The organism is Arthrobacter rhizosphaerae (assembly GCF_023062595.1).
GTDB lineage: Bacteria > Actinomycetota > Actinomycetes > Actinomycetales > Micrococcaceae > Arthrobacter > Arthrobacter rhizosphaerae.
In genome coordinates, this window is record NZ_JALLAN010000007.1 from 1 (window position 1) to 112,810 (window position 112,810).

105 protein-coding genes, 3 tRNA genes and 1 riboswitch (1 of these 109 cut by a window edge) are annotated in these 112,810 nt (G+C 62.9%); of the genes, 32 read left to right on the top strand and 76 right to left on the bottom strand.

Annotated features, from left to right (window positions below):
• The 4 genes from MU551_RS10975 to truB form a co-directional block, all read right to left on the bottom strand.
• The coding region (locus MU551_RS10975) for a DUF222 domain-containing protein (protein WP_247044059.1) at positions 1-895 on the bottom strand (895 nt) is incomplete at its 3' end.
• A 119-nt stretch (positions 896-1,014) separates the two neighbouring features.
• Positions 1,015-1,446, bottom strand: a complete 432-nt coding sequence (locus MU551_RS10980) for a hypothetical protein (protein WP_247044449.1) — start codon at positions 1,444-1,446, stop codon at positions 1,015-1,017.
• Between the two features lie 73 nt (positions 1,447-1,519).
• A complete protein-coding gene (locus tag MU551_RS10985) occupies positions 1,520-1,873 on the bottom strand; it encodes a hypothetical protein (RefSeq protein WP_247044060.1) in 354 nt (117 codons plus the stop codon).
• Between the two features lie 2 nt (positions 1,874-1,875).
• Positions 1,876-2,811 (bottom strand): tRNA pseudouridine(55) synthase TruB, encoded by a 936-nt coding sequence (gene truB / locus MU551_RS10990; protein ID WP_247044063.1) that lies wholly within the window; start codon positions 2,809-2,811, stop codon positions 1,876-1,878.
• Positions 2,812-2,902: 91 nt separating this feature from the next.
• Between truB and MU551_RS10995 the strand changes: the two genes are divergently transcribed.
• Positions 2,903-4,057, top strand: a complete 1,155-nt coding sequence (locus MU551_RS10995) for a pyridoxal phosphate-dependent aminotransferase (protein ID WP_247044065.1) — start codon at positions 2,903-2,905, stop codon at positions 4,055-4,057.
• 25 nt (positions 4,058-4,082) lie between these two features.
• Here MU551_RS10995 and trxA read toward each other — a convergent pair whose 3' ends face one another.
• From trxA to rimP, 7 genes are all read right to left on the bottom strand, one after another.
• Positions 4,083-4,520, bottom strand: coding sequence for a thioredoxin (trxA, locus tag MU551_RS11000; RefSeq protein WP_247044067.1), 438 nt, complete (start codon positions 4,518-4,520; stop codon positions 4,083-4,085).
• Positions 4,521-4,589: 69 nt separating this feature from the next.
• Positions 4,590-5,075: a nucleoside deaminase gene (locus tag MU551_RS11005; protein ID WP_247044068.1), complete on the bottom strand. Its 486-nt coding sequence runs from the start codon at positions 5,073-5,075 to the stop codon at positions 4,590-4,592.
• Between the two features lie 128 nt (positions 5,076-5,203).
• Positions 5,204-5,716: a 30S ribosome-binding factor RbfA gene (gene rbfA, locus MU551_RS11010; RefSeq protein ID WP_247044072.1), complete on the bottom strand. Its 513-nt coding sequence runs from the start codon at positions 5,714-5,716 to the stop codon at positions 5,204-5,206.
• Between the two features lie 100 nt (positions 5,717-5,816).
• Positions 5,817-8,762 (bottom strand): translation initiation factor IF-2, encoded by a 2,946-nt coding sequence (infB, locus tag MU551_RS11015; RefSeq protein ID WP_247044074.1) that lies wholly within the window; start codon positions 8,760-8,762, stop codon positions 5,817-5,819.
• 152 nt (positions 8,763-8,914) lie between these two features.
• Positions 8,915-9,316, bottom strand: a complete 402-nt coding sequence (locus MU551_RS11020) for a YlxR family protein (protein ID WP_247044075.1) — start codon at positions 9,314-9,316, stop codon at positions 8,915-8,917.
• Positions 9,317-9,485: 169 nt separating this feature from the next.
• On the bottom strand, positions 9,486-10,466 hold the full coding sequence (gene nusA / locus MU551_RS11025) for a transcription termination factor NusA (RefSeq protein ID WP_247044076.1): 981 nt from the start codon (positions 10,464-10,466) through the stop codon (positions 9,486-9,488).
• Entirely contained in the window at positions 10,466-11,083 is a 618-nt protein-coding gene (gene rimP, locus MU551_RS11030) for a ribosome maturation factor RimP (protein WP_247044078.1), read from the bottom strand. Before rimP ends, nusA begins: the two co-directional genes overlap by 1 nt.
• A gap of 453 nt (positions 11,084-11,536) precedes the next feature.
• Between rimP and MU551_RS23495 the strand changes: the two genes are divergently transcribed.
• The 3 genes from MU551_RS23495 to MU551_RS11045 all read left to right on the top strand — a co-directional run bounded on the left by MU551_RS23495 (position 11,537) and on the right by MU551_RS11045 (position 14,323).
• A complete protein-coding gene (locus MU551_RS23495) occupies positions 11,537-12,412 on the top strand; it encodes a ferritin-like domain-containing protein (RefSeq protein WP_247044080.1) in 876 nt (291 codons plus the stop codon).
• Between the two features lie 74 nt (positions 12,413-12,486).
• Positions 12,487-13,215 carry a VIT1/CCC1 transporter family protein gene (locus MU551_RS11040; protein ID WP_247044084.1) on the top strand — a complete coding sequence of 243 codons (729 nt, stop codon included), beginning with the start codon at positions 12,487-12,489 and terminating at the stop codon, positions 13,213-13,215.
• Positions 13,216-13,255: 40 nt separating this feature from the next.
• Positions 13,256-14,323, top strand: a complete 1,068-nt coding sequence (locus MU551_RS11045) for an aminoglycoside phosphotransferase family protein (RefSeq protein ID WP_247044086.1) — start codon at positions 13,256-13,258, stop codon at positions 14,321-14,323.
• Here the strand turns inward: MU551_RS11045 and MU551_RS11050 are convergent.
• The 3 genes from MU551_RS11050 to MU551_RS11060 are packed head-to-tail and all read right to left on the bottom strand — an operon-like array spanning position 14,320 to position 18,388.
• Positions 14,320-15,708 carry a pyridoxal phosphate-dependent decarboxylase family protein gene (locus MU551_RS11050; RefSeq protein WP_247044088.1) on the bottom strand — a complete coding sequence of 463 codons (1,389 nt, stop codon included), beginning with the start codon at positions 15,706-15,708 and terminating at the stop codon, positions 14,320-14,322. The two genes, MU551_RS11045 and MU551_RS11050, sit on opposite strands and share 4 nt — an antisense overlap.
• 57 nt (positions 15,709-15,765) lie before the next feature.
• Positions 15,766-16,560, bottom strand: a complete 795-nt coding sequence (locus tag MU551_RS11055; protein WP_247044090.1) for a sulfite exporter TauE/SafE family protein — start codon at positions 16,558-16,560, stop codon at positions 15,766-15,768.
• Between the two features lie 13 nt (positions 16,561-16,573).
• A complete protein-coding gene (locus tag MU551_RS11060; RefSeq protein ID WP_247044093.1) occupies positions 16,574-18,388 on the bottom strand; it encodes a proline--tRNA ligase in 1,815 nt (604 codons plus the stop codon).
• 523 nt (positions 18,389-18,911) lie between these two features.
• On the opposite strand from MU551_RS11060, the gene MU551_RS11065 reads away from it, so the two are divergent.
• Genes MU551_RS11065 through MU551_RS11075 form a run of 3 tightly spaced genes read left to right on the top strand, consistent with a single transcriptional unit; the run spans position 18,912 to position 21,099 of the window.
• Entirely contained in the window at positions 18,912-19,673 is a 762-nt protein-coding gene (locus tag MU551_RS11065) for an ABC transporter ATP-binding protein (protein WP_247044095.1), read from the top strand.
• A gap of 11 nt (positions 19,674-19,684) precedes the next feature.
• Positions 19,685-20,428: an ABC transporter permease gene (locus MU551_RS11070; RefSeq protein WP_247044451.1), complete on the top strand. Its 744-nt coding sequence runs from the start codon at positions 19,685-19,687 to the stop codon at positions 20,426-20,428.
• Positions 20,425-21,099, top strand: a complete 675-nt coding sequence (locus tag MU551_RS11075; RefSeq protein ID WP_247044097.1) for a TetR/AcrR family transcriptional regulator — start codon at positions 20,425-20,427, stop codon at positions 21,097-21,099. Before MU551_RS11070 ends, MU551_RS11075 begins: the two co-directional genes overlap by 4 nt.
• On the opposite strand, the gene MU551_RS11080 is transcribed toward MU551_RS11075, so the two are convergent.
• The 8 genes from MU551_RS11080 to dxr all read right to left on the bottom strand — a co-directional run bounded on the left by MU551_RS11080 (position 21,052) and on the right by dxr (position 28,159).
• Positions 21,052-21,804 (bottom strand): hypothetical protein, encoded by a 753-nt coding sequence (locus MU551_RS11080; protein WP_247044099.1) that lies wholly within the window; start codon positions 21,802-21,804, stop codon positions 21,052-21,054. The two genes, MU551_RS11075 and MU551_RS11080, sit on opposite strands and share 48 nt — an antisense overlap.
• 41 nt (positions 21,805-21,845) lie before the next feature.
• The gene (locus tag MU551_RS11085) at positions 21,846-22,733 is read right to left on the bottom strand and encodes a GNAT family N-acetyltransferase (protein WP_247044454.1); all 888 of its coding nucleotides are present in this window, start codon (positions 22,731-22,733) and stop codon (positions 21,846-21,848) included.
• Positions 22,696-23,862: a flavodoxin-dependent (E)-4-hydroxy-3-methylbut-2-enyl-diphosphate synthase gene (ispG, locus tag MU551_RS11090; protein WP_247044100.1), complete on the bottom strand. Its 1,167-nt coding sequence runs from the start codon at positions 23,860-23,862 to the stop codon at positions 22,696-22,698. The genes MU551_RS11085 and ispG overlap by 38 nt, the downstream gene beginning before the upstream one ends.
• Before the next feature lie 45 nt (positions 23,863-23,907).
• The gene (locus MU551_RS11095; protein WP_247044101.1) at positions 23,908-24,201 is read right to left on the bottom strand and encodes a YciI family protein; all 294 of its coding nucleotides are present in this window, start codon (positions 24,199-24,201) and stop codon (positions 23,908-23,910) included.
• 48 nt (positions 24,202-24,249) lie between these two features.
• Positions 24,250-24,801, bottom strand: coding sequence for a hypothetical protein (locus MU551_RS11100; protein ID WP_247044102.1), 552 nt, complete (start codon positions 24,799-24,801; stop codon positions 24,250-24,252).
• Positions 24,783-25,511: a MarR family transcriptional regulator gene (locus tag MU551_RS11105; protein ID WP_247044103.1), complete on the bottom strand. Its 729-nt coding sequence runs from the start codon at positions 25,509-25,511 to the stop codon at positions 24,783-24,785. The genes MU551_RS11100 and MU551_RS11105 overlap by 19 nt, the downstream gene beginning before the upstream one ends.
• An 85-nt stretch (positions 25,512-25,596) precedes the next feature.
• Complete coding sequence (locus tag MU551_RS11110; protein WP_247044104.1) at positions 25,597-26,925, bottom strand: M50 family metallopeptidase; 1,329 nt, start codon at positions 26,923-26,925, stop codon at positions 25,597-25,599.
• 16 nt (positions 26,926-26,941) lie between these two features.
• Positions 26,942-28,159 carry a 1-deoxy-D-xylulose-5-phosphate reductoisomerase gene (gene dxr, locus MU551_RS11115; RefSeq protein ID WP_247044106.1) on the bottom strand — a complete coding sequence of 406 codons (1,218 nt, stop codon included), beginning with the start codon at positions 28,157-28,159 and terminating at the stop codon, positions 26,942-26,944.
• 95 nt (positions 28,160-28,254) lie between these two features.
• Here dxr and MU551_RS11120 point away from each other — a divergent pair, with 95 nt between their 5' ends.
• Positions 28,255-29,724 carry a lipase maturation factor family protein gene (locus tag MU551_RS11120; RefSeq protein WP_247044108.1) on the top strand — a complete coding sequence of 490 codons (1,470 nt, stop codon included), beginning with the start codon at positions 28,255-28,257 and terminating at the stop codon, positions 29,722-29,724.
• Positions 29,725-29,750: 26 nt separating this feature from the next.
• On the opposite strand, the gene MU551_RS11125 is transcribed toward MU551_RS11120, so the two are convergent.
• Both MU551_RS11125 and MU551_RS11130 read right to left on the bottom strand, forming a co-directional pair.
• On the bottom strand, positions 29,751-30,422 hold the full coding sequence (locus MU551_RS11125) for a response regulator (RefSeq protein WP_247044110.1): 672 nt from the start codon (positions 30,420-30,422) through the stop codon (positions 29,751-29,753).
• Positions 30,419-31,996: a sensor histidine kinase gene (locus tag MU551_RS11130; protein ID WP_247044456.1), complete on the bottom strand. Its 1,578-nt coding sequence runs from the start codon at positions 31,994-31,996 to the stop codon at positions 30,419-30,421. The genes MU551_RS11125 and MU551_RS11130 overlap by 4 nt, the downstream gene beginning before the upstream one ends.
• Before the next feature lie 263 nt (positions 31,997-32,259).
• On the opposite strand from MU551_RS11130, the gene MU551_RS11135 reads away from it, so the two are divergent.
• From MU551_RS11135 to MU551_RS11155, 5 genes are all read left to right on the top strand, one after another.
• Complete coding sequence (locus tag MU551_RS11135) at positions 32,260-33,270, top strand: Bug family tripartite tricarboxylate transporter substrate binding protein (RefSeq protein ID WP_247044112.1); 1,011 nt, start codon at positions 32,260-32,262, stop codon at positions 33,268-33,270.
• The gene (locus MU551_RS11140; RefSeq protein ID WP_247044114.1) at positions 33,267-33,779 is read left to right on the top strand and encodes a tripartite tricarboxylate transporter TctB family protein; all 513 of its coding nucleotides are present in this window, start codon (positions 33,267-33,269) and stop codon (positions 33,777-33,779) included. The genes MU551_RS11135 and MU551_RS11140 overlap by 4 nt, the downstream gene beginning before the upstream one ends.
• Entirely contained in the window at positions 33,779-35,404 is a 1,626-nt protein-coding gene (locus MU551_RS11145; protein WP_247044115.1) for a tripartite tricarboxylate transporter permease, read from the top strand. The genes MU551_RS11140 and MU551_RS11145 overlap by 1 nt, the downstream gene beginning before the upstream one ends.
• A gap of 66 nt (positions 35,405-35,470) precedes the next feature.
• Positions 35,471-35,872 (top strand): universal stress protein, encoded by a 402-nt coding sequence (locus MU551_RS11150; RefSeq protein ID WP_247044118.1) that lies wholly within the window; start codon positions 35,471-35,473, stop codon positions 35,870-35,872.
• 199 nt (positions 35,873-36,071) lie between these two features.
• Positions 36,072-37,031, top strand: coding sequence for a D-2-hydroxyacid dehydrogenase family protein (locus MU551_RS11155; RefSeq protein ID WP_247044119.1), 960 nt, complete (start codon positions 36,072-36,074; stop codon positions 37,029-37,031).
• Between the two features lie 32 nt (positions 37,032-37,063).
• Here MU551_RS11155 and MU551_RS11160 read toward each other — a convergent pair whose 3' ends face one another.
• The 7 genes from MU551_RS11160 to MU551_RS11190 are packed head-to-tail and all read right to left on the bottom strand — an operon-like array spanning position 37,064 to position 45,061.
• Positions 37,064-37,915: an HpcH/HpaI aldolase/citrate lyase family protein gene (locus MU551_RS11160; protein ID WP_247044120.1), complete on the bottom strand. Its 852-nt coding sequence runs from the start codon at positions 37,913-37,915 to the stop codon at positions 37,064-37,066.
• Positions 37,916-37,919: 4 nt separating this feature from the next.
• The gene (locus MU551_RS11165) at positions 37,920-38,465 is read right to left on the bottom strand and encodes a MaoC family dehydratase (protein WP_247044121.1); all 546 of its coding nucleotides are present in this window, start codon (positions 38,463-38,465) and stop codon (positions 37,920-37,922) included.
• Positions 38,462-39,196: a CoA transferase subunit B gene (locus MU551_RS11170; protein WP_281507092.1), complete on the bottom strand. Its 735-nt coding sequence runs from the start codon at positions 39,194-39,196 to the stop codon at positions 38,462-38,464. The genes MU551_RS11165 and MU551_RS11170 overlap by 4 nt, the downstream gene beginning before the upstream one ends.
• A gap of 2 nt (positions 39,197-39,198) precedes the next feature.
• Entirely contained in the window at positions 39,199-39,987 is a 789-nt protein-coding gene (locus MU551_RS11175; protein WP_247044125.1) for a CoA transferase subunit A, read from the bottom strand.
• 11 nt (positions 39,988-39,998) lie between these two features.
• Complete coding sequence (locus MU551_RS11180) at positions 39,999-41,171, bottom strand: acyl-CoA dehydrogenase family protein (RefSeq protein WP_247044129.1); 1,173 nt, start codon at positions 41,169-41,171, stop codon at positions 39,999-40,001.
• A gap of 17 nt (positions 41,172-41,188) precedes the next feature.
• Positions 41,189-43,450, bottom strand: a complete 2,262-nt coding sequence (locus MU551_RS11185; protein WP_247044131.1) for an ATP-binding protein — start codon at positions 43,448-43,450, stop codon at positions 41,189-41,191.
• Between the two features lie 3 nt (positions 43,451-43,453).
• The gene (locus MU551_RS11190; RefSeq protein ID WP_247044133.1) at positions 43,454-45,061 is read right to left on the bottom strand and encodes a carboxyl transferase domain-containing protein; all 1,608 of its coding nucleotides are present in this window, start codon (positions 45,059-45,061) and stop codon (positions 43,454-43,456) included.
• Between the two features lie 134 nt (positions 45,062-45,195).
• Here MU551_RS11190 and MU551_RS11195 point away from each other — a divergent pair, with 134 nt between their 5' ends.
• Complete coding sequence (locus MU551_RS11195) at positions 45,196-45,906, top strand: SACE_7040 family transcriptional regulator (protein WP_247044137.1); 711 nt, start codon at positions 45,196-45,198, stop codon at positions 45,904-45,906.
• A 115-nt stretch (positions 45,907-46,021) separates the two neighbouring features.
• Here MU551_RS11195 and MU551_RS11200 read toward each other — a convergent pair whose 3' ends face one another.
• The 3 genes from MU551_RS11200 to pdhA are packed head-to-tail and all read right to left on the bottom strand — an operon-like array spanning position 46,022 to position 49,628.
• The gene (locus tag MU551_RS11200) at positions 46,022-47,443 is read right to left on the bottom strand and encodes a dihydrolipoamide acetyltransferase family protein (protein ID WP_247044138.1); all 1,422 of its coding nucleotides are present in this window, start codon (positions 47,441-47,443) and stop codon (positions 46,022-46,024) included.
• Entirely contained in the window at positions 47,440-48,450 is a 1,011-nt protein-coding gene (locus tag MU551_RS11205; protein ID WP_247044139.1) for an alpha-ketoacid dehydrogenase subunit beta, read from the bottom strand. Before MU551_RS11205 ends, MU551_RS11200 begins: the two co-directional genes overlap by 4 nt.
• Positions 48,450-49,628 (bottom strand): pyruvate dehydrogenase (acetyl-transferring) E1 component subunit alpha, encoded by a 1,179-nt coding sequence (gene pdhA / locus MU551_RS11210; protein ID WP_247044140.1) that lies wholly within the window; start codon positions 49,626-49,628, stop codon positions 48,450-48,452. Before pdhA ends, MU551_RS11205 begins: the two co-directional genes overlap by 1 nt.
• Positions 49,629-49,825: 197 nt before the next feature.
• Between pdhA and MU551_RS11215 the strand changes: the two genes are divergently transcribed.
• Positions 49,826-50,302: an Lrp/AsnC family transcriptional regulator gene (locus tag MU551_RS11215; protein WP_247044141.1), complete on the top strand. Its 477-nt coding sequence runs from the start codon at positions 49,826-49,828 to the stop codon at positions 50,300-50,302.
• Between the two features lie 569 nt (positions 50,303-50,871).
• Entirely contained in the window at positions 50,872-51,264 is a 393-nt protein-coding gene (locus MU551_RS11220) for a hypothetical protein (RefSeq protein ID WP_247044142.1), read from the top strand.
• Positions 51,265-51,371: 107 nt separating this feature from the next.
• On the opposite strand, the gene MU551_RS11225 is transcribed toward MU551_RS11220, so the two are convergent.
• Positions 51,372-52,988 (bottom strand): monocarboxylic acid transporter, encoded by a 1,617-nt coding sequence (locus MU551_RS11225; protein ID WP_247044146.1) that lies wholly within the window; start codon positions 52,986-52,988, stop codon positions 51,372-51,374.
• Positions 52,985-53,365: a DUF485 domain-containing protein gene (locus MU551_RS11230; RefSeq protein ID WP_247044459.1), complete on the bottom strand. Its 381-nt coding sequence runs from the start codon at positions 53,363-53,365 to the stop codon at positions 52,985-52,987. Before MU551_RS11230 ends, MU551_RS11225 begins: the two co-directional genes overlap by 4 nt.
• A gap of 165 nt (positions 53,366-53,530) precedes the next feature.
• Between MU551_RS11230 and MU551_RS11235 the strand changes: the two genes are divergently transcribed.
• The 4 genes from MU551_RS11235 to MU551_RS11250 are packed head-to-tail and all read left to right on the top strand — an operon-like array spanning position 53,531 to position 57,423.
• Complete coding sequence (locus tag MU551_RS11235; protein ID WP_247044149.1) at positions 53,531-54,775, top strand: sensor histidine kinase; 1,245 nt, start codon at positions 53,531-53,533, stop codon at positions 54,773-54,775.
• A 47-nt stretch (positions 54,776-54,822) separates the two neighbouring features.
• The gene (locus tag MU551_RS11240; protein ID WP_247044150.1) at positions 54,823-55,542 is read left to right on the top strand and encodes a LytR/AlgR family response regulator transcription factor; all 720 of its coding nucleotides are present in this window, start codon (positions 54,823-54,825) and stop codon (positions 55,540-55,542) included.
• Complete coding sequence (locus tag MU551_RS11245; RefSeq protein WP_247044151.1) at positions 55,539-55,889, top strand: DUF485 domain-containing protein; 351 nt, start codon at positions 55,539-55,541, stop codon at positions 55,887-55,889. The genes MU551_RS11240 and MU551_RS11245 overlap by 4 nt, the downstream gene beginning before the upstream one ends.
• 7 nt (positions 55,890-55,896) lie before the next feature.
• Complete coding sequence (locus MU551_RS11250; RefSeq protein WP_247044153.1) at positions 55,897-57,423, top strand: sodium/solute symporter; 1,527 nt, start codon at positions 55,897-55,899, stop codon at positions 57,421-57,423.
• Here MU551_RS11250 and MU551_RS11255 read toward each other — a convergent pair.
• The 6 genes from MU551_RS11255 to rpsB all read right to left on the bottom strand — a co-directional run bounded on the left by MU551_RS11255 (position 57,420) and on the right by rpsB (position 62,409).
• Positions 57,420-57,992 carry a DivIVA domain-containing protein gene (locus MU551_RS11255; protein ID WP_281507106.1) on the bottom strand — a complete coding sequence of 191 codons (573 nt, stop codon included), beginning with the start codon at positions 57,990-57,992 and terminating at the stop codon, positions 57,420-57,422. The genes MU551_RS11250 and MU551_RS11255 overlap by 4 nt on opposite strands.
• 91 nt (positions 57,993-58,083) lie before the next feature.
• Positions 58,084-59,004 (bottom strand): phosphatidate cytidylyltransferase, encoded by a 921-nt coding sequence (locus tag MU551_RS11260; RefSeq protein WP_247044155.1) that lies wholly within the window; start codon positions 59,002-59,004, stop codon positions 58,084-58,086.
• Positions 59,004-59,561, bottom strand: coding sequence for a ribosome recycling factor (frr, locus tag MU551_RS11265; RefSeq protein ID WP_247044156.1), 558 nt, complete (start codon positions 59,559-59,561; stop codon positions 59,004-59,006). Before frr ends, MU551_RS11260 begins: the two co-directional genes overlap by 1 nt.
• Positions 59,562-59,676: 115 nt before the next feature.
• Positions 59,677-60,414 (bottom strand): UMP kinase, encoded by a 738-nt coding sequence (gene pyrH, locus MU551_RS11270; protein ID WP_247044158.1) that lies wholly within the window; start codon positions 60,412-60,414, stop codon positions 59,677-59,679.
• Positions 60,415-60,563: 149 nt separating this feature from the next.
• Entirely contained in the window at positions 60,564-61,400 is an 837-nt protein-coding gene (gene tsf / locus MU551_RS11275) for a translation elongation factor Ts (protein WP_247044159.1), read from the bottom strand.
• A gap of 133 nt (positions 61,401-61,533) precedes the next feature.
• Positions 61,534-62,409 (bottom strand): 30S ribosomal protein S2, encoded by an 876-nt coding sequence (gene rpsB, locus MU551_RS11280; protein WP_247044160.1) that lies wholly within the window; start codon positions 62,407-62,409, stop codon positions 61,534-61,536.
• Positions 62,410-62,873: 464 nt separating this feature from the next.
• On the opposite strand from rpsB, the gene MU551_RS11285 reads away from it, so the two are divergent.
• The gene (locus MU551_RS11285) at positions 62,874-63,383 is read left to right on the top strand and encodes a M23 family metallopeptidase (RefSeq protein WP_247044163.1); all 510 of its coding nucleotides are present in this window, start codon (positions 62,874-62,876) and stop codon (positions 63,381-63,383) included.
• Between the two features lie 12 nt (positions 63,384-63,395).
• On the opposite strand, the gene MU551_RS11290 is transcribed toward MU551_RS11285, so the two are convergent.
• The 6 genes from MU551_RS11290 to MU551_RS11315 all read right to left on the bottom strand — a co-directional run bounded on the left by MU551_RS11290 (position 63,396) and on the right by MU551_RS11315 (position 68,716).
• Positions 63,396-64,586 carry an acyl-CoA dehydrogenase family protein gene (locus tag MU551_RS11290; RefSeq protein WP_247044165.1) on the bottom strand — a complete coding sequence of 397 codons (1,191 nt, stop codon included), beginning with the start codon at positions 64,584-64,586 and terminating at the stop codon, positions 63,396-63,398.
• Between the two features lie 182 nt (positions 64,587-64,768).
• Positions 64,769-64,842 (bottom strand) — tRNA-Ile (locus tag MU551_RS11295).
• A 110-nt stretch (positions 64,843-64,952) separates the two neighbouring features.
• Positions 64,953-66,161: a glycosyltransferase gene (locus MU551_RS11300; RefSeq protein WP_247044465.1), complete on the bottom strand. Its 1,209-nt coding sequence runs from the start codon at positions 66,159-66,161 to the stop codon at positions 64,953-64,955.
• 116 nt (positions 66,162-66,277) lie between these two features.
• Positions 66,278-67,183, bottom strand: coding sequence for a DMT family transporter (locus tag MU551_RS11305; RefSeq protein ID WP_247044167.1), 906 nt, complete (start codon positions 67,181-67,183; stop codon positions 66,278-66,280).
• The gene (locus tag MU551_RS11310; protein ID WP_247044170.1) at positions 67,183-67,806 is read right to left on the bottom strand and encodes a CDP-alcohol phosphatidyltransferase family protein; all 624 of its coding nucleotides are present in this window, start codon (positions 67,804-67,806) and stop codon (positions 67,183-67,185) included. Before MU551_RS11310 ends, MU551_RS11305 begins: the two co-directional genes overlap by 1 nt.
• 52 nt (positions 67,807-67,858) lie before the next feature.
• The gene (locus MU551_RS11315) at positions 67,859-68,716 is read right to left on the bottom strand and encodes a phage holin family protein (RefSeq protein ID WP_247044171.1); all 858 of its coding nucleotides are present in this window, start codon (positions 68,714-68,716) and stop codon (positions 67,859-67,861) included.
• Between the two features lie 180 nt (positions 68,717-68,896).
• On the opposite strand from MU551_RS11315, the gene MU551_RS11320 reads away from it, so the two are divergent.
• Genes MU551_RS11320 through MU551_RS11330 form a run of 3 tightly spaced genes read left to right on the top strand, consistent with a single transcriptional unit; the run spans position 68,897 to position 70,769 of the window.
• Positions 68,897-70,123 carry a multidrug effflux MFS transporter gene (locus MU551_RS11320; RefSeq protein WP_247044172.1) on the top strand — a complete coding sequence of 409 codons (1,227 nt, stop codon included), beginning with the start codon at positions 68,897-68,899 and terminating at the stop codon, positions 70,121-70,123.
• A gap of 9 nt (positions 70,124-70,132) precedes the next feature.
• Positions 70,133-70,312: a hypothetical protein gene (locus tag MU551_RS11325; RefSeq protein ID WP_247044173.1), complete on the top strand. Its 180-nt coding sequence runs from the start codon at positions 70,133-70,135 to the stop codon at positions 70,310-70,312.
• 49 nt (positions 70,313-70,361) lie between these two features.
• The gene (locus MU551_RS11330; RefSeq protein ID WP_247044175.1) at positions 70,362-70,769 is read left to right on the top strand and encodes a hypothetical protein; all 408 of its coding nucleotides are present in this window, start codon (positions 70,362-70,364) and stop codon (positions 70,767-70,769) included.
• A 57-nt stretch (positions 70,770-70,826) separates the two neighbouring features.
• Here MU551_RS11330 and MU551_RS11335 read toward each other — a convergent pair.
• The 9 genes from MU551_RS11335 to MU551_RS11375 form a co-directional block, all read right to left on the bottom strand.
• Positions 70,827-70,899 (bottom strand) — tRNA-Asn (locus tag MU551_RS11335).
• A 124-nt stretch (positions 70,900-71,023) separates the two neighbouring features.
• A tRNA-Asn gene (locus MU551_RS11340) sits at positions 71,024-71,096 on the bottom strand.
• Positions 71,097-71,152: 56 nt separating this feature from the next.
• The gene (dnaG, locus tag MU551_RS11345) at positions 71,153-73,024 is read right to left on the bottom strand and encodes a DNA primase (RefSeq protein WP_247044177.1); all 1,872 of its coding nucleotides are present in this window, start codon (positions 73,022-73,024) and stop codon (positions 71,153-71,155) included.
• Between the two features lie 79 nt (positions 73,025-73,103).
• Complete coding sequence (locus tag MU551_RS11350) at positions 73,104-74,393, bottom strand: deoxyguanosinetriphosphate triphosphohydrolase (protein WP_247044178.1); 1,290 nt, start codon at positions 74,391-74,393, stop codon at positions 73,104-73,106.
• A complete protein-coding gene (dusB, locus tag MU551_RS11355) occupies positions 74,386-75,564 on the bottom strand; it encodes a tRNA dihydrouridine synthase DusB (protein ID WP_247044179.1) in 1,179 nt (392 codons plus the stop codon). Before dusB ends, MU551_RS11350 begins: the two co-directional genes overlap by 8 nt.
• A gap of 107 nt (positions 75,565-75,671) precedes the next feature.
• Positions 75,672-77,210, bottom strand: a complete 1,539-nt coding sequence (locus MU551_RS11360) for a YibE/F family protein (protein WP_247044182.1) — start codon at positions 77,208-77,210, stop codon at positions 75,672-75,674.
• A 59-nt stretch (positions 77,211-77,269) separates the two neighbouring features.
• Positions 77,270-78,247 (bottom strand): GNAT family N-acetyltransferase, encoded by a 978-nt coding sequence (locus MU551_RS11365; protein WP_247044184.1) that lies wholly within the window; start codon positions 78,245-78,247, stop codon positions 77,270-77,272.
• Positions 78,248-78,249: 2 nt separating this feature from the next.
• Positions 78,250-79,635: a glycine--tRNA ligase gene (locus MU551_RS11370; protein WP_247044186.1), complete on the bottom strand. Its 1,386-nt coding sequence runs from the start codon at positions 79,633-79,635 to the stop codon at positions 78,250-78,252.
• Between the two features lie 250 nt (positions 79,636-79,885).
• Positions 79,886-80,890 carry a DMT family transporter gene (locus tag MU551_RS11375; RefSeq protein ID WP_247044188.1) on the bottom strand — a complete coding sequence of 335 codons (1,005 nt, stop codon included), beginning with the start codon at positions 80,888-80,890 and terminating at the stop codon, positions 79,886-79,888.
• A gap of 33 nt (positions 80,891-80,923) precedes the next feature.
• On the opposite strand from MU551_RS11375, the gene MU551_RS11380 reads away from it, so the two are divergent.
• Positions 80,924-81,160, top strand: a complete 237-nt coding sequence (locus MU551_RS11380; RefSeq protein ID WP_247044191.1) for an RNA-binding S4 domain-containing protein — start codon at positions 80,924-80,926, stop codon at positions 81,158-81,160.
• 16 nt (positions 81,161-81,176) lie between these two features.
• Here MU551_RS11380 and MU551_RS11385 read toward each other — a convergent pair whose 3' ends face one another.
• Complete coding sequence (locus MU551_RS11385; RefSeq protein ID WP_247044196.1) at positions 81,177-81,827, bottom strand: alpha/beta hydrolase; 651 nt, start codon at positions 81,825-81,827, stop codon at positions 81,177-81,179.
• Between the two features lie 70 nt (positions 81,828-81,897).
• Between MU551_RS11385 and MU551_RS11390 the strand changes: the two genes are divergently transcribed.
• Positions 81,898-82,773 carry an SGNH/GDSL hydrolase family protein gene (locus MU551_RS11390; protein ID WP_372489847.1) on the top strand — a complete coding sequence of 292 codons (876 nt, stop codon included), beginning with the start codon at positions 81,898-81,900 and terminating at the stop codon, positions 82,771-82,773.
• 50 nt (positions 82,774-82,823) lie between these two features.
• Positions 82,824-83,393: a hypothetical protein gene (locus MU551_RS11395; protein WP_247044197.1), complete on the top strand. Its 570-nt coding sequence runs from the start codon at positions 82,824-82,826 to the stop codon at positions 83,391-83,393.
• Between the two features lie 68 nt (positions 83,394-83,461).
• Here the strand turns inward: MU551_RS11395 and MU551_RS11400 are convergent, their stop codons facing one another.
• The 3 genes from MU551_RS11400 to metX form a co-directional block, all read right to left on the bottom strand.
• On the bottom strand, positions 83,462-84,580 hold the full coding sequence (locus tag MU551_RS11400; protein WP_247044199.1) for a zinc-dependent alcohol dehydrogenase family protein: 1,119 nt from the start codon (positions 84,578-84,580) through the stop codon (positions 83,462-83,464).
• A gap of 7 nt (positions 84,581-84,587) precedes the next feature.
• A complete protein-coding gene (locus MU551_RS11405) occupies positions 84,588-85,970 on the bottom strand; it encodes an MFS transporter (protein WP_247044201.1) in 1,383 nt (460 codons plus the stop codon).
• Between the two features lie 181 nt (positions 85,971-86,151).
• Entirely contained in the window at positions 86,152-87,330 is a 1,179-nt protein-coding gene (gene metX / locus MU551_RS11410) for a homoserine O-acetyltransferase MetX (RefSeq protein ID WP_247044203.1), read from the bottom strand.
• Between the two features lie 12 nt (positions 87,331-87,342).
• Positions 87,343-87,458, bottom strand: a riboswitch (SAM riboswitch).
• A gap of 151 nt (positions 87,459-87,609) precedes the next feature.
• Between metX and MU551_RS11415 the strand changes: the two genes are divergently transcribed.
• Positions 87,610-88,248: a VOC family protein gene (locus tag MU551_RS11415; RefSeq protein WP_247044204.1), complete on the top strand. Its 639-nt coding sequence runs from the start codon at positions 87,610-87,612 to the stop codon at positions 88,246-88,248.
• Positions 88,249-88,385: 137 nt separating this feature from the next.
• On the opposite strand, the gene MU551_RS11420 is transcribed toward MU551_RS11415, so the two are convergent.
• Positions 88,386-89,153: a CPBP family intramembrane glutamic endopeptidase gene (locus tag MU551_RS11420; RefSeq protein WP_247044205.1), complete on the bottom strand. Its 768-nt coding sequence runs from the start codon at positions 89,151-89,153 to the stop codon at positions 88,386-88,388.
• Between the two features lie 80 nt (positions 89,154-89,233).
• Between MU551_RS11420 and MU551_RS11425 the strand changes: the two genes are divergently transcribed.
• Entirely contained in the window at positions 89,234-89,914 is a 681-nt protein-coding gene (locus MU551_RS11425) for a histidine phosphatase family protein (RefSeq protein WP_247044206.1), read from the top strand.
• 30 nt (positions 89,915-89,944) lie between these two features.
• On the opposite strand, the gene hutI is transcribed toward MU551_RS11425, so the two are convergent.
• The 4 genes from hutI to tdh all read right to left on the bottom strand — a co-directional run bounded on the left by hutI (position 89,945) and on the right by tdh (position 94,610).
• On the bottom strand, positions 89,945-91,147 hold the full coding sequence (gene hutI / locus MU551_RS11430) for an imidazolonepropionase (protein WP_247044207.1): 1,203 nt from the start codon (positions 91,145-91,147) through the stop codon (positions 89,945-89,947).
• Positions 91,148-91,158: 11 nt separating this feature from the next.
• Positions 91,159-92,283, bottom strand: a complete 1,125-nt coding sequence (locus tag MU551_RS11435) for an NAD(P)/FAD-dependent oxidoreductase (RefSeq protein ID WP_247044208.1) — start codon at positions 92,281-92,283, stop codon at positions 91,159-91,161.
• A gap of 63 nt (positions 92,284-92,346) precedes the next feature.
• Positions 92,347-93,555: a glycine C-acetyltransferase gene (locus tag MU551_RS11440; protein WP_247044210.1), complete on the bottom strand. Its 1,209-nt coding sequence runs from the start codon at positions 93,553-93,555 to the stop codon at positions 92,347-92,349.
• A gap of 8 nt (positions 93,556-93,563) precedes the next feature.
• Positions 93,564-94,610 (bottom strand): L-threonine 3-dehydrogenase, encoded by a 1,047-nt coding sequence (gene tdh, locus MU551_RS11445; RefSeq protein ID WP_247044212.1) that lies wholly within the window; start codon positions 94,608-94,610, stop codon positions 93,564-93,566.
• Positions 94,611-94,745: 135 nt separating this feature from the next.
• Here tdh and MU551_RS11450 point away from each other — a divergent pair, with 135 nt between their 5' ends.
• Positions 94,746-95,669 (top strand): LysR family transcriptional regulator, encoded by a 924-nt coding sequence (locus tag MU551_RS11450; RefSeq protein WP_247044215.1) that lies wholly within the window; start codon positions 94,746-94,748, stop codon positions 95,667-95,669.
• Between the two features lie 106 nt (positions 95,670-95,775).
• Here the strand turns inward: MU551_RS11450 and MU551_RS11455 are convergent, their stop codons facing one another.
• From MU551_RS11455 to MU551_RS11475, 5 genes are all read right to left on the bottom strand, one after another.
• On the bottom strand, positions 95,776-96,426 hold the full coding sequence (locus tag MU551_RS11455) for a hypothetical protein (protein ID WP_247044217.1): 651 nt from the start codon (positions 96,424-96,426) through the stop codon (positions 95,776-95,778).
• A gap of 245 nt (positions 96,427-96,671) precedes the next feature.
• Positions 96,672-98,180, bottom strand: a complete 1,509-nt coding sequence (gene gatB / locus MU551_RS11460; RefSeq protein WP_247044469.1) for an Asp-tRNA(Asn)/Glu-tRNA(Gln) amidotransferase subunit GatB — start codon at positions 98,178-98,180, stop codon at positions 96,672-96,674.
• Positions 98,177-99,757 (bottom strand): Asp-tRNA(Asn)/Glu-tRNA(Gln) amidotransferase subunit GatA, encoded by a 1,581-nt coding sequence (gene gatA / locus MU551_RS11465; RefSeq protein WP_247044219.1) that lies wholly within the window; start codon positions 99,755-99,757, stop codon positions 98,177-98,179. The genes gatB and gatA overlap by 4 nt, the downstream gene beginning before the upstream one ends.
• 3 nt (positions 99,758-99,760) lie before the next feature.
• Complete coding sequence (gatC, locus tag MU551_RS11470; RefSeq protein ID WP_247044221.1) at positions 99,761-100,057, bottom strand: Asp-tRNA(Asn)/Glu-tRNA(Gln) amidotransferase subunit GatC; 297 nt, start codon at positions 100,055-100,057, stop codon at positions 99,761-99,763.
• 127 nt (positions 100,058-100,184) lie between these two features.
• A complete protein-coding gene (locus MU551_RS11475) occupies positions 100,185-101,675 on the bottom strand; it encodes a CitMHS family transporter (protein ID WP_247044223.1) in 1,491 nt (496 codons plus the stop codon).
• 213 nt (positions 101,676-101,888) lie between these two features.
• Here MU551_RS11475 and MU551_RS11480 point away from each other — a divergent pair, with 213 nt between their 5' ends.
• A complete protein-coding gene (locus MU551_RS11480; protein WP_247044224.1) occupies positions 101,889-103,604 on the top strand; it encodes a sensor histidine kinase in 1,716 nt (571 codons plus the stop codon).
• Positions 103,597-104,286 (top strand): response regulator, encoded by a 690-nt coding sequence (locus MU551_RS11485; protein ID WP_247044227.1) that lies wholly within the window; start codon positions 103,597-103,599, stop codon positions 104,284-104,286. Before MU551_RS11480 ends, MU551_RS11485 begins: the two co-directional genes overlap by 8 nt.
• Before the next feature lie 28 nt (positions 104,287-104,314).
• On the opposite strand, the gene MU551_RS11490 is transcribed toward MU551_RS11485, so the two are convergent.
• The 5 genes from MU551_RS11490 to MU551_RS11510 all read right to left on the bottom strand — a co-directional run.
• Entirely contained in the window at positions 104,315-104,698 is a 384-nt protein-coding gene (locus tag MU551_RS11490) for a RidA family protein (RefSeq protein ID WP_247044230.1), read from the bottom strand.
• Between the two features lie 83 nt (positions 104,699-104,781).
• Positions 104,782-105,294 (bottom strand): GNAT family N-acetyltransferase, encoded by a 513-nt coding sequence (locus tag MU551_RS11495; RefSeq protein WP_247044238.1) that lies wholly within the window; start codon positions 105,292-105,294, stop codon positions 104,782-104,784.
• 100 nt (positions 105,295-105,394) lie between these two features.
• Complete coding sequence (locus MU551_RS11500) at positions 105,395-106,210, bottom strand: inositol monophosphatase family protein (RefSeq protein WP_247044240.1); 816 nt, start codon at positions 106,208-106,210, stop codon at positions 105,395-105,397.
• The gene (gene ligA, locus MU551_RS11505; RefSeq protein WP_281507113.1) at positions 106,207-108,528 is read right to left on the bottom strand and encodes an NAD-dependent DNA ligase LigA; all 2,322 of its coding nucleotides are present in this window, start codon (positions 108,526-108,528) and stop codon (positions 106,207-106,209) included. Before ligA ends, MU551_RS11500 begins: the two co-directional genes overlap by 4 nt.
• Before the next feature lie 193 nt (positions 108,529-108,721).
• A protein-coding gene (locus tag MU551_RS11510) for a type VII secretion EssC family protein (RefSeq protein ID WP_247044242.1) crosses the window boundary here: on the bottom strand, positions 108,722-112,810 show its 3' portion. It continues 399 nt past the right edge of the window; the window shows 4,089 of its 4,488 coding nt (coding positions 400-4,488); its start codon lies off the right edge, out of view; it ends in the stop codon at positions 108,722-108,724.

The following is a 112,810-nucleotide window of genomic DNA, read 5'->3' on the forward strand; positions in this document are numbered from 1 at the left end:
CCTGGTCTTCTGCGGTGGCGGTGCGGGTCAGGGCGTGTTCCATCCGGTCCAGGGTGTCCGGGTCCGTGACGTGTTCGGCGCGTTCGAGGGCAAGGGTGATGATGGTCGCGGCGCGGGAGGGGATGGTTCCGGTGGCGAGGACGGTGGCGAGTTCTTCCCGGGCGGGCGGTACGGGTTGGCCGGTGATTCCGGTGGAGGGCAGGAGCGCGGCGGCCAGGGCCAGGCGGCGTCGGGCTTCGGCGGCGCTGATCCGGAGCCGGGCCCGGAGGAACTCGGCAGTGTTCCGGCAGCCATCCCCAACAGGCCCGGCAGACCCGGCAGGCACAGGAAAACCTGAAGACCTCTCAGGCACGGTCCCGGAAGGCCCGGGTCCGGCAGAAACGGCAAGCACACCAGATCCGGGAGACCCGGTAGCCACTGGTTCTGTGCCCCAGCCGGTGGTCCAGCCCTTCCCGGAAGCAGCTCCTGTGGCAGTTTCAGGGCGGGCGGCTTCGTGGCGGGTGCGGTCAACGGCCGCGGCGGCGAGGACCTGAAGATATTCCACCGTCCGGGAGAGCTCCTCGACCTGGCCGGCGAAGTCCGCCGCGTTGGCGAAACCCGACAGTGCGAGCTCGCCCGCCGCCGTCGTCCGCGCTGTCCCCAAGAGTTCAAGACTCGCCGCCACCGCACCCGACACGCCGTCCGACACTGTAAGTCTGGACGCTGTAAGTCTGGACGCTGTAAGTCTGGACGCCGTAGGTCTGGACACCGTTCGGTCCGCGGTCAGAGGCACCGAATCAATCCGTGGGATACGCCGTAAGCCTCGAGTGGGCACCGAGGGAGGTTCAACAGTGGCAGCACTCAGCTGCCGCCAGCGCACTGCGCCAACTGCTGCAAGTTCCCCCATGGCTTCCATGGAACAACTCTGCCAAAGGGGTACGACACTTTTAGGGCCAGACGGTTAGGGCCGAACGGTTTAGGACCGAACAGTCGCAGGTACCCCGATCGTTCCCCTGCCAAGGAAAGCCCGAAAGTCTAGGCCGAAGGTGTCGGAGCTGCAGCCGAGGGCCGCCGCCGATAAAGCCACGCCAGTCCCAGAATGGGCAAAAGCAAGGGAATGAAGGCGTAACCCCGCCCGAAAAGCGACCATACAGTTTCGTGCGGGAATTGGACAGCATCAAAAACACTGAGTGCACCGACCACCAGGACGCCAACAAGCTCCACGAGGACAGCAGCAACAGAGACCTTGAACCATGTCCGCCCTGGCTTGGCCAACGAGACGGTGGCAATGACGTACACGACGGCGGCGAAGGCTGACAGCAGATACGCCAGCGGTGCTTCGGAAAACTTTGTGAGAATCTGGTAGCCGGCACGAGCGGTGGCCGAGATGGCGAAGACCGCATAGACGGCAATGAGCAGCCGACCGGGACCGGTGTTTCGCGTGTTGCCGGCCTTTTTACCAGCCACATCACCACCCGCGCCTGTGCCCGCAACTGGAGATTCAGAGGATTGTGCTGCCACGTCTTGGGGTTCCTTCACGTCAGTACCAGATCTGATTCATGCGGGCGGCCATCACCAAAGCCGTGACCCCGACCGCTGCCAGGACAAAGTTGCTCCAGCGGGTGCGCTCAAGGATGGACCAGTAGATCGCCCCGACCGGGAGCATGAGCGCCGTGATGAGATAACCCCAGAACTCCCATGCCTCACCTGCAATCGGCTCCCCCAACGCCACCCTGATGATGGAGCCGACCAGGTAGACGAGGAGCGCAAGTTCAACGGCCGCAACAGACAGGATAGTGACGTCGTTTGGCCCTTTCCTGAGGATGCCGGCCGTAACGCAGATGATCGTCGAGAGGAGACCGACCACCAGGATGATGTAAAAGTAGGCATCCACCGCTACTTGTCCCTGCCATCGGCGTAGGGCAGCCCGTTTCCCGGCGCGAAGACAAGCACCGGCTTCGCAAAGCTTCCAGCATCAGCCAGCAAGGCAACCAGCGTTCCGTCGGGAGCGAAAGCAGCGGCGGGCTTGTCCACAGTGGCTGCATCCGGTGTCCCTGCTGCCGGTCCGGCGAGTACGCGTCGTCCGAACGAAATCTCAGTGGTTTCAGCCGCGCTCAACTGCCGGTTAGGCAGCAGGGCGCGTGCGGCCTCCGAGATTTCCAGGACTTCCAGTTCCTCAGCCAGTTGCTCAAGGGTTCTGGCTTGCTCCAGCGAGTAAGGGCCCACGTGCGTCCTGCGCAGGGCAGTCAGGTGCCCGCCAACGCCAAGGGCATTTCCAAGGTCACGCGCCAGTGCCCGGATGTAGGTACCGGAAGAGCATTCGACCGTGACGTCGACGTCCACTACCCTGCCGGCGTCGACCGGACTGATGCTGTGCACATCGAAGCGGTGGATGGTCACGGGACGGGCCTTCAGCGTCACCTCTTCACCGGAGCGGACTCGGGCGTACGCCCGCTCCCCATTGACCTTGATTGCACTGACGCTGCTGGGAATCTGCTCGATTTCCCCCGTAAGGGCGACGACGCCGGCCCGGATGGCTTCCTCGGAAACGTCCACCGCGGGGCGGATGGCAGTGACTTCGCCCTCGGCGTCGTCAGTCACCGTGGATTCGCCCAAGCGGATGGTGGCCGTATAGGTCTTGGACGTTCCGACGATGTAGGTCAGAAGCCGGGTGGCCTTGTTGATTCCGACTACCAGCACACCTGTAGCCATGGGGTCCAGGGTTCCTGCATGACCTACTTTCCGGGTACCGGCGAGCCGCCGCATCCGTCCAACCACATCGTGGCTGGTCCAGCCTTGCGGCTTGTCCACTATTACCAGTCCAGAAAGCACGCCTCCCAGTATATCTTTGCGGCCGCGGCCTCCTGACGCCGGGACTTCAGAACACCAGTAAAGCCGAAGTCGCCGCGTTAGGATGGCTCTCATGCCAGAGCTTGCCGCGCATGTCCGCGACGTTCCCGTCAATCAGATCCGTGAAATCACAGAGGCGGCGTGGCGAACTCCCGGCTCGCTGGTTCTCAGCATCGGCGAACCCGGCTTTGCTGTCCCCCGCCATGTCTTGGAGGCCGGGATGGCGTGCCTGGATCGCGACGAGACGAACTACACACCGAACGCTGGCCTTCCCGTGCTCCGCGAGGCCTTTGCCGACCGGTTCCGGCAGCAGACCGGGACGGACATCACGGCCGACCGCGTGTACGTCGTGGAAGGGGCACAGCAAGGCCTGCATCTGGCTATGAGCCTGCTGCTGGGTCCCGGTGACGAGATCCTTATCCCCAACCCCGGCTATCCCACTTTCGTGATGACCAGCAGCCTGCTGCACGCGGTGCCCATCCGATACCCTCTCTACCCCGACCAGCAATTCCAGCCGCGCATCAGCGATATTGAATCCCTGATCTCCCCCAGGACAAAGGTCCTGATGCTCAATTCCCCGTCCAACCCGCTGGGAGCAGTCATTCCCGGGGAGCTAATGAAACAGCTTGTGGAACTGGCAAGGGTGCATGACCTGTGGATCATTTCCGACGAGTGCTATGAAGCCTTCACGTTCGATGTTCCCCACGTGAGCCCGGCCGTTTTTGATGGCAAGGAGCCCGGAGAAGCGCGGGTATTCACCTCCCTGACGCTGTCAAAGACCTACGGGCTCACTGGTCTCCGGATCGGAGCGCTGGTGTGCCCTCCCGGACTGGAGAAACGTATGAACAACGTGATGGAGAGCATCGTCTCCTGCGTGGCTTCCCCGTCACAGTATGCTGCGGTTGCCGCCCTGACCGGGCCCCAGGATTATGTGGCTGAAGCACGCAGGCACTACCGCTCCAACCGTGATGCCGCCTCAACCGTTTTGGCCGCGAAAGGGATTCCCTTTCTGGATGCACAGGGCGCCTTCTACCTCTGGGCCGACATGTCCCATGTAAGTGGCGGAGACGTCAGGGCTTGGGTACATCGCTTCCTTGCCGAGGAAGGTGTGTCCTTTGCCCCGGGAACTGCCTTCGGTTCCATTGGAGAGGGCTGGATCCGGATCTCCCTGTGCGGTCAGCCCCAGGACCTGTTGGACGGCGTCGCCCGCCTACCTGCCCGCGCCTGACCGGCTACCTCCGCCAAGCTGACAGCTACATATCCGCGCCTGACAACGCCTCGTCCAGCCACGCCCGTAGTACGGGTGCGGGCGCAGCGCCGACTTGCCGTGCCACCACTTTCCCGTTGATGATCACCATGAGGGTGGGAATGGACTGGATGGTAAACCGCGCAGACAGGCCGGGGGCGCGATCAACATCCACTTTGACGAGTTTGATTCCGCCTGCCTTCTCCTGCGCGAGTTGATCGAGGACCGGGCTCACCATCCGGCACGGTCCGCACCACTCTGCCCAAAAATCAATGAGCGCCGGCACACTCGATTTTTCAGCTATCAACGCAAAGTCGTCGTCACCTGCCACCGCGACCCATGGCAGATCCTGTTTGCAGTTGGCACAGCGGGGTCTGCCGGAGGCAGCGCCCGGAACCCTGTTCGTCTTGCCGCAGTGCGGACACTTGATCAAGTGAGAAACCATCTAAGTCCCCTGTCCCCGCCTACCCGCCCGCGCCTGAGCAATCAACTCAGCCTTCAGTCGACTCAGTGTTCAGTAGTCAATACGGTCGCCGTGGTCGTGCCACGCCTCGAACGGACGGTTCGACGTCGGGATGGCAGCTTGGCGGACCGGCAGCAGTTCGGGACGGCTTCCGGCGAAGTATTCATAGAACACCGCGTCATCAAATCCGGCGGCCGCGGCACCGTGGCGGTCGGCGGCAAAGTAGACGCTGTCCATCCTGGCCCAGAGTGCCGATGCAAGGCACAGCGGGCAAGGCTCGCAGCTCGTGTATAGAACTGAGCCGCTGAGGTCAAAGTTTCCTGTGCCGGCCGCAGCGTTCCTGATGGCTACTACTTCGGCATGGGCCGTGGGATCGTTATCGCGAGTGACGCGGTTGACCCCTTCAAAGCGCCGTCCGTCCGGAGTGACCACCAGGGCACCGAATGGTCCGCCGCCGTCGGCAACGTTCCGGATCGCAAGGCGAACCGCCATTTCCAGGTATTCTGCGGAACCTGAACCATTCGCTGAGCCGCTCATGTTCTGATCATAGCCAGACAGCGCTGTATTTCCGGGGCTTCCGGGTCATGTACTTCCCACGGCCTTGCCACCTTCAGTAAGCATGAGTGTGGCCGGATCCATCAGGATCCGGCCACACATCCAAGCCACTACTTGCTGTTGTCTTCGTCGATCTCGTTGTCGCCGCTGAACTCGATGTCCTCGTCGTCGAAGTCGTCCTCATCGATGTCCACATCATCCTGCGGAGCATCTGTTTTGTAAGGATCGGCGTCGCCGGCGTGCTTGGCGTTCTGAGCCAGGGCAGCGACCTCTGCATCACGCTTCTTGGCTGCCCGGAGCAGTTCCTCAAGGTTCGACGCGACCACCGGAATCTGATCTGCCACGAACTCGAGGGTTGGCGTCAGCCGGACTGTGATGTTGCGGCCGACCTCCTGCCGGAGGACGCCCTTGGCTTTGTCGAGACCCTTTGCAGCGTCCGCCTGTACCACCTGGTCACCGAGGACCGTGTAGTAGATGGTGGCGTGCTGCAGATCGTTGGTGACGCGGGCGTCAGTAACAGTGATGCCCTCAAGCCGGGGATCCTTGACCTTCCGGCCCAACGCCTCGGCAACAACCACCTTAATCCGCTGCGCCAACTTGGCAGCGCGTGCCGGATCAGCCATGACTTCCTCCTGGAAATAGAAAAATTAGAAAGGGAGGGGCCGCCGGAATAATCCAACGGCCCCGACCCGGGTTACTGCGCTGATTTCTCAGCAAAGAACCTTAGACGCGCGGCTTCTCGCGCATCTCGAAGGTCTCGATGATGTCGCCCTCGTTGATGTCGTTGAACGAACCAAGGCCGATACCACACTCGAAGTCCGTACGGACCTCGGTGGCGTCATCCTTGAAGCGCTTGAGCGTCTCAACGGTGAGGTTGTCGCCGATGACCTTGCCGTCGCGGCTGATGCGGGCCTTCGTGTTGCGTCGGATAACACCCGAGCGAACGATGGAACCTGCAATGTTGCCGAACTTGGAGGAACGGAACACTTCGCGGACCTCGGCGGTGCCAAGCTGGACCTCTTCGTACTCCGGCTTGAGCATGCCTTTGAGGGCCATCTCAATGTCATCAATTGCTGCGTAGATGACGGAGTAGAAGCGCATGTCCACGCCTTCGCGGTCTGCCAGTTCGGCAACACGCTCGGCAGGCTTGACGTTGAAGCCGATGATGACGGCGCTGTCGACCGTCGCCAGGTTGACGTCGTTCTGCGTGATCGCACCAACACCGCGGTGGATAACGCGGAGCTGGACACCCTCGCCGACGTCGATCTTGAGCAGCGCGTCTTCGAGGGCTTCCACGGCACCGGACACGTCACCCTTGAGGATGAGGTTGAGGGTGTCGATCTTGCCTTCTGCGACGGCCTGGTCGAAGTCTTCCAGGCTGATGCGCTTGCGGCGCTTGGCCAGGGCGGCGTTGCGGTCGGCAGCTTCACGCTTCTCGGCGATCTGGCGGGCGGTGCGCTCGTCAGCAGTCACAAAGAAGGTGTCACCGGCGCGCGGCACGTTGGACAGACCCAGCACCTGGACCGGGCGGGACGGGCCAGCCTCAGTCAGTGCAGAACCGTCGTCGTCGAACATTGCACGGACACGGCCGTGGGCCGTACCGGCAACAATCGTGTCGCCGACGCGCAGGCTACCGGACTGAACCAGGACAGTTGCCACTGAACCGCGGCCCTTGTCGAGGTTGGCTTCGATCGCGATACCGCGGGCGTCCTTGTTCGGGTTGGCGCGCATGTCCAAAGCAGCATCTGCGGTCAGCAGCACGGCCTCGAGCAGCTCGTCGATGTTCAGGTTCTGACGGGCAGAGACCTCAACGAACATGGTGTCGCCACCGTATTCTTCCGGAACCAGTCCGTACTCGGTCAGCTGGCCGCGGACCTTCTCCGGGTTGGCGCCTTCCTTGTCGATCTTGTTCACAGCCACGACGATCGGCACATTGGCCGCCTGTGCGTGGTTGAGGGCTTCAACGGTCTGGGGCATAACGCCGTCGTCCGCTGCGACCACCAGGATGGCGATGTCGGTGACCTTCGCACCACGGGCACGCATGGCGGTGAACGCCTCGTGGCCCGGAGTATCGATGAAGGTGATCTTGCGGTCTTCACCCTCATGGGTGTGCGTGACCTGGTAAGCACCAATGTGCTGCGTGATGCCGCCGTGCTCGCCCGCCATAACGTCGGACTTGCGGATGGCATCGAGCAGGCGGGTTTTACCGTGGTCGACGTGGCCCATGACGGTGACAACAGGAGGACGTGCCTCAAGGTCTTCGTCGCCTTCGGCTTCAAGCTCTGCGTCGAAGTCGATGTCGAAGGTGCTAAGCAGCTCCCGCTCCTCGTCCTCCGGCGAAACAACCTGCAGTTTGTAGCCGAGTTCTTCACCCAGGAGGGCGAAGGTTTCCTCGTCAAGCGACTGTGTTGCAGTTGCCATCTCGCCGAGGTGGAAGAGCACGGTGACCAGCGCTGCGGGGTTCGCCTCGATCTTGTCAGCAAAGTCCGTGATGGAGGACCCACGGCGCAGCCTCACGACTGTGTTGCCGTCGCCGCGGGGTACGCTCACGCCACCCAGCGACGGAGCACTCATCTGCTCCAGTTCCTGACGCTTGGCACGCTTCGACTTGCGCTGCTTGCCGCGGCCTGCTCCGCCCTTACCGAAGGCACCCTGGGTGCCACCGCGACCGCGGCCACCCTTGCCGAAGCCTCCGCCAGCGGGAGCTCCGCCACCGGCGCCCGGAGCGCCACCGGTACCCGGTGCACCGCCTGGACGGCCCGGACCACGGGCGCCGCCACCGGGACGTCCGCCGGCACCAGCAGGTGCGGGACGCTCGGTACGGTTGGGCATCATGCCCGGCGTGGGACGGTTTCCACCGGCACCTGCAGGACGCGGACCACCAGCGCCCGGAGCGCCACCCGTGCGGGGAGCACCGGGACGTGCACCGGCTCCGCCGGCGCCACCTGTACGGGGAGCACCCGGACGGGGACCGCCTGCACCTGCGGCGGGCCGCTGGCCTGCGTGGCCGGGACGGTCACCTTCAGTGCGGCTGCCACCGGGACGAGGCATGCCTTGTGAGGTTGCGAACGGGTTGTTGCCCGGACGCGGGGGACGTTCGTTGTCGCCGCCGCGACCCCGGGGCATCCCCTGAGACGTGGCAAACGGGTTGTTGCCGGGACGGGGACCGCCCGGACGAGGGGCTGAACCACCCTGGCGTGAGGGAGCCGCCGGCGCCGCCGGAGCTTCAGCCTTGGGAGCCGGACGCGCACCGGGCTTGGCGCCCGTGGACGGTGCAGCGGGTGCAGCCGGAGCCGCAGAGGCTGCTGGAGCCGCCGGAGCTGACGACGTCGGAGCCGGAGCTACAGGAGCGGCCGCAGCAGGAGCGGGTGCTTCTGCCTTGGCAGCTGGTGCCGGAGCAGCAGGTGCCGGTGCCTTGGGCGCGGCAGGACCAGGCGCAGGCGCCTGACGTGCAGGTGCCGGACTGGCAGCAGCCTTGGATGGGGCGGCGGCTTCGCTTGAGGAAGCGGCGGCGCCGGGGAAAGCGTTGCGGAGTTTCCTCACAACGGGTGCCTCAATGGTGGAAGAGGCGGAGCGAACGAATTCGCCCAGTTCCTGCAGTTTGGTTACTGCATCTTTGGAAGTAATACCGAGCTCTTTTGCAAGCTCATGTACGCGGACCTTGGCCACATTTCTCCTGTCTCGGTCCGCACCGAGCCAGGCACGAACCGTCTACTTCTTACTGCGGGCCTCCGCCGCACATACAGCTGGAAGGCCCATTGCAGAGCGCAACAAAGTTGTCATCGTTGCGCACTCATCGCTGGGAACTCATCGGGTTTCCATCAGTTTTCTGACCCGCTTTCAGGTTGGACGGTTGTTGCTGCGGCCACCGGGGTGTCCACGGCTTTTGTGCCTGCCGTTATCCGGCGTTCGACATCGGCAGTTCCGGTCGCCCCGTTAAGAGCACGTCCGAAAGCCCGCCGCTTGATCGCCAGAGCCAGACACTTTTCGCTGGGATGCAGCCATGCACCCCGGCCAGCCATCCGGCGTCGTTCATCCACGATGACGGCGGAAGATCCGCTGCCTTCGGCGACGAGCCGGAGTAACTCTGACCGCAACCCCTTCTTTCGGCATCCGATACAGGTTCGCTGGGGCTGATCCTTCAAGCGTTGCGTTTCTGCCACTCTCGAGTATCTTCCTGCCAGTACATAACTTGCTGCCTGAAATAATCCGTTGCCACCCATCGGGCGGCCTCGTCTTATTGCAGGCACACGAACACCGGCCGTTAGGCGCGGTCTTGTCTATTCTAGCCCCACTGGGGCCATTGTCTTGAAACCCCGGCCGGGAAATAGGGAACAGGGCCGGCGGCAAGTACTGCCGCCAGCCCCTTCCTGGATCATTATTTCCAGTTGTTTATTTGTTCCGGTCGACGGCGGCGTCGGAGACGATGTCGATCCGCCAGCCGGTCAGCTTGGCCGCGAGGCGTGCGTTCTGGCCTTCCTTGCCGATCGCAAGGGACAACTGGTAGTCCGGAACCACCACCCGGGCCGAGCGCGTGGCTTCATCGGTGATGGTGACAGAGTTCACACGCGACGGCGACAGCGCACTTGCGATGAAGGTTGCGGGGTCGTCGCTGTAGTCCACGATGTCGATTTTCTCGTCATTGAGCTCAGTCATTACTGCTCGAACCCGCGAGCCCATTTCACCGATGCAGGCACCCTTGGCATTGATCCCGGGAATATTTGCCTTCACAGCAATCTTGGTGCGGTGTCCGGCTTCACGTGCCAAGGCAACGATCTCTACTGAGCGGTCGGCGATCTCGGGGACCTCCAGCTCGAACAGTTTCCGAACGAGCCCGGGGTGGGAGCGGGACAGGGTGATGGACGGGCCTTTGGTTCCACGGTGCACGTCGATGACAAAGGCACGGAGCCTGTTGCCGTGGAGGTACTTTTCCCCGGGCACCTGCTCGGGCGGCGGAAGCAAGGCTTCCACCGTGCCGAGGTTGACCTGGATCATGTGCGGGTTGTTTCCCTGCTGGATGAGGCCGGCAACAAGTTCGCCTTCGCGTCCCTTGAACTCACCCAACACGTTGTCGTCTTCAACGTCACGCAGGCGCTGCAGGATGATCTGCCGTGCAGTGCTGGCTGCGATCCGGCCAAAGCCAGCCGGGGTGTCCTCGAACTCGCCGATGGGAGCACCGTCGTCGTCGATCTCAGTCGCCCAGATGGTGACGTGTCCGCTCTTGCGGTCCAGTTCGGCGCGGGCCTTCTCGAAGGCCCCGGGCGACTTGTGGTATGCCACCAGCAGTGCTTGCTCAATGGTGGGAATCAGGAGATCCAGCGGGATTTCACGCTCACGCTCCAGGAGTCTCAGTGCGCTCATGTCAATATCCATTAGGCCTCCTCAGAAGGTCCGTTGTACTCATTTTCCAGACCAGCCTCTTCGAGGTGGCTGAACTCTATCTCGACTTTTCCTTGACGGATCCTGTCGAAAGGAATCTTGACGGGTTCACCCTGCTTGGGCTTCATCCCTTTCTTGACGGTGAGTTCGGGTATCAGCGTCACACCGTCGTCGTCCACGGAAACAATCCGTCCCGTGACGTCATCGCCCTGAATGACCTTTACTTTGACCAGCCGTCCGCGTGCACGGTACCAATGGCGTGCTTCGGTCAGAGGACGTCCCACGCCCGGAGACGAAACCTCAAGGTCATAAGGACGATTGTCGTCCTGGGGGTCCTCGTCCAGTACGTTGGACAGTTCCTTGGAAATCTCGGCAATGACGTCAAGGCTGACCCCGCCGGTTTCTTCCTGAGGCAAATCCACCACTACGTGAACCACCCTGTTGGAGCCCGCGATGTTGATATCAACATCCTCCAGATACAGCCTGTGCGCCTGAACTGTGGGTTCCAGGAGCGCGCGGAGCCGCTGAGCTTCGCGTTGATGCGCAGCGGCGGGCCCGGCCGTTCCTGTCTCGGTACGGTCTGATGAAGTCGTGGCTTCTGCATTGCTCACGATGCCGGCCGCCTTCCGCTAGATGATGTTGTGACTACTAGCGTAACGATTTTCCGGCGGCCTTGGTGCACGCGCTTCCCCACCGGCATGACAACATGGTCTGTTGTGAAAGACGACACCCGGGAAAAGCGACGGCCACTTACGTATTTCCGTTACCTTCTCCTTGCCTGTGTTGCCGGACTGGTTATAAGCCTCGGCATTGCAATGACGCCACGGCCGGCTCCAGAACCGCCTGAACCGGCCTTTTCCGAGCGGGCACGAGCCGCCGCGCTGGAAACTTCACTCAGCCTGCGAAGCTCAGCCCAGCTCCTCGCTGATGCGGCTCCTCAGGCTCAGCAGGCCGCGCTAACCCGGGTTGTGACTTTGCTGACAACGCAGGCTAAGGCACTTCTCCCTCCGGGAACTGCTTCTCCGGAGCCTTCCGCCTCGGCATCGGGAACGCCCTCTGGGACTGTGCCTTCCGGCACATCCACCGGGCCATCGCCGTCGGCCACCGTTGCAGCCGCTTCTGCGGATGAACTGGTGGCCCGTCTGTCCGCCAGCGGCGTTCAAAGGACCAGTGATGCAGTAGCGGCCGACGGCGGGATGGCCCGGCTGCTGGCAGCTGTGGGTACCGCGCAACTGCTGGAGGCCTCCGCGTTGGCGGGCGCAGTGGGCGTCCCGGCCCCCGTGGCTGAGATTTCAGGCCTGACACCGGAAGACGTGGAGCAGCTGAAGCTCGGAGTGCAGGACTGTCTGGCCCCCTCATCAACTGCAGCCTCTTCAGCGGCATCCCCGGCAGGCCCCCCAGCAGCCGATCTGTCCGAAGAGCAGGGCAGTTCCCTCCTCGCGGCGGCCCTGTCCATGACAGTCAAAACCGAAGCGGAGACTGTCTACGGGTATCAGGTGGCGCTGACACGTTTGGAGAAATCGAGTACCCAAGCAGCATCGTTGCTCCTGGCACGGCACGAACAACTGCAGCAGGAGGCCGAGGAGCTGAGCCGCCTGCACTGCGTAAACACCCCCAATCAGGAACCTGGCTATACCCTGAAGCCGGAATTTCTACAGGCTCCCTCCGCCGGGCTGGGGAGCCTGGAAGCCGGAACCTTGCCCATCTATGCCGATCTTGTGGCTCTGAGCGAAGGACCCGCGCGTCGCTGGGCGATCGCCGGTCTTTGGGAGGCTGCACGGAGGTCAGTCCAGTGGGGCGCAGATCCAGGCGCTGTGCCGGGCGTGCTCTTCAACGCCGATCAGCTGCCGCCCTTGCCCGACGAGGCGGCCGCAGATGAAGCGACACGTAAAGTCGATGACGCGGCTGCGGATGACGAAGCAACCGCAGGGCACCCCTGACCATCTGATCCCGCGGTTGCTGGTAGAGCCCGCGTCCACTGGAAAGCTTCCCCTCCCGGTGGTTTGCTGTCCGTATGGATGATCCACAGCCCGGCAGCCTTCACGAGAACGAGCCCCATGGCGACGACCTCTCGCAGCGCCTGAACTGGCTGCGCGCAGGAGTCCTGGGCGCTAACGACGGAATCGTTTCCGTAGCCGCCATTGTGGTGGGCGTGGCCGGTGCAACTGCCGCGTCAGGACCCATTCTGGCAGCAGGTGCGGCGGGGTTGGTCGGTGGCGCCATTTCCATGGCCCTGGGCGAGTACGTTTCCGTCAGCAGCCAGAGTGACAGCCAGAAGTCACTCATTGAGAAGGAGCGCCGGGAACTCGAGGAACAGCCCGTGGAGGAGCTTGCCGAACTGACGGCCATCTACCAGCAGAAGGGCCTCAGCATTGAAACCGCCCGGACGGTCGCGGAGGAACTCACCAGGCATGACGCGCTGTCTGCCCACCTCTCGGCAGAACTTCACATTGATGAAGACGACATCGTAAATCCCTGGCATGCTGCGTTCGCCTCGGCATCCGCGTTCGTCATTGGAGCCATCCTTCCGCTGCTGGCAATTCTGTTGCCGCCCCAGGAGATCCGTGTCCCCGTCACTTTTGTTGCAGTGCTGGCAGCGCTGGCGGCAACGGGAGCGCTAGGGGCATGGATCGGGGGCGGCTCGAAGGGCCGTGCCGCCATTCGGGTGGTTATCGGGGGTGCGCTGGCTTTGGCGGCGACCTTCAGCATCGGTAACCTGCTGGGAGCCAGCGGCGTGGTCTGAATCCCGGCTGCAGCGCGTGTCCTGGACTACGCTGGTGCTGATGATCCGGTCAGCAGAAGTACCCGTACCCGTAGACCTCACCCGGAGGTACAGCACTACCAGCTCCGGGCGGGCTTGGCTTGCGTCACTTCCCGGGCTGATCCAGGGCCGGCTGGACCACTGGAGCCTGGAACTTGACCTTCCCGACGGCGCAGAGCCGTGGAACGGACATGGAGCCATCGTTGTCCCGGTGATGAATTCCGGCGTTCCTGCAGTCCTCAAGGTGGCCTATCCTCACGATGAAGCCCGGGTCGAGCGGCACGCCCTGGCCTTGTGGAACGGACGCGGTGCAGTCCGTCTGCTGGATTCCGACGCCGGAACGTGCGCAATGCTGCTGGAGCGGCTCGATCCGGTCCGGTCTTTGGAGGAGGCGCCCATGGACACGGCGGTTGAGGTCTGGGGTGGCCTGGTCCGCCAGCTCAGCCTGGTTCCCGACGCCAACGCCGAATGGGCGGAATTCGAACATGTGGCAGCACGGGCCGAGCGTTGGAGCGATGACCTTGCAGCGGAGTGGGAACAACTGGGCCGGCCCTTCCCTCGATGGCTGCTGGAAGCGGCCTTGGAGGTTTGCCAGACACGGGGAGCCGTGGGCCGACGCTCGGGGCGGGATGTTCTGGTCAACACCGACTTCCATTTCCTGAACATCCTGGCCCGTCCCGATGCTCCGGTATTAGCTGGGCCAGGCGACTATGCGGCAATAGACCCCCAGCCCATGATCGGGGAAGCCGAGTTCGCGGTGGCGCCACTGCTGTGGAACCGGCTGGGCGACCTTTCCACCCGCGACCCGGGCCGGGGCCTCGTGGAGAGGTGCAGGGATTTCAGTCAGTCAGCGGGACTGGACGCGGACACTGCTGCCCAGTGGGCCGTGGCCCGGGAAGTGGATAATGCCTTGCATTACGCTGCGCGGCCGCGCCACGAAGGAGACCTGGCCCGCTCGCTGTGGGTCGCCAGCACACTTGCGGGCCGTACGCTTTCCGGGCTCCCCGCCCCGCACGAGCTGCCCGAGCCCGGCGCAGCCCATAAAGGGTCCCCGGGGTGGGCCGCTGGAATGCCGGGGCAGGGCAGCTAAGAGCGTACCGCCGCTATTGCGCTTTCGATTGCCGCAACAGCAACGTTGACGTCCTCTTCGCTGGTGCTCCAGTTACTGACCGAGATCCGGAGGATGTCCTTGCCCTGCCAGCGGGATCCGGACATCCACACGTGGCCGTCAGCAATAATCCGGGCAGTGACAGCACGCGTTGTGGCATCGTCCCCGAACGCCAGCGACACCTGCGTGTAGTCAACGTCATTCAGCACTTCTACGCCGCCCACGGCAGACAGCCTTCCCGCAAGCTGGGCTGCTCGATTGGCCAACCGCCGGATTTGCTCTGCCACGCCCTCCTTCCCCAAGGACTTCAGGGCCGCCCATACGGGGACTCCCCTGGCCCGTCGGGAGAGCTCTGGCACTTTGTCGAAAGGATCGGCGGAACCCTCCACGTCCTGGATCAGGTAGCTGGTGCTGACTCCCATCGCCCTACGGAGTGCCATCGCGTCTTTCACCACGGCAATCCCGCAGTCGTAGGCGACGTTCAGGCTCTTGTGCGCATCCGTTGCCCACGAATCGGCCAGGTCCACGCCCTCGGTCAGCGCAGACAGTTCCGGCACGGCAGCCGCCCATAGTCCGAAGGCGCCGTCCACGTGGACCCAGGCGTCGTGCTTCCTGGCAACACTGATCGCTTCACTGAACGGATCAAAAGCTCCGGAATGCAGATTTCCAGCCTGCAGGCACACGAGCAAAGGGCCGGTTCCCTCCCCAAGGACCCGGTCAAGTTCCGCAGGAATAATCCGCCCCTGCCGGTCAGAGGGAACGATTACGGGCGTCCCCAAACCCACGTACCGCAAGGCCAGATCTACGCTGGCATGCCGCTCTTGGCCCACTACACAGCGGATCCGTGGCCCGCCGGCGAGACCGTCGGCGTCCACGTCCCAGCCGACGTTCGTCAACAGCCGCCAGCGCGCGGCCGCCAGTGAGGTGAAGTTGGCCATGGTAGCTCCGGTGACGAATCCGACGTCGGACTCCGGCGGAAGGCCCAGGAGCTCAACAATCCAGTCCCCGGCCGCTTCCTCGATAGCCGCCGCCGCAGGGGTGGCATAGCGCATCCCTGTGTTCTGGTCCCACGCACTGACCATCCAGTCGGCGGCCAGGGCAGCGGGAAGCGTTCCGCCCATGACCCAGCCGAAGAAGCGTCCGGACGGCATAGCCATCAGTCCGGGTTCGGCATGAGTGGCGAGATACTCCACAACGTCAGCGGCAGCCATGCCTTCGTGCTGGAGCGGTCCGCCGAAGACTTCCAGCAACTCCGCCGCGGTTTTCTTTGGCCCCACATGGCGCCCCGGAAGGCTGTCCAGCCATTCCGTGGCATGCCTTGAGGCCGCCTCCAACGCTTCCCTGTATGGTTCTGAACCTGCTGACATAGGAGCATGCTACGCCTGCACTTTTGCATGCGGGAGGGTGTCTGCGGAAGGGGCTGCCTAGGCGAAGGTGTCGTGCCAGACGTCGTAGCCGAGCTTGATGATGAGTGCACCTACCACGCTGAGGAAAACGATCCGGATGAAGCGGCTCCCCTGCTTCACGGCTGTTCTGGCCCCCAGGTATCCGCCCGCCATGTTTGCCACGCCCAGCAGCAGACCAATGCCCCACAGAAGTGAGCCGTGCGGCAGGAAGAAGATGAGCGCCCCGGCGTTGGTAGCCATGTTGACGATCTTCGCCTTCGCGCTGGCTTCGAGAAAGGCATAGCCCATGGCGGATACCAGGGCAATGACCAGGAAAGAACCGGTCCCCGGGCCAATCAGCCCGTCATAGAAGCCGATGACAGCGCCGATCAGGCAGGCCACAACATAGTGGGTGCGGCCGTCATGCCGCAGCACAGTGAGGTTGCCGACGTCGGGCTTGAAGGCCGTAAAAAGCGCGACGGCGATCAGTGCCGCCACGATGATCGGCTTGAAGACGCTGGCCGGGAGCGTGGCGGCCAGCACTGCTCCCCCGAAGCTGCCGGCCAAAGCGATGACGGCCATGGGGATGGCTGTCCATAGATCCGGCCGGACACGGCGGTAGAACGTCACCGAGCTGGTGGTCGTCCCGAAGATGGAGCCCATCTTGTTGGTTGCCAAGGCCTGAACAGGGGTGATCCCAGGCACCAGCAAAAGCGCGGGCAACTGGAGGAGTCCGCCGCCTCCGACCACGGCGTCCACCCAGCCCGCAGCAAATCCCGCCACGACCAGCAGGATGATTGTTGCAAGCTGGATCGACTCGAAGCCTGAGACCACGCCGTCCAAGGTGCTAGCGGCTGTTGCGGGCGGCGTTGACCACGTAGTCCACGGCCTTGTCCACAGTCACGTTCTCGGCCTCTCCGCTTCGGCGGTCCTTGATCTCGACGACGCCGTCCACCAGGCCGCGGCCGACCGCCAGAATGGTGGGGACGCCCACGAGCTCGGCATCGCCGAACTTAACGCCGGGAGAAACCTTCGGGCGGTCGTCGTAAATGACTTCCAATCCAGCGGCCTCAAGTTCGAGCGCGAGCTTTTCAGCAGTGTCAAAAATTTCCTCACCCCGGCCCACAGCAACGACGTGGACATCGGCCGGGGCAACTGCCCTCGGCCAAACGAGTCCCTTGTCATCGTGGTTGGACTCCGCCAGGGCAGCCACTGCACGGGTCACGCCCACGCCGTAGGAGCCCATGGTGACCACCACTTGTTTGCCATTCTGGTCGAGAACCTTGAGCTCAAGGGCTTCGGCATACTTCCGCCCGAGCTGGAAGATGTGCCCCATCTCGATACCACGGGCCGTCTCCAGCGGGCCGGAGCCGTCGGGAGCTTCGTCACCTGCACGTACCTCAGTGCATTCGATGACGCCGTCCCAGCCAAAGTCGCGGCGGGCAACGAGTCCGTAGACGTGCTTGCCTGCTTCATTTGCACCGGTGACCCAGGTGGTACCGCTGACCACACGGGGGTCCACAAGGTAGAGCAGCTTGGCAGCACCCTCCAGCCCCAGGAAAGGTTCGTCCAAGGACAGGCCAGGGCCAAGGTAACCCTTCACGATCAACGGGTTCTTCTTCAGGTCATCCTCGTTGGCCGCTTCAAGGCCAATCTCACCGGCAACAGGCAGGAATCGACCGATGTTCGCTTCGACGCGCTTCAGGTCCACTCCCCGGTCGCCCGGCAGCCCGATGACGACGATCTGGCGCTCCCCTGTTGGCAGGGTGACTGCCAGAACAACATTCTTGAGGGTATCCGCGGCGGTCCAAGCGCCGCCGTCGGCCTCGTTGCGAGGCACCAGCTGGTTGGATGCCTCCACCAGGGTATCGATGGTGGGAGTGCCCGGGGTGTCCAGGACCTCCGCGGGCGGAGCAGCGCTGAAGTCTATGTCATCGGGAACTACTGTGGTGACGGCCTCCACGTTCGCGGCGTAGCCGCCTGCTGAACGCACGAACGTGTCCTCACCGATCTCGGTGGGGTGGAGGAACTCTTCGCTCTTGGAACCGCCCATCGCACCGGCGGTGGCGGCGACGGGAATGACCTCCAGGCCCAGCCGCTCGAAGATCCGGAGATAGGCACCCCGGTGTGCGGCGTAGCTGGCGTCCAGGCCGGCGTCGTCGACATCGAAGGAGTAAGAGTCCTTCATGATGAATTCGCGGCCGCGTAGCAGGCCCGCGCGGGGACGGGCTTCGTCCCGATACTTGTTCTGGATCTGGTAGATGCTGAGCGGCAGATCCTTGTAGGACGAATAAAGGTCCTTGACCAGCAGAGTGAACATTTCCTCGTGAGTCGGGGCAAGCAGATAGTCGGCACCCTTGCGGTCCTTGAGCCGGAAAATCCCGTCGCCGTACTCTGTCCAGCGGTTGGTGACCTCGTAGGGCTCCTTGGGCAGGAGCGCCGGGAAGTGCACTTCCTGGGCGCCGATGGCGGCCATTTCCTCGCGAATAACCTGCTCAACCCTGCGCAGTACGCTCAGGCCCAGCGGCAGCCAGGTGTAGATGCCCGGCGCCGCGCGGCGGATGTATCCGGCCCTGACCAGTAGCCGGTGGCTGGCCACCTCGGCATCGACGGGATCTTCACGCAATGTGCGCAGGAAAAGTTTGGAGAGGCGAAGGACCACTGGTCGGTATCCGTTTCTGGGGAACTGGCAAAAATGTCTGGATACCAATCTACCGGTTGGAGGCCCCTATGCTATGCGCGGGCTGTGGTCCTCACCTGCCCGGACACAGAAGAGCCACGCCCTAACTGAAGGAAGCCCCTGGCCAGCTCGGCTGGTCATCCTGTTGTGGCGTGGCTCTGCGGCCTGAAAGACCAAGTAATTCTGTGCGTGTTCCTGCTTGGTACTGCATCCGTTCTCCAGCCTGGCAGCCAGTCCGAATGCTGGCTGTTGCCTTAGGACGTGTCCCCTAACTTCCTATCCACTGACGTGGCAAGGTCAACGCAAAGTGCCATTTTGGGAATTCCTTCCTGAGAGACCGACGCGCCCCATCAGCGCGGCTACGTAGAAACTTATGTGATCCCGGCCACCATTTCAAGAGTTCTTAACGCAAATGACTGTTGACGACGGCGGCTGCCGGGTCTACGTTTTATTCATCAGGTGATGAATTATTTCCCCTGGCAGAAGTACTTCGGGGAGGAAAAAGATGTCCCACACAGCAGCAGCCCAGCCCCCTTCAGCTGACACTGAACGGGGCGTGGAAGTCGAAAAGCTCAACGTCACCCGTCACGGAAGGGACATCCTCCGGAGCATCAACTTTTCAATTCCGGCGGGTCAAATCACAGGCCTTCTGGGGCCCTCGGGAAGCGGTAAGACGACGCTCATGCGGGCCATTGTGGGCGTACAACGAATCACCTCAGGTTCAGTACGCGTTCTGGGCCGGCCGGCGGGCCATCCAAGCCTCAGGCACGACGTCGGATACGTCACGCAGGCGCCCAGCATCTACATGGATCTGAGCGTAGAAGCGAACGTGCGGTATTTCGGAGCCATGCACAGCAGGAAGCGCGAGGATGCCCGGAAGGCGATTGACGCCGTCGACCTCGGTGCCTTGGCGCACCAGAAGGCGGCTGACCTTTCCGGCGGAGAGCTCAGCAGGGCATCCTTGGCATGCGCTTTGGTTTCGGAGCCCAAACTCCTGGTGCTGGATGAACCTACGGTGGGTCTGGATCCCGTTTTGCGCGCAGATCTCTGGCAACGGTTCCGCAGTATGGCTGATGCAGGCACTACCCTCCTGATCTCCAGCCACGTCATGGAGGAAGCCAGCCACTGCTCATCCCTGCTCCTGCTGCGCGACGGCGGGCTTCTGGCCTGGCTCACTCCGGATGAACTAAGCCGCCAAGGCAGAAGCGCGGACCTGGAACAGGCCTTCCTCCACGTGATCCAGCAGTCGGAAGCGACGGTGGCGTGATGAATCCACAGATGATGCTGGCGACGACAGGGCGGGTCCTTGACCAGTTACGGCACGACCGCCGCAGCATCGCACTCATCCTGGTAGTCCCTGCACTGCTCCTGACCGCTGTGTACTTCCTCTATGAAAACGAAACCCTCCCGCCGGGCGTACCAAGGACGTTCGACAGGGTAGGGCTCATGATGCTTGCCATCTTCCCGTTCGTGGTGATGTTCCTGGTTACCTCCATCACCATGCTCAGGGAGCGGACGACTGGCACGCTGGAACGCCTCCTCACCACACCGATCCACAAGGCGGACCTTCTGTTTGGCTACGGCCTGGCCTTCTCGATCATGGCTGCGCTCCAGTCCCTGGTCGCCACTGCGGTGGCGTACTGGATTTTTAATCTCGATATCCAGGGCAGTCCTCTCTGGGTGGTGATGATCGCGGTCATCAACGCTGTCCTCGGGGTTGCGCTTGGATTGTTCTGCTCAGCCTTTGCTCGGACGGAGTTTCAGGCGGTCCAGTTCATGCCGGTTGTGGTGGTGCCGCAGATCCTGTTGTGCGGGCTCTTTGTGGCCCGGGACAGGATGAACGAGGTCCTGGAGGCCATCTCCAACGTCCTGCCGCTGACCTTCTCCGTCGACGCGTTGCGGGAAGTCGCGGAGAACGTCGAGGCAACCGATCTGATGTGGCAGGACGTCAGCGTGATGGGCACGATTGTGCTCGGAGTGCTGGTCCTCGCCTCGCTGACACTTCGCCGGCAAACACCATGAGTGAGGGCCTTCCCTTGGTCCGGAGGGGCCGGCGAAAGGGCAGCATCGCATCCAAAGACCAGATTCTGGCAGCTGCACGAAAGCTTTTTGCCGAGCATGGTTTTGATGGCACCAGCCTGCGGCAGATCGCCCGCGAGGCTGAGGTTGATCCCGCCATGGTTCACCATTTCTTCAATGGCAAAGATGAACTATTTGCGCTGAGCGTGGAGCTGCCGGCGGACCCGGCCCAGGTTCTGGCCGGAGTGGACGGCCTCGATCCTGAGCATCGGGCGGAGGCCATCGTGGGGGCCGTGCTCCGGCTGTGGGAGAGCCCTGCCCAGCACAGCCTGGTGGCATTCCTTCGTGGAACCATCGGATCCAAAGCTAAGACAGCCATGATGAGGGAGCTGGTCACGAGGACGATTCTGTCCAGGATCATGGCAGGAGTCCCTGGCACCACCGAAGAAGTGCGGTTGCGCGGCAATCTGGTGGCCTCACAAATGGTGGGCCTGATGCTGACGCGCTACGTGATCCGGCTGGAACCCCTGGCATCAGCCACGGAAGAAGAGGTCATCAGGCTCATTGCGCCCAACGTCCAGCACTACCTGACGGGTGAACTGGACGCCGGGCGGTCAAACAAAGCGTTACTTCAGGAGGGCAGCAGCCTGGTCCATCATGGCTCCCGCCCTTGAGACCGCCTCTTCCCGCGTGGTTCCGCCCGAAGACATGACGGTAATAAGAACGCCGCCGGTAACGGCCTGGGCCATGATCATGTCCTGCTTCTGGCCGGTGGACATGCTCGTATGGGTTTCCTTGGCTATCGTTCCGGGAACTGAGCCAACTCCATCGATCACGGCAACTGTGGCTTCAGCCGTCATAGCACCGACTGTGAATGACATGTTGGAGCAATTGGACACTTCCCCGGCTTTGGCAACCCTTCCCTCAAGGATGGCGGGGTCAAGGCTCGACATCATCGACACCATTGTGGTGGCCCCGGACGTTGCGTCCACGCTGGATCCCGTTGCGGCAGTGACATCATCGAAGGAGGTGGCTGCACCTGCCAAAGCCATTTCCTTGCATTCGGCAGGTTCCACCGCTATCGAGGACATCAGTGCCTTGGTTTGCTCAACGCTTTCCGACAGATCAGCCATGGACATTACCGAGAGCTTGACACCCTTTGAGTCTTTCAACTGGCCAACCAAAGCCGTGAGCTCGTCACTGGTGTAGGACTTGGCCTCAGGGGTGGGGGTCGGAGTGGGAGTCACGGACTCAACGGGCGCTGCGGATGCGCCCTCGTTGCTTTTTGCGGGTTTTTCCGCGGCGGGAGCGCCGCAGCCAGCGAGACCAACAACCAGCACCGCAGACGCACCAAGCGCACGGAAACCAAACGTATTCATTTATCCCCCATTAAGACCAAAATGCTGGCCGCGATGGACAGCTAGAAGAGCACTGTAGCGAACGTACCCACCTGATGGAAACCCACCCGTTCGTAGGTGGCCCTGGCCCTGCTGTTGTAATCATTTACATAGAGGCTCGTGACCGGTGCGAGCTGCTGTGCGTGGGTTACGACGGCGGCCATATAGGCGGCGCTCAGCCCCCTGCCGCGGTACGAGGGATTCATCCAAACGCCCTGCACCTGGGTCACTTCCGGAGTCACCGCTCCCAGCTCCGCTTTGAACACCACTTCACCGTCGGAATTAAGGTGGACCAGAGAGTGCCCCTGCCGGATCAGTCCTTCAACCCTCCGGCTGTAGAACTCCCGTCCCCCCAGGAACGGGGAGTACCCCACTTCTTCTTCGAACATCGCAGCACAGGCCGGCAGGATTCGGTCAAAGTCGTCGAACCGGCTGAAGCCCAGATGGGCATCCGGTTGCACCGTGGGCGGGCCCGTCAGGGTCAGCAAGGGCTGCACGGCCCTGACATCATGGGCCAGCTGACCAAGGTCCTCGAGCCGTTCGTACATGGCGAGCACTGTTTCGGCAGGACCAAAGATGGAGGCGTAGCGGCGGCCCGATCCATAGGCTGCGGCAGCGACGCTGCCCGCCAGATCGGGGTCCAGCTGGATGGGCACCAGGTTGGCGCCTGCCCAGCACGCTCCCATCAGCTCATCGCCGTCGAACACTCCCAAAACGTTGGCTCCGCCGGAGGTGGGAGCCGCCGTTCCTGTGCTCTCCAGGTGGGCAAGGATAAACACGTTTGCCACGACGTCCTGCCGGGCGAGTTCCTGAAGCTGGTTGGTGTCGGCGGCGCCCAGTACCCGCACGGAAGTACCGGCGGGGTATCCGTCCTTACGAGACGCTAACCACGGGGCTACCCTTGACAGCATCTTCGCCATCGGCCTCCCCCATCTCTTCAGCGATACGCATGGCCTCTTCGATCAGTGTCTCAACAATTTCGCTCTCAGGAACAGTCTTGATGACTTCCCCCTTGACGAAAATCTGGCCCTTGCCGTTGCCCGAGGCTACACCGAGGTCCGCTTCGCGTGCTTCACCCGGCCCATTGACCACACAGCCCATGACAGCAACCCGGAGAGGAATCTCCATGCCCTCGAGTCCTGCCGTAACCTGTTCAGCCAGTGTATAGACATCAACCTGGGCGCGGCCGCAGGACGGGCAGGAAACGATCTCGAGTTTGCGTGGCCTGAGGTTCAGGGACTGCAGGATCTGGTTACCCACCTTGATTTCTTCCACCGGCGGAGCGGAGAGGGAAACGCGGATGGTGTCGCCGATCCCCTTGGACAGGAGCGCCCCGAAGGCTGTGGCCGACTTGATAGTGCCCTGGAAGGCCGGTCCGGCCTCGGTCACGCCAAGGTGAAGAGGCCAGTCGCCCTTCTCGGCGAGCATCTCGTAGGCGGCCACCATGATCACGGGGTCATTGTGCTTCACGGAGATCTTGAAGTCATGGAAGCCATGCTCCTCGAACAGTGATGCTTCCCAGACTGCCGATTCCACGAGGGCTTCGGGAGTTGCTTTGCCGTACTTTTTGAGGATTCCCGGCTCCAATGACCCGGCGTTGACGCCGATTCGGATGGATGTCCCATGATCCTTGGCCGCCCTGGCGATTTCCTTGATCTGGTCATCGAACTTCCGGATATTTCCCGGGTTTACCCGAACCGCAGCACAACCGGCTTCGATGGCCGCGAAGACATACTTGGGCTGGAAGTGGATGTCCGCAATGACGGGGATCTGGGATTTCCTGGCGATGATGGGTAGGGCTTCCGCGTCGTCGGCGGATGGGCAGGCAACGCGTACGATGTCGCAACCCGACGCAGTCAGCTCCGCAATCTGCTGAAGCGTGGCGTTGATGTCCGTCGTGGGCGTGGTGGTCATGGACTGCACGCTGATGGGCGAATCGGAGCCAACGCCGACCGAGCCTACTTTGATCTGGCGGGTCTTCCTGCGCGGGGCAAGAACAGGCGGTGGTGCTGACGGCATTCCCAGGCTGACCGAGGTCACGTGGACTCCTTGTTTGAAGATGTGTGGGTTGTGGTCCGGACCGGACTAGGCTGCGTGCTCTGCGAGCAGGCCGATAATCGGGTTCCATTCGGTGATGCGGATGGCCGAAATTACCTGGGCAGAAGCGAAGGGGTCCTGTTGGAGGAGATCGCTCAAGGCGGCGTCGTCTGAGGCTTTGAAAATCAACAGGGCTCCCGCGCCGTCAGAGTAGGGTCCGCTGGTGAGTAGCACGCCTTCCCCGGCAAGTGCGGTCAGCCATTCACGGTGGGCGGGCCGGTGGGCGTCACGGACCTGCCCGGACTCGGCGTCGTATACGTACTCAACAGCAAAAACAGTCATAGGGCTACACTATCTCCCTGCCAGCCAGAGTACCCATCCGGCCGAAGGTCAGCCCAGAAACAAGACCTTGGCCAAAGCGGCAATGCCGGCCGCCCAGAACATGGACGTAAGGGTTCCAATGATGAAGCGCTCGGCGGCAACCGGAGTCTCTTTCAGCTCGGCAAAACGTCCCAGGCCCTTGATGGCAACGACATAGGCGATGGCTACCGGCTGTCCTCCCAGGATGGCCAGGCAGACAGCAAGCCGCTCCAGAATTCCGATGATCGCACCGCCCCGAAGGATCCGCGTGGAGGTGGCAGCGGCTCCGGCGTCAGCCTTTCCCTGAACGGGCCCTCCTGGCTGATCAGTCCCTGGCTGATCAGACGCAGGAACTGCATCCTCCGCTTTGGAAGGTCCTGCCGGAACTGTAATTTCGCCGTCAACGGTGACGTCGGCCGAGGGATCGTCGCCGTCGTCCGGCCTGGCAGCGTTCCTGGCCGTGCGGGTATCAGCATCCGCCTTGTCATCAATCGTCCGTGCGAGGCGGAAAACCAGCGCGGTAACCGGCCAGCCGGCAAATCCCGCCAGGACCATGGCCAGCGTTACCCAGAGTACGTCCATGCGTCTCCTCCCGTCCCTTCAGGGGTAATAATCCCGTGTGCAAGTGCCAGCAGCATTTCAGCGGCAGGCCTCGCCGCCCATTCTTCCTGCCATCCGGACCTCAGCACTGCACGGCTCACCGACTGCTCTGTGATTCCCAATTCGCGGGCAACGACTTTCTGGCTGCCATGCCTTGCCTCGCGGTTTTGCTGGACGGTTGTGAGGGTGTCGACGACTTTCCATTGGGCCTCACTGCGTTCCTGGATCAGCCGCCCGATGAGGCGCAAAACCGCCTCGGCGTTGGCGCAGGCAGAAGCTGCATGCGCCCTGCGGGCGTCAACGGAGCGGGAATCAACGCGCCCGCCGTCGGCATCCGAGCGGAGTGCCATCCCCGGCAAGACCGCCAGCGGGACGTGGCCGGCGGCTGCCTTAGCCCTCTCCACAGCATGCCGGGCTGCTACGAAGGCTGGACCTGATCCTTCCCGCGGGCTTTGGGGCAGCGGTGTATCCACTGGGCCCACGCCGATGCCGACATACCAGTGCCCCTGCCTCAAAGCATGGAGCGCAATGGCCACGACTTCGCCAGGATCCTGCACAGCACCCTGGATTTCATCACCCACCGAGCGCTCGAACGTTCCGGATGTGGTCAGGGGGGCCACATCCTGCAGCAGGGATGGCACGCGGTCAATATCTCCGGTGCTGCCCCGTTGGTCGATAGTCAAGATGAACATACCTCAACCATAAACGGCTGATAATCAAAGATCAATCGTTTATGGCTGAGATATCAGAAACAGCCCATTCCAGCTGATGTGGAGGTCAGAAGATGCTGATGGGCTTAACGATGTCGGCGTAAATCAACAACGCTCCCATCCCCATGAGCAGGACCGCCACGACGTATGTCACGGGCAGGAGTTTGGCGATGTCAAAGGCGCCAGGATCCGGTTTGCCGAAGAGCTTGGCCACCCTCCTTCGCGCACCCTCATACAAGGCGCCTGCCACGTGCCCGCCATCCAGTGGAAGCAGCGGAATCAGGTTGAACACCGCGAGCGCGAAGTTCAGGCCTGCCAGAAGCCCCACTAAAACCGCCAGCCTCGATTGAACGGGTACCTGCTCCATGGCGGCTACCTCACCGGCAACCCTGCCCACGCCCACAACGCTGATGGGACCGTTCGGGTCACGTGGTTCTTCGCTGAAGGCTGCTTGCGCAACACCCGCAACCCTTGCCGGAAGGTTAAGGACGACGCCGGCAACCTGCCGGATGTTTTCCCCTGCCATGGGCAGCACGGAGGACGCAGGCTGCTGAACGAGGGCCGTCTGAGCCCCGATGCCAAGGAATCCCACCTCCTGGTAGAGCGGCTGTCCTTCGGCGTCGAGTGCTTGCCTGCCGTCTTCACCGATGATTGGGCGGGCGGAAAGAACCGGCGTGACGGTGGTGGTGACGGGGGCGCCGTCGCGTTCCACCGTGATGCTGACTTCCCTCCCTGCCGATTCGCGAATCCAGCCGGTCAGCTGCTCCCAGCTGGCGACAGTTTTGCCATCGAAGGACGTAACGGTGTCCAGGGGCTTAAGCCCGGCCGCCGCGGCCGGTGTGAGCTTGCAATCCGGGGAATCCGGATCGATTGTCTCGCCGGCCTTGACCTGGCACCTGGAGACATCGGCAACAGTGGTGGTGGCAGTTGCAATGCCGAAGCCCATGAGCAGCACGGCCGTGAGCACGAGGCCTATCAGCAGGTTGGCAGCAGGCCCACCCAGCATGATGATGATCTTTTTCCACACGGGCAGCTGATAGAAAAGACGGCCCTCATCGCCTGGGCCCACTTCCTGGTGAGCCACGGATCGCGCTTCTGTGGCAAGGGTCTGGAACATTCCGGTACTGGAGGGACGCACCGCCCCGTCCTCTTTGTTCGGCGGGTACATGCCGATCATCGACACATAGCCGCCCAGGGGGATGGCCTTGAATCCATACTCAGTCTCGCCTTTCCGCGTGGACCAGAGGGTTGGGCCGAAGCCGATCATGTATTTGGTGACGCGTACCTTGAAAAGCTTTGCCGGAAGCAGGTGCCCCACTTCGTGAAGCGCAATAGACACAGCGATGCCGATGGCAACGAAAACGACACCGAGGATAAAAAGGAGAACGGGGTTCATGCTTGGTTGCTGCTTCCTAGAGACTGCTCATAGCTAAACGTTCATGGGTCCGCGCACGTGCCCACTTTTCAGCATCCAGCACGGATTCAACAGACAGCAGGGAGGACCCTGAATGTTCGCTGAGGACGGCTTCGATCGTATCCACAATGTCCGTGAACCGGATTCTCCCCGCGTGGAAGGCCACCACCGCTTCCTCGTTGGAGGCGTTGAAAACTGCCGGAAAGGTACTGCCTTGCTTGGCGGCGCCCTTGGCCAGGTCGACAGCCGGGAAGGCGGTGACGTCCAGCGGTTCAAAGGTCCAGCTGGTGGCCTTGGTCCAATCGCACGGGCGGGCCGCACCCGGTACCCGCTCCGGCCATCCCATTCCAAGGGCGATCGGCAGGCGCATGTCGGGCGGGGAAGCCTGCGCAATGACGGAACCGTCAACGAACTGGACCATGGAATGGACTACGGACTGCGGATGGACCACGACGTCGATCCGATCCAGCGGAATGTCGAACAACAGGTGCGCCTCAATGACTTCCAGGCCCTTGTTGACCAGGCTGGCCGAGTTGGTTGTGACCATAAGCCCCATATCCCAGGTGGGATGGGCAAGGGCATCCCGCGGCGAGACATCGTGAAGCTGCTCCCTGGACTTTCCACGGAACGGGCCACCGGACGCCGTAAGGATGAGACGGTCAACCTCTGCCGCCGACCCGGCCCGCAGGCACTGGGCGATCGCAGAGTGCTCGGAATCGACCGGAACAATCTGTCCTTCCCGCGCAGCAGCCTTCACGAGGGAGCCGCCCACGATCAGGGATTCCTTGTTCGCCAGGGCAAGAATGGCGCCTGACTTCAAGGCGGCAAGGGTGGGCGCGAGGCCGATGGAGCCTGTAATGCCGTTGAGGACGACGTCGGCCTCCACCTCCGCGATCCGGGTGGAAGCATCCGCTCCGGTAATGATCTCCGGCTGGTAGCCAACGATGCCCGCTGCGCCGGCCAGTTCCTTGATCAGGCGCTGAAGTTCCGCACCGTCACCCGCGGCGATTCCTACGGCCTGGGCACCTGTATGGACCGCCTGCCGGGCAAGAAGTTCGAGGTTTCCGCCCCCCGCGCTGAGGGCGACCACCCGGAAAAGGTGGGGAGCGCCGTCGACGACTTCGAGAGCCTGGGTTCCGATGGAACCGGTGGACCCGATGAGGACAATCCTGCGCGGCTGCCCAGGGATGGAATGGCTGGCGCCCGAAATCTGCATGGCTTAAGTATCCCGCACTGCGAACGGACTCCATCCCGAGTGCCGTGCTTACAAGGCAGGATTGACGGTGCGCACAGCCGGCGTAGCTTAGTGATGTGGACTGGGTGGGGTGGTTCGACGCGCCGGACTACGGCTTTGCCCGGGAAGTACTGCAGCGGGGCATCGCGGCGGTCTACTTCATCGCGTTCCTGTCCGGCATGAACCAGTTTCCGGCGCTGCTGGGCGAACATGGCTTGCTCCCCGCTCCCCGATTCCTGGAACGGTATGGACGCCTGGCCCTGCCAACGCTCTTCCGCTGGCGATACTCGGACCGCCTCTTAAGGGCTGTCTGCTTGATGGGGATGGCGATCGCCGTAACGCTAGTGGCCGGCCTGCCGCAGCTCGGGCCACCATGGCTTCCCATGATCGCCTTCCTTGCCCTGTGGCTGCTGTACATGTCCATCGTGAATGTGGGCCAGACGTTCTACAGTTTCGGTTGGGAGATCCTGCTGCTGGAGGCGGGCTTTACCGTAGCCTTCCTTGGCTCGAACCAGACGGCTCCGCCGAAGACCATCCTCATCCTGCTGGCCTGGCTGCTGTTCCGCCTCGAATTCGGTGCCGGTATGATCAAAATCCGGGGCGGAAGTGAGTGGCGTAACCTGACAGCCCTGTACTACCACCACGAGACCCAACCCATGCCGGGCCCGGTGAGCCGGCAGGCGCACCTCCTGCCCAAGCCTCTTCACAAGATGGAAGTCCTGGGGAACCATTTCGCCCAGTTGATTGTCCCCTTCTTCCTGTTCGCTCCCCAGCCGTTGGCGAGCATTGCGGCCGGGATCATCATCTTCACCCAGCTGTGGCTGGTGGCCACAGGGAACTTTGCCTGGCTCAACTGGATCCCCATCGTGCTCGCCTTTTCCGCCATCAGTGATTCGGTGCTGCACTCCCTGCTGCCGGCCATTCCGCTGGACCTGCACTCCGCGGAACAGCACTCCGCCGCGGGAGTGGCCAGCGACACGCCCCTGTGGTGGCTCGTCGTCGTTCTGGCTGCTTCCCTCCTGCTCGTGGTCCTGAGCTACTGGCCCATACGGAATCTCTTTGCCCATCGCCAGCTCATGAACGCCAGCTTCAACCGCTGGCAACTCGTTAATACTTACGGAGCTTTCGGCACAGTGACAAAGCGGCGGATCGAGATGGTGGTGGAAGGGACCCTCACTGAGGATCCGGACGACGGCGACTGGCGCGAGTACGGCTTCAAGGGCAAGCCCGGAGATGTGTACAGGCTGCCGAGGCAATGGGCTCCGTACCATCTGCGGCTGGACTGGCTTATGTGGTTCCTGCCATTACGCACGGTGCATGAGGAGTGGTTTTACGCTTTCCTCGGCAAACTCCTTGAGGCAGACCACCAGGTTCTGAAGCTGCTGCGCTATGACCCGTTCGACGGCGCCCGCCCCCGTTGGGTGCGCGTCCGCAGCTGCCTCTACCGCTTCTCCACCCGTGCGGAGTACCGGGGGACAAGGCAGCGCTGGATCAGGACGTCCCTTTCGGAAGTGATACCGCCGCTGTCCTTGCCACCGGATCAATAAACATTCGCGCTGGCCGCTTGAAGTCGTCAGGCAGCCGGCTTGAGGGCGTACCGGCGCTCCGGACGGCCCGCGCCGTATTTGAGCCGCACGTCCACCCTGCCTTCGTCGTTGAGATACTCCAGGTAACGCCGCGCACTCACCCGGGAAGTACCGAGAAGATCAGCGACTTCGGCGGCAGATAAATCAGTGTCAGAGGAACCAAGCACTTGCTCCACTCGCTCCAGGGTTTCCGGGCTGCATCCCTTCGGCAGAGGCCGCTGACCGCCCTCTACCCCGAACAAGCGGTTGACATCGGATTGCTCTGCGACGTTCTTGGACGAATCCAGGCCCTGGTAGGCGATCCGGTAATGCTCCAGCCGTTCCTGCAGATCCGTTTGGGAGAACGGCTTGATGAGGTAATGGACAATGCCGCCCCTCAATGCACGCCGCACCGTTTCCACCTCCCGCGCCGCACTGATCACCAGCACATCGAGCCTGGGAGCAACCTTACGAAGCTGCAGCATAAGGTCGAGCCCGTTCACATCAGGCAGATGGATGTCCAAAAGAACCAGGTCCGGCTGCAGCTCCTTGGTCTTCAGGATGGCGTCAGCACCAGTATGGGCAGCGCCAACGACGGCGAATCCAGGGGTCCGCTGGATGAACCCGGCATGCACCTTCGCCACCATAAAGTCGTCGTCGACTATCAGGACTTTGATCACAGCTCCAGCCTCCGCTGCTTCAGTTCCGCTTTGAACACTGCTCCTCCATCATTGGCAACAGAGAGCTCGCCGCCGCGCCTTCGGCAGACCACTCGCGAGAGCGCGAGCCCGAACCCGCGGCCCTCCTCATTGCCCTGCTGCTTGGTGGTAAAGCCCTGCCGGAAAATATTCTCCACAGCGTCCGGGGAGACGCCCGGGCCGGAGTCACGGACGGTGACTGTCACGTCGTCGTCGCCCTCTTCCACCGACACCTTAACTATCGCGTTAGCCCTGCCCGTAACGGCGTCGAGAGCGTTATCCACAAGGTTTCCGACGACGGTTACCAGGTCCCGTGACAGTGTGTCGTCCACGCGTCCGAGCAAGGATTCCGGGTCCAGCTGCAAAGTGACTCCGCGCTCGGTTGCAAGGCTGGTTTTGGCGATCAGCAGGGCAGCCAATGCCGGATCCTCTATCCGGCTGGTGACCTCATCGTTAAGCCTGGTCCGGTCCAGGGTGGCGCCGTTGACAAACTGCACCACCGAATCGTACTCACCGATCTGGATAAGACCCGATATGACGTGCAACTGGTTGGCAAATTCGTGCGCCTGGGCCCGCAGAGTGTCGGTGGCCGTCCGGGTGGCCCCCAGTTCACGCTCCAGGGAGGACAACTCGGTCCTGTCGCGGAGCGTCGTGACGGACCCGATGTCACGTCCCCGCGAGCGGATGGACACCCGGTTCAGCACCAACAGCCGCTCCCCCACCAGGACCAGTTGGTCCTGGCTTGACTGCTCGCGGGTGAGGACGTCCTTTAATGCGGCATCCACCGGGAGCGTTGCCAGGTTCTTGCCCACGCAGTCGGCCGGCAGGCCGAGCAGTTCACGGGCGCTGTCATTGGCCACGGTGATCCGTTCATTGGGATCGAGTGCCACCACTCCCTCCTTCAGCCCGTGCAGCATTGCCTCACGGTTTTCCACCAGTCCGGTGATTTCACTGGGCTCCATGCCCAGGGTCTGCCGTTTGACCCTCCGGGCCAGCAGCAGGGATCCGGCAACACCCAGCACACTGGCCACACCGAGGTAGGTCAGGAGATTCGGGGCGGCATCGCTCAGCCGCTCCAGCATGGACGGGTAGTGACGGCTGACTGACGCAATGCCGATCATCTTGCCCTTGTCGTCGAGAACAGGGACGTGGGCGGAAAGGAATACAGCTCCGGCTTCGTCCACTACGCCTGTCCATGACCTGCCCAGCATCACCCGGCTCTCGCCAAGTTCCAGGGGCTGGCCCAGCAGGCTTGGATCAGACGAGGCCACTACCGTCCGGTCAAGCTTGGCCAACGCAACCTGGGTTGCTCCGGAAACTGACCGGACGGACTCTGCCACGGCGGGAAGGGCCGCACCTTCCCGAGGTTCGGCGGTTGGCAGCAGCGTGCGAACTGTTGGGTTACTGCCCAGGGCCTCGGCAGCGGACAAAGCCTGACGTCCTTCGATCCGTTCAAAGGCGGCGGCGCTCTGCGCGAGCGAAATGGCTACCACGGCCACCAGGACGGCCAGGACTATCAGCAACTGGAGAACAAGGTACTGACCAGCGAGGGACATTCCTCTACGTCGAGTCACTGTGGTTGTTTCCTCTGGTGGTTCAGCAGGTCTGCCGGTTCTGCAGTAGGCGATTGGTTGCTCCGGTGCGTGTCCGCGCTGGCTACCGGAACTATATCGCAGCACTTCGGGGGTGGGACGCCGGAAACGTGAACGCAATGAACTTAACTTTCTCTGCGTACACAAGAGTGATGCGCGTCACTCTGGGGCCTAGCATCGGATCACCAGTCAGTTTTGCTGATCATTTTAGCGAGAAGAGGAACACCATGCGCCAGAACCGCGCATTGCGAATTGCCGCCGTCGCCGCCGGCATCGCCCTGATGGCCACCGGTTGCGGTGCCACCGGGGGCAGCTCCACCAATACGTCTACCCCCGGCGCCGCTGCCGGGCCGGTGACCGGGCTCCAGATCATGGTTCCCAACACCCCCGGCGGCGGTTACGACACCACAGCCCGTGTGGCAGCCAAGGTTCTCGACGACGAGAAGGTTGCAACCAACACCGAGGTCTTCAACCTTGCCGGCGCCGGCGGAACCGTGGGCCTGGCCCGCATCGTGAACGAAAAGGGCAACAGCGACCTCACCATGCTCATGGGCCTTGGCGTGGTGGGCGCGAGCTACACCAACAAGTCCGAGTCCAAGCTGACCGACACCACCCCGCTGGCCAAGCTCATCGAAGAGCCCGGCGCCATCATGGTCAACAAGGATTCGCCCTACAAGACCATCGGTGACCTCGTGACCGCGTGGAAGGCAAACCCCGGCTCCATCAGCGTCGGCGGCGGCTCCTCCCCCGGCGGTCCTGACCACCTGCTGCCTATGCAGCTGGCCGGAGCAGTTGGAATTGACGCCACCAAGGTGAACTATGTCGCCTATGACGGTGGTGGAGACCTCCTCCCTGCCATCCTGGGCAACAAAATCGGCTTCGCTGCCTCCGGTGCGGGCGAGTACCTCGAGCAGATAAAATCCGGTGAGGTCCGCGTTCTGGCAACCAGCGGCGCCGAACGTCTCGAAGGTGTCGACGCACCCACGCTGAAGGAATCCGACATCGACCTCGAATTCACCAACTGGCGCGGCATCGTGGCTCCTCCGGGAATCACCGACGACGACAAGACCAAGCTGATTGCCGCCCTCGAAAAGATGCACGGCACCGAGGGCTGGAAAGAAGCCCTGAAGAAGAACAGCTGGACTGACGCCTTTATCACCGGCGATGAGTTCGAATCCTTCCTGAGCGAGCAGGACAAGCGGGTGGCTGACGTACTCACGAAGCTTGGCTTGGCGTGAGCTCCTCACCATCTCTGACCTCCAGGCTCAAAGGCCGCTCCGAGCTGGGGGTAGCCCTCCTGCTCGGGGCGGCGGGCGTCGTCGTCCTGGTGGACGCCCTTCGCCTGGTAACCCCGTATTCCCAGTCAGATCCGGTGGGACCGAAGACCCTGCCGTACATCGTGGCCGGCCTGCTGATCATCTGTTCTGTCCTGCTGGCACTGAACGTGCTGCGCGGCGGGCAGGGCGAAGCCGAAGGCGGCGAGGATGTGGACCTCACGCACCCCGCCGACTGGAAGACTGTCCTGCCTCTGCTCGGAGCATTCGTCGCCAACATCCTGCTCATTGATTGGGCCGGTTGGGTGATCTCGGGAACCGTGCTGTTCTGGGGAAGCGCCTGGGCATTGGGAAGCCGGCACTATGTCCGTGACGGCCTCATCTCGGTGGCCCTGTCCATCCTCACCTTTTACGGCTTCTATCTCGGTCTGGGCATCCCGCTGCCGGCCGGTCTCCTGAAGGGGGTTCTCTAATGGATGTGCTCTCCTCCCTCATGGACGGCTTCGCTACGGCCCTGACCCCCATGAACCTTCTTTACGCCGTTATTGGCGTACTCCTGGGTTCCGCCGTGGGCGTGCTCCCGGGTCTTGGCCCGGCCATGACCATTGCTTTGCTGCTCCCGGTCACCTACGTCCTGGAACCCACCAGCGCCTTCATCATGTTCGCCGGCATCTACTACGGCGGTATGTACGGTGGCTCCACTACATCGATTCTGCTGAATACTCCCGGCGAATCGTCTTCGGTGGTCACCGCCATCGAAGGCAACAAGATGGCGAAAGCCGGCAGGGCCGCGCAAGCCCTGGCGACCGCAGCCATTGGTTCTTTTGTAGCGGGCACCATTGGTACCGCCCTGCTTGCAGTTTGCGCACCGATCGTGGTGGAGTTTGCCGTCAGCCTCGGCTCGCCCAGCTACTTCGCCATCATGATTCTCGCCCTCCTGGCTGTGACCGCAGTCCTGGGATCGTCACGGCTTAGGGGCTTCGCTTCCCTGGGGCTCGGACTGGCAATCGGCCTGGTGGGGATGGACTCCGTCACAGGCCAGCGCCGGCTTACCTTTGGCCAACCATTGCTGGCTGACGGCCTGGACATCGTGGTGGTGGCCGTGGCCATCTTCGCCGTCGGTGAGGCGCTGTGGGTGGCCGCTCACATGCGACGCACTCCGCTGCAGGTCATCCCTGTAGGACGTCCCTGGATGGGCAAACAGGACTGGAAACGGTCCTGGAAGCCCTGGCTCCGCGGAACGGCCTTCGGCTTCCCCTTCGGTGCCCTTCCGGCCGGTGGAGCCGAGATCCCCACCTTCCTGTCTTACGTGACAGAGAAGCGCCTCAGCAAGCATCCCGAGGAATTCGGCAAGGGGGCCATCGAAGGTGTTGCCGGCCCGGAAGCAGCCAACAACGCGGCTGCTGCGGGAACCATGACGCCCCTGCTGGCCCTGGGCCTGCCCACGAATGCTACGGCGGCCGTGATGCTCGCAGCGTTCATCCAGTTCGGCATCCAGCCGGGACCACAGCTGTTCGCCAGCGAGGGACCACTGGTCTGGGCCCTGATCGCGAGCCTCTTCATCGGCAACTTCCTGCTTCTGCTCATCAACCTGCCCCTGGCTCCGATGTGGGCAAAAATCCTGCAGCTCCCGCGGCCGTACCTGTACGCGGGCATCCTGTTCTTCGCCACGCTGGGCGCTTACTCGGTGAACCTGCAGGCGTTCGACCTGGTGCTTCTGCTGGTGCTCGGTGCGCTGGGCTTCATGATGCGCCGCTTCGGGCTCCCCGTGCTGCCTCTTATCCTCGGCGTCATCCTGGGGCCGCGTATTGAAGGTCAGCTTCGCAAGACCCTGCAGCTGAGCGCCGGCGATCCTGCCGGACTGTTCAGTGAACCCATTGCAATCGGTGTTTACATCATTATTGCGATCATCCTCATTTTCCCGTTCCTGATGAAGCTTTGGCGCCGCAACCATCCGGCCCCCAGCCTCTTGTCCGCTAACGCCACGCGTGGATCCGAACCGACAGACGTCACCCGCGGCAATGTCACCCATGCCAGCCACCGCTCCGATGGAAGCGATGGCGGCGACGGCGGCGATGCGGGCGACGGCGACGGGTAGGCAGCACCCACTCCCCCGCCACGCCAGAAGATCACAAGGCACTAACCACAGACCACAGGAGAAACCGTGAGCATCATCGTTGGCTACGTTCCCACGCCCGAAGGGGCAGCAGCACTGGAAGCGGCAATCGCCGAGGCGCGAAAAAACAAATCGCTCCTCGTCATCATCAACTCCTCCCGCGGGGACGCCCTCGTGGACAAGCGCTACGCCCAGGTGGAGGACATCGCCAGCATCGAGGAGCGCCTGAAGAAGGAAGGAATCGAGCACATCATCCAGCAGCCTGTGCGTGGAAACGATGCCGCCACAGAGGTACTTCAGGCCGCGGAACAGCACCGTGCCGACCTCGTCGTCATCGGCCTTCGGAGGCGCACCCCAGTCGGGAAACTGATTATGGGGAGCACCTCACAGCAGATACTGCTCGAGGCGGACTGCCCCATCCTGGCCGTCAAGGCCGCTCCGGCGCACTAGGCGCACCTCCGGGATTGGGTGCAGTAGCGACGTCGACGGCGGTGTGAACACCAAGAGAGCAGGCGGCGGATGGAAAGGAATTACTTCCACCCGCCGCCTGCTGCTGTCAGATGCAGACTGCCCTCATAATCGATTCATCTACTAACCGTGCAACGGCTACCCCTTCAGCTGCTCCGTCCGGGCCGCTGGGAAGGACTCCATGACAAGGTTCCGCCTGGCCATTCTTGACGACTACCAAAACGTGGCTGAAGACTTCGCCCCTTGGAAATCCTTGGCCACCGACGGGGTGGAAGTGACAATTTTCAACACGCCCCTTGGCTCTGACAGCGCAGTCGCCGCTGCATTGGCGGAATACGAAATCATCGTGGCCATGCGTGAACGGACCCCCTTCCCTCGCCGCGTCCTCGAAAAACTGCCCCACCTGAAACTGCTGGTCACTACCGGGGCCGCCAACGCTGCCATCGATCTTGAGGCCGCCAAAGAGAACGGCGTTGTTGTTTGCGGCACGGGCGGCTCCCCCGCTGCCGCTCCGGAACTGACCTGGGCCCTGTTGCTGGCCTTCACCCGCAACCTCACTGAAGAAGAAACCTCCCTGCGGAACGGCCGGTGGCAACGGACCGTGGGTTTCGAGCTGTCAGGCAAGACGCTGGGCATCGTGGGACTTGGCAAGATCGGTCACCGAATCGCCGCCTACGGCAAGGCGTTCGGCATGGACGTGCTGGCATGGAGCCAGAACCTGACCGACGAGACCGCCGCGGCCGCCGGTGTTCGGAAAGTCAGCAAGGACGAGCTTTTCCGGATGTCCGACGTCGTGAGCCTCCACTTGCGCCTCTCCGAACGGAGCGAGGGAATCGTCGGGGAAAGGGAACTGCGTCTCCTCGGACCTGAAGGCGTGCTCGTGAACACTTCGCGAGGCCCGCTGGTGGACCAGCAGGCCCTCCTCGATGCCCTTCACGCAGGACATATCCGCGGAGCCGCGCTCGACGTCTATGATCAGGAGCCCCTGCCGCTTGGGCACCCGCTCCTCGATGCCCCGAGGACTGTCCTCACTCCCCATCTTGGCTACGTCACCCACGAGAGCTACCAGGCTTTCCTCGGCGGGGCGTTCGAGGATGTCAGGGCCTGGCTCGACGGCGCACCGATCCGGAGATTGGCTTAGCGGGCGCAGCTGACTTAAACGGCCGGGCCCGCTTAGCGGCCTGAGATTGGCCGGGCACCAGAGCGGCGGACCGTGGCTTCGGCATGCTTGAGGATGGGGCCGTCAATCATCTTGCCCTTGAACTGAAAAACGCCCGACCCGGCGCTGGAGGCTGCTTCCAGAAGCTCGTTGGCCTCCGCAACCTCTGACTCGGAAGGTGCGTACGCGTCACGGACAACCGCCACCTGATTGGGATGGATGCAGGCCTTCGAGCTGAAGCCGGACGCCACTGCATCACGGCTTTCTGAAGCCAGGCCAGCGAGGTCAGGGATGTTCACGTACACCGAGTCAACAGCTTCCTTGCCGTGGGCCCTGGCCGCAAGAAGCACAGCTGAACGGGAGTGCAGTGCAACGGCCCGGTAGCCGCCGTCGTCGTTCCTGCTCGAGGTTCCGCCAAGGGAGGCCAGCAGATCCTCGGCGCCCCACATCAGGGCCACCACGTTGGGTTCGGCCGCTATGGATGGAGCGTTGATGATTCCGGCTGCAGTTTCGCACAGCGCGATGACGCTGAACCCCTCAAGTGCCCGGAGCTGGGCCGCGCTCTCGGCTTTGGCGAGCATGATGGTCCGGTAGGGCGTATGGGCAAGGCAGTGCAGGTCCTTCTCGAACTCCTCGGTGCCCGCCGGATTGAGGCGGACAATGGTACGGGTGGGCTCGAGTTCCGGCACATCGCCCTTGGCGCCCAGCTGCGCGAGGATGGCGCCCCGGGCACGTTTTTTGTCTGCCGGCGCCACCGCGTCCTCCAGGTCAAGGATGACGGCGTCGGCCCTCTCCGCCGCTTTCAGGTAGCGTTCCGGGCGGTCGGCAGGGCAGAACAGGAGGGCAGGACCCATCACAAACGTCATGAATTTATTGTCCCCCTTCTTCTGATTGCCGGTCTTCCTGAGCCTGCAGATGGGCGTCCCGTGTCCACATCAGGCAACTGCGGGTGGCCTCTGCCACCACCGTCCCGTCCTGGTTCCGGCCGGTGTGCTTCATGGTCACTATCCCCTGGCCGGGCCGGGAGTCCGAAAGGCGCCTTCCGGTGATTTCAGTCTCCGTGTACAGGGTGTCGCCGTGGTACAGGGGGTGCGGAAATGAGACATCTGTCAGGCCAAGCTGGGCAATGATGGTCCCCTGGGTCAGCTGCGGTACCGATTGCCCCACCACTGTGGCCAGGGTGAACATCGAATTCATCAGTCGCTGGCCGAAAGGTTGCCCTGCACTCCAGGCAGCGTCCAGATGAAGCGCTTGCGTGTTCATCGTCATGGTGGTGAAGAGGACGTTGTCGGTTTCGGTCACGGTGCGTCCCGGGCGGTGTGCGTACAGCACCCCGGTTTCCAGCTCGTCGTAGTACAGCCCGCGCTGTTCGATGATCCGCTGCGCCGGCGATTCCGGTGTCTTAGGATCCGTCATACCGTCAGTTCCCGGTCTTCCTCCAGGACTTCGACGCCGGTGGCAGCCGCAACGTCCTCAACGGACACGTTGGGTGCCAGCTCGCGCAGCACCAGTCCGTCGGGGGTAACGTCAATGACGGCGAGGTCAGTGATGATCCTGTCCACGCACCCCTTGCCTGTCAGCGGCAGTGTGCATTCCTGGACAATTTTCGGCCGTCCGTTGCGGTCCACATGCTCCATCATCACGATCACTCGTTTGGCGCCAAACACCAGGTCCATGGCGCCGCCCATCCCCTTGACCATCTTGCCGGGGATCATCCAGTTGGCAAGGTCGCCGTTGGCAGCAACTTCCATGGCGCCGAGCACGGCAACGTCCACGTGCCCTCCACGGATCATTCCAAAGGAGGTGGCCGAGTCAAAGAATGCAGCCCCTGCATTTACGGTGACGGTTTCCTTGCCGGCGTTGATGAGGTCGGGGTCCACCTTGTCTTCCGCGGGATAGGGTCCGACGCCGAGGATGCCGTTTTCGGAGTGGAGGACCACCTCCATGCCGACGGGAATGTAGTTGGGAATCAGGGTGGGCATTCCGATGCCGAGGTTCACGTACTGCCCGTTGCGGAGTTCCTTTGCCACCCTTGCGGCCATTTCGTAGCGCGTCCATCCCTTGCCATCAGGCCTGGATGCGGGAGCCCGGCGGTATTCGGGACGGACGCCTTCCGGACGGGGTGCCTGCGAGCTGTTCGGATCCATGGCTATGCTCCTGCCTGGTCTGAGTTGGCGGATGCCGACGCTGCTGCTGAAACGGTCTTCTTTTCGATGCGCTTCTCGACGGCGGGAGCCAGCACCACCCGCTGGACGAAGATGCCAGGGGTATGGATATGCTCGGGATCCAGTTCGCCCGGTTCCACCAGCTCCTCAACCTCAGCGATGGTGATCTTCCCTGCCATGGCACACAGTGGATTGAAGTTCATTGCCGTTGCATGAAACATGAGGTTTCCGTGCCGGTCCCCCTTCCAAGCGTGCACCAGCCCAAAGTCCGGGGTGAGGGACTCCTCCAGGACGTAATCAGCTCCGTTGAAGTTGCGCACTTCCTTCGGTTTGGACGCGATGGCTATGCTGCCATCGGCATCGTACTTCTGCGGCAGCCCTCCTTCCGACACCTGCGTGCCGACGCCCGCGCTCGTGAAGAAGGCAGGAATCCCCGCACCACCCGCACGGAGCTTCTCTGCAAGGGTGCCCTGCGGCGTGAGCACCACCTCCAGCTCGCCGGAAAGGTACTGGCGGGCAAATTCCTTGTTCTCGCCGACATAGGAGCTGACGGTCCGCCGGATCCTGCCGTCTTTCAGGAGGATGCCCAGGCCCCAGTCATCAACACCGCAGTTGTTGCTGACCGTTTCCAGGTTACGGGTGCCTCGCTGATGGAGGGCATCGATCAACGCCACCGGGATACCGCACAAGCCAAAACCTCCGACGGCGAGGGAGGCGCCGTCGGGGATATCGGCTACAGCCTCCTCTGCGCTGGCAACAACCTTGTCAATCATCGTTGATCCTCTCAGGCCGGCTTCAATCCCAGTTCGCGGGCGATGAGCATCAGCTGCACCTCCGTGGTGCCCTCCCCGACTTCCAGGATCTTGGAGTCGCGGTAGTGGCGTGCCACGGTGAATTCGTTGATGAAACCATAGCCGCCGAACACCTGGGTGGCATCCCGCGCGTTGTCCATGGCTGCCTCGCCTGCGACCATCTTAGCGATGGCGGCTTCGGTCTTGAACGGCTTCCCGGCCAGCATCCTGGCCGCGGCGTCGTAGTAAGCCAGCCGTGCAGTGTGGGCGCGGGCCTGCATGCGGGCGATCTTGAACGCGATGGCCTGATACTTGCCGATGTGGTGGCCAAAAGCGCTGCGTTCCTTGGCGTATTTGACCGAGAGGTCCACACAGCCTTGGGCTGCTCCGGTGGCGAGCGCGGCGATGGCAATCCGGCCTTCGTCGAGAATGGACAGGAAGTTCGCGTACCCCCTGCCCTGTTCTCCCAGCAGGTTTTCTTCCGGAACGTGGACATCCTTGAGCGTGAGGGGATGGGTGTCGGAGGCGTTCCAGCCCACCTTGTTGTATGCCTTCTCGGCCTTGAATCCCGGCGTGCCGGTGGGCACCAGGATGGTGGAAATTTCCTTCTTGATACTCCCATCCTTGCGCTCGTGCCTGCCCGTGACGGCGGTGACAGTAACCAGTCGGGTGATGTCCGTGCCGGAGTTGGTGATGAATTCCTTGTTCCCGTTGATGACCCATTCGCCGTCCACCAGCCTGGCGGTGGTCTTGGTTCCGCCCGCATCCGACCCGGCTTCGGGCTCCGTCAGGCCGAATCCCGCAAGCGCCGTCCCGGAAGCCAGCGCCGGGAGCCATTCCTTCTTCTGCGCGTCCGTGCCGAACCGGTAGACAGGCATGGCGCCAAGCGAAACTCCGGCTTCCAGGGTGATGGCGACGGACTGGTCTACCCGGCCCAGTTGCTCAAGGGCAATCGCAAGGGCAAAGTAATCTCCGCCCATGCCGCCGTATTCCTCCGGGAACGGCAGGCCGAAGAGGCCCATCCCGGCCATCTGGGACACCACTTCGTACGGGAAACTGTGCTCTTCATCGTGCTTGGCCGACACCGGCGCAACCACTTCGTCCGCAAATTCCCGGACGGTATCGCTGAGGTCCTGGTATTCCTCACTGAGTTCAAAATCAGCCATGATGTGACTTCCTTGTCCTAACTCTGCTCTGTATCTGCGGCGCCCATGGCGATCGCAGCTTGTGTGGTTGATTCCTTGCCCGAGGCGTCCCCGGCAACTTGAGGGACCGGAGGATGGATGGTGGCCAGGACCTGTTCGGCTTTCACAAGATCGCCCGCGTTGACACTGATATGCACTGTCCCCGCGGTGCTGGCGGTCAACTGATGTTCCATTTTCATCGCCTCCACAGCGAGCAGGACCTGCCCGGCGGTTACGGTTTCACCGTTTTGGACAGAGACGGAAACCACTGTCCCGGGCATAGGCGAGCGGATTTCGGGGTCGGCGACGCCGTCCACCCGCTGGATCGCGGCCAGGACCCGCGCCAGTCGCGCTTCCCGGCTCAGGATCTCGAGCCGGCAGGACCAACCGTCATGTCCCAAAAACAGCTCCCCGCGCCGGGACCGGGCAACGGAGTACTGCCTGCTCTCGCCGTCGAGGGTCATCTCCAGCTTTCCATCGCCGAAGCCGTCCAGTGATGCCTCGTGTTCGGGGCCGTTTCCTACCCGGACCACCACCGAACCTTCGACCGCAGCGCCGAGGCGAACCGTGACAACCTCGCCCGCTCCCCGTCCCAGGTTGACGACCCATGGAGCACGCCCGGCCATCCGCCACCCGCTGCGGGTGTTCCAGGGACTGCCCGCCTTTGTTGAACTTGCGGTTCTTTCACGCGTTGTGCCGTCCGGAACCGTGCCGTCGGTCACCGTGCTCTCCAGGCTCCCCCTCTCCTGTGCCTGCACGTACAGTGCCCCGGCGATCAGTTCGGCGTCCCCGATCTCCCGGAATGTGAGGTCCGGCATTTTCCGTTCGATGAGGGTGGTGTCCAGCCGTCCGGCGCGGACGTCGTCGTCGTTGATCAGCAGCCGCAGATACTCAACGTTGGTAGCCACACCCAGGGCGGTATAGGCAGACATCGCCGTATCCAAGGTGTCCAACGCTGCTTTCCGATCGTCCCCCCACGCGATGACCTTGGAGATCATGGGGTCGTAGTTTGAGCCAATCTCGAGACCCGGAATCAGCGCCGAATCCACCCGAAGCCTGTTGCCGCTCCCCTGAGCTGATGCAGCCGACGGAAGCTCGTCCAGCAAGAGCACCGTCCCGGTGGACGGCAGAAAATTCCGTTGCGGGTCTTCAGCGTAAACGCGTGCTTCGACGGCGTGACCGTTGAGAACGACGTCGTCCTGCGCCACGGTGAGCACCTCACCGGCCGCGATCCGCACCTGCCATTCCACCAGGTCGACACCCGTGACCATCTCGGTGACAGGGTGCTCCACCTGGAGCCTCGTGTTCATTTCCATAAAGAAGAACTCGTCCGGGGCGTCATCGGAAACCAGAAATTCAACCGTGCCGGCTCCGCTGTAGTTGACGCTGCGGGCAGCCTGGCATGCTGCTTCCCCGATCCGGGCCCTGACCCCCGCGCCATCGCTGAGGGATTCCAGCAGCGGCGAGGGCGCTTCCTCGATGACTTTCTGGTGCCGACGCTGCAGGGAACACTCGCGTTCCCCGAGGTGGATCACGTTGCCGTGATTATCCGCGAGCACCTGGACTTCGATGTGCCGCGGATTCAGCACCAGCCGTTCCAGGAACAGGGTGTCGTCGCCAAAAGCGCTGGCAGCCACCCGCCGGGCCGTGGCCAGTGTAGTGGCAAGCTCGTCCGGGCGCTCAACGGTGTGCATCCCCTTGCCGCCGCCCCCTGCCGACGGCTTGATCAGCAGCGGGAAGCCCACCCCTGCAGCGGCTTCGATCAGGTCCTGGTTGGTGAGTCCCGGTTCGGCAATGCCCGGGACGACAGGGACGCCGTAGCCGGCCACATGGTTCTTCGAACGGATCTTGTCGCCCATGATATTCAGGGACTCGACGCCGGGACCGATGAAAGTGATCCCTGCAGCCTCCAGGGCGCGGGCAAAGTCGGCGTTCTCACTCAGGAACCCGTAACCGGGATGCACGGCCTGGGCGCCGGTATCCCGGCAGGCCCGGACTACGGCATCAATGTTGAGGTAACTCTCCGAGGCCGCAGCGGGGCCGATCCGGACGGCCATGTCGGCTTCCCGCACGTGGCGGGCCCCGGCGTCGGCATCACTGTAAACGGCCACGGAACGGATGCCCATGCTCCGCAGCGTCCGGATTACCCGGCAGGCGATCTCGCCACGGTTTGCCACGAGCACTGTCGGGAACAGGGCATCCTTAACGAACAGGGCTTCGCCGTGGACGTTGGCTCGGGTTTGGTCATCAGTGGTGGTCATTGCTCACATCCGGAAGAGGCCGAAGGAGGTCTCCGGCAGCGGGGTGCGGGAGACGACGTCGAGCGCCAGCCCCAGAACGGTGCGGGTATCGGCGGGATCGATGACACCGTCGTCCCACAGTCGGGCGGTGGAATAGTAGGGGCTCCCCTGGTCCTCATACTGTTGCCTGATGGGCGCCTTGAAGGCTTCCTCATCCTCGGCGGACCATTCCTCGCCCCGTCCCTCGTACTGCTCACGCTTGACCGTGGCCAGCACACTGGAGGCCTGGTTTCCGCCCATGACCGAGATCCTGCTGGCCGGCCACATCCAGAGGAACCGCGGCGAATAGGCGCGGCCGCACATGGAGTAATTCCCGGCACCGAAGGAACCTCCAATGACCACCGTCAGTTTGGGTACCCGTGCGGTGGCGACGGCGGTCACCATCTTCGCCCCGTTCTTGGCAATGCCGCCCTGTTCGGAATCCTTGCCCACCATAAAACCGGAAATGTTCTGCAGGAAGACCAGCGGAATGCCGCGCTGATCACAGAGTTCGATGAAGTGCGCCCCCTTCAGCGACGACTCGCTGAACAGCACACCGTTGTTGGCCACGATGCCCACCTGATGCCCGTGAAGCCGGGCGAACCCCGTCACCAGGGTGGCGCCGTAGTGTTTCTTGAACTCGTGGAACCGGCTGCCGTCGACCAGCCGGGCAATCACCTCACGGACGTCGTACTGGGCGTTTACATCTGTGGGCACGGCACCGTAAATTTCTTCCGGATCTTCCACGGGTTCGACGGCGGCCTCCACCTCCCACGCGGGATTGGCAGGAGGCGGCAGGGTGGCAACGATGTCGCGGACAATCTGCAGGGCGTGCTCGTCATTCTCAGCCAGATGGTCAGTGACGCCGGAAATTTTCGAGTGAACGTCTCCCCCGCCCAATTCCTCTGCCGTGACAATTTCACCGATGGCCGCCTTCACCAGCGGCGGGCCGCCCAGGAAGATGGTCCCCTGGTTGCGGACGATGACGGTCTCATCGCTCATGGCAGGGACATACGCGCCGCCCGCCGTGCAGGAACCCATGACCGAAGCGATTTGGGGGATGCCGGCTGCAGACATCCTGGCCTGGTTGAAGAAGATCCGGCCAAAGTGCTCCTTGTCCGGGAACACCTCATCCTGCTTCGGGAGGAAGGCCCCGCCCGAGTCCACCAGGTAGATGCATGGAAGTCTGTTTTCCAAGGCGATCTCCTGGGCGCGGAGGTGCTTTTTCACCGTCATCGGATAGTAGGTTCCACCCTTGACGGTGGCGTCATTGGAAATCACCAGGACGTGCCTGCCGTGGACCAGCCCGATGCCGGCAATAACGCCAGCGCCGGGCGAATCGTCCTGATACATTCCGTTGGCAGCCAGCGGGGCGATCTCCAGAAAGGGGCTCCCGTTATCCAACAGCTGGTCGATGCGCTCCCGCGGCAACAGCTTCCCCCGGGAAACATGGCGTTCGCGGGATTTCTCCGGGCCGCCCAACGCTGCAACGGCCAACCTTTTCCTGAGTTCACCGGCCAAGGCGAGCTGAGCCTCGCGATTGGCCGAGAAGGCGTCGCTTGCTGCGTCCACCTGGCTGGCGAGTGTCTCCATTGACTGCTTCCGTTCCCGGACGCCATTGTGGGCGTCCTGGCTATTTCGGTTAGTACCGCGTAACTGAAATTTAGGTTAGTCTCTATTAACTGTGATGTCCAACACGTTGAGGGTTGGCGAGCTTGGAACATCACATGATTCAGGAGGTATTCAGCCCGATGGCCCAGCGCAGCCCCACGCCCGGCTCCAACTCATTGGCGGCCATCCAGCGATCAGCTGCCAAAGCCGGTTCCGGGACCCAGCGCAGCCAGGCCAAGGAGAGCCGCCGCAAGGCTCTTTTGTCAGCGGCCGCCACCTTGTTTGCCAGGGACGGATTCAACAGCGTTTCGCTCGAGGACCTGGGGGCCGCCGCCGGCGTTAGCGGGCCCGCAGTTTACCGGCATTTCTCGGGCAAGCAGGCGGTCTTGGGAGCGCTGTTGCTGACCGTCAGCGAGGACCTCTTGGAAGGCGGCCGGCGGGTGGTGGCTGAAGCCCCCACCCCTCACAATGCGCTGGCGGGGCTAGTGGCATTCCAGGTGGATTTTGCCCTCAGTAACCCGGACGTCATCCGTGTCCAGGACAGGGATTTCAGCAACCTCGCGGAATCCGACCAGGCAAATGTGCGCACCCTGCAGCGCAGCTACGTCGAATTGTGGGTAGATCTCCTCCTTCAGCTCCATGCAGGCGCTGAAGCCAGTGATCTGCGAATGCGCGCCCACGCCACGTTCGGGCTTATCAACTCAACGCCGCATTCGGTGCGCCACCATGGCCGCCGGATGGCTGCCGCGTCCGCCCGGCCTCTCCTGGAAAACATGGCGATGGCCGCATTGATGGTGCCGCCTGCCATTGGATCCACCTCCCCCTGATCCGCTGGGGCGCTGGTCTGCGCAGTTGAGCCCAACATGATCGCTTGGGCCGAGCAGAGGGGGTGAGGCGTTCCGCCCCACCCCCTGTGCTCGGAGCGCCTGGACTGGGCAGCTGCTAGACCATGGCCAGGACGATGCCGGGATCCGACAGGATGGAGCCTATGTCGGCAAGGAATCTGGACCCCTGTTCCCCATCCACCAGCCGGTGGTCAAATGACAGGCTCAACGTCATTACCTGACGAAGTGCCACCTCGCCCTGGTATTCCCAAGGCATCCTCCGCACTGCCCCCGTGGCAAGGATGGCCGCTTCACCGGGGTTGAGGATCGGAGTTCCGGCGTCAATACCGAACACCCCGATATTGGTGATGGAGATGGTTCCACCGGAAAGGTCGGCGGGACTGGTTTTTCCTTCCCTGGCCGTATCCGTCAGCTCCGTCAGCGCTGCGGACAGTTCGGCCAAAGTCAGGGCATGTGCGTCCTTGATATTGGGTACGGTCAGGCCGCGGGGCGTTGCAGCGGCGATTCCAAGGTTGACGTAGTTGAACTGCACGATCTCCTGGGCGTCCTCATCCCAGCGGGTGTTGAGTGACGGATTACGCCTCAGGGCAATCAGCAGCGCCTTGGCCACCAAGGTGAGCGGAGTGAGCTTGTAGCCGGCAAAGGGGCGGCTTTCCTTGAGCCTGGCGAGCAGCTCCATAGAAGGAGTGACGTCCACGGTAAGAAATTCCGTGGCATGTGGAGCAGTGAAAGCGCTCGAAACCATGGCCGCGGCGGTGAACTTCCGGACGCCCTTGATGGGCGTGCGGACCTCCCGTTCGTCGCCTTGCTTATCGGCACTTTCCCTGGAGTAGGCCGTCGCGGACAAGGCGTGGGCAGCAGCGGGCAGGTCTCCGCCGCCCACGAAGTTCCGGACGTCGTCCCGGGTGATCAGTCCTCCCGGGCCCGTCCCGGTCACTGACTCAATCTCCACGCCCAGGTCCTTCGCCAGCTTCCGTACGGGTGGCGTGGAGCGCGGCCGCTCTGCTGTGCTTTCAGCAGCCGCGGCGGGTTGACTGTGCGCTGCGGGTTCAGCGGGAGCAGGCTCAGGAGCGGCCTGGTGGGTGGGCATCGGCGAGTCCACCAAAGGAGCTGCGTCTTTTACCGCGGCAAGATGGCCCCGCGCCCTTCGGACAGGCCGTCCGGAACTTTCGACGACGGCGCCGTACCCCACCAGGTTCGGCTCCCTTTTTGCAGGAGGCGGCTCGTCAGCAGGACCATTGCCCGGGGCGGGCGCACCGCCGTCGTCGTTCGCTATTTCAAAGGAAACGATTGGTTTGCCGACCTCCACCACGGTCCCAGGCTGCTCATGCAGCGCGGTAACCACTCCCGCGAATGGCGAGGGAAGTTCGACGACGGCCTTGGCCGTTTCCACCTCGGCAATGACCTGGTTGAGCGTGACAGTGTCCCCCACGTTCACTTTCCAGCTGAGGATTTCCGATTCCGTCAAACCCTCACCGAGATCAGGCAGCCTGAATTCCTTGATCATGGTGGCGATCATCCTTCCAGCCCGCTGAGCGAGTTCGGACGGCCCAGCGCCCGGTCCACGCCGTCAAGGATCCGGTCCAGGTCCGGGAGATGATGCATTTCGAGTTTGGAGTAGGGGTAGGGGATGTCGAAGCCGGTGACGCGTACAGGGGCGGCCTCGAGGTGGTAGAAGCAGCGCTCGGTGATGCTGGCCGCAATTTCGCCGCCTATGCCGCCGAACTGTCCGGCTTCATGGGTCACGACGAGCCGGCCCGTCTTCCGCACCGAAGCTTCCACGGTTGAGAAGTCCACCGGCGACAGCGAGCGCAGGTCGATGACTTCCACAGATACGCCGTCGTCGGCAGCCGCGAGTGCGGCGTCGCGGGCCGTTTTCACCAAGGGTCCGTAGGACACAAGGGTGACGTCCGTACCTTCGGTGACAACGCTGGCCTTTTCCATGGAAAGCGCGGAAGCGGGGTCCACGGACTCGTCCACTTCACCTTTGTCGTGGTAGCGGCGTTTTGGCTCAAAGTAGACCACCGGGTCATTGCTGGCGATGGCCTGCTGGATCATAATGTAGGCGTCCTGGGGGTTGGAAACACTCACGACACGAAGCCCTGATGTATGCGTGAAGTAGGCCTCAGGCGATTCTGAGTGGTGTTCCGGGGAGCCGATGCCGCCACCAAAGGGAATGCGGATGGTGATGGGCATTTTTACTGCGCCCTGGGTGCGGTAGTGCAGCTTGGCGACTTGGCAGACGATCTGGTCAAAGGCCGGGTAGACGAAGCCGTCGAACTGGATTTCCACCACCGGGCGGTAGCCGCGGTAGGCAAGCCCGACGGCGGTCCCCATGATCCCGGATTCGGCCAGCGGTGTGTCAATAACACGGTGCTTGCCGAAATCCTTCTGCAGGCCGTCGGTAATGCGGAACACGCCGCCCAAGGTACCGATGTCCTCCCCCATCAGAATTACTTTGGGGTCGTTTTCCAGGGATTTGCGCAGGCCGGAGTTGATGGCACGGGCAAAGGTCATCTGGGTCATCAGCGTGCACCTTCTTCAGAAGCGGCCTGTGCGGGGTCTCCGAACGAAGCCAGGTAACGGGAATAGTGGTCCTGTTGGCGTTCCAGCCAGGAATGCGGCGTGCTGTAAACATGCTTGAACACGTCGAGCGGCTGGGGGTCCGGCATATTGATGCAGCCGCTGCGCATTTCCTGGGCCACGGCATCAGCCTTGGCTGCAACCCGGGTTTCCAGCTCTTCGCTCCAGGATTCCCTTCGCTCCAGAAGTGACCTGACCCGGGTCATGGGATCCTTCGCAGCCCAATCCTCAAGTTCGTTGGCGTCACGGTAACGGGTGGGATCATCGGCCGTGGTGTGGGGGCCCATGCGGTAAGTAACAGCCTCAATGAATGAGGGCCCTCCGCCGTGCCGTGCTCTTTCGAGTGCCTCCCTGGTTGCAGCCATAACGGCGAGCACATCGTTTCCGTCCACGCGAACCGAGGGAATTCCGAACCCTGTTGCACGGTCAGCGAGCTGAATGTGGGACTGCAGGCCTACCGGTTCGGAAATTGCCCAGTGGTTGTTCTGGCAGAAGAAGATGACGGGTGCCTGGAAGCTGGCCGCAAAGACCATGGCCTCGTTGACATCGCCCTCGCTCGTCGCGCCGTCACCGAAGTAGGCCATCGCAACGCTGTCCGCGCCGTCGTGCTGAATACCCAGGGCGTAACCCGTGGCGTGGAGTGTCTGCGCACCGATGATGATCTGGGGTGTGGCCATGTTGATGGAGTATGGATCCCAGCCTGCGGACGCGTTGCCTCGCCACACGCGGACGATGTCCGTCAGGTCCACTCCGCGGCAGTACGCCACTCCATTTTCCCGGTAGCTGGAGAACACGAAATCGTCGTCGCGCAGTGCCCTTGCCGAGCCGATCTGGGAGGCCTCCTGCCCGGCAAGCGGCGGCCAGAGGGCCAACTCACCTTGCCGCTGCAATGCTGTGGCCTCAGTGTCAATGCGGCGGATGACAACCATGTCCTCGTAGAGCGAGGCGAGCTGTTCGTCGGTGACATCCTTGACCCAGACATCGTATTCAGGATGGCTGACGCGTTCACCGCCCGGGGTAATCAGCTGGACCAGGTTTCCACCGGTCCGATAGTGATGGTTTGCCCAGTTGTCCGGGCCAGCTGCGGTGGTGCCGCCCTGGCTCAAATCGTCTGCGTTCATAGTTGCACGCAACCTTCTGACGTCGTGTGACTGGCGGCTCCAGGAACTCGTGATCCCTGTGCATGCCAGCCCGCCGGGCCCCGTTGCCCCGGATAATTGTGACCATACTCACAATGTTCATGCGGTACAACCACTTCAATTTGAACTGAGCATTGTGCACTGTATGGCGTGCTGGGACCGTGCTAACGTTGCGCATTATGCAAGCTTTGGATGGCACTGACACCCGCCTGCTTTCTGCCTTGGCACGCGATCCACGGCGGACTGTTGTGGCGCTCGCGCAAAAGCTCGGCCTCTCCCGGAACACGGTGCAGGCCCGCATGGCGCAACTGGAGAAAAAGCACGTCTTCCTCTCCTTCGAGCGGCGTATCAATCCGGTATCGCTTGGTTATCCGCTGATGGCCTTTATCTCCGTCCACGTGCAGCAGCAGAAGCTGAAGCAGCTTGCGGTTGATTTGGCAGCCATCCCGGAAATCCTTGAAGGCTACGGACTCACAGGTTCGGCCGACCTGTTCCTGCGGGTTGTGGCGGTTGACGCCGAGGACCTGTTCAGGATCAACGGCAAGATCCTGTCCTGCGAGGGTGTGGACAGGACGGACACTGCCTTGGCGATGGGCGAGCTGATTCCTTTCCGGGTCCAGCCATTGCTCGAACGGAATTCAGCGGAATCCATTTAGCTATATCGCCCCGTGGGAGTGACAAAAACGGGGGCATTGTGGGGTGAAAGCCGCGTGCGCAGGTATCCGGGCTATAGGCTGATTTTCATCGCACCCATGGGACCGCCCCCGGCTCCTTGAACACCCAGGCAGTGGCACAAAACGGCTGCCGGAAAGGCACCCTCTTGAGCAATCCTCCGGAATCTGAACAGCCCGGGCCGTACCCCCGCCCATCGCCGGAGCAGAACCCGGGACAGTCATTCCCCGAGACGCATCCGGAACCGGCTTGGCAGCAGGGCTCGCAGCAACCCTGGCAGCCGCCCGCCGGCGGCGAACACGCTCACCCACAGGGCGGGCAACCTCCCTATCCCCAAGAGGGCTGGCCGCCGCCCGCCCCACCATCCCCGCAGCCCCCTTACCCTCAGCAGGGGTGGCCCCCGCCTGCCCCGGGATACCCGCAGCCCCCTTACCCTCAACAGGGCTGGCAGCAGCCGCCCTTCCCCGGACAGCCCTCTTATCCCCAGTCCCAGACGCAGTGGCCGCCGCCGCCTGCCGGCAGCAAGAAGGCGCTGTGGATTGTGCTTGGGAGTGTGGGCGTCGTTCTGCTTCTGATAGCAGCCGGGGTGGTGCTGTTGCTCAACGTTGTGGGCGCAACCACAAACCAGGCAAAAGACGTTGCCGACGATTTTACGAGGCTGATGGTTTCCGGTGAGGCCGATAACGCCTACGACAAATATCTTGATTCCTCATTTCGGCAGGAAGTCTCCAAAGAGGATTTCATCGCCGGCCACAAGGAGCTGGAACTCGACGCTTCGTGCGAGCCCACATACAGCGGCGTGGAGTCGTACAAGGAGGACGGAACAAAGTTTGCCGAAGTCTGGGGTGTGTTGATCTGCGATGACAAGGATCTCGAGTTCGAGTACTTCTTTGAGGGAAGGGACCAGCTCAAAGTGACCGAAGTCTGGATCGAGCCGCTGGAATGAGGCCATTCACCGGCTAAGACCCGTGACAAGCAGATAACAGAGACGGCAGGAGCTCCCGTGCATGTGCACGGGAGCTCCTGCTGTTTAGGGCCGTAGGCAGTTCGGGACTAGTGGTTGGTCGCTTTCTCTGCGCCGACGCCCGTCAGGGAGCGGACCTCCATTTCGGCCTGCTTCGCGGTGTCCTCACGCTGCTTGTCGAGGACTGTTCCAAGCCACCCCAGGAAGAAGGCCAGCGGGATGGAAACAATGCCCGGGTTGCTCAAGGGGAAGATCGCAAAGTTCGCGTCCTTGATCATCGAGGTCGCTCCGCCGGAAACCACTGGCGAAAATATGATCAGGATGATTGCCGAACCGAGCCCGCCATACATGCTCCACACAGCACCCTGCGTGGTGAACTTCCGCCAGAACAGGGAGTAAACAATGGTGGGCAGGTTCGCAGAGGCCGCCACGGCGAATGCGAGCGCTACAAGGAAGGCAACATTCTGGCCGTTGGCGAAGATACCGCCCACGATTGCCATGACCCCGATGACCACCACGGTGCGCCTGGCAACCTTCACCTCAGTATCGGCGTCGGCCTTTCCCTTGGAGATGACGCTGGCGTAGATGTCATGAGCGAACGAAGCCGCCGCAGTGATGGTCAGGCCTGCAACCACCGCGAGGATGGTGGCGAACGCTACAGCGGAGATGAAGCCCAGGAGCAGCGGGCCGCCAAGGTGGAAGGCCAGCAGTGGCGCGGCGGAGTTGACACCGCCAGGCGCGGACTTGATGGTGTCGGCCCCCACGAGGGCGGCGGCGCCATAGCCCAGGACCAGGGTGAACAGATAGAAGAGACCAATGAGCCAGATGGACCAGACCACTGATTTGCGGGCTTCTTTGGCTGTGGGAACGGTGTAGAAGCGCATCAGGACGTGGGGAAGCGCAGCCGTGCCCAGAACGAGGGCAAGTCCAAGGGACATGAAGTCGAGCTTGGAGGTCTCTGACTTGCCGTACTGAAGCCCGGGGTTCAGCACGTTGGGGTTGTTGGCCGTCTCCACGGCAGCACCAAGCAGGTTGGAGAGGTTGAAGCCGTAAATGGAGAGAACCCACAAGGTCATGACGCCGGCACCGGCGATCAGCAGGATCGCTTTAATGATCTGGACCCAGGTAGTGCCCTTCATGCCGCCGATCAGGACGTACATGATCATGAGGGCGCCGACGACGATGATCACCAGGGCCTGTCCGCCCCAATCGCTGATGCCCAGCAGGAGGGAGATCAGGCTTCCGGCCCCGGCCATCTGCGCGAGCAGATAGAAGAAGCACACAGCGAGGGTGGAAATGGCAGCCGCGATGCGGACCGGACGCTGCTTGAGGCGGAAGGACAGGACGTCGGCCATGGTGTACTTGCCGGTGTTACGAAGCAGTTCCGCTACGAGCAGCAGCGCCACGAGCCAGGCCACGAGGAAGCCGATGGAATACATGAAGCCGTCATAGCCGTTGATCGCGATTGCACCCGTGATGCCCAGGAATGAGGCGGCGGACAGGTAGTCGCCGGCAATGGCTGTGCCGTTCTGGGATCCGCTGAATGAACGTCCCGCCGCGTAGTAGTCAGCGGCTGTTTTGTTGTTGCGGCTGGCACGGAAAACAATGACCATCGTGACCGCCACGAACAGGCCGAAGATCGCCATGTTCAGCAGGGTGGTGTCCTTGAGGGCGGCGACATTCACCGCAGACGGAATTCCGATCATTTCACTGCTCCGCTCACAGGGTTGCCTGCCTTATCGAATTCGTGGCCTTCAATTCCCTGGCGGATCTCGGCGGCAATCGGGTCCAGCTTCCGGTTGGAGTAACTGACGTACCAGCCCGTTATTGCAAAGGTGGACACGAATTGCAGCAGGCCCAGGATAAGGCCGATGTTGATGTTGCCCCAGACCTTCGTGGACATAAAACCCACTGCGTAGTCGGCCAGCAGCACGTAGGCGAAGTACCACAGCAGAAACGCAACGGCCATGGGGAAAACAAAGCTGCGGTGACGTTTGCGCAGTTCCTGGAACCGCTCCGTCGACTGGACTTCCTTGAAGTCCACGGACTCCGCTGTATCCGTGGTTTGGGCGTCGTTACCCATCATTCCTCCTCGTTGAGACTTGCTCATCCACACCGGTTTCAGAGTCCCCCGGCCAATGTGACTGCAATCACTGTGACCCGTGACCATGCCGGCCTTCCAGAGCCAGTACCTCTTCCGTCGCCCAACGGTTGCGATGCTGCGACAAACGGCGGCTACGCTGGCACCATGCCGGACTCTCCCCTCTACACCGCCGCCGCAGTTGCCGTGATCGCCCTGGCCATTGCCGTCGTCGTGGGCGTTGGCCTGAAGGTGTTGCGCTCCTTCCGGGAGTTGGGCAGCGATGCTGAACGCGCAACCTACAAGACACTCCATGCGGCCTCCCGCGCCGGGCAGCATCTGAGGACCGGACTGACTCCTTCTGGAGCGGCCAAGGCAAGCCGTCAGCTGCGGAGCCTGCTGGGCTGTGAGGCGCTGGCCATCACCGACACATCAGGAGTGCTGGCCTGGGATGGTGCAGCCGAAGAGCTGAAGCCCCTCCTGATGGCACGGGCTGCTGACGTCCTGTCCGGCGGGCGCACCGCCGTCGTCCCGGCCGGAGAACTCCTGACCGCGGAAGCGGCTGTACGGGCGGCAGGAAAAGCCCGGGCCGGGGTCAAAAACAAGGATGCCGCCGCAACAGAGCTCGCGGCAGTCATAGCGCCCATCAAGGCCGGCGGCAGAGTGGTGGGGGTGGTTGCTGCGTTCGCTCCGGCCGCCGGATCAGGCCTTGTCCGGGCAACCGGGGAGGTGGCGGACTGGGTGGCGACGCAGGTGGAACTTGCAGAACTCGACGCCTCCCGCACCCTCCTCATGGAAGCCGAAGTGCGTGCCCTTCGTGCCCAAATCAGCCCCCACTTCATCTATAACTCCCTCAATGCCATCGCATCCTTCATCAACACCGACCCCGTCCGGGCCAGGGAATTGGTGGTGGAGTTCGCAGATTTCACCCGGTATTCCTTCCGGCGGCACGGGGATTTCACCACGCTCGCGGAAGAGCTGCGGTGCATTGACCGTTACCTGCTCCTGGAGCGGGCCAGATTCGGTGACCGGGTCCAGGTAAGCCTGCAGATCGCACCCGAAGTCCTGAGCACGGTGATCCCGTTCCTGAGCCTGCAGCCGCTCGTGGAGAACGCCGTCCGGCACGGGCTTGAAGCCAAGGAAGGCCCGGGCCGCATATCCCTGACGGCCCACGACTCCGGCGCTTTCGCCGAAGTGACGATTGAGGACGACGGCGTCGGGATGGATCCGGAAGAGCTCCGGTCCATGCTCGCGGGACACACCGATGGTGACCATGTGGGGCTGCGCAACGTGGATGCCCGGCTTCGCCAGGTCTATGGAGAGGACAACGGACTGGTGATCGAGACTGCTCCAGGGGAAGGCACCCTGATCACCATGCGTATTCCGAAATCCCAACCGCACCACGACGCCTGAACTCCGTTGCCGTATCTGGCGTCGCCGGTGCCCACTACCCTAGAACCATGATTAACGTTCTCGTCGCTGACGACGAGCTGCCAGCCGTCGAGGAGCTTGCCTTTCTACTGGGCAAGGACGACCGAATCGGCACGATCCACCGCGCTTCCTCAGGAGCCGCTGCCCTGCGGGCGCTCGAGGCGGAAACTGTTGACGCCGTTTTCCTGGACATCCACATGCCTGCCGTCTCCGGCCTGGACATCGCCCGTGTGATTTCCCGAAGCTCCCGTCCACCCGCCGTCGTATTTGTCACTGCCGATGAGGACTGCGCACTTGAAGCGTTCGAACTTGCCGCCGTCGACTATCTGCTCAAGCCGGTAAGGGCGGAGCGTCTGGCCCGGTCGGTTGGACGGATCTGTGAACTGCTCAGAGACGGCGCGGAGCCGCCGGAGCTGATCACCGTGGATCTGGGCGGCACCACAAAGATGATCCGGCGCGACGATGTCACTTACGTACAGGCCCAAGGAGACTATGCGCGGCTCCACACTGCCGAGGCGAGCTACCTCGTCAGGGTCCCCCTGGCTGATCTGGAGCAGCAGTGGGCCGAGGCCGGGTTTATCCGCACCCACCGCTCCTATTTGATTTCCCTGAAGCATGTCACCCACATGAAGCTGGCAGCCGCGCGGCCCAGCGTCACGGTGGTCGGCGCTGAGCTCTCCATAAGCCGCCGGCACCTGCCGGCTGTCAGGGAAAAGCTCGAGGCCACCAGGATCCGGCCGCAGACATGACCCGGGTCCGTGTCACAGCACCCCGGTCCGCCGTGCGGCCGGCTGCAGACACCCGCGAAGCTGCCCAGGAATCCGAGGTGGGCCAGGTCTTTGTGCGGTCCCTGATCCGCTCGCAGTTGCGGCTGGGAATCGTGGTGGCCGCAGGCTTCCTGCTGATCCTCGTTGCTTTTCCCGTACTCCTTGGTCTCGTCCCGGGGCTTGCCGCCGTACGGGTCGCTGGGATCCCCTTTGACTGGCTCCTGCTGGGGGCCGGAATCTATCCGGTGATCGGGATCAGCGCCTGGCTCTACATCCGGAGCGCAGCACGGAACGAATCCCGCTACCGGGACCTTGCGGAGGACAAATGATGAGTCGATGAACCCCGTGGTGGGCATTGCAGCTTTCGTTGCAGTTTCGCTGGCGACGGCGGCAATCGGCTTCTACGGTCTGCGGATCTCACGGACCACCGGCGACTTTTACGTCGCCTCCCGTACTGTCCCGCCCTGGTGGAATGCTTCCGCGATCGGTGGCGAGTACTTGTCGGCGGCAAGCTTCCTGGGCGTGGCCGGACTCATCCTGCTGTCGGGAACAGATGCCCTGTGGTTTCCGGTGGGCTACACCGCCGGCTACCTCATGCTGCTGCTTTTTGTGGCGGCACCCCTGCGGCGCTCGGGGGCGTACACCATTCCTGACTTCACTGAGTCCCGGCTGGACTCCAAGGCTGTCCGGCGCGTCACGAGCCTCATTGTCGTCATGGTTGGCTGGCTGTACATCGTTCCGCAGCTCCATGGAGCCGCTCTCACCATACGCATCACTACCGGACTTCCATCCTGGGTGGGCTCGGTGGCAGTGGTTGTGGTGGTGTGTCTGACCGTGGTGGCTGGCGGCATGCGGTCCATCACCTTCGTCCAGGCTTTCCAGTACTGGCTCAAACTCACGGCCTTGGCTGTTCCGGTAATTTTTATGCTTCTGGCCCTGGCTGGAACCGGTGCCACTCCCCTAGCCGAGCCGGTAACCAACCCCACAGGGCTGCCGCCAGCCGGGATGTACCAGAACATTTCCCTGCTGGTGGCCCTGCTCTTCGGCACCCTCGGATTGCCGCATGTGCTGGTGCGCTTCTATACAAACCCGGACGGACAGTCAGCCCGCCGTACCACTTTGATCGTGCTCGGATTACTGTCCGTCTTTTATCTCTTTCCAACGGCTTATGGACTCGCGGGGCGGCTGTTTGCTCCTGATCTGGCCCAACGCGGCCAGGCCGATGCCCTGGTGCTTCTGCTTCCCGGCAGGCTAATCGGCGGAACGGCAGGTGAACTGCTCTCCGCTTTGGTGGTTGCGGGTGCGTTTGCTGCTTTCTTGTCCACCACGTCCGGCCTCGTGGTGTCGCTCGCAGGTGTTATCAGCCAGGACGTCCTTGGCGGCAGCGTCCGCGGATTCCGCGTGGCAGCCCTGATCTCTGCCACGGTTCCCCTGGCCTTCGCGTTCTCAACGGATTCGTTGGCCCTGGCCGGCAGCGTTGGCCTTGTCTTCGCGTTCACAGCCTCAACGCTCTGCCCAGTGCTGCTTCTCGGCATCTGGTGGCGCGGCCTGACAGATGCCGGCGCCATCGCCGGCATGCTGACCGGGGCAATCCTTTGTGGCGGTGCGATGGTTGCCGGGGCAATCCTCGGCTCAGCGGCCACACCTTTCTGGCTTGCCCAGCCAGCGGCGTGGTCGGTTCCAGCCGCTTTCGCCGTGATGGTCCTGGCCTCCCGGACAACCAGCAACAGGGTGCCCGCAACCATCTCGCGCGTTATGACCCGCCTGCACACCCCGGAGCGCCCGCTCGAGACCGTACGCCAAACGGCCGAACGTCAACTTGTGGAACGCCTGCCTGTCGAACGCCACCCGACCGAGCGCTAGTCGATGGCAGCCATGAGCTCCACGACGCGGTCAAGGAAAGCATCCACCTGGGTTTCCTCATAGCCATCGGGACCTGATGCCTGACGAAAGACAGCCTTGCGGACATTGTCGACGCTGAGCGGGCGGTCTTCCTCAAGGTAACCGATCAGGTCACGGCAGAGATTGTCCACATCGATCATGTTGTAGCTTCGCACCCGGGACTTGGTCGGCCGGCGGAAACGCTCACCATCGGGCCTGTGCAGGCGTCCCCGGAGGAGCCCGGAAAGCTTTCCGATTTCCCGGAGCCAGGCATCCTCACCCCGCTGGGCAATGAGTTCATCACGTTCCCGGCGGGCGAAAGCATCTTCCAACCGGTCCAGGGCAGCGTCTACACCGTCGGCCGCATAACCGCCTTTGACCGGGTCAAAGGACACGGCACGGACGTCAGAGCTTTTGATGACGGAGGACGCGGCATGCGGGTTTTCGAAGGAGACCCTGGCACGCTGCAGGAACTCGTCCACCTGCTTGGCGTTGTAACCGTATTCATTCCGCTCTACACGGTCGAAGGTTGCGGGTATCTGCCGTTGCATGTCCACTCTCACGTTTTGTCCTTCAATGCGGTCCAGCCTGAGTTGCTCCGCACTATTCTAGGGTGCCGGATACTACCGGCGCGAAGAACCGTCATGTTCCCGCGAAGGCCGCGAACAGGATGAATGCGGCAGGAGAAGCGAACACGATTGAGTCCAGCCTGTCCATAATGCCGCCGTGACCGGGCAGGACGCTGCTCATGTCTTTGATCCCCAGCTCGCGTTTGACCATCGACTCGGCAAGATCGCCTGCCGTGGCTGCAGCCACCATGGCGACAGCGAGGGCAACGCCCACCCACCAGGGTTTGCCCAGCAGGAAGATGCTGGCCAGGACTCCGATAACCATGGCACCTGCCACAGAGCCGGCGAATCCTTCCCAGGACTTCTTCGGGCTGATTTTCGGAGCCATCGGATGCTTCCCCAACGAGGCACCAACGAGGTAACCGAAGGTGTCATTGGAGACCACCAGCAGCAGCAGCGTTACGATCTGCCAGGCACCCTGCGGCACCACGCCGTCGTCGTACAGCCCCACCGGAGTGGCCCCTCCGGTCGCATGCAGCGGGAGCACGGCAAAGCTGATCAGGAAGGGGACCCAGGCGAGGGTGAACACGCCGCCGAAGATGCTCCGCGCGGATCCTTCGGCGCTTTCAATGGATCGCCACAGCAGAACAGCAACGCTGCTGAGCAGCATCGCGAACAGCAGGCTTTCCAGGCCGCCGAAGTATGCCGAGATGGGCATCGCGACGGTTCCGGTCATCACCGGGACGATGGGGATCCTGGTCCCGGACACTTCGAGCGCACGGAAAATCTCCCAGGCTCCCATCGCGGCAAACGTGGTGGTGACCACCACGAAGCCAAGCGGCAGGAACAGCAGCCCGCCGAGTACCGCAAAAAGCATGGCAAGCCCGACGGCGATGGCGGCCGGAAGGTTGCGTCCCGCCTTGGGGGTGGGATTGGGGCGCTGCATCCGACGTACCCGGGGCTGAGCCCCCGGGCCCTGCTGTGCCTGACTCATCAGACCTCGAGCAGCTCGGCTTCCTTGCGCTTGAGCAGCTCGTCGATGCTGTCCACGTGGGCCTTGGTCATGGAATCGAGTTCCTTTTCGCCGCGGCTTCCTTCGTCTTCGCCGGCTTCGCCGTCCTTGACCAGCTTGTCCAAGGTCTCCTTGGCCTTACGCCGGATGTTGCGGATGGAGACCTTCGCGTCCTCACCCTTGCCCTTGACGATCTTGACGTATTCCTTGCGCCGTTCCTGTGTCAGTTCCGGAATGGTGATGCGGATGACGTTGCCGTCGTTGGAAGGGTTGGCGCCAACTTCGGAATCACTCAGAGCGCGCTCGATGTCCCGCAGCGCCGTCTTGTCATAGGGGGTGACCAGAATCGTCCGGGCGTCCGGGACTGCGAAGGAGGCCAGCTGCTGCAAGGGTGTAGGGGTGCCGTAGTACTCAACGATGACTTTGTTGTAGAGGCCGGGAGTGGCGCGGCCCGTGCGGATCGAGGCGAAATCTTCCTTGGCTACTTCGACTGCCTTGTCCATCTTGTCCCCGGCTTCGAGCAAGGTTTCTTCGATCACGATCTCTCCTCAGAAAATTAGTGCACTCCGGCTTGCCTGCGAGTTGCACGGTTGTGGTTCCGTCTGCCTGTTGGTCCCGCCTGCGGGATCCGGCCTAAAAACATCCTAGCCGTTGCTAGGGCGTGACCAGGGTCCCCAGTTCCTCGCCACGGATGGCACGGGTCACGTTGCCCTCACCCTCCATGCCAAAGACCACCATGGACAGGTCATTGTCCTTGCACATGGTCATGGCTGTCTGGTCCATCACGCGGATGTCGCGGCGGAGGGCGTCGTCGTAACTGAGCCGGTCCAGCTTTTGGGCTTTGGGATCCTTTTTGGGGTCAGCGGTGTAGACGCCGTCCACCCCGCTCTTGGCCATCAGCACGACGTCGGCGTGGACCTCGAGTGCCCGCTGGGCCGCAACAGTGTCCGTGGAGAAGTACGGCAATCCTGCCCCGGCGCCAAAAATGACTACGCGGTTCTTTTCCATATGGCGGATCGCGCGGCGGGGGATGTAGGCCTCTGCGACCTGGCCCATGGTGATGGCGCTCTGGACGCGTGTTTCCACACCGGCCTGCTCGAGGAAGTCCTGGAGGGCGAGGCAGTTCATTACTGTGCCCAGCATGCCCATGTAGTCGGCCCGGGAGCGGTCCATCCCGCTCTGGGAAAGTTCGGCGCCGCGGAAGAAATTGCCGCCGCCGACGACGATCGCCACCTCGACGTCCGGTACCGCTGCCGCGATCTGCTTTGCCACGCCGCGTACTGTGTCAGGGTCGACGCCGAGCTTGCCGCCGCCGAACACCTCACCTGAGAGCTTGAGGAGGACGCGCCGTCGGTTCTTCTCCGGATGGGTCGAAGTGTTTACGGTTTCCATGGTGCCTTCCCGTTGGTGAACTCTGAGCTAGGTTATCGTGCGAGGCGGCAAATGTGTCACTGCCGGCGCCTTTGGCCGGGCAATGGCCGCCGCTGTCTGTGCATGCAAAAGGGGCGGTCACCGTGGTGACCACCCCTTGGCATATATGACTAGGAACCTACGCGGAAACGCGTGAAGGCGACGGGCTTGACGCCGGCCTCTTCGAGAACCTGTGTCACGGACTTCTTGGCATCCTTGGCAAATGCCTGGTCAACCAGGACCTCGCCCTTGTAGAAGCCGGTTACGCGGCCTTCCACAATCTTGGTCATGGCTGCCTCGGGCTTGCCTTCAGCCTTGGCTGTCTCTTCGGCGATGCGGCGCTCGGACTCTACAAGCTCGGCCGGAACGTCGGCGCGGGTCAGGTAGTTCGGTGCCATGGCCGCGATGTGGACGGCAATGTCGTGTGCGGCCGTAGCGGCAGCTTCGCCTTCGCCTTCAACAGCAAAGAGCACGCCGACCTGAGCCGGGAGGTCCTTGGAGGTCTTGTGCAGGTAGGCGTCAACCGTTCCACCCTCAACGCGGGAGATGCGGCGGACAACAACCTTCTCGCCAAGGACAGCGCCTTCTTCGACGACGACCTCGGACAACGGCTTGCCGTCAACGTCGGTGGCGAGGAGGGTATCGAGATCGGCAGCGCCGGACTCCACAGCAACAGCCAGAACCTTGTCGGCAAGCTGGATGAACTTGTCAGCCTTGGCCACGAAGTCAGTCTCGCAGTTGACTTCGACCATCACGCCTACGTTGCCCTCGACCTTGGCAGCAACCAGGCCTTCAGCAGTGGAGCGGCCTTCACGCTTGGTAGCGCCCTTCAGGCCCTTGATGCGGATGATCTCGATGGCCTTCTCGGCGTCACCGTTGGCTTCGTCAAGAGCCTTCTTGACATCCATCATGCCGGCGCCGGTGCGCTCGCGCAGAGCTTTGATATCAGCGGCAGTGTAGTTGGCCATGTGAACCCCTCTGTCTAGAAAATTGTGTGTTTGTGGTCACCGACAAGATGGCTGCTCAGCGAGTGAGCAGCCATCCGGTCGGTAGTCCCGGAGCTGCGGGCAACCCAGGGATGGTCAAGCTTTGATTGCCTGCTTACTTGGCAGCGTCAGCTTCAGGTGCTTCGTCGGCAGCCGGGGCTTCCTCGGCAGCAGCCGGAGCAGCTTCGGCGGGGGTGGCCTCAGCGGCAGGAGCTTCTTCAGCCTTGCTGCCCTCGAGAAGCTCGCGCTCCCACTCGGCCAGCGGCTCTTCGGGGGTCTCGGCAGTGCCCGTTGCACGCTGGTTGCGGGCGATCAGGCCCTCAGCAACGGCGTCGGCGACTACGCGGGTGAGCAGGTTCACGGAGCGGATGGCGTCGTCGTTACCCGGAATCGGGAAGTCGACCTCATCGGGATCGCAGTTGGTGTCCAGGATGGCAACAACCGGGATGTTCAGCTTCTTGGCTTCGTCAACAGCAAGGTGTTCCTTCTTGGTGTCCACGATCCAGAGCACCGAAGGTGCCTTGGTCAGGTTGCGGATACCGCCAAGGTTGGTTTCAAGCTTGGTGAGTTCGCGCTTGAGGAGCAGCAGCTCCTTCTTGGTGTACGTGGAACCGGCGACGTCGTCGAAGTCGATCTCTTCGAGTTCCTTCATACGCTGGATACGCTTGGCGACCGTCTGGAAGTTGGTCAGCATACCGCCGAGCCAACGCTGGTTGACGTAGGGCTGGCCGACGCGCATTGCCTGCTCGGCAATGGCTTCCTGGGCCTGCTTCTTGGTACCGACGAAGAGAACGGTGCCGCCGTGTGCAACGGTGGCCTTCACGAACTCGTAGGCGCGGTCGATGTAGGACAGCGACTGCTGAAGGTCGATGATGTAGATGCCGTTGCGCTCCGTGAAGATGAAGCGCTTCATCTTCGGGTTCCAACGACGGGTCTGGTGTCCAAAGTGGACGCCGCTGTCAAGCAGCTGGCGCATAGTTACGACGGGCATGCCGACGCTCCTTCCGGCAGGTCATTCATGAGAGAGCTCATGGCTCTCTTACCCTGCCAATAGTTGACGGTTGATTTAGCTTTGCCCAGTTGGGCTTTTGCTCCTGGCATCCCTTGCTCCTCTCATCAGGACCGTTGCCGGTACTGACCGCAAGAGGCGCAATCCTCCACAGCCGAAAGTCCGGACTGGCTGGACTTCCGAAAACGGAGGGCTGGATGCGCGTAGTCAGCTACTGCTCCCCCACACCTCTGAATGAGACGTGCCGACGAATGGCAACCTGCAGAACACGGACGCGGACGTAACGTGGGCTGAAGGCAGGCACCGTTGAGGGCACAGCAAACTGCTCCGTCAAGTGTACTACAGCGCCTCCCTTACCAGAGACCAAACCCGGGGCCGTCAGCACGTTCTCCACATAGCAGGTCGGGCGCCTTACGACGGCACACGGAGACGGGCAGGCTGGGGATATGAAAGCATCAATCCTCGCAGTGCTCGTGCTGCTCATCGCACCCTTGGCAGGTGAAGGTCCGGCCGAAACGGCCATCGATGAACCCCGGGGCAATTGGAGTTGGCCGCTGTCCCCTGAGCCCGCGGTACTGCGGGCCTTCGACCCGCCGGACAAGCCGTGGCTAAGCGGCCATCGAGGAGTTGATCTTAAAGCCACAGCAAGCGCCACGCCGGTCACTTCGCCGGAGGCAGGCACAGTCACGTTCGCAGGCGTTGTGGTGGACCGGCCTGTCATCACCATCGATCATGGCGGCGTCAAGAGCAGCTTCGAACCCGTCGAGAGCAGCCTGGCTGTCGGAACGGCGGTGTCGAAGGGAGACGTTATCGGCACCGTGCTTCCTGGTCATTGCGGGGACATACCGTGTCTCCACTGGGGAGTACGCCGCGGCGAGGAGTACCTCGACCCGTTGTCGTTCGTCAGGGACCTGCGTCCCTCCATCCTGCTCCCGCTGACAGCCAGGGGGCCTTAGACGATTGCCGGCTTAGACGATGGCCGAGATTCCCGTGATCGCGCGCCCGGTCACCAGGGTGTTGATTTCGTGAGTGCCTTCGTACGAGTAAATGGCTTCGGCATCAGCGAAGACTTTTGCCATTTCGTAGTCGGTGACGATCCCGTTGCCGCCCAGAATGCTGCGGCCCAGGGCAACGCTCTCCCGCATGCGGGCAGTGGTGAAGGCCTTGGCAAGCGCGGATTGTTCGTCCTTCGCCAGGCCTGCATCCTCCAGCTGGGACAGCCGGACCATCATGCCCATTGAGCTGACAGCGTTCCCCAGGATCTGAACCAGCTGGCTCTGGATCAATTGAAAGGAGGCGAGCGGCCGGCCGAACTGGGTCCGCTCAACCGCGTAGCGTCGGGCGACGTCGAAGGCAGCGAGCTGCTGACCGACCGCCTGCCAGGCCACCCCGAGACGGGTGACCTTGAGGACCTTGTTCGTGTCCCTGAAGCTGTTGGCGTTCGCAAGTTTGAAGAAGTCGGGAACCACCACGTTGTCGAGGACGATGTCCGCGTTCTGGACGGTACGGAGGGAGATCTTGTTCTCGATCTTGGTGGCCGCGTAGCCGGCGGACTTGGTGTCCACGAGGAAGCCTTTGACCTGGTTGTCGGCCTCGTCGCGGGCGTAAATCACCACCCAGTCGGAGAAAGTGGCGTTGCCGATCCAGCGCTTGGCTCCGTTAAGGATCCACTGACCGCCGTCATATCGTGCCGTGGTGCGGGTGCCACCCGCAACGTCGGAACCGCCGAGGGGTTCAGTCAGGCCGAACGCCCCGATCTTCTTCATGGAGTAGATATCAGGCAGCCAGGCTTCCTGCTGTTCCTGGGACGCCAGCGCCTCAATAGAGCCAGTGAACAATCCGTCATGGACTCCCATGAAAGTGGAAATGGAGGTATCAGCGCGGGTGACTTCAGCGTGAATGATGCCGGCAAAGAGGTTCGAGTGGCCCTGGCGCCTCACGGGACTGACGAGGTCAATTTCTGCCAGCTTGGGGATCAGGTCCATCGGGAATTCCCCCCGGTTCCAGCAGTCCACTGCGATCGGCTTTACTTCCCGGGCCAGGAATCCACGGATTTCAGCAAGGCGGTCCTGCTCTTTGGTGGTGAGCATCTGCTCGAACCCAAAAAAGTCACCGTCAGCGTAGGGGAGGTTATCGATGTCGATAGCAGCTTTGGACATGGTGTTCCTTCACATGTGGTCAGCAAGGGCCGGAGGGCCTGGACTGCGGGTTTAATAAGTTACCCATGAGTAACATACCGATCAGTAACATACCGCACATGGAGCCAAAAGCAAAGGAGCCGTGGCTGAGGGTTTCACCCTCGAGCCACGGCTCCTTTCTTGTTCAGATCTTGTTCAAACAGTAGGGCTACTCGGACTTGAACCGAGGACCTTAGGATTATGAGTCCCGCGCTCTAACCAGCTGAGCTATAGCCCCGTGCGCCCCCAGAGCACCATCCAGACAGGACAGCGCCCCCGGGGCAAAAACACTCTAACAATAGTAGTCGAGCACCGGTGGTGCCCACGCCACTCTGGACCATGGTGTCGTCAGACCTGGATGTCGTCGTAGCTGGCGCCCCGGTACAGGTCCTCGAATTTCTGCAGGACACCATCGATGCTGTGAGGTTCCACCATGGAGCGGCTCGCCTTGCCCATCATGGCCCGGTCTTCTGCCGGAAGGCTCAGCACCCGGGAAATTTTCTCAGCGAGGTCTCCGCTGTCATTGGGCCGGAAGAGGTAGCCGTTCTCGCCGTCGTTGACCAGGTGCGGCAACGCCATGGCATCTGCCAGCACGACCGGAGTGGACGCAGACATCGCCTCGAGAGTCACCAGGGACTGCAGTTCGGCTGTACCCGGCATGCAGAAAAGGTCTGCCTTGATGTAAACCTCCCGGAGCTCCGCGTCGCTCGCCAGGCCCAGGAACGTGACCCTGTCCTTCAGGCCAAGACGCTCGACCTGCGCCTCAAGCGCGGGCCGGACCTCGCCGCCGCCCACAATCTGGAGATGTACGTTCAACTCAGCCGGCGTCTTTGCCACAGCATCAATCAGCACATCCACATGCTTTTCTTCCGCGAGCCGCCCGGCGAACACCACGGTAGGCGCCGGATTTGGCTCCAGGACTTCCCCCGGCTGGAGCTCATAGGCTGCTGAATCTATGCCGTTGGAGAGCGGGAGAACCTTCCGCAGGAAGGCGTGCTGGTGCATGGCCTTAGCGGCGAGCGGCGTGGGAGTGGTAACCACGTCCGCCTTGCCCATAACCTTGCCCATGTCCTTCCAGGAAATGCGCCCAATGATGTCCTTGAACCACTGCGGGAACGGCATGAACGGGTTGAGGTTCTCCGGCATGAAGTGATTAGTGGCCACCACCCTGATGCCCCTCTTCACGGCTTCGTAGAGCACGTGCTCACCGATCATGTAGTGGCTCTGGATGTGGACAACGTCCGGCTGCACTTTGTCGAACAGGAGGCTGATTTCCTTCTTGATCTCCCACGGGAAGCAGATCCGGAAGTACTCATGCGTGGGCACCTTATGGGAGCGGAGCCGGTGGACCGTGGCTTCGTCCCGGAACTCGGTGTAGCTCAAGCCCTTGTCCTGCCGGCAGGCCAGCACGTGCACGTTGTGCCCGCGTCCCTTCATGCCTTTGGCCAGGCGGTAGCCGAATTGTGCGGCCCCGTTGATGTGGGGCGGGTAAGTATCCGCAGCGATCAGGATGGTGAGCGGTGCCTGGCTGTCGGGCTCTTTTTGGCTATCGGGCATTGTCACGTGGAAAGCTCCTGGTGTTCACGTTGAGGACAGCGGCAGCCGCTGTTCCGTGCAGGGTGCCCGGCGCCTGGGGCGCCGGTTGCCGGCTGAGTCTGGTCGGCTGAGTTGCCCTACTGGACCCGCCCCGCAGCCTTCCGCGCGTCCTTCTTGCGCTTTGTGACCTCGGGATGGTGCCTGGAAAGGGCTATCACTCCCACGATAGCAAGGGTTGCCGCCGTACCCATCGAAATGGCCATCACGGCGTGGACATCGGGCCTGAGTTCGCCGAGGATTGCAATGCCGATCGCGATCCCGACAATCGGGTCCACTACGGTGAGTCCGGCAATCACCAGGTCCGGCGGCCCCCCTGAATAGGCGCTCTGGACGAACCAGGAACCCAGCCCTCCCGCGGCGGCGATCGCAACGACGGAGTACCACGGCACGTTGAGCAGGCCCAGCCCGTTCGGATCGAGAATGTGTTTGCCGATGATGCGGGTCAGAACGGCCACGAAGCCGAACAGGACACCGGCTCCAATGATGTAAACGAAAGCGCTCATGCGGTGCCTGAACATGACTGCCAGTGACCCGAAGAGGCCCACTGCCAGAGCAAGGAGCAGCACGATGGTGAGTTCGTCGTCGGAACTCACATGGTGGTTTTCCTGGGTTACATTGACGGCCAGCAGGACGAACAGCGCCGACCCCGTCACACACGCCGAAATGGCCACCACCGTGGCCCGGTTGATGCTGATGCCCTGGTCACGGGCGTTGACGATAGTGGTGATCACAAGGGCGATTGCCCCAATCGGCTGAACCACGGTGAGCGGGGCAGTGACCAGAGCAATAGAGTTCATCGCCATTCCCGCCACGAGCAGGAGCAGCCCGAAGACCCAGCGGGGGTTACGGAGCAGTCGCAGGAACCCGTTCGAACTCAAGGCGAGCCCGCCAGTGTCTGCTTTTACGGCGCTCCCCTGCCGCTGCGCGCCGAAAGCCAGGAAAAAGGCTCCCAGTACCGCAAGGAAAACCGCCAGCCATACCATCAGCGGCGTCCGCCGTCGTCGGCGCTTTGCATTTTGCCTTTCCTGACGATGGCCCGGAAGTAGTTGAAGGCGGCCACCCAATGCCCTAGAAGTCCAAATCCCAAAAATACCCATGCGATGACGAAGTACAACTCCGTCAGGGGGATGGGCAGTTTGGACAGTACCAGCAAAGGTGTGCCCACCAATAACAGGGCGGTTCGGATCTTACCGATGCGGCTGACGGGAAGATCGGGGTGGTTCCGGAAATAGAACAGGGAAGCTGTCAGGAGGACGGCGTCCGGGACCAGCAACGCGGTGAGGTACCACCACTCCACCACTCCGGCTATGACGAGGGTGACGGCAACCGAGATCAGGGCCAGGCGGTCGGCCATGGGATCCAAAATGCGCCCCAGCCTCGACGTCTGGTTGAACCGCCGGGCGATATATCCGTCGATCCAGTCGGTGCTGCCCATGATGGCAAGGACCAGCACCGCGAAGCCGTATTCCTTTCGGTCAAGCACGAGCCAGACAAAGAGCGGCACGCCCATGAAGCGCAGGACGGTGAGGATATTGGGGACGGTGAAGATCAGGTCGTGGTCGACCTGCGGCTGACCCGGCCGGGCACCAGCGCCGATAAACTTCATCCGTTCACCCTTTCGATGCCGGCAACGGCCATGGCTGAGCTCAGCTCAGGTCCTAACCCTTGAATAGTTTCCGCAGCAGAACCAGAAAAACGGCGGCGGAGGCGGCAAAGGCGGCGAGTGGCTTCCATCGCAGCTCCGGCCGGCCTGAGCTGCCCTTGGGAAGGGATGCGGAAGCCGCTTCGGAGAGGGCAGCTATCCTGCCTCCAACAGCTTCCTGGCCGTCCCTTAGGATGGCCTGGGCACCGGCCAGAAGCGCCTGCCCCTGCACCTTGACGTCGAGTTCTTCGCCGAGATCGTCCCGGACCCCGGTGAGATGGTGACGGCGCTGTGTCAGGCGGCGGCGCAGTTCAGCTTCGGTGGGGGTGGGAGCCAGATCGGGTTCGGCAGCAGCCTTCGCTTCCTTCTCCGCTTTGGCCATGGCAGCCTTCGCGTCTCTTTCGGCTTTGGCGGCCTTGGCCTGTTCCGAGGAAGGATCAAGGATGCTCGGGTCGTAGTCCGAGCCCTCCTTAACCACGCCGAGATCGTGCTTGAATCCACGGATGGTGTCTTCCGGCAGCAAGGGCATGGCCTTCTTGAACTTCCGCAGCCCCACCAGGGCTCCAATGAGCATGATCAGCAGAAAGACAGCGCAGATGATCAGGGCCGCCAGCCAGGCCGGCATGATAGTGGCCAGGCCCATGATGGCGGCAACGATAAGTCCTGTCAGCAGGAACGCGCCGAACAGCAATGCCACCGCGAAGAAAGCGGCTGCAGTGCCGAGTTGAATGCCTTTACGCTTGATCTCCACCTTGGCCAGGGCAATTTCGTCGTTGATCTGCCGTGGCAAGAGCCTGATGACAAGCCTCAGGGTTTTGGGCAGCGCGGTGAGGCGCAGTCCGTTGCTTGTCCGGCCGCTGTGACGTCCGCTCATCGGTACCGCCTAACTGGTTCAATCTTCGTTCCGCTATCGCTGGGTGCCGGGCCGACGCCACTATCCGCATCCCCCGTTGTCAAAACTATCATTCAGCGTGTTGACGGGCTTGGGGCGGCAGCGCGCCGCGCGCCCTCCAACGCTGTAGAAGTTTTCTTCAGGGCCCTAGGATTGACTTCCGTGACCATTCCCCCCACTCCGGGCGATTTCCTGAGCCGCCGCCGAAAGATCCTGTACATCCTTCTGCTCGGTGCCCTCACGGCCCTGGGTCCCTTCACGGTGGACCTGTACCTCCCGGCTTTCCCCGCGTTGGAGGCCAGCCTGGGAGTTCCGGAGGCGGCTGTACAACTGACGCTCACCGGCACGACGGTGGGCTTTGCCCTGGGACAACTGGTGGTTGGTCCGTTCAGCGACAAGTTCGGCCGCAGGCTTCCGCTCATCATTGCCACGGCACTGCATATTGCAGCATCGGTAGGAGCAGCGCTCTCAACGGATATCACCAGCCTGGGGATATTCCGCGTCCTTATGGGAGTGGGTGCTGCAGGAGGCGGAGTGGTGGCAATGGCCATGGTCCGGGACCTCTTCAGCGGATATGCCATGGTGCGGATGTTCTCACGAATGGCCCTGGTCAATGGTCTGGCACCCATCCTTGCTCCGGTCATCGGATCCCAGCTGCTCCTGGTGATGCCCTGGCCCGGCATCTTCATATTCCTGGCGGGCTACGGCACGGCAGTGGTGGTGGCGGCCATCTTCCTTGTGCGGGAGACGTTGCCGCCCGAGGCCCGCGGACGATCCGGGTTGACGGCAAGCCAGCGATACAAACTCCTGTTCTCCGACAGGATCTTCGTGGGGCTGCTGCTGGTGGGAGGCCTGAACTTCGCCGGGCTCTTTGCCTACCTTTCCGGGTCGCCGTTCCTCTTCCAGGACGTCTACGGCTTCAGCCCGCAGGAGTACGGCCTGCTCTTTGGCATCAACTCACTGGCAATCGTGGCAGGAGTGCAGACAAGCTCACGCCTCATAAAAAACGTCCCGCCGCAGTGGATCCTCGCCTGCTCCACCGCCTGGATGTTCCTTATGGCGCTGCTGATCGTTCTCTTCGACCAGCTGGGATTCGGCCTGTGGGGCGTCCTGGTGCCACTGTGGTTCTACATCCTGGGCACCGGCTTCACGTTTCCGTCCGTTCAAGTCCTTGCCTTGGCCAACCATGGCGCCCAGGCAGGAACGGCTGCCTCTTTGCTCGGCGCTGCCACCTTCTTGCTGGCCGGCATCATCTCTCCGCTGGTGGGTGCGCTCGGCGTCGGTTCCGCGACACCCATGGGAGCAGTCCAAGCCGGCTGCATCCTGCTGGCCGCTGCCGCCCTCTGGCTGGTGGTACGGCCCCGGACCGTCCCTTCCATCCACGGGTAGGCTGAAAGCATGGCTCAGAAACTCCACCGCAACGGGCGCGGGCTCTTTCTCGGAGCGCTGCTGGGCGGCGTCGCCGGCTTCTTTGCGGGGCGGATGATGGGGAACATCGCCCTCGGAATCATTCTGGGGGCAGTGGTGGGAGCGGCCTTGCTCTATCGGGTGAACCCTGGCCCCTGGAACCGAGAGTAGTCCCCTCCGCCAGTGGTCCCTGCGCCCTGTTGCGCGATAAAGTTGTGCTATGCCCAACTGGCGGGATCGTCCTTCTCTTCCGGCCACGTGGCAGCGGTGCGACACCGGGATCCTGCCTCTGTGGTGGGAACGGTTGTGCAGCCAAACCAGCCCCCAATCCGCGGCTCTCTATGCGGCAGGCCTTTTCACGGAGGACCGTCGCCGGCCTATCGCCCAGTGGTTCAATCCGGCCTTCAACGCCGCGCTCCTGGTAGCACCTGAAACGTCCCCGGAATGGCCGGTACAACGCTTCGGCATCTTCTACGCTCCGCCCAACGCCGGCTTCACCCGTGTCCACTCAGCGCCGCACGAGTGGCATCCGCGGAAACCCCGGGAATCCCCCACCGAGGACGAAGCCTTCCAGGCGGCCGTCGCGGAGGCCGAACGGTTTTTGCAGGTTGAGATGGATTTTGTTTGAATCCGTCCCACAAAAAAGGTCCCGCAGCGGGTTTTCACCTGCTGCGGGACCAGTGCGCTCCTCCTGCTGGACTTGAACCAGCAACCCTTCGATTAACAGTCGAATGCTCTGCCAATTGAGCTAAGGAGGAAGGAAGCAGGTACGACATTAGCAAAGCTTTTGCCCCTATGGGAAATCGGGAGCCGTGCAGGCATAAATACCCCGCCGGGGTACGAAAAAGCCTCCGCCCGAAGAGTCCGGACGGAGGCTGTGCGCTCCTCCTGCTGGACTTGAACCAGCAACCCTTCGATTAACAGTCGAATGCTCTGCCAATTGAGCTAAGGAGGAATGAAGCGGCTATAAGCCTAGCAAACACTGGCCGTGGAAACGAAATTGGAACAGACTCAGGCCTCAGCCCGCAGCGCCCGGCGCTCCATCTCCAGCTGCATGAGTTCCCGGTTCAGCCGCTGGAACTCCTCGGGATCAGCCGAAGCGTCCAGCCGCTGCAACTGTCCCATCTTCTGGGCCTTGACCCGGGTGATCTGCAGTTCAAAGAGGCGCGACAGGATGTCCTTGCAGTACTTTTGCACGCCCTCTGCCGTGCTGGCAGGCAGAGGGACGACGGCGAGCTCGGACACCAGCGGACGCAGCGGCTCGGGTACCTCCTGGCGCAGCTGCTCCACCCACCGGACGGGGTCACTTGCGTATCCCAGCCCAATGGCACGGATTGCTTCGTGAACGGCGAGGTAGGCCGGCGTGGAAAACCGTGCATCCGTGAAACGCTGCCACGTTTCGCCCTCGAGCATCCCTGGTTCCTGGACGGCGACTTCCAGGGCCTGCCGCTCCATGGACGCCACCGGGTCCCTGGGATCCGGCCGGTTGAAAGACGGCACGACGCCCGCCGGGGTGGATGCAGCCAGACCCGGCCCCTGTGACGGCTTCAACCCTTGCTTGGCGGCTGCATTGACCACCCGGAGTACTTCATTGGGGTCCGGCATTCCCAGCCAGCCGGTGAGAGCCTGGCAGTAGCCCGTGCGCGTAGAGGCGTCCCTAATGGCCGCCACCACCGGGGCCGAGGCCCGAAGCCCCTGCACCCGCCCTTCGACGGTGTCGAGGTCAAACTGCTTCAGCGTGCTTCGGATGGCGAATTCGAACAGGGGGCGCCGGGACTGAACCAGGGAGTGGACTGCGGCATCACCCTTGGTCTGGCGCAGCTCGCAAGGGTCCGCACCGGTTGGCTCCACGGCCACGAAGGTCTGTGCCACGAAGCGCTGGTCCTCCTCGAAAGCCCGCAACGCTGCTTTCTGCCCTGCGGCGTCGCCGTCGAAGGTGAAAATGACTTCCCCGCCGCTGCCGTCGTCGGAAAGCAGTCTGCGGGCAATCTTGATGTGTTCAGTGCCGAACGCCGTTCCGCAGGTGGCCACCGCGGTCGCAATGCCGGCGAGGTGGCAGGCCATCACATCGGTGTAGCCCTCCACCACCACCAACTGGCGCTCTTTGGCGATATTCCGCTTGGCGAGGTCGATGCCGTAAAGAACCTGGGACTTTTTGTAGAGCGTTGTTTCAGGCGTGTTGAGGTATTTGGGGCCCTGATCGTCCTCGTACAGTTTGCGGGCACCGAAGCCGATGGTGTCCCCGGCGATGTCCCTGATGGGCCAGATGAGGCGTCCCCGGAAGCGGTCGTAGATTCCGCGACCGCCCTCGGAAAACATGCCCGTCAGTTTCAGCTCCGGATCCGTAAAGCCCCGCCCTCGCAGGTGCTTCAGCAGGGCATCCCAGCCCTGCGGGGCGTAGCCGACGCCGAAGTGCTCGGCGGCCGCGCGGTCGAAGCCCCGGGTCTGGAGGAATTTGCGCCCCTCTGCCGCACCGGTGGTCAGGAGCTGCCCCCGGAAGAATTCGTCAGCTATCTTGTGCGCGTCCAGGAGCCGTTGACGCTTGCCCACCTCTTCGCGGTTCGGCCCCGTGCCGCCGTCCTCATAACGGAGTTCGAAGCCGATCCGGGCCGCCAGCTTTTCCACGGCCTCATGGAACGTTGAATGGTCCAGCTTCTGCACAAACGCGATCACGTCGCCGTCTTCGCCACAGCCGAAGCAGTGGTAGCGGCCCACCTGCGGCCGCACGGTGAAGGACGGCGAACGCTCATCGTGGAAAGGGCAGAGGCCTTTGAAGGTGCCCATGCCAGCGCCCTTGAGGGTCACGTAGCCGTCCACGACTTCCTTGATGTCCGTGCGCTGCCGGACCTCGTCAATGTCTTCGCGTTTGATCAGGCCGGCCACAGAGTCATCCTAGTACGAGGCTCCGACACCAATTCTCCGGAAGCGGCGTTCGACGCCGGACCGGCCTTTGCCGGCCGGGTCACCAAAGCGAGGGCAGGCTGCCCACGAGCCGTTCATACATCGCGAGGGCGGAGCCATCGGTGAGGGAAGCAACCTGGTCAATAACGACGCGCAACCGGGCGCCGTCGTCGTCCGCATCGCGCCAATCGGCCGCGAACATGGGCTCGAGGTGCCGGTCACCGCTGGCGTTGAGCTCCGTGACGAGAGCATGGAGCACTTCACGCTGACGCTCGTAAATCGGCTGGCGGTGCTCGGTGGTCATCACAAAGGTGGTGGCCAGTCCCTTCATGACCGCGATTTCCATCACTGTCTCATCGGGCACGATCAGCTCGGCGTTGTACCGTGTCAGATCCTCAGGACCGTAGACGGCACGGGTGGTCTCCAGGGCGCTCTGGCAGAAGCGCCCGATCAGCTGGCTGGTCATGTCCTTCAGGGCAGCCATGGCCTTGCGGCTGCCGTCAGCCTCCCGCACCCACACGGAGGTGGCCTCGAGCCGGGCCAGGGCTGCGTCGATGGCTTCGGGGTCGTTGTGGGGCAGGTACCACTGCTTGGCGTAGCCCACCACACGGGCGCGGTGGTCGGGGTTGTCCATCCAGCGCAACTGGAAGTGACCCGCGACGATGGCGTCCTCGACGTCGTGCACCGAGTAGGAGATGTCATCGGCGAGGTCCATGACCTGCGCCTCAAGGCACGAGCGTCGTACCGGGGCGTCGTCGCGGATCCAGTTGAAGATGGGCAGGTCGTCCTCGTAGGCACCGAACTTGCTGGTGCGCTGCCCGTGGATCACCGGTGCCTCCAGGGCAGACCAGGGGTATTTGGCGGCGGCATCAAGGCTGGCGCGCGTCAGGTTCAGGCCCGCGGGCCTTCCCTCCGCATCCAGCACTTTGGGCTCCAGCCGGGTCAGGAGCCGCAGGGTCTGCGCGTTTCCTTCAAATCCCCCGATGGAATGCGCCATTTCATTGAGCGCAGATTCGCCATTGTGGCCGAAGGGCGGATGGCCCAGATCGTGGCTGAGGCATGCGGTATCCACGACGTCGGGATCGCAGCCAAGCGCGCGGCCAAGCTCGCGGCCCACCTGTGCCACCTCGAGGGAATGCGTGAGCCTGGTCCGGACGAAGTCGTCGGTATCGGGAGCGACCACCTGGGTCTTGGCACCAAGCCTGCGCAAAGCCGAGGAGTGCAGGACGCGTGCCCTGTCACGTTCAAAATCCGAGCGGTACGTGTTTTTGGGCGGTTCTTCTACCCAGCGGGCAATGTCGTGGGCTTCATAGCCTGGAAGGACAGGGGCTGTGGTCCTGGTTTCAGCCACCCGAGACGTCCAGTTCCGCCGCGGAGATGTCCCGCGACTGGTCTGCGTCCATGCAGCGGTCCTCCAGCCAGTCCTTGGGCAGGGCTGGCTGTTTGGGTGAGCCTGCACGGCCGCGCGGTCCCTCCGCGTCGACGCCCGGGTACGGGGAATCGAGGTCCAACTGGTCCAATATCCCGCGCAACACCTCCAGCGTGGGCACGGTTGCCAGCTTGGTGCGGAGTTCACTGCCCACGACATAACCCTTGAAGTACCAGGCCATGTGCTTGCGGATTTCCCGGAGCGCCTTGTATTCGTCGTCGAACGTCTCGATCATCAGTTCCGCGTGCCGGTAGACGCCTTCGGCGACCTGGCGCAAGCCTGGCTTGTGCCGTTCATCGCTGCCTTCGAAAGCAGCCATGAGGTCCCCGAAGAGCCACGGCCGGCCCTGGCAGCCCCGGCCGATCACCACACCATCCACCCCGGTTTCGCGGACCATTCGTACCGCGTCTTCAGCGGACCAGATGTCGCCGTTGCCCAGGACAGGAATATCCGGCAACGCCTCCCGGAGGCGGGCGATTGCCGACCAGTCGGCCTGCCCGGAATAGAACTGAGCCGCGGTGCGGCCGTGAAGAGCGACGGCGGCAACACCGGAATCCCGGGCAATCCGGCCGGCGTCGAGGTACGTCAGGTGGTCCTCGTCAATGCCTTTGCGCATCTTGATGGTCAGCGGAACGTTGCCCTTGGAGGCTTCGCGCACCGCAGTCTGGACGATCGAGGTAAAGAGATCAATTTTCCAAGGCAGGGCTGCTCCCCCGCCGCGCCGCGTTACCTTGGGCACCGGGCAGCCGAAGTTCAGGTCAATGTGGTCGGCCCGGTCTTCTTCAACCAGCATCCGTACGGCCTGCCCCACGGTGATGGGGTCCACGCCGTAGAGCTGAACGGAACGGACTTTCTCGTCGTCGTCGTGGGAGATGATCCGCAGCGATTCCGGAGTGCGCTCCACCAGGGCGCGGGAGGTGACCATCTCGGCGACGTACAGCCCGCCGCCGTATTCACGGCAGAGCCGGCGGAACGCGGTGTTGGTGATTCCGGCCATGGGGGCCAGCACCACGGGGGTGTCCACCGTGATGGGGCCCAGTTTCAGCGGAGGGAGTTCCAGCTTGGGGGCGGGAGGCGTTGCTACAACAGTCACCCGTCCATTGTCTCAAAGCGGGGCAAATCGGGCTGCACCGCGTGTACCCGGCAGATGAAAACTTTGGGGAGCGGAATGCTGTCAGGTCAGGGCCAGAATGTGCCCGGTCAGGGCCGCTCGGCCGCCCGCCGTCCCCGCCGGGTTCCGTCTGTTGCACCGGCGTCCCCTGCTGTGCCCCCTGATGCGCGGTCAGGTGCTGCAGGTGCTCTGGGGTTTCGCGTCGCATCGCCACGGGCGACCGCTGCGGCCGCTGCCAGCGCGCCGGTGTCCTCGACGTCGTCGGGTTCTATGGCAAGAGAACCTGCCCGTGAGGCCGGCAGGACCCCTGCTGCCCTATCGCCAGCGCCCCTTATGCCCGTGGCTTTGACAACGAGGACGGCGATAAGCGTCGTGACAGGAATGGCCAGCACCAGGCCGACGGAGCCCACTAGGGTCCGGATGACTTCTTCCGAGAGTTCGGCGCTGGTGAGCGCTTCGCCCAGGGGCCTGTTGTAGAGCATCACGATAATGAGGGTTGGCAGGGCCGCGCCCGCGTAGGCGAAGGCGATGGTGTAGACAGTGGAGGCGATGTGGTCCCGGCCGATCCGCATGGCCGAGGTGAAGAGTTTGCGCGCACTGGTCTCCGGTGCCAGTTCGTAGAGCTCCCAGACAGCCGAGGACTGGGTGATGGTGACGTCGTTAAGCACACCGAGCCCGGAAATAATGAGCCCGCAGAGAATGATTCCGGAGATGGAGATGTTGGCCGAAACGTTGCTCAGCGTGGCGGCGTCGTGGCTGCCCACCCCGGCAAGGTTGGCGGCGTCGGTTGCCCACGCCGCCAGCAGCGCGGTGATCACCAGTCCGAAGATGGTGCCCAGCAGTGCCGTTGATGTTCTGGCCGAGAAACCATGGGCAAAGTACAGCACCCCGATCATGATCACCGTGGAACCCACCAGCGCCAAAAGAAGCGGCGGCTTGCCCTCGACCAGGCCCGGGAGCATAAATGCAACCAGGACCGCGTAGGCACCCACGAGTCCCACCAGGGCCCGGAGCCCACGCCAGCGTGCCACCGCCACTACTACCACCGCATAGAGGACAGCAAGCAGGATGATGGGGAGGGTGCGAACGAAGTCAACAAAAATATAGGCCGGTGCACCCTGCGAGGACGAGGCACCCTGGGCGTTGGAGAGGTTGAGGTAGCGGATATTGTCACCCACCTTAACGCCGTGGGACTTCACGACGTCGGGGTTGATGACCACCTTGACGGGATTCCCGCCTTTATCCGGCTCGGTGTAGGCAAAGGTGCAGTCAGATCCCTGTTGGGACGGCTGAGCGCCGCTCTGCTCCCCTGTTCCCTGCTGTCCGGTAGGTGGCTGTCCGGTGTTGTCTTGTCCGCTGGCAGCCGGCGCCTGGGTGCACGGTTCCACCACCACGCGCTGGATTTTGCCGGTATCAAACGTGACTCCGGGGGCAGCTGTGTAAGGGCTGGCGAGAGTGAGTCCTTCCTTGCTGCCGGAGGGCCACATCATCACCATGGCGGCCAACGTGAGCAGGGTCAGCGGAACCAGGACAGCCGCGAGGAGCCAGTTGGCCCGTCTCCTGGAGGCGATGGCTTCCGGCGTCGGTTCCGAATGCTCTGTGTGGCCGTGCGAGTGTCCGGATCCCATCAGCAGTTCGACCTCATATCTTCAACTCTACGTGTGGTGCAGTGGCCCCCTGGAACCGCTCAGTCCGAGACGACGAAAGTCTCGGCCCCCTGCCGCCTGGCGTTCCCCGAATCAAGCAGGGGTTCGATGACGGCGCGCAAGGCAGTCATCGAGTCATCCAGTTCGATGAGCACCGGATACTGGTAGGCGATAAGGGCCAACAAATCACGAACGGCCGCCTGCGCCTCGTCCGGAGCAAGCTGCGGATCATGGCCAAGGAAGACGTCCGACGGCTGGGCAGGCTGTCCGGGTTCGGATGTGCCCTGCGCATAACTGATCGCGAAGGCCTGCAGCTTGCCTTTCCTGCTGGCAGGCACGCCCGCCCCGAAGGCGCTTGCTTGGGGAGCCCTCAGCACAATGGCTCCGTGCGCCCCGCTGAGGTCATCAAGGAAGAGCCGCTGAACGGTGGAAACGCTGAGGTCCCCCGGGCTGTCCCAGTCGTGGACGGCCGTGTAATAACGGCCAACCACGTCGCTGAGCTCCACGGAACCGGTGGCCAGGTCCTCAACACGCTCCGACGCTGCTTCCTCTGAACCGTCCCTAAAGACCGGGAGCTTCAGGGCTGCCGGGTCCACTACTACCAGCTGCGAGCGCTGGATCGGAGTGAGCCCTGCCTCAGCGGCAAAAGCGGCGCCCGGAGTGCCGGGCTCGACCTTGCACCGCAACCTGGAAACACCCGACGGCGCCGCCTTGGCTTCATGCCGCAGCATGGTCAGCAGCGTGGAGCCTATGCCTTCCCGGCGGTGGTCGCGGGCAACCTCGATATACGCCCAGAGCCGGTCGGGGTGGAGGGACGCTTCGTGGACCACGCCTGCCGCCACTGGAATGGCGACGCCGTCAACAACGTCTTCTGCCACTATGCAGCGGCGCCACGGAGCATTTCCTGATGGTGCAAGCGTTCCACGGAACTGCCCCGCCTGGACAGTTTCGGGGTCTCCCCAGATCTCCAACAACGCGAGGTCGTCGCCGTCGCGCCATTCCCTGTACTCAATGGCCATACTCAGGCGCCCACCAGCCGGGCTGCGAGGTAGGCCTCCACCTTGCCGAGAGAAACCCGGTCCTGGCTCATGGTGTCGCGCTCACGAATGGTGACGGCCTGGTCCTCGAGGGTATCGAAGTCCACGGTGATGCAGAACGGTGTACCGATCTCGTCCTGGCGGCGGTAGCGGCGGCCGATGGCACCGGCGTCATCGAACTCGATGTTCCAGCTCCGGCGCAGCTGGGCCGCAAGGTCCTTGGCCTTCGGGGAAAGGTCCTCGTTGCGGCTCAGCGGAAGTACGGCAGCCTTGACCGGCGCGAGACGGGGATCGAGCCTGAGTACCGTGCGGACGTCGACTCCACCCTTGGCGTTGGGGGCCTCATCCTCGGTGTAGGCGTCGATCATGAACGCCATAAAGGAGCGGGTGAGGCCGGCGGCAGGTTCGATCACATACGGTGTGTAGCGCTCGTTGGTGGCCTGGTTGAAGTAGCTGAGGTCCTGTCCGGAGGCCTTGGCATGGGTGGAGAGATCGAAGTCCGTGCGGTTGGCGATGCCTTCCAGCTCGCCCCACTCTGAACCCTGGAAGCCGAAACGGTACTCGATGTCGGTGGTGCCCTTGGAGTAGTGGCTGAGTTTTTCCAGCGGGTGCTCGAAGAACCGGAGGTTTTCCTCCCGGATGCCCAGCTCGGTGTACCAGGACATACGTTCCTTCATCCAGTACTGGTGCCACTGCTCGTCAGTGCCCGGCTCCACGAAGAATTCCATTTCCATCTGCTCGAACTCGCGGGTGCGGAAGATGAAGTTTCCGGGCGTGATCTCGTTGCGGAACGACTTGCCGATCTGGCCAATGCCGAACGGCGGCTTCTTGCGGGAGGTTGTGAGCACGTTGCTGAAGTTCACGAAGATGCCCTGGGCGGTTTCCGGCCGGAGGTAGTGCAGGCCTTCGTCGTTGGCTACGGGACCCAGGTAGGTCTTGAGGAGGCCGGAGAATTCCTGCGGCTCCGTCCACTGGCCGCGTGTGCCGCAGTTGGCGCAGGCGATGTCCTTCAGGCCGTTCTCGGCCGGGCGGCCCTTCTTCTCCTCGTACTCTTCTTCGAGGTGGTCCGCGCGATAGCGCTTGTGGCAGGAGAGGCATTCTACGAGGGGGTCGGAAAATACGTCGACGTGGCCGGACGCTTCCCACACCTGGCGGGGAAGGATCACGGAGGAGTCCAGGCCGACGACGTCTTCACGGCCGCGGACCACTGACTGCCACCACTGGCGCTTGATGTTTTCCTTCAGCTCGGCACCCAAGGGTCCGTAGTCCCACGCTGAACGGGAGCCACCATAGATTTCACCGGCCTGGAAAACGAATCCCCGGCGCTTGGCGAGGGAAATGATCTGGTCGAGGACGGATTTTGCTGCCATGGTAACTCCAATTTCTACAGGCCGCTGGGTGCGGTCCGCGTGGTCTGGCCCCGGGTCCCCGGCTGGTTGCCGGGCGGGGCGGTGCAAGGTCCGCAGCCCCAACTAGGTAGCAGTAGACGCTGTTCTGAGCCCTCAAAACGACATTAAGTGCTACTTAGTTGGGTGTGCGGGAAGGCTGTGCAGAAAAGCTGCGGTTCCTAGACTACCGGCCTCCCGGCGTGATGGCTCGCCGAGTGGCCACCTGGGGACACTACCTTCTGAGCATCCCCCGCGGCCAAGGCAAAGTGGCCAGGACGATTGCGCCGAGAGTCAGAAGAGTTCCCAGGACGGTAGGGAGGGCTATCACTGTTCCAGGTGTGGGGAAAGCCACGTCCAAGCCAAGGGATCCCAGGAGTTGGCCAGCGATCATTCCCAGCCCCGTCACCAGCACTCCGAGGCTGCGGACCAGCAAGGCTCCCAGCCCGATAAAGACGCACCCCATCGGACCACCAAGGTAGTACCACCACTCTGCAGGCAGCGCATTTCCGGCGCCCAGGACAGCCAGCTTCATCAGCCATGCCAGCCACAGCACCACAGTGCCGGAAATGAAGTTGACCAGCGTGGCGGCGAGTGGTGTGCCGTAGTGGGCTGTGGCTGTGCCGTTCATGGCCTGCTGGAAACTTATGAAGAAGCCTGCCAGTACAGGGAGCAGCAGGGGAAGGAGCAACTGGCCTGGTTCACCCGGTCCGGCACCTGCACCCGCCTGGCCTGCAGCGGCGGCACCCGGCGTTCCGAACCGCGGCGACACCGCCCAGGTCACCGCGGCAATCGTGAGCAGGGAGCCAAGTATCCGGATACCCGTGACGGACCGCTTTCCTGCGGGTCCGATCCCCAGCCTGTCAACCAGGAGCCCGCTGAGGGTCTGCCCCGTTACCGTGGCTACGGTAAACAGGGCCACGCCGAGCAGTCCGATGGTCAATGACTGGGCAAAAACAAAGAGGGCACCGATGCTTCCAGCCATGACATAGAGGGGCGGAAAGCGGCGCTCTTTCACGGCCGGAAGGATCTGCGCGACGCCCGCCCGTCCCTTGGGCAGGATCAGGCATATGACCACCATGAGAATCAGGCCTGTGGTGAAACTCACCGTTGCTGCCGCAATGCCGTCGTTCAGCCTGGTTCCCAGTGCCCCGTTGATCCTGCCCTGGACGGGAATGGCCAATCCGGCGGCAACAGCCAAGGGGAGTCCTGCGGCAAGGGGAAGGTGGGGAACGGTCACCGGATCTACCCTACGTCAGGCATTATTGCTTGTATGAGCAACCCGGAGATTGAAGAGATTCCCATCCGTGACCAGATGATCCGCCTTGGCCAGCTGCTGAAGCTCGCCAACCTGGTGGAGGACGGCGTGCAGGCTACGGAGCTGATCAAGAACGGCCTCGTCCAGGTCAACGGGGAAATCGACGACCGGCGCGGCCGCCAGCTCCACGATGGGGACACAGTCACCGTTAACGGACATACTGTCCAGATCATCGCGCCCTCCGACATCTAGGCGGTGAGGCACGGCCCTACTTGTTCAGGACCTCATGGGTGAGGAACTCGGACACGTGGCCGATCTCCTGCTGGTTGATCCCGTGCCACATTCCGGTGTAAAGCACCTTGGTGAGCTTCACGTGCTTGCGCACCCAGCCCATGGTGAATTCAATCTTGTCCGGCGTGATGACCGGATCCTGCTGGTCCCTGCCCCAGAACATCGGCACACCGCCGTCGAGCTCGTGGTCAAAAAAGTCCGCATCGTCACTGGAATCCACCACAAAACCGGAAAGCCCGACGACGGCGGCAAAGTCCGAGGGGCGCTGCCGGAGCATTGTGGTGGCCATTGCCATACCCATGGAGAATCCCAGCAGGGTCACTGACGGGTGGTTGCCTTTGACGCCGTCGAGCCAGTCCAGGACGTAGGAGGAGGCGATCTTGACGGCGTCGATCGAGTATTCGACGGATCCGGTCAACGGAAACCAGGTGAAGCCCGGTCCCATGGCTATCGGAGCCCTGACGGATGCAACAACGAATTCTTCCGGCAGCATGTCCGCCAGGCTCAGCAGGTCCTGCTCGTTGGCACCATACCCGTGCAACAGGACCAGGAGCGGCTTGCCGGCCCGGGCCTCTTCGGGCTTGGACCAGAGAACAACAGGGGCAGGGAAGCTATCGGCTGAAGTCATGGATCCATTCTTACAGTTACCCATTAGTAACAACCTACGGTGGCGTAGCTTTGGACCTAGAGGGCAGGATATGAAGGTGAGCCAAATCGAAGCCGCTTCCAGCCATCCAGAGCCCACCCAACCGCATCCCTGGAGCCGCTATGTAGCCATGGGCGACTCTTTCACCGAAGGCATCGGCGATCCCGAACCCGGCAACCCCGGCGGGCATCGAGGCTGGGCTGACCGTGTGGCGGAGGAACTGAGCCGCGGACATGAGGACTTCGCCTACGCCAATCTGGCGGTCCGCGGACGGCTCCTCCAACAGATCGTGGATCAGCAGCTCGCCCCGTGCCTGGCCCTGAAGCCGGACCTGGTGACACTCTCAGCCGGCGGAAACGATCTCATCCGCCCCGGCGGCGATCCGGATGCACTCGCGGAGAAGCTGGACTCAGTGGTCCAGATCCTCAGTATGGACGGCGCCACCGTGGTGCTGTTCAACGGCCCGGACACAGGATCGTCGGTGCTTGGCCGGATCCGCAGCAAGGTGGCCATCTACAACGAGAACCTCCGAACGGTGGCCGCACGGCACGATGCCATCATCGCCGACATGTGGTCCTTGCGGCAGCTGCACGACCCGCAGATGTGGGACCCTGACCGGCTGCATTTCTCGCCACTGGGTCACCACACCATTGCCGCCATGGTCCTTGATTCACTCAACGTCAAGCACACGCTGGAACCGCTCGCGCCAAAACCGTTGCCACCACGCAGCTGGCGGGAAGCACGGACGGGCGATCTCGTCTGGGCCAGGGAGTACTTTGTCCCGTGGGTGGTCCGGCGCCTGCGGAACCGCTCATCGGGTGATGGAATCACTGCCAAACGGCCAACACCTGGCCCGGTGTTCGGACCGGGCATGCCGCTGGGCTCCGGTGAAGGACCCCTTGCTACCGAGGACTCACGGCACTCGTAGCTTTCCCCGGCCGTTAAGCTGGAAGGAATACATCTGAGAGGCGTGACGTCGTGGACGCATTTTTCCTGCTTATCATACTGGGGGTCCTGGTTCCCGTGGCAATCCGCCTGTTCCGCAGGTCCGGTGGCCGGAACCAGAACCAGGGCATCAACGGTCAGTATCCTGGCCCGCTGAATAACCAGAACAACCAGTACAGGGATGGTTACACCCAGCGGGACTATTACGGAGCTTTCGGCGCCTTCGACCAGCCAGGCAACCAGCCCGGCAACCAGGGTCCGTATGGACCGCCTCAGGTCCCTCCCTTCCAAGGACCCAACGGTTATCAGGATCCGAATGGCTACCAGGGTCCTGGCGGCTATCAGGGTCCCGGTCAGCCTGGTCCGGGATACCAGGCTCCGGGCCAACCCGGCCAGGTCCCTTTCGAAGACAGCCCGGAGTATCGGGAGTGGCTGTCCCGCCAACAGCCCCAGCAGCCTTCCGCCCCTGAAACCCCACCGCCGCCGTCGGCCCCGCAGGGTTACCGGGCACGGAAACTGGCTGAACTGGATCAGCAGTACAGCAATGGTGAGATTGCGATGGAGGAGTATATGGCCCGCCGGGCCGAGATCATGAAGGGCTAAAAGCGCCGACTTGTGCCGGAGCGTTCACCTGACCTGGGAGCAAAAGCCGGGGGCCGCCCGCTGTGCGCCTAAGCCCGGAACAGCCTCCGGATTACGGTGCCGGCAACAAGCGCATCCAATCCCTCGTTGATCTCCTCGAGCGGTTTGGTATCGGTGTGGAGCAGCTCGATCGGAAGCTTCCCGTCCCGCCAGAAACCCAGATAGCGCTGAATATCGCGTTCCGGGACGGAATCCCCCATGTACGAACCGAGCAGCCGTTTTCCTGCCCCGGCGAACTGTAAAGCCGGTACAGCCAGCTCTGCCGAGGGATGGGGCAATCCGACCGAGACGAGGGCACCTCCCCTGGTCAGCAGGTCAAGTCCCGCAGCCATCACCCCTGCCGAGCCGACAGCCTCAACGGCCACGTCTACACCATCCCCCGTTGCCTCCTCGACGAGCCGGCCCGCATCCTCGGGAGTACCGGCGGCCGTCGCCCCGCAGTCCCTGGCAAGCTGGTGCTTTCCCCGGTTCGGGTCTATGGAAATGATGTGGGAGGCCCCGGCCAGCCGGGCGGCCATGACAGCTGACAGGCCAACTGCACCCAGGCCGATCACGGCGACTGACTGGCCGGAGGCCACTTCCGCTGTGTTGAATACCGCCCCCATTCCCGTGAGTACCGCGCACCCGAACATGGCTGCAACACTGTCCGGGACGTCGTCGGGGATGACCACCGCGGACTCCCGTGCCACCACCGCATAATCGGCGAAGGCGGAAACTCCGAGGTGATGGTTGATCCGTTCTCCGGAGGCGGTCCTCAGCAAGGCCCCGCCGTGAAGCAGGTCCCCGGAGCCGTTGACTTCCGCGGCGCGGTGACACAGCGCCGGCCGGCCCGCCAGGCAGGCGCGGCAGGAACCGCAACTGGGGACGAACACGAGTACCACGTGGTCCCCCACGTTGATATCCCTGACGCCCGGCCCCAGGGAAACCACCCGTCCCACGGCTTCATGGCCAAGGGCCATGGGCAACGGCCTGACTCGGGACCCGTCCACCACTGAAAGGTCGGAGTGGCACAGGCTCGAGCACGTAATCGCCACGCCGATCTCACCGGAGCGGGGCTCCGGTTGGTCCAGCTCCTCAATCGTCAGGGTGTTTGCCTGGGCGTGGACGGTTCCCGGCGGAACCGTTGCGTGGAGGACGGCGGCGCGCATCAGAGTCCTACTTTCGTCCGGCTGCCAGCAGATCAGCTGTTCCCCTGGCATCGGCGGCGTCGACGTCGAGCAGCGAGATTCCCCGGGTTTCTTTCAGGAGGAGGACGGCTACCGCCGTCACCATGCATGCGCCCATCAGATACAGGGCTACCGGTGTGGAGGAACCGAACGCGTTCAGCAGGGACGTGGCGATAATCGGGGCGAGCGAGCCGGCAACGATCGAGGTTACCTGGTAGCCAAGGGACACTCCGGAGTAGCGCATCCGGGTGGGGAACATCTCGGCCATGATGGCCGGTTGTCCGGCGTACATCAGGGCGTGGAAGAGCAGGCCGATGGTGATGGCGGCAAGGATGATGAGGTCGTTTGCCGTGTCCATCATCGGGAAAGCGAAGAACCCCCAGGTGCCGCCCAGAATCGCTCCGGCCAGGTAGACGGGGCGGCGGCCGAAGGCGTCCGACAGCTTCCCCACGAGTGGCACGGCGCAGAAATGTACGAAGTGGGCCACCAGGAGCAGGAGCAGGATCCGTGACGTGTCGGTCTGGACAACCACCTTCAGGTACGTGATGGAGAACGTGACCACGAGGTAGTACAGGATGTTCTCCGCGAAGCGCAGGCCCATGGCGGTAAAGACGCCGCGGGGGTAGCGGCGGAACACTTCAGCCACGCCATAGCCCTTTTTCTCAACCGCCACTTCCTGACGCGCCTCGAGGAAGATGGGGGCGTCGCTGACTTTCGTGCGGATGTAGTAGCCGACGACGACGATCACCGCGGACAGCCAGAACGCTACGCGCCATCCCCAGCCCAGGAAGTCAGCGGACGAAAGCACCGCCGAGAGAGTGAAAAGCACACCGGTGGCGAGCAGGTTGCCCACCGGTACTGCCGCTTGGGGCCAGCTGGACCAGAAGCCACGGGACGCACTGGGGCTGTGCTCTGCAACGAGAAGCACCGCGCCTCCCCATTCTCCTCCCACGGCGAAACCCTGGACGAAACGAAGGAAGACGAGCAGCGCAGGCGCCCAGTAGCCGATCTCGCCGAAGGTGGGCAGGCAGCCCATCAGGAAGGTGGATACGCCAACCAGGATGATGCTCAACTGCAGCAGCTGCTTCCGGCCGAACTTGTCGCCGAAGTGGCCAAAGACGATTCCGCCGATGGGGCGTGCCACGAATCCGACGGCGTAGGTAACGAAGGCGGCGATGATGCCGTCCAGCTCCGTCCCCGAGTTCGGAAAGAACATCTTGCCGAAGACGAGGGTGGCAGCCGAGGCGTAGAGGAAAAACTCGTACCACTCCACCACAGTCCCGGCCATGGAGGCGGTGACAACTTTTCTGAGCCCTGAAGCTTTGATATCAGTTTCTTCTGCGCGCCTTGCGGCGGAGTTTTCCGTACTCATGATGCGAACTCCTTCAGCGTCTACGTCGACGCCACGTGGAACCATTCGAAGGCGGACGCTGGTGACATGCACCACGAACCGCCGGATTCATCGAGTATGGCCTCACATCCGTGCAGGCTCAACGGCGAAAAGTGCAGACAGGCTCTGCAAAAATGCAGAAAACGCTGCGGGGCTGGAACCCTTACGGGAAGAAGCTCCTGCGCAACTCTTCGCTGAGCTGACCGATCTCCGTCAGGAAACCGTCATGGCCAATAGGCGCCTCGATCACGTGAACGGGAACCTCACCCGGCAGCGCCTGGGCAAGTTCGTGGGACTGTGCAGGAAAGTACAGCCGGTCCGTGTCCACCGCCGCCACGAAGAACTCGGCGGTTGCGCCGGAAAGGGCGTTCTGCAGCTGGCCGCGCCCCCGGCTGACGTCGTGGCTCATGAGAGCCTCGGTGATGGCGATGTAGCTGTTCGCATCAAAACGCTTCACGAGCTTGCTGCCCTGGTGGTCCAGGTAGCTCTCCACCTGGTACCGGCCGCGCTCCCCCAGCGACACCGCCTTTAGCGGGCTTTCGCCGTGCTGGGCCTCGCGGCTGAATCTGGTGTCGAGTTCAGCAGCAGAACGGTACGTGATGTGGGCGATACGGCGAGCCAGGGCCAGCCCCGCTTCAGGCTCGGGCCCACCGTAGTAGTCCCCGCCGTTGAAATTCACATCCTGGCGGATGGCGAGAGTCTGGGCCTGGGCAAAGGCGATCTGCTCTGCAGTACTGCGCGCGCCGATGGAGATCACTCCACAACGCTGCACCCGTGCCGGATAGCTCACAGCCCACTCAAGGGCTCGCGCGCCGCCGAGGGAACCGCCCAGCACCGCGTACCAGCTGCCGATGCCCAGGGCGTCGGCAAGGCGCGCCTCCGCCGCTGTGGTGTCCCGCAACGTCACCAACGGGAACCGTGAGCCCCAAGGACGGCCATCGGGTGCCGCCGTCGAGGGTCCCGTAGACCCGTAACAGCCACCCAGGATGTTGATCGAGACGACGAAAAACCTGTCCGTGTCAACGGAGGCTCCCGGACCGGCCAGTTGCTCCCACCAGCCTTCCTCCTCGCTTTCACCCCGGGTAACGTGCGTGCTTCCGGTCAGGGCATGCTGGATCAGAACAGCGTTGGAGCCATCACTGTTCAGGGTGCCCCAGGTCTCGTACGCCAACGTCACGTCGGGAAGGTGGCCACCGGCTTCGAGTTCGAGTCCGCCAATGGTGAGGAACCGGACAGTCCCGTCCGGAACGCTCGTGGGACCCGCAACGGGTGGCGTTGCGGGCAGCGGAGTTCCGGGCAGTTGGATTCCGGGTACGCCGGTGCGGTTGACGGCAATCGTCATAAGAGGACCTTTTCTACGCGCTTGCCTGCCGTCAGCTGACCGACAGGCCAGGTCTTCACCCGGGGCACCCCACCGCGGAAGGAGGGTTGCCGGCCAGCAAGCCGGGGCTGTTGCTGGCACTCATGACCTTTTCAAAGTCTACGAAGAACCGAGCCGTAATAGCGAAGATTGTGACACCAATATGACTCAGGAGGACAAAGGGGCGACGGCGACGCGGATCATAACGCAGTTAGGTGACCCTAAGCTGAGAGGCTCATCACAAAGTGCCAAGATGAAGCTATGCGCATGGATCACGTCTCTTACGCCTGTGAAAACGATGGCCTCGCGGCCACCACCGAACGAATTTCGTCCGCCTTGGGCGTCGAAGCTGTGAAGGGCGGGGTACATCCCCGCTTTGGAACCCGAAACATGATCATCCCGCTGGCCGGGCACAAATACCTTGAAGTTGTGGAGGTCCTTGACCACCCGGCATCAGATAAAGCTCCCTTCGGGCAGGCTGTCCGTGCCCGCTCGGCGGCCGGTGGCGGCTGGATGGGCTGGTGCGTCGAAGTAGACGACCTGGCACCGTTCGAGGAGCGGCTTGGCCGCGCCGCCGTCAATGGAAACCGTAAATTCCCGGACGGTCGCGAACTGGTGTGGAGGCAAATTGGCATCCTGGGACTCATCGCCGATCCCCAGGTTCCCTACATGCTCAAGTGGGAAGGTGACCCGTCACTTCACCCGTCCAACGCGTACCCAAGCAACGTCAAGATGTCCAGCCTCACCATTGCCGGATCAGCCGAGCGGGTCACTGAATGGCTGGGCGAGCCGGTGGAGAGGCCGCTTGAAGACGTGGCCGTAAACTGGCTGGCGCCGCACGGCACGCCGGGGATCCTGTCCGTCACGTTCGAAACCCCCACCGGAGCGGTCACCATCTGATCCCCGTCACTGCGGGGAGGCTCTTTCCAGGAGGCCTTCCCCCTACCCCTGGGCAAACTCTGCCCACAATACTTCGGCCGCCAGCAGCGGGTGCCAATGACGTCACCGGCTGATGGCGGCCGAATTCCTTTAAGCCTCTATCCCAGCCCGATTGCCTTGCCGAAAAGACTGAAGCCCACGAAGGCCACGATGTCCAGCAGGGCGTGGGCAATCACGAGCGGCATTACCCTGCGCGTCCGCGTGTAAAGCCAGGCGAACACCGCTCCCATCACCGCGTTGCCGATGAACGGGCCAAAGCCCTGGTACAGGTGGTAGCTACCACGGAGCACGGCGCTGGTGAAGATGGCCAGCGGCACGCTCCAGCCGAACTTCCCGAGGCGGTTGAGGAGATAACCCACCACGATGACTTCCTCGACGATGCCATGGCGGATGGCAGAGAGAATCAGTACAGGAACGGTCCACCAGTAGTCATCAAGGGCGCTTGGGATGATGGCCGTGGTGATGCCCAGTTGCCGCCCGAGTGCGTAGAGCGCCAGAGAAGGGATGCCGATCAAGGCGGCCAGTCCCACTCCCTGCAGCAGGTCCTTCCCCGGCCGGCTCAGGTCGAAGCCGAGTTTGCCGAACGCGGACTGTCCCCGATGGCCTGCAGGACGTTGTTCCGTGAGGAAATAGAAGACCAGGAGCACCGGCACCAGGGCAAACGCGATGTCCAGCAGCTGGTAGGTCAGGTCGAAGTATTCCCGCGTACTTTGGGAGCGGTTGAGGGTGGACGTGCCCTGCGCCAGGGGTGCCTGGCTCATTTTGTCCAGCAGCTGCACCACGGAGTAGACAGCGGACTGGCCCAGGGAGAGGCCCAGGACAATCAACACTTCAATCCGCAGACGACGGCGGGATGGCACCAGCATGTTCCTATCTTGCCTGCATTTGCTGGTTCTTTCCTGTACCCGTCCGGTACAGGACCCACCTGCCCCTATGCTTGTGGCTTATGAGCGCGCCCGGGAAAATCATCATGATCCGGCATGGCCAGTCGGCCGCCAACGCCGATACCTCGATTTACAACCGTGTACCCGACTACCGCATCCCCCTCACCCTTGCTGGACTGGAGCAGGCCAGGAAGGCCGGGGACGCCGTTCGCCGTCAGCTGGACGGGCAGCAGGTGTGTGTCTATGTCTCCCCTTACCTCCGGGCTTATCAGACCCTCGAGGCGCTGGATCTGGGGAATCTGGTTGAGCGCGTCATCGAGGAGCCGCGGCTAAGGGAACAGGACTGGGCCAACTTCCAGATTTCCGGGGAGATCGAGGACCAGAAGGAGCTCCGCAACGCGTACGGGCACTTTTTCTACAGGTTCCGGGAGGGCGAGTCAGGCTCCGACGTCTACGACCGCATCTCGTCCTTCATGGAGACCCTGTACCGGCACTGGTCCAAGCCCTCCTACGCGCCGAACGCCCTGCTGGTAACCCACGGGCTGACCATGCGGCTGTTCTGCATGCGCTGGTTCCATTGGTCGGTGGAGTACTTCGAATCCCTCAACAATCCCGAGAACGCCGAAGTCCGGACGCTGATCCGAACCGAGCTGGGCAAGTACGAGTTGGACAAGCCCTTCAGCCAGTGGGTGGAACGCCGGGTGGACGAGACTGTGCTCGACGCCCCCCGGATGCTCTTCTAGCCCGCCCCGCGCGGCGTGCGTGCCCGGGAATTACCTGACCCTGACTCCGGCACGCCAGACAGCATGCGTCAGCGGGATTCCCGGCCGGTAGGCAAGGTGAGTCGCCGACGGTGCGTTGAGCATGTGAAGGTCCGCCCGGTGTCCGACGGCGATGGAACCCACCGCCCGTTCGCCGTCGACGTCGTTCCCTGACTCCCGCCCCAGCGCGAGGGCGCCGCCGTAGCTCGCCGCCCGGACGGCCTCGTGGACGCTGAGCCGCATCTGCAAGACGGCAGTGGTGACGCAGTAGGCCATGGAACTGGTGTATGACGTCCCGGGGTTGCAGTTGGAGGCCAGGGCGATCGGGACTCCGGCGTCCAGGAGTTCGCGGCCAGGGGCCAGTGGCTGCCTCGTGGACAGATCGCAAGCGGGGAGGCAGGTGGCCACCGTTCCCCGTCGCCCGTTTCCACCGTCTCCTGACCAGCTTCCTGCGAGCGCATCCACGTCTGCCCGCGACAGGTAGTTGACGTGGTCCACACTCGCGGCGCCGAACTCCACGGCCAGCTGGACGCCGGGGCCCTCGCCGAGCTGGTTGCCGTGGACACGCAGGCCCAGTCCGGCGTCCTTGCAGGCCTTCAGCACGCGCCGTGACTGCTCTTCGGTGAAGGCCCCGCGCTCACAGAACACGTCAGCCCAGCGGACGTAAGGCCGGACTGCCGTCAGCATGGGGCCACAGACCAGGTCCGTGTACTCCTCGGCGTCCATCCCGTTCGGCACCAGGTGTGCCCCCAGATATGTCACTTCGTCGACGGCGGTGGCGGCGATGCGGGCACTGCGGGCTTCGTTTTCCACATCCAGCCCATAGCCCGTTTTGGTTTCCAGGTAGGTGGTTCCCTGGGAGACCGCTTCTGCGACCCGGCCAAGCGCCAGCCTGGTCAGGTCGTAGTCGCTGGTGCTCCGTGTGGCGCCGGTAGTCACCGCGATTCCTCCCGCACTGTAGCTTTCTCCTGCCATGCGGGCCTCAAACTCCGCGGTTCTGTCCCCGGCGAAGATCAGGTGCGTATGGGAGTCCACCCAGCCTGGCAGCACCGCACGGCCGCCCGCGTCCACCGCATCATCAGCCGCCGGGGCTTCTGCCGCCGCCCCGATCCAGGAAATTCGTTCCCCTTCGATCACCACAGCGGCATTCTTGAGGACGCGGTGTTCTGCGTCCTGGGTCATCAGTTCGGCGATGTTGGTAACGAGGGTGCTCATGGATCCATTCTTCAGCGCCGGATGGACCAGCGGGTGGCAGCCAGGGCTTCAGCTGTACGGGATGCCGGACGCTGGCCTTTCCCGGTCGTTTGCTGCCCGGTTTTTTGCTGCCCGGCCAGGATCTGCTCCGCTGCAAGTTCAGCAATCGCCGACGAGGTCTGGAAGCCGTAACCGCCCTGTCCGGCGAGCCAAAAGAATCCGGGGGCCTCGGCGTCGAACCCCACCACAGGAAGGCCGTCGGCTGCCTGTGTCCGCAAACCCGTCCAGGCGGTCCTGACGCCGCTGATCCCCAAAGTGGTCACGGAGTTGAGCCGCGCGATCAGTGCTTCCACGTCTCCGGGGTGCGGCTTCGCGTCTTCGGGGCCACTAGGTATCACCTCTGAAGGGGAAACCAGGACGTCGGCCCCCTCACGGCGGAAGTAAAAAGACTCATCGGCTGCCGCCACCATGGGGCAATTCTCCGGAAGTGAATGTTCGACGGCGACAATCGCCGCCGTTCGCCGGTACGGCTGGAGGCCAAGTTTTTCCACGCCACTGATAACAGCTAGCTCATCGGCCCAGGCGCCTGCCGCGTTGACCAGAACGCCGGCCTGCAACGCCTCCTGTCCGGCCCCGATCTGCCAGCCGGAGCCGAGATGCTGGGCCGAATGAACCCCCGCGCCTGTGATGATATCGACGCCCGCGCTCTCCGCCACCTGCCGGTGATGCTCCAGGAGCACCGGGGCATTGCAGCCGAAGGACTGTGTATCCAAGCCTGCGGCGCTGAACGAATCCGGTTCAAGGACAGGGCAAAGCGCCAAGGCCTCCGTGTGGGTGATCCGGCGCATGGAACCGCTGGCTTCCGCCCGGACGGTATCCTCATCCCCGATCAGCATGAAGCTTCGTGGCGTCAGGACTTTAACGGACCTGGCCTCATCCTCGGCAGCGATCAGCTCGAGGGTTCGGACAGTAAGCTCCTGGACCGAGGCCGGGCCGTAGCTGGGAATCAGCTGCCGGGCCGACCGCGAGGAGGTGTGATAGGCAAGGGTCTGCTCGGCTTCGACGAGGGCGACCGCGCATTTTCCCGCGAGGGCCGAGGCCAGTGACAACCCGGCGATGCCGCCGCCCACAATCACCACATCATAATTTGCTGACATTGCTCCATCCTTGCAGACAGGGGCGGTTGGCGCAGGGCAGATGGCATCCGGCCGCGGCGACACTCAGGCCGCGAGAGCCTCCCGGCTTTCCACGAACGCCCGCACGCAAGCTTCGACGTCGTCGCTGCTGTGCGCTGCCGACAGCTGTACCCTGATCCGAGCTGCACCCTTGGGTACCACCGGGTAGCTGAAAGCCGTCACGAAAACACCATGCTGCAGCATCCGGTCAGCTACCTTGGCCGCCGCAACTGCATCACCAAACATCACTGGGACGATCGCATGTTCGCCTTCAAGCAGCTCGAAACCTTCTTCCATCATTCTGTTGCGGAACAACTCGGCATTGTCGAAGAGCCTGCTCCGCAGCTCAGCGGAATTTTCCACCAGGTCAAGGGCCTTGAGGGTCGCTGCCACGATGGAAGGGGCCAGGGAATTGGAAAACAGGTACGGGCGCGCCTTCTGGCGCAGCATCGCCACAATCTCGCTGCGGCCTGAGACGTAGCCGCCGGACGCGCCTCCCAGGGCCTTGCCGAACGTTCCCGTGTAGATGTCCACTCTGGCGGACACTCCGGCGTGCTCCGGGGTTCCGGCTCCTGTTTCCCCCATAAAGCCCACGGCGTGCGAGTCGTCCACCATGACCAGCGCGTCATACCGGTCGGCCAGATCGCAGATGGCCTCCAGCGGTGCAAGGTAGCCATCCATCGAGAAGACACCATCCGTGACAACTATGGTCCGGCGAGCCGGCTTCTCACCCTGGGTTGCCTCAATCAGTTTCGCCTCGAGGTCTGCCATGTCCCGGTTGGCATAGCGGAACCGCTGGGCCTTGCAGAGCCGGATGCCGTCGATGATGGATGCATGGTTTAGGGCATCGGAAATGATGGCATCCTCGGCGCTGAACAGTGATTCGAAAACGCCGCCGTTGGCATCGAAGCAGCTGGAGAACAGAATGGTGGCCTCGGTGCCCAGGAACCTTGAAACCCGCTCCTCCAGGGCCAGGTGAACATCCTGGGTGCCGCAGATGAAACGGACGCTGGCCATGCCGAAGCCCCGCTCGTCCAGGGCGGACTTCGCCGCTGCGATGATCTCCGGATGGTCTGCGAGGCCGAGGTAGTTGTTGGCGCAGAAGTTAAGGACGTCTGCTCCGGCTTCACCGATCTGGCCCGCCCGGATGTGGTTGCCCTGCGGTGAATCAATGTGCCGTTCAGTCTTGAAAAGCCCTGCGGTGCGGATCTCGTCCAGTTCGCCCAGCAGCTGATCCTTGATGCCTGAATACATGGTGCTCCTTAGATTTCGGTCCAGTTGAGGACGACTTTGCCGCCAATGCCTGCACGGGCGATTTGAAAGCCTTTTTCCCAGTCGGCCGCCGGGAGGGTGTCAGTGACCACGGCCGAAATGCCGGCGTGCAAGGCAGGGTTGGAGGACAGCATGGCGCTCATGGCATACCAGGTCTCAAACATTTCACGGCCGTAGATGCCTTTGAGCGTCAGCATATGGGTAACCACCTTGCCCCAGTCGATATCAATTGACTGGCTGGGAAGGCCAAGCATGGCGATGCGGCCGCCATGGTTCATGTTGTCGATCATTTCGGGCAGTGCAGTTGGGTGGCCGGACATCTCCATGCCGATGTCAAAGCCTTCACGCATGCCAAGCTCCTGCTGCGCGTCCTTGATCCTCATCTTGGAGACGTCAATCGCCAGGTCGACGCCCAGCTTGCGGGCCAGCTCCAGCCGTGGCGCCGAGACATCCGTAATGGCGATCTTCCGCGCCCCGGCGTGCCTTGCAACGGCGATGGCCATCAAACCGATGGGGCCGGCCCCGGTGATGAGAACGTCTTCGCCGACGAGCGGAAAGCTGAGGGCGGTGTGGACGGCATTGCCGAAGGGATCGAAGATGGCGCCCAGCTCCGGGGTAACGGAGGGATCGTGATGTACCCAGACGTTCGTTTCGGGGATGACCACGTACTCAGCGAAGGCGCCGTCGCGCTGGACACCGACGCTGACAGTGTGGATGCACATCTGCTTCCGCCCTGCACGGCAGTTGCGGCAGATTCCACAGACCACGTGTCCCTCGCCGGATACTCTGTCGCCTACTTTGACGTCCCTGACGCCGTCCCCTGTTTCCACCACTTCGCCGTAGAACTCGTGGCCGGGGATGAGCGGGGCCTCGATGATGCTTTGCGCCCAGGCATCCCAGGACTGGATGTGGAGGTCGGTGCCGCAGATGCCCGTGGTCATCACGCGGATCTTGACATCGCCAGGGCCGGCCTCGGGCTCTGGCCTGTCTGCCAGTTCGAACCCGGCATGGGCTCCGGACTTATACAGAGCCTTCATCGGCTTCCTCCACTCTTGCTGGCCTCCGTTTCGGCGGCCATGAACTCCATTCATTAGAGCGTCAATAACGCGTTAGCACAACCAATAATTTCTCCATCGACGATTTAGATTTTACTTACGCATACAATCGGGCTTATGGAAATTCATCAGCTGGAGATGTTGCGCGAACTGGGCGCCCTTGGGAGCGTCAAAGCCGTGGCCGAAACGCTTCTGGTAACACCTTCCGCTGTGTCCCAACAACTGGCTGCGCTGCAGAAAAGCCTGGACGTGCCCCTGACACGAAAGGAAGGACGGAACCTTGTCCTCACCGACGCCGGGCAGGTTCTGGCCGACGCGGGAGCCGCCGTCGTCAGCGCGATGGCCGAAGCCCGGCGGGCGATAGGTGCCTACCACGTCTCGCCGGTCTCGCCCGTGACCGTGAGCGGATTCCACAGCGCGGGCCAGGTGTTGTTCGCTCCGCTGGCCCGCCTCCTGGACGCCCCTGACACTCCGAAGGTGCTGCTGTCAGACGAGGACGTTGCCCAGCATGATTTTCCGGCCCTGACCGCCCGCTACGACCTGGTGCTGGCGCACCGGATGGATCACAGCCCGCGCTGGCCTGAGGAGCGGGTGGCCGTGATCCCGCTGGCCCGCGAGCCTCTCGACGTCGCCCTTCCGGCTAACCACCCGCTGGCCCGGTTGCGCTCACTGACAGCCGACGACGTCGCGGGCGAACCCTGGGTGACCAGCCGGGCCGGTTACTCCCCCGCGGACGTCCTGACCGCCGTCGCCGCGTCCTCCAGCCATGAACTGAACATTGTGCACCGCATCAACGACTACTCCACTGTCGCGGCACTGGTTGCCGCCGGAAGCGTGATCGGCCTGCTGCCCCGCTACACAGCAAGGCCGGCGCTGAATCCGGGTATTGTGCTTCGCCCGCTGGAAGGCATCAGCACCAGGAGGAGGATCGATATCCTCGCCCGCCCCGAAAACCTCAAGCGGACCTCGGTCATGATGGTGTGCGATGCGCTCCAAAAAATCATGGACGGACTCATCGACGCGGATGGGACTCCTGCTTAGGACACGCAAAAAGCCCCAGGACGCCGAAACGGTCCGGACACGTAAATGTGGGTGTCCCCGGACCGTTTTCGCGTCCTGACCGTCTCTGGTGGCTCAGACGTTCCGCCTAGGGTGAGGCGCCTGGCGCTTGGTCCTTGCCCTGGGCCTTGCCGTTGCCTTTGGCGTGATCCTTGCCCGGGCGGTTGTCCCTGCCGAAGCCCATGCCGTTCCCGGGCCCGTCCGGGGCAACTCCGGCAACCACCTTTTCCGCTCTGACGGAGTCGCCGTCCCGGATGCCCTGGACGCGCACTGTGTCGCCGGCCTTAAGGTCCGCTGCGGTGACATCGGTAGGCTTGAGCCGTTTCCCGGACTCGTCCGTGGGAACAGAGCCGTCCTCTGCGAGTGCGGGGAGTTTGGTGATCCGCGTTTCTGCGTTGATGACGTAGCTCTGGCTGAACCCGTCCTCGCTCTTGACTGTGACGGAGTTCTCGCTGACTGAGTCCACCGTTCCCCGCTGGGAAACCTCGGTCTGGAAGGAACCGTCCGGGTTCTTGACGACGGTCTCGCTATGCAGGGCCTGGCCACGCTGGGCTTTGTCCGGCCTGTTCTTCTGTCCCTTGTCTTCGGAGTGGCCAGGAGGGGTGGCTGACTGGGACTGTCCGTTGTTGGGCGGATCACCCGCTGCCCACGCGACCGCAACCCCCGTTCCGGTGAGCGCGACCGCGATGGTGCCCACGAGGGCTGCTTTACGTATGTTCCTGGGCTCCTGGGTAGCCATGGCACTTCCTCCCGTCGCGCCGGGTGGACACCGGCGCCCTGAGAGCAGTTTACGACCGGAAGCAGCGGCGAATGCACAAGATTGACACAAGTTCACATCCGGGCTCAGAGGCACTCTTGGGTTACCTCCCGCAGCCTTCAAAAAACCCGACTGGGTCGCAGTTGTTGTTGTTTTGACGGCTCAAAACAACAACAACTGCCACCCAGTTGGGAAGACTTCACATCATGCTTCGACTCAGCCTTCGACTACCCTTCGACTCCAAGTTTTTCCAGGATCAGCTCGCGGACCCGGCCCGCGTCCGCCTGTCCGCGCGTTGCCTTCATGACTCCGCCAACGATCGCTCCGATGGCCTGCACCTTGCCGCCGCGGATCTTGTTGGCAACATCCGGCTGCGCGGCGAGGGCCGCATCAATGGCCTCGAGGAGCGGGCCGTCGTCGGACACCACGGCGAGGCCGCGCTTCTCCACGATCTCCGCCGGAGTACCTTCGCCGGCGAGTACGCCATCGAGTACTTCGGTAGCCATCTTGTTGTTGATTTTGCCGTCTTCAACCATCTTGTTCAGCTCAACGATGGTGGCAGGCGCCACACCGAGCTGGCCGGGATCGACGTCGGCGTTCTTGGCGCGCCCGACGATCTCGCCCATCCACCACTTGCGGGCCACCGATGCAGTGGCGCCGGCGGCAATGGTTTCCTCGATCTCGTCCATCACACCTGCGTTGACGACGTCGCGGAACTCCAGATCCGAATAGCCCCAGTCGGACTGCAGCCGCTTCCGCCGCTCGGCAGGGGGCTCAGGCAGAGTCGCCCGCAGTTCCTCAACCCATTCGCGGGAAGCCACAACAGGAACCAGGTCAGGCTCCGGGAAGTAGCGGTAGTCGTCGGCGTCGGACTTAGCCCGGCCGGACGTGGTGGTGCGGGTGTCCTCGTGCCAGTGGCGGGTTTCCTGAACCACGGGCTCGCCCGAGTCCAGAACGGCGGCGTGCCGCTGGATCTCGTAGCGGACGGCGTGTTCGACGGCGCGCAAGGAGTTCACGTTCTTGGTCTCGGACCGGATGCCGAAGCGTTCGCGGCCATGCGGACGGAGTGAGACGTTGGCGTCGCAGCGGACGTTCCCGCGTTCCATCCTGGCGTCTGAAACACCGAGGTTTTTTACGATTTCACGGACCGCTGCCACATAGGCCTTGGCCAGTTCCGGAGCCCGCGAACCGGCACCCTGGATGGGCTTGGTGACAATCTCGACCAGCGGAACACCGGCGCGGTTGTAGTCCACCAGGGAGTAGTCGGCACCCTGGATGCGGCCGGCGGATCCGCCCATGTGGGTCAGCTTTCCGGCGTCTTCCTCCATGTGGGCCCGCTCGATTTCGACGCGGAACACTGTTCCGTCGGAGAGCTCGATGTCCAGGTAGCCGTCGTAGGCGATGGGTTCGTCGTACTGCGAGGTCTGGAAGTTCTTCGGGGTGTCCGGGTAGAAGTAGTTCTTCCGGGCAAAGCGGCAGTTCTCGGCGATCTTGCAGTTGAGTGCCAGGCCGATCTTGATGGAGGATTCCACGGCCGTCTTGTTCAGCACGGGCAGGACGCCGGGCATGCCGAGGTCCACCTCGTTGACGTTGGTGTTTGGCTCGTCGCCGAAGACGTTGGGCGCTGAGGAGAACATCTTGGTCTTGGTGTTGAGCTCCACATGGACCTCGAACCCCAGGACGGGATCGTACTTCTCCATGGCCTCATCGAAGGTCAGGATTGCGTCGGACATCAGCGTGAACCTCCGTGGCTCGTGACAAGCTCAGTGAGTGAGGGCGCGCTGGCCAGGATGGGGCCGCCCCACTTCGCCTCGAGCAATGATTCAAGGACTGCACCCACCCGGTAAAGCCGGGCGTCTTCACGGGCCGGGGCGAGGAGCTGGATGCCCACCGGGAGCCCGTCCTCGTCGGCGAGCCCGCCAGGAAGGGACAAGCCCGGCACGCCTGCCATGTTCGCAGGGATGGTCGCGACGTCGTTGAGGTACATGGCCAGCGGATCGTCCAGCTTCTCACCGAGCTTGAACGCTGTGGTGGGTGCCGTGGGCGAAACCAGGACGTCGGCTTTGGCGAACGCGGCCTCGAAGTCACGCTGGATCAGCGTGCGGACCTTCTGCGCAGAGCCGTAGTAGGCGTCGTAGTAGCCGGCGCTCAGGGCGTAGGTGCCAAGGATGATGCGCCGCTTGACTTCGTCTCCGAAGCCGGCCGCGCGGGTGGCTCCCATCACGCGTTCAATGGTCATGGGCGCATCCTCGGGGAGAACCCGCAGGCCGTATCGGACGCCGTCGAACTTGGCCAGGTTCGAGGAGGCCTCGGACGGCATGATCAGGTAGTAGGCACCCAGCGCGTACTTGAAGTTGGGGCATGAGACCTCAACGATTTCCGCTCCGGCCTGCTTCAGCAACTCCAGGGACTCGTTGAAACGGTTTTCGACGCCGGCCTGGTAGCCCTCGCCGTGAAGTTCCTTGATGATGCCGATTTTCATACCCTCGATGTTGCCGATGCGCGCAGCGGCAACAAGGTCAGCGAGGGGATCCGGCAGCGAGGTGGAGTCGAAGGGATCGTGCCCGCCAATCACCTGATGCAGCAAAGCCGAGTCCAGCACCGTACGTGACACGGGGCCGATCTGATCCAAGGAAGATGCCATGGCGATGGCGCCGTAGCGGGAAACGCCACCGTACGTCGGCTTGACGCCCACGGTTCCGGTCACGGCCCCGGGCTGGCGGATGGAACCACCGGTGTCCGTGCCGAGGGCAAGGGGTGCTTCGAAAGCCGCGACGGCGGCAGCAGAGCCACCACCCGAACCACCGGGGATGCGGTCCAGGTCCCAGGGGTTGCGGGTAGGCCCGAAGGCGGAGTGCTCCGTGGAGGAACCCATCGCGAACTCGTCGAGGTTGGTTTTGCCCAGGATGGGCATCTTCGCGGCGCGCAGCTTCTTCACGACTGTGGCGTCGTACGGGCTGCGCCAGCCTTCGAGGATTTTGGAACCCGCCGTGGTGGGCTGGCCGATGGTGACGATGAGGTCCTTGACGGCAATGGGGACGCCGGCGAGCGCGTGGAGCTCTTCGGCCGCGGCTCCGCCTGCGGCGCGGATGGTGTCCACCTCGGCGGCAACGGCGAGCGCTTCTTCGGTGTTGACGTGCAGGAACGCGTGGACTCCCCTGTCGCCTCCGTCTACTGCGGCGATGCGGTCCAGGTGCGCCTGGGTGACCTCAACGGCTGAGACCTCGCGGGCCGCGAGCTTCTCAGCCAGCTGCGCGGCGGAGTTGCGGATGAGCTCGGAGGCGCTGGTGCCGGTGGTGTTGAATTCAGTCATGTCTCAGTCCTCGTCCAGGATTGCCGGAACCTTGAATCGGTTCTCATGGGCATCCGGCGCGCCGGACAATGCCTCTTCTGCGGTGAACGTGTGCCCCACGACGTCTTCACGGAAAATGTTGGTGAGCGGGATGGGGTGCGACGTGGCCGGGACGTCGTCGCCGGCGGCTTCGCTCACCGACTTCACGGCGTCAACGATGACGGCGAGTTCGCCTGCCATTCTGTCCAGTTCGTCGGGACTCATCTCGATGTGCGCCAGCCGCGCAAGATGCGCGACGTCGTCACGGTTGATCGCAGCCATGGATCTCCCCTGCAAGGTAGTTGGTTTCCCCCATAGTCTACGTGGCAACAGTGTGCCCGCCTGACGACCCCCAGCGGGCGTGAGACGGGCACAACCGGCCAGACGGCAAGCCGCCGGCAGTTTCAGGTTAGCCGATTCCGATGGCTCCTGTAAGGACTCCCACACCAAGCATCACGAGGGAAATAACGGCCGTGCGCCACAGCACTTTCTTGTGGTGGTCGCCCAGGTCCACCTTCGCAAGGGAAACGAGGAGCAGGATTGCCGGAACCAACGGGCTCTGCAGGTGGAACGGCTGGCCGGTGATGGAAGCGCGTGCCATGTCTGCGGCGCTGATGCCGTAGTGGCTGGCCGTCTCGGCCAGAACCGGCAGCACCCCGAAGTAGAAGGCATCATTGCTCATGAAGAACGTCATGGGGATGCTGAGCACACCGGTGATCACGGCCATGAAGGGACCCATCTGGGACGGGATGATGTTCACCAGCCAGGCAGACATGGCCTCGACCATGCCGGTGCCGGTGAGCACCCCGGTCAGTACAGCGGCGGCCATGACCATGCTGACCACGGCAACAATGGACGGCGCGTGGGCGATGAGCTGGGTGGCCTGATCCTTGACCCTGGGGAAGTTCACCAGCAGGGCGATGGCCGAGCCCACCATAAAGACGTACGGCAGGGGGACCAGGTCAGCGATGAGCATGCCCATTACGGCCACGGTCAGGCCGAGGTTGAACCACTGGAGCTTCGGGCGCAGGGTCTTGCGGTTGGGATCCAGTGCGGTATCAGCCATGGCTGAATCCTTGTCGTCAACCAGTTCGGGATGGTCCAGAACAGCAACTGCTGAGCCCTCGACGGCGGGGCTACCGCCGGCAGGTGCATCGCCCTTGCTTCCGCTGTGGCCGCTGCGGGAAGTTCCGCCCGAACCGGCCGGAGTGCCGCCGTCGAACGCGGTACCGCCGTCGAACGCCTCTGCTGGATCCGAAAGATCACCCCAGATCCCGGGAGCCGTGGCGCGGAGGCGGTTGCGCTCCTGAAGACCCAGCAGCCAGGAAAAGACGAAAACTACAACCAGGCCAGCGATCAGGGACGGGATCATCGGAACGAAGACGTCGTTGACGTCGATCTTCAGAGCGGAGGCGGCGCGTGCCGTGGGGCCTCCCCACGGAAGGATGTTCATGGTGCCGTTGGCCAGCCCGGCCACGCAGGTCAGGACCACCGGGCTCATCTTCAGCCGGAGGTAGATCGGCAGCATGGCGGCCGTGGTGAGGATGAACGTCGTGGAACCGTCGCCATCCAGGGACACTGCTGCCGCCAGGATCGCCGTGCCGAGGACAACCTTGGCGGGGTCGTTGCCGAGCTTGCGCAGGATGAACCTGACCAGCGGATCGAAAAGCCCGACGTCGATCATCAGGCCGAAGTAGATAATGGCGAACATCAGCAGCGCGGCGGTGGAGGTCATGGACTTCATTGAGTCCATCACCATGTCGCCGATGCCCAATCCAGCGCCTGCAAACAATCCGAATACAGTGGGAACAATGATCAACGCCAGTACTGGCGTCAACTTCTTCGTCATGATCAGCACCATGAATACTGCGATCATGGCGAATCCAAGTAGTACCAGCACGGCCGGCTCCTTTTCGTGTGAACAGCACCACAACGGTGTGATGCGCGATACAGACGTTATAGTGGCCTCGATCACGGCTGTGCCTTTGGCTCAATTGATTGGCATACTGCTTATTGGGAGCATTTTGCTCATTTAGCTCACAGCCATGCGGCTGAGGCATTCAGTACAGGCCAGGCAACGGTCGGTTAGATTGAGGGGATTGTCAGGAGAATCATGAAGCGCTCCACATCCCGCCTTCCCCTGCGGTTCTCGACACAGACCCTGCTCCTGCAGCTTGGCGTCGTATTGCTCGTGGTCCTGCTCAGCGGAGCCATGCACGCGTGGCTCACGTATGACCGTTTAGGCCGTGAGGCAGAGAACCAGGCCCTCACTCTTGCCCGAACCGTAGCTTCGGATCCTTCCGTCCGCGCCGAGGTGCAGTCGATCAGCAAGGAGGAGGGTACTCCCCCGCCGTCCGCGCTGCTCAAGGGACCGCTCATGGCTGTGGCGGAAGGCGCCCGCAACCGCACCGGGGCACTCTTTGTGGTCATTACTGACGAAACAGGACTTCGCCTGGCCCACCCTGACGCCGACCGCCTCGGGGAAAAGGTAAGCACGGATCCCTCCGATGCGCTCTCCGGCAAGGAAGTGACCACCCGGAATACAGGCACACTGGGTCCTTCCGCCGGCGCGAAGGTACCCGTTTTCGCCCCTGGCTCCTCCGCCATCGTCGGGGAAGTGAGCGTGGGATATTCCACCGAGAGCATCTCCCGGAGCCTGGCCCGGGACATTGTGCCCATTGCAGTGACGGCGGCTGGAGCCCTCCTGGCGGGCATCTTGGCATCGTTCCTTTTGCGACGGCGTCTGCAACGGCTCACGCTGGGGTTGGAGCCCGAGGAAATCAGCACCCTTGTCCACGACCAGGTTGCTGTCCTTCAGGGAGTGGACGAAGGCGTTGTCGGTATCTCCGGCGATGGCAGGATCAGTGTCTTCAACGCCGCGGCCCAACGGCTTCTCGACCTCGACGATCTGACCGGGACACCCTGGGCCCGGGCCCCGCTTCCCGCCCAGCTGAAAGCGCTGACCGAGCCCGGGGCCCAGGAGAGGGATGCAATCGAACTGGTTGCCGGCGCCCGGGTGGTGGTCGCAAGTGCACGGAAAGCGTTGCACCGGACAGAGGACCTGGGCTGGGTCATCATGCTGCGGGACCGCACAGAGCTGCAACACCTGACCCGCCAACTCGATGCTGTGGGGACCATGTCCACGGCGCTGAGGGCGCAGCGCCACGAATTCGCGAATCAGCTGCATACCCTTGCCGGATTCATGAGCATCGGACAGTTCCGGCAGGCACAGGATTATCTGGCGCAGTTGGTTGCGACGGGCCCGTTGAAATTTCCGGTGGACCAAGCCGAATTGCTGCAGGATCCGTATCTCCAGGCCTTTATCGGAGCCAAGGGTGTGGAAGCGAACGAGCGGGGCGTAGCGCTGCGCATCGGCCCGGAAACACTGGTGCGCGGTCAGGTCACTGATCCCCAGGACGTCACTACCGTGCTTGGCAACCTCATCGACAACGGAGTCAATGCGGCCGTCTCCGGTGCGTCCGCTGAGCGCTGGGTTGAGGTCGAAGCGCTGGATGCCCCAGGCGAGGACGGCGGGACCCTGCACATTGTGGTGGCCGATTCCGGGGACGGGTTGGATCCAGGACATGTTGACGACGTGTTTTCGGAGGGGTTTACCACTGCTGGAACCTCGACGACGCCGGCTCGCGCAGCTGGTGGCCAGGGACTCGGGCTCGCCCTCGCCCGCCAACTGGCCCGGCGGCGTGGCGGGGACGTCACGGTCCTTGAGAATGGTGCCCCCGGAGGACCGGGGGCAGTGTTCATGGCCACCCTGCCGGGTACAACGGACACCGGCATAACGGTTTCATCAGGAAGGGACGACGATGTCTGAGGATTTCAGGGTGCTGATTGTGGATGACGATTTCCACGTCGCCAAACTCCATGCTGCCTACGTGGATTCAGTGCCGGGATTCCTGGCGTTGGCTCCCGTAGGTTCCGCATCCCAGGCGCTCAAGGCCATCCACAGCCTGCGCCCGGATCTGGTGCTGCTGGACGTGTACCTGCCGGATGCGTCGGGCCTGGACCTGCTCCGGCAGCTCGACGTCGACACCATGATGTTGAGCGCCGCCTCGGACACCGGGTCGCTGCAGCTCGCTTTCCGCCGCGGGGCCCTGGCATATCTGCTCAAGCCTTTCACTTCGGAGTCCCTGTCCCAGCAACTTCGCGCGTATGCCCGTTACCGTCGTATCCTCGCCCAGCCAGGAAACGTCGATCAGGAAACTGTCGAACGAGCCAAGCGCGCGCTGATCCCCGGTGAGGTAAGCCCCTCGGTGCGGCCGCGGTCGGCAACCGAAGCGGCTGTTCTGGAGTCCTTGGTCCCCGGGGAACAGTATTCGGCTGCGGAAGTCGCAGCGCGGGTGGGTGTTTCACGCGCCACTGCGCAACGCTACTTGTCCTCCCTGGCGGACGACGGCTCCGTCGATATCCAGCTTCGCTACGGCACTACCGGCCGGCCAGAACACCGCTATGGGCTGCCGTCTGCGCCCTCCGGGGCGGCGCGAACAGACAACTAGGTCCCGGCTTCCCGGGCTTTGTGCAAAGCTAGCTGGCGCTCTTCTGGGCCACGAGCTCGATTTCGACCAGCATTTTCGGGTCAAGGAACGGCAGCACGTGAACCAGTGACAGGGTGGGGCGGATTTCCCCGAAGACTTCGCCGTGGGCGCGGCCTGCTTCTTCCCATTGGCTGATGTCCGTCAGGTAGAGCTTGGACTGCACCACGTCGGAGAATTCAAACCCGGCATCGGCCAGTACTGCACCTAGCTTCTCGAGGATGAATCTGGTCTGGGTGTAGAAATCCTCGCCTACAATTCCGTCCTCGCCGCTCGCTGCGGTGGCCGAGATGTACAGCGTGTTGTCCACCTGTACCGCGCGTGAATAGCCAAGGATCTTTTCCCAGGCGGAGCCGGAGCCAAACGTCTTGCGCATCTAGTGCCTTTCGCAGTGCAGCATCCTGGCGGACGGCTGTTTGCCGTCTCCGGACGCAGCAGGGTCATGGAGTCGGCACTACTTTAGGTCGCCGGGAGGTCGCGCCGGTAAACGAGCAGCTTTATGTCGGTGCCCGGGACCAGCCAGTCGCGTTCAGGCACCCGCTGGAATCCTGTCTTTTGATACAGCCCATGGGCGCTGTCCCACGTCATGCCGGTGGTCAGGGAAACACCCCTGATCCCTTCCAGGGTGCCGGCGTAGTCAAGAATGGCTTCCACCATGGCTTTGCCTGCCCCGCTCCGCTGCACCGACGGATCAACCACCAGCATGCGGAATTCAACTTCATCCTCGAGTGCGATGTCCGCGAAGGGTTCGCCGGCCACAGCCAGTGTCACGGAGCCGATGACTTGCCCCGCACGCTCTGCCACCCAGACCGTAGCGTTCGCGGCCCGGGCATCGACTTTTTGAATCTGCTGCATGTACGGGTGCTCGGCGGTCTCGAAGTAGCCTGCAGCGAGGTAGGAGTCCCGGGTGATGCGGGCTACGGAATCGTAGTCTGAGGGGACGGCAGGGCGTATGAGAATCGGCGAAGGCACGTGGCAATGCTAATAGGGGCTTCCCCGCTATTGCTGCGAAAGCAACGTTTCCGTGATTGAACTATCACTCCCGAACCCACTCCCAATGCCGAGACGAGGGTCAGAGCGGGAACTTGCCGGACATTTCCAGTGTGCCCGCACACGTCCACGCGGACAAACGCTCCTCAAGGGAGGGACCACCCTCGAGCGGGCTGGTGAGGCGGGGACGGCGCACCCAGCAACCGGCCTCCTCAGCGATCAGCGCGCCGGCCGCGAAATCATGCTCGTTGAGCCCCCGCTCTCCGTAGGCATCATGGGTGCCGTCAGCCACAAGGCACAGATCCAAGGCAGCTGATCCGAGCCTCCGCAGGTCCGCGAAGCCCTCCATAAAGCCCGCCAAGGCGCCCGCCTGTTCAGCCCGGACGTCGGGGTCGTAACTGAACCCTGATGCCAGGATCTGCCCGGGCCGTCCGGGCTCCGGGCCGTTCAGCCGGGTGACATGGCCGCCCTCCTCCAGCCAGGCGCCCTGACCTCTGGAAGCGTAAAACAACTTGCCCAGGGCAGGGGCATTGACCACCCCGGCCAGCCAGACGCCGTCGGGATCCGCAACCGCCACCGACGTGCCGTAGTAAACGATGTTGCGGATGAAGTTGGTGGTTCCGTCGAGGGGATCGATGGACCAGCGGTAGCCGCTGGGCGACGCCGGCACGTGCGTGCCGTGTTCCTCTCCGGTAATGGTGTCGTCAGGCCGAGCCTGAACGATGACATCACGGACTGCGTTTTCGGCCGCGACGTCAAATGCCGTCACCCAGTCACCGGCAGCGCCCTTATTGCTCGCTTTCAACCCGGCGGCGTTCCGGCCGGCCAGGACAGCGGCGCCAGCGGCGGCGGCCGCCTTGGCCAGGTCCAGCAGTTGGGTATGCTCCGGGCCCATCATGCGCCTCCCGCATCGTGGAGTTGCATGTCGTCGGTGTCCTCGGCGGGGTCCTTGTCCTCGGCGGGACCGCTTTCAGGGGCTGGTCCGGCGTCGTTTGCGGCAGATTCAGATTCGTCGCCCGTCGCTCTTGCCGGCCCGTTAGCCAACAATTCACGGAAGCCGTCCTCATCCAGCACGGGAACGCCCAGCTGCTCTGCCTTGTCCAGCTTGGTTCCGGCACTTTCACCGGCCACCAGATAGCTCGTGTTCTTCGAGACTGAACCTGACGCTTTCCCACCGCGGATCAGGATGGCTTCCTTCGCTTCGTCCCGGCTGAAGTGTTCAAGACTTCCGGTGACAACGATAGTCAGGCCCTCAAGGGTCCTCGGCGTTGATTCGTCGCGCTCATCTTCCATCCGCACTCCGGCAGCAGCCCAGGCGTCGACAATTTCGCGGTGCCAGTCTTCGGCGAACCACTCCGTCACTGCCGCAGCGATGGTTGGTCCAACTCCGTCAACATGGGCAAGCTGGTCCTCGGAAGCCCGCCGGATGGCATCCATGCTGCCGAATTCGGTGGCCAACGCACGCGAAGCACGTGGGCCAACGTGGCGGATGGAAAGCGCCACGAGAACCCGCCACAGCGGCTGGGACTTGGCTTTCTCGAGTTCCTTGAAGAGCTTCCCGGTGTTGGCCGTGGGTTTCGAGGGTGACTTGGCCGTGGGCTTGGAGAAGAAGTACGGCACGAGTTCATGTTCTCCGGTGCCAACGCCTTTTGAGCGCTTCTCGCGCCGGATGCGCACATCCGCCAGGTCCTCGGGCTTGAGGTCGAAGAGTGACGCTTCCGTGGTGAGGGGCGGGGTCTCCGGTTCGGCAGGCTGGGTGAGCGCGATCGCCGCCTCCCAACCAAGCGCCTCGATGTCAAAGGCGCCGCGGCCGGCCAGATGGAAAACCCGCTCACGGAGCTGGGCGGGGCACGAACGGGCATTGGGACAACGGATGTCGACGTCGCCCTCTTTGGCGGGTGCGAGCGGAGTTCCACACGACGGGCATTCAGTGGGCATGACGAACTCGCGGACCGGCGGATCCTGCACGTCCCGCAAGGCCAGGACCGGCCCCACGATTTCCGGGATGACATCCCCCGCCTTCCGGAGAACCACGATGTCGCCTATTTTCACGCCCTTGGCCCTGACAACGTCCTGGTTATGAAGCGTGGCCATTTCCACGGTGGATCCGGCTACCTTAACTGGCTCCATCACGCCGAAGGGAGTCACCCGCCCGGTCCTGCCAACGTTAACGGCGATGTCCAGCAACTTCGTGTGGACTTCCTCCGGCGGGTACTTGTAAGCGACCGCCCAGCGCGGCACACGCGTGGTGTAACCGAGTGCTCTTTGGGTGCCGAAGTTATCAACTTTGACCACGATGCCGTCGATTTCATGCATCAGCTTGTGGCGCTTTTCGCCGTAGCGGGCAATGAATTCGAGAATGTCCTCAAGCCCGTCCAGAACCTCGAAGTAAGGGCTGACCGGCAGGCCCCAGCTCTCGAGCTGGCGGTAGGTTTCTGATTGGCTGCCGGTATCCAGGCCTTCACGGGCACCGATTCCGTGCACAAACATCCGGAGCGGACGTTTGGCGGTTTCCGCAGGGTCCTTTTGCCTGAGGGAACCGGCGGCAGCGTTTCGCGGATTTGCCAGCGGGGCTTTTCCTGCCTCAATCAGCGCCGCATTGAATTCAGCGAAGGCTTCGGAAGGAATGAAGACTTCCCCCCTGATTTCCATTTCTGCCGGAAAACCGCTGCCCTTGAGCTCCTGCGGGATCTCCTTGATGGTCAGGACATTGTGGGTGATGTCCTCCCCCGTGGTGCCGTCTCCACGGGTGGCAGCACGCACGAGTTTCCCGTCCCGGTAGAGCAGGTTGACGGCGAGGCCATCAATTTTGAGCTCGGTCAGCCATTGAGGGCGCCCGTTGTTGTTCCCTCCGAGCTTGGCCACAGAGGCCTCGGCTTTGGTGATCCAGGCCTTCAGTTCATCGAGGGAGAAGACGTCTTCCAGGCTGTACATCCGCTGGAGATGCTCGACGGCGGCAAAAGCAGCGGAAACTTCTCCGCCGACTTCCTGTGTAGGGGAATCATTGGCCACGAGTTCCGGATGCAAGGCCTCCATCGCCTCAAGCCGGCGGTAAAGCTCATCAAACTCCGCATCCGAAATAAGCGGTTCGTCCTGCTGGTAATACGCGAAGCGGTGCTTGCGCACCTGATCAGCCAGGGCCTCATACTCTTCCCGCATGTCTTCGGGCGGTACCGCGCCAGCGGAAGATTCGACCAGTGCTGCCTTGTCCGCCAGTGCTGAGTTGTCTGCCAGTGCTTCATTTCCCGGTGCTGTGCTCACAGACCTATCTTGCCTTAAGGGGCCGACATTGTCCGGCCGCCAGAAGGCAGTATCCAGAAGCAGCCAACAGGAAAGCCCGGAGCGCCGCTGCTGCCCGCGCAGCGGCTCCGGGCCTTCCTGTCGCGGGCTCTACCCGCCTGATTTTTCTTTACGCGCCGGCCACACCGGCCCCGCTGAGGGCTGACTCCCCGTACGAACGGTCCTCCGGCGGCAGCGCCACCTGGAGCTTGCGCACCTTCCCCCTGCCGACGATGTAGCCGCGTCCGGGAATGAAGTCATTGCTGATCCGGCCCAATGATGTGTTGAGCAGGCTGTCGCCTTCAATGTCTCCGGGGTTGATGAGCAGGCCCCGGCGTCCGGACTTGAACGGCTGCGCGAGGGACCACGCCGAGGACCAGGTTGACGTCTCGGATTCGCCCACCACCCATTGGTCCGCCTTGATCGACGCCGTCACCAGACGTCCGATGCCCGATTCCGCAATGGTGTCGGTGAATTCAGTAAGGCCCTCGATAAAGATGGCGAGGCTTCCGGGGTTGCCCGTGGAATGCTCGGTGAGATCCTCAAGGGCCTCTTGGACATCGTCCGCCCCCACGAACGAGCGGTCCCAGACCCTAAGGGAAGCTACTGCTGAGCGCCTCGATCCGATGTAGACGAGTTCCGTACTTGGATTGGAGCGGCGGAGGGCGTAAGCCATTGTCACCAGGGCCACGGTCCTGCCACCACCGGGGGGACCCGCCAAAAGCAGCGGTCCCTTGGCGACGATTTCGGCCGGTTGCAGTGTTTCGTCGTCCACGCCGATCACGGGCGCGTCCGGACGTCCCGACGGCAGGATATCCAGGTCCACCTGGTCCGGCAGCCGTTCGATCTGCGGCGCTTTCTCGACTCCTTGACGAAGCATCGCCTGGGCGAGCTTGTGCACCTCCCTGGCCTGGAGGGCGAGGTTCGAGTTCCCGCCGAGCACGGCCAGCTGGACTTCGTTGTCACCCAGGAGCCCCCGCCCTGGTGGGGACGTTTTGCTCAGGACGTCCTTAGGCACGTCGACGGACATGTAGTCGTCCTCAGAGGACAAACGCAGGACCAGACGCCGTTGGATCGATGCCAAAAGCGACGGAGGTACAGCGTTGGGACGGTCCCCGGACACCACAAGGTGGATACCCAGGGGCCGGCCGTCAGTCGCGAGTTGCAGGAAGATGTCCCAAAGGGCGGACAGCCTGCTGAACTCATACGTCTCGCGGAAGGCCGACATACCGTCCACCAGCACGAAAATCCGCTTTTCATCCGGCCTGCCTGACAGTTGGCGATACTCCACAATGGTGGATGCGCGGACTTCGGCGAAACGCGCTGATCTGTCATCGGCGATATCGCGCAACCAGCGCAACAGTCGTCCTACCCGCTCCACGTCGTCACCGCTGATGATCTCGCCGACGTGCGGCAGTTCATCGAGCATGTTCAGGCCTGAAGAACCGCAGTCGATGCCGTAAACATGCACCGGCCCTCCGCGGGGAGTTACGGCCGCGGCGATAGCGATTCCCCTCAGGGCTGCGGATTTGCCGGAACCGCCGGTCCCGTAGATGGCCATGTTGCCGTCCCGGTCAGGCTCATAGAAGACGGTTGGCTGGTTCTGGTGGGCGGGATCGTCAGCGACACCCAGCAGGAGCCGCTCATCGGTCCGCGGATTGGGAAGCTTGGAGAAATCGTAGGTGGTTGCGAGCTCGTTCAGCCATGGCTTTCGGGGGGCTTCAATGGCCAGCACTTCGGCAGCCTTGATGATGTTCGCCGTCATGCGCGCAATGTCATTGGGCCCGGCCGGCTCTTCCTTGACGGGGTGCTCCGGTGCAGGAGGCTCCCAGCTTGGTCCTGAGCCGAAGGCCATTTCCACAATATCGATCTGGGGACGCTGGGGCTTTTCCGTGGTCCAGCCACCCGCATACCCGGTCTGGAAGCCCTGAATGCGGCCCGGACCGGTCTTGGCTGCCCCACGCCCGGGGATGGACGGATCGAAATAGGCCGCAATGGGGACACCAAGGATATCTGTGGCGTCGTCCTCGTCTGCCATACGCAGGGCAACACGGAGGTTGGTATTGGCGCGGAGGCTTTCCTTAATGACGCCTGCAGGCCGCTGTGTGGCCAGGATCAGGTGCAGTCCCAGTGACCTGCCCCTCGCCGCGACGTCCACTACCCCGTCCACGAATTCAGGAACCTCTGTGGCAAGGGCGGCGAACTCGTCGACGATGATGATGAGATACGGCGGCGCTTCCGGGTCAGCTTCCCGTTGCAGGCCCAGCAGATCCTTGGCCTTCTTCCGGTTGAGCAGGTGTTCGCGGTAGTGCAGCTCGGCCCGCAGGGACGTCAGTGCACGACGTACCAGGTGCGGCGACAGATCCGTCACGAGTCCCACGGTGTGAGGCAGATGGAGGCAGTCGGCGAAGGCCGCCCCGCCCTTATAGTCGACGAAGAGGAAGCTGACCCGGTCGGGACTGTAGGCGGCGGCCATGCCCATCACCCAGGACTGCAGGAATTCGGATTTTCCAGCACCTGTGGTTCCGCCCACGAGAGCGTGCGGGCCCTCGTTTTTCAGGTCCAGGTACAGCGGCTCTATGCCCTTGGATCCGACCAGGGCGCGGAGTGTTCCGTTGTCCTTCCGGTTGGGGACGGCCGTGGCCCGTACGGAATTGTTTTCTTTCCAGCGGTCCGCCACGGCCTGGGGGTTGTCCATAAAGTCCTTCCCGATAAGCGTCGCGTAGGACACTGCCCGGGGAAGGTCGGATTCGTCGTCGACCGGCTTACCGACGTCGACGACGGGTGAGAGCATCCGTGCAAGCTGTTGGGCGAGCTCGGCATCCAGGCTCTCGCAGCTGACAGGGTAGGTGTGGCGCCCGAGCCGGACCTGGCCCGTGGTGGTTCCATGATCGCCGTCCACCACCATAAAGTCGCGGCAGGCTGCCGGCAAGGACTGGACGCTGGTGGCAACCCACATCACGTGCACCCCTGAATCCGGTCCCCGCTCCACGAGCCGGGTCAGCCGTCCGCGGTCCACGGGAGCGTCGTCCTCCACGATGACCAGGACCGAGGGCAACACCGGGCCGGGAAGTTCCTCCTTATCGGCCTCGACGGCGGGCCTGGGCTGGGGACCCTGGATCTTTGACGCCGTCTCGCGCTGTTCGATCAGGTCTTCAAGTCGGGCCAGGAGCGTGGATCCGCTCGCCGAGCCGGCCGCAAGGTGGTCCCCGCTCAGGGGGCTATGGCCCGATCCGACGTGCGGGAGCCATTGCAGCCAGCCCCACCTGTCCTTGGATTGAGCCGAGGTGATGGCCGTGACCACCACCTCCGCGGGCGAATGCAATCCGACGGCCTGGAGGACTATTCCCCGCGCGACGTCGTCGACGAGACCGCGGGCCCCGGCCAGCCCGAAGGAGCCTGCCGAACGGAGCTGGGACACCACCGGCACGCCTTCTATGATCTGGAACTGCTTGAGGCAGTCCTGGATCTCCTGCATGAACTCCGGCTCGGTTTCGTTGCTGTTCGGTTCTTCAAGGGGAACTCTCGACGGCACCGTACCCAGCCCGAAGCGGATCCCCAGGAATCCACCGTGTTCGGGCCGGTGGGTCCAGAGGAGCGGCCCGAGCTTGTAGATGGAGTCCACTGTGTCGCTGACCGAGGGCGCCTCCTGGAGGCGTACTGAGCGCTCCACGTGCTGGAGTTCGGTGATGTCCCGCCGGAATGCTGCCATCGATTCGCGGAACTGCTTCAGTTGTTCCTTCCGCTCCCGCTTGCTGCGCATTCTCTGGTCCACATAGTGCCCAACGATGAACAGCGGCATCATGGCCATAAACATCGCCGACATGGGGTTCCGGGTAACCGCGAACAGAACGCCTCCCATCATCAGCGGGGCCAGGAGCATGATGAACGGGAAAGGGTGGTGATCCTGGCGTTTCGGCCCGGCCGGGAGCATGCGCTTGGGAGTTTCGAAGCGCGGCACCACTCTGGGTGAACGGTTGAAATCGACCAGGGGCGACGTCGGTGCGGCCGCCTGGTTTCGTGACAGGGACACCACAGCCACCGTGGTATCTCCAAGCATCACGGTGTCCGAAGAATTCAACGTGGCCCGGGTCACGGGCAACCCATCCATGATGAGACCGTTGGCGGAGTTTGTGTCCACAATCTCCACCGTCTCGCCCACCGTAATGCGGGCGTGGCGCTTCGACGTCATGGGGTCCGACAGCCGGATGTCCACGTC

What these genes read in the sequence shown, in the direction of transcription:
- MU551_RS10995 (WP_247044065.1), top strand. Translation starts at nt 2,903, where the DNA reads ATGCCAGAGCTTGCCGCGCATGTCCGCGACGTTCCCGTCAATCAGATC.
- trxA (WP_247044067.1), bottom strand. Translation starts at nt 4,520, where the DNA reads ATGGTTTCTCACTTGATCAAGTGTCCGCACTGCGGCAAGACGAACAGG.
- MU551_RS11005 (WP_247044068.1), bottom strand. Translation starts at nt 5,075, where the DNA reads ATGAGCGGCTCAGCGAATGGTTCAGGTTCCGCAGAATACCTGGAAATG.
- rbfA (WP_247044072.1), bottom strand. Translation starts at nt 5,716, where the DNA reads ATGGCTGATCCGGCACGCGCTGCCAAGTTGGCGCAGCGGATTAAGGTG.
- MU551_RS11020 (WP_247044075.1), bottom strand. Translation starts at nt 9,316, where the DNA reads ATGGGTGGCAACGGATTATTTCAGGCAGCAAGTTATGTACTGGCAGGA.
- nusA (WP_247044076.1), bottom strand. Translation starts at nt 10,466, where the DNA reads ATGGATATTGACATGAGCGCACTGAGACTCCTGGAGCGTGAGCGTGAA.
- MU551_RS11040 (WP_247044084.1), top strand. Translation starts at nt 12,487, where the DNA reads ATGGATGATCCACAGCCCGGCAGCCTTCACGAGAACGAGCCCCATGGC.
- MU551_RS11045 (WP_247044086.1), top strand. Translation starts at nt 13,256, where the DNA reads ATGATCCGGTCAGCAGAAGTACCCGTACCCGTAGACCTCACCCGGAGG.
- MU551_RS11050 (WP_247044088.1), bottom strand. Translation starts at nt 15,708, where the DNA reads ATGTCAGCAGGTTCAGAACCATACAGGGAAGCGTTGGAGGCGGCCTCA.
- MU551_RS11065 (WP_247044095.1), top strand. Translation starts at nt 18,912, where the DNA reads ATGTCCCACACAGCAGCAGCCCAGCCCCCTTCAGCTGACACTGAACGG.
- MU551_RS11070 (WP_247044451.1), top strand. Translation starts at nt 19,685, where the DNA reads ATGATGCTGGCGACGACAGGGCGGGTCCTTGACCAGTTACGGCACGAC.
- MU551_RS11075 (WP_247044097.1), top strand. Translation starts at nt 20,425, where the DNA reads ATGAGTGAGGGCCTTCCCTTGGTCCGGAGGGGCCGGCGAAAGGGCAGC.
- MU551_RS11080 (WP_247044099.1), bottom strand. Translation starts at nt 21,804, where the DNA reads ATGAATACGTTTGGTTTCCGTGCGCTTGGTGCGTCTGCGGTGCTGGTT.
- MU551_RS11085 (WP_247044454.1), bottom strand. Translation starts at nt 22,733, where the DNA reads ATGCTGTCAAGGGTAGCCCCGTGGTTAGCGTCTCGTAAGGACGGATAC.
- MU551_RS11095 (WP_247044101.1), bottom strand. Translation starts at nt 24,201, where the DNA reads ATGACTGTTTTTGCTGTTGAGTACGTATACGACGCCGAGTCCGGGCAG.
- MU551_RS11100 (WP_247044102.1), bottom strand. Translation starts at nt 24,801, where the DNA reads ATGGACGTACTCTGGGTAACGCTGGCCATGGTCCTGGCGGGATTTGCC.
- MU551_RS11105 (WP_247044103.1), bottom strand. Translation starts at nt 25,511, where the DNA reads ATGTTCATCTTGACTATCGACCAACGGGGCAGCACCGGAGATATTGAC.
- MU551_RS11110 (WP_247044104.1), bottom strand. Translation starts at nt 26,925, where the DNA reads ATGAACCCCGTTCTCCTTTTTATCCTCGGTGTCGTTTTCGTTGCCATC.
- dxr (WP_247044106.1), bottom strand. Translation starts at nt 28,159, where the DNA reads ATGCAGATTTCGGGCGCCAGCCATTCCATCCCTGGGCAGCCGCGCAGG.
- MU551_RS11130 (WP_247044456.1), bottom strand. Translation starts at nt 31,996, where the DNA reads ATGTCCCTCGCTGGTCAGTACCTTGTTCTCCAGTTGCTGATAGTCCTG.
- MU551_RS11135 (WP_247044112.1), top strand. Translation starts at nt 32,260, where the DNA reads ATGCGCCAGAACCGCGCATTGCGAATTGCCGCCGTCGCCGCCGGCATC.
- MU551_RS11145 (WP_247044115.1), top strand. Translation starts at nt 33,779, where the DNA reads ATGGATGTGCTCTCCTCCCTCATGGACGGCTTCGCTACGGCCCTGACC.
- MU551_RS11155 (WP_247044119.1), top strand. Translation starts at nt 36,072, where the DNA reads ATGACAAGGTTCCGCCTGGCCATTCTTGACGACTACCAAAACGTGGCT.
- MU551_RS11160 (WP_247044120.1), bottom strand. Translation starts at nt 37,915, where the DNA reads ATGACGTTTGTGATGGGTCCTGCCCTCCTGTTCTGCCCTGCCGACCGC.
- MU551_RS11165 (WP_247044121.1), bottom strand. Translation starts at nt 38,465, where the DNA reads ATGACGGATCCTAAGACACCGGAATCGCCGGCGCAGCGGATCATCGAA.
- MU551_RS11170 (WP_281507092.1), bottom strand. Translation starts at nt 39,196, where the DNA reads ATGGATCCGAACAGCTCGCAGGCACCCCGTCCGGAAGGCGTCCGTCCC.
- MU551_RS11175 (WP_247044125.1), bottom strand. Translation starts at nt 39,987, where the DNA reads ATGATTGACAAGGTTGTTGCCAGCGCAGAGGAGGCTGTAGCCGATATC.
- MU551_RS11180 (WP_247044129.1), bottom strand. Translation starts at nt 41,171, where the DNA reads ATGGCTGATTTTGAACTCAGTGAGGAATACCAGGACCTCAGCGATACC.
- MU551_RS11185 (WP_247044131.1), bottom strand. Translation starts at nt 43,450, where the DNA reads ATGACCACCACTGATGACCAAACCCGAGCCAACGTCCACGGCGAAGCC.
- MU551_RS11190 (WP_247044133.1), bottom strand. Translation starts at nt 45,061, where the DNA reads ATGGAGACACTCGCCAGCCAGGTGGACGCAGCAAGCGACGCCTTCTCG.
- MU551_RS11195 (WP_247044137.1), top strand. Translation starts at nt 45,196, where the DNA reads ATGATTCAGGAGGTATTCAGCCCGATGGCCCAGCGCAGCCCCACGCCC.
- MU551_RS11200 (WP_247044138.1), bottom strand. Translation starts at nt 47,443, where the DNA reads ATGATCGCCACCATGATCAAGGAATTCAGGCTGCCTGATCTCGGTGAG.
- MU551_RS11205 (WP_247044139.1), bottom strand. Translation starts at nt 48,450, where the DNA reads ATGACCCAGATGACCTTTGCCCGTGCCATCAACTCCGGCCTGCGCAAA.
- pdhA (WP_247044140.1), bottom strand. Translation starts at nt 49,628, where the DNA reads ATGAACGCAGACGATTTGAGCCAGGGCGGCACCACCGCAGCTGGCCCG.
- MU551_RS11215 (WP_247044141.1), top strand. Translation starts at nt 49,826, where the DNA reads ATGCAAGCTTTGGATGGCACTGACACCCGCCTGCTTTCTGCCTTGGCA.
- MU551_RS11225 (WP_247044146.1), bottom strand. Translation starts at nt 52,988, where the DNA reads ATGATCGGAATTCCGTCTGCGGTGAATGTCGCCGCCCTCAAGGACACC.
- MU551_RS11230 (WP_247044459.1), bottom strand. Translation starts at nt 53,365, where the DNA reads ATGGGTAACGACGCCCAAACCACGGATACAGCGGAGTCCGTGGACTTC.
- MU551_RS11235 (WP_247044149.1), top strand. Translation starts at nt 53,531, where the DNA reads ATGCCGGACTCTCCCCTCTACACCGCCGCCGCAGTTGCCGTGATCGCC.
- MU551_RS11240 (WP_247044150.1), top strand. Translation starts at nt 54,823, where the DNA reads ATGATTAACGTTCTCGTCGCTGACGACGAGCTGCCAGCCGTCGAGGAG.
- MU551_RS11245 (WP_247044151.1), top strand. Translation starts at nt 55,539, where the DNA reads ATGACCCGGGTCCGTGTCACAGCACCCCGGTCCGCCGTGCGGCCGGCT.
- MU551_RS11250 (WP_247044153.1), top strand. Translation starts at nt 55,897, where the DNA reads ATGAACCCCGTGGTGGGCATTGCAGCTTTCGTTGCAGTTTCGCTGGCG.
- MU551_RS11255 (WP_281507106.1), bottom strand. Translation starts at nt 57,992, where the DNA reads ATGCAACGGCAGATACCCGCAACCTTCGACCGTGTAGAGCGGAATGAA.
- MU551_RS11260 (WP_247044155.1), bottom strand. Translation starts at nt 59,004, where the DNA reads ATGAGTCAGGCACAGCAGGGCCCGGGGGCTCAGCCCCGGGTACGTCGG.
- pyrH (WP_247044158.1), bottom strand. Translation starts at nt 60,414, where the DNA reads ATGGAAACCGTAAACACTTCGACCCATCCGGAGAAGAACCGACGGCGC.
- tsf (WP_247044159.1), bottom strand. Translation starts at nt 61,400, where the DNA reads ATGGCCAACTACACTGCCGCTGATATCAAAGCTCTGCGCGAGCGCACC.
- rpsB (WP_247044160.1), bottom strand. Translation starts at nt 62,409, where the DNA reads ATGCCCGTCGTAACTATGCGCCAGCTGCTTGACAGCGGCGTCCACTTT.
- MU551_RS11285 (WP_247044163.1), top strand. Translation starts at nt 62,874, where the DNA reads ATGAAAGCATCAATCCTCGCAGTGCTCGTGCTGCTCATCGCACCCTTG.
- MU551_RS11290 (WP_247044165.1), bottom strand. Translation starts at nt 64,586, where the DNA reads ATGTCCAAAGCTGCTATCGACATCGATAACCTCCCCTACGCTGACGGT.
- MU551_RS11300 (WP_247044465.1), bottom strand. Translation starts at nt 66,161, where the DNA reads ATGCCCGATAGCCAAAAAGAGCCCGACAGCCAGGCACCGCTCACCATC.
- MU551_RS11305 (WP_247044167.1), bottom strand. Translation starts at nt 67,183, where the DNA reads ATGGTATGGCTGGCGGTTTTCCTTGCGGTACTGGGAGCCTTTTTCCTG.
- MU551_RS11310 (WP_247044170.1), bottom strand. Translation starts at nt 67,806, where the DNA reads ATGAAGTTTATCGGCGCTGGTGCCCGGCCGGGTCAGCCGCAGGTCGAC.
- MU551_RS11315 (WP_247044171.1), bottom strand. Translation starts at nt 68,716, where the DNA reads ATGAGCGGACGTCACAGCGGCCGGACAAGCAACGGACTGCGCCTCACC.
- MU551_RS11325 (WP_247044173.1), top strand. Translation starts at nt 70,133, where the DNA reads ATGGCTCAGAAACTCCACCGCAACGGGCGCGGGCTCTTTCTCGGAGCG.
- MU551_RS11330 (WP_247044175.1), top strand. Translation starts at nt 70,362, where the DNA reads ATGCCCAACTGGCGGGATCGTCCTTCTCTTCCGGCCACGTGGCAGCGG.
- MU551_RS11360 (WP_247044182.1), bottom strand. Translation starts at nt 77,210, where the DNA reads ATGGGATCCGGACACTCGCACGGCCACACAGAGCATTCGGAACCGACG.
- MU551_RS11365 (WP_247044184.1), bottom strand. Translation starts at nt 78,247, where the DNA reads ATGGCCATTGAGTACAGGGAATGGCGCGACGGCGACGACCTCGCGTTG.
- MU551_RS11370 (WP_247044186.1), bottom strand. Translation starts at nt 79,635, where the DNA reads ATGGCAGCAAAATCCGTCCTCGACCAGATCATTTCCCTCGCCAAGCGC.
- MU551_RS11380 (WP_247044191.1), top strand. Translation starts at nt 80,924, where the DNA reads ATGAGCAACCCGGAGATTGAAGAGATTCCCATCCGTGACCAGATGATC.
- MU551_RS11385 (WP_247044196.1), bottom strand. Translation starts at nt 81,827, where the DNA reads ATGACTTCAGCCGATAGCTTCCCTGCCCCTGTTGTTCTCTGGTCCAAG.
- MU551_RS11390 (WP_372489847.1), top strand. Translation starts at nt 81,898, where the DNA reads ATGAAGGTGAGCCAAATCGAAGCCGCTTCCAGCCATCCAGAGCCCACC.
- MU551_RS11400 (WP_247044199.1), bottom strand. Translation starts at nt 84,580, where the DNA reads ATGCGCGCCGCCGTCCTCCACGCAACGGTTCCGCCGGGAACCGTCCAC.
- MU551_RS11405 (WP_247044201.1), bottom strand. Translation starts at nt 85,970, where the DNA reads ATGAGTACGGAAAACTCCGCCGCAAGGCGCGCAGAAGAAACTGATATC.
- metX (WP_247044203.1), bottom strand. Translation starts at nt 87,330, where the DNA reads ATGACGATTGCCGTCAACCGCACCGGCGTACCCGGAATCCAACTGCCC.
- MU551_RS11415 (WP_247044204.1), top strand. Translation starts at nt 87,610, where the DNA reads ATGCGCATGGATCACGTCTCTTACGCCTGTGAAAACGATGGCCTCGCG.
- MU551_RS11420 (WP_247044205.1), bottom strand. Translation starts at nt 89,153, where the DNA reads ATGCTGGTGCCATCCCGCCGTCGTCTGCGGATTGAAGTGTTGATTGTC.
- MU551_RS11425 (WP_247044206.1), top strand. Translation starts at nt 89,234, where the DNA reads ATGAGCGCGCCCGGGAAAATCATCATGATCCGGCATGGCCAGTCGGCC.
- hutI (WP_247044207.1), bottom strand. Translation starts at nt 91,147, where the DNA reads ATGAGCACCCTCGTTACCAACATCGCCGAACTGATGACCCAGGACGCA.
- MU551_RS11435 (WP_247044208.1), bottom strand. Translation starts at nt 92,283, where the DNA reads ATGTCAGCAAATTATGATGTGGTGATTGTGGGCGGCGGCATCGCCGGG.
- MU551_RS11440 (WP_247044210.1), bottom strand. Translation starts at nt 93,555, where the DNA reads ATGTATTCAGGCATCAAGGATCAGCTGCTGGGCGAACTGGACGAGATC.
- tdh (WP_247044212.1), bottom strand. Translation starts at nt 94,610, where the DNA reads ATGAAGGCTCTGTATAAGTCCGGAGCCCATGCCGGGTTCGAACTGGCA.
- MU551_RS11450 (WP_247044215.1), top strand. Translation starts at nt 94,746, where the DNA reads ATGGAAATTCATCAGCTGGAGATGTTGCGCGAACTGGGCGCCCTTGGG.
- MU551_RS11455 (WP_247044217.1), bottom strand. Translation starts at nt 96,426, where the DNA reads ATGGCTACCCAGGAGCCCAGGAACATACGTAAAGCAGCCCTCGTGGGC.
- gatA (WP_247044219.1), bottom strand. Translation starts at nt 99,757, where the DNA reads ATGACTGAATTCAACACCACCGGCACCAGCGCCTCCGAGCTCATCCGC.
- gatC (WP_247044221.1), bottom strand. Translation starts at nt 100,057, where the DNA reads ATGGCTGCGATCAACCGTGACGACGTCGCGCATCTTGCGCGGCTGGCG.
- MU551_RS11480 (WP_247044224.1), top strand. Translation starts at nt 101,889, where the DNA reads ATGAAGCGCTCCACATCCCGCCTTCCCCTGCGGTTCTCGACACAGACC.
- MU551_RS11485 (WP_247044227.1), top strand. Translation starts at nt 103,597, where the DNA reads ATGTCTGAGGATTTCAGGGTGCTGATTGTGGATGACGATTTCCACGTC.
- MU551_RS11490 (WP_247044230.1), bottom strand. Translation starts at nt 104,698, where the DNA reads ATGCGCAAGACGTTTGGCTCCGGCTCCGCCTGGGAAAAGATCCTTGGC.
- MU551_RS11500 (WP_247044240.1), bottom strand. Translation starts at nt 106,210, where the DNA reads ATGATGGGCCCGGAGCATACCCAACTGCTGGACCTGGCCAAGGCGGCC.